81 protein-coding genes, 3 tRNA genes and 4 pseudogenes are annotated in these 85,859 nt (G+C 63.2%); 48 read left to right on the forward strand and 40 right to left on the reverse strand.

Features of this window, described 5'->3' with window-relative positions:
• Positions 1–156: 156 nt before the first annotated feature.
• The 6 genes and pseudogenes from ESZ60_RS13785 to ESZ60_RS13810 form a co-directional block, all read right to left on the reverse strand.
• Positions 157–500 (reverse strand): annotated as a pseudogene (locus tag ESZ60_RS13785) (transposase); the annotation flags it as partial.
• A gap of 185 nt (positions 501–685) precedes the next feature.
• Positions 686–1,039: a hypothetical protein gene (locus tag ESZ60_RS13790; RefSeq protein ID WP_134681317.1), complete on the reverse strand. Its 354-nt coding sequence runs from the start codon at positions 1,037–1,039 to the stop codon at positions 686–688.
• An 812-nt stretch (positions 1,040–1,851) separates the two neighbouring features.
• Positions 1,852–3,099, reverse strand: a complete 1,248-nt coding sequence (locus ESZ60_RS13795) for a urate hydroxylase PuuD (protein ID WP_134681318.1) — start codon at positions 3,097–3,099, stop codon at positions 1,852–1,854.
• A gap of 144 nt (positions 3,100–3,243) precedes the next feature.
• Positions 3,244–4,557 (reverse strand): sensor histidine kinase, encoded by a 1,314-nt coding sequence (locus tag ESZ60_RS13800; RefSeq protein WP_134681319.1) that lies wholly within the window; start codon positions 4,555–4,557, stop codon positions 3,244–3,246.
• Positions 4,554–5,216, reverse strand: a complete 663-nt coding sequence (locus ESZ60_RS13805; RefSeq protein ID WP_134681320.1) for a response regulator transcription factor — start codon at positions 5,214–5,216, stop codon at positions 4,554–4,556. The genes ESZ60_RS13800 and ESZ60_RS13805 overlap by 4 nt, the downstream gene beginning before the upstream one ends.
• Complete coding sequence (locus tag ESZ60_RS13810; protein ID WP_134681321.1) at positions 5,216–5,647, reverse strand: hypothetical protein; 432 nt, start codon at positions 5,645–5,647, stop codon at positions 5,216–5,218. The genes ESZ60_RS13805 and ESZ60_RS13810 overlap by 1 nt, the downstream gene beginning before the upstream one ends.
• 129 nt (positions 5,648–5,776) lie before the next feature.
• Between ESZ60_RS13810 and ESZ60_RS13815 the strand changes: the two genes are divergently transcribed.
• From ESZ60_RS13815 to ESZ60_RS13845, 7 genes are all read left to right on the forward strand, one after another.
• Positions 5,777–6,607 carry a hypothetical protein gene (locus tag ESZ60_RS13815; protein ID WP_134681322.1) on the forward strand — a complete coding sequence of 277 codons (831 nt, stop codon included), beginning with the start codon at positions 5,777–5,779 and terminating at the stop codon, positions 6,605–6,607.
• 184 nt (positions 6,608–6,791) lie between these two features.
• Positions 6,792–8,366 carry an OpgD/OpgG family glucan biosynthesis protein gene (locus ESZ60_RS13820; RefSeq protein ID WP_134681323.1) on the forward strand — a complete coding sequence of 525 codons (1,575 nt, stop codon included), beginning with the start codon at positions 6,792–6,794 and terminating at the stop codon, positions 8,364–8,366.
• Positions 8,367–8,391: 25 nt separating this feature from the next.
• A complete protein-coding gene (gene mdoH, locus ESZ60_RS13825; RefSeq protein ID WP_245155703.1) occupies positions 8,392–10,542 on the forward strand; it encodes a glucans biosynthesis glucosyltransferase MdoH in 2,151 nt (716 codons plus the stop codon).
• Entirely contained in the window at positions 10,539–11,669 is a 1,131-nt protein-coding gene (locus tag ESZ60_RS13830) for an OpgC domain-containing protein (RefSeq protein WP_134681324.1), read from the forward strand. The genes mdoH and ESZ60_RS13830 overlap by 4 nt, the downstream gene beginning before the upstream one ends.
• A 63-nt stretch (positions 11,670–11,732) precedes the next feature.
• On the forward strand, positions 11,733–13,403 hold the full coding sequence (locus ESZ60_RS13835; protein ID WP_134681325.1) for a formate--tetrahydrofolate ligase: 1,671 nt from the start codon (positions 11,733–11,735) through the stop codon (positions 13,401–13,403).
• A gap of 3 nt (positions 13,404–13,406) precedes the next feature.
• Positions 13,407–14,012, forward strand: coding sequence for a nicotinate-nucleotide adenylyltransferase (locus tag ESZ60_RS13840; protein WP_134681326.1), 606 nt, complete (start codon positions 13,407–13,409; stop codon positions 14,010–14,012).
• A complete protein-coding gene (locus ESZ60_RS13845; RefSeq protein WP_134681327.1) occupies positions 14,009–15,460 on the forward strand; it encodes a D-alanyl-D-alanine carboxypeptidase/D-alanyl-D-alanine-endopeptidase in 1,452 nt (483 codons plus the stop codon). Before ESZ60_RS13840 ends, ESZ60_RS13845 begins: the two co-directional genes overlap by 4 nt.
• Here the strand turns inward: ESZ60_RS13845 and ESZ60_RS13850 are convergent, their stop codons facing one another.
• Complete coding sequence (locus ESZ60_RS13850) at positions 15,461–15,883, reverse strand: tellurite resistance TerB family protein (protein ID WP_134681328.1); 423 nt, start codon at positions 15,881–15,883, stop codon at positions 15,461–15,463.
• An 85-nt stretch (positions 15,884–15,968) separates the two neighbouring features.
• Here ESZ60_RS13850 and ESZ60_RS13855 point away from each other — a divergent pair, with 85 nt between their 5' ends.
• Positions 15,969–17,561 carry a lysine--tRNA ligase gene (locus tag ESZ60_RS13855; RefSeq protein ID WP_134681329.1) on the forward strand — a complete coding sequence of 531 codons (1,593 nt, stop codon included), beginning with the start codon at positions 15,969–15,971 and terminating at the stop codon, positions 17,559–17,561.
• Positions 17,562–17,694: 133 nt separating this feature from the next.
• Complete coding sequence (locus ESZ60_RS13860) at positions 17,695–19,989, forward strand: glycosyl hydrolase family 28-related protein (protein WP_134681330.1); 2,295 nt, start codon at positions 17,695–17,697, stop codon at positions 19,987–19,989.
• Positions 19,990–20,058: 69 nt separating this feature from the next.
• On the opposite strand, the gene ESZ60_RS13865 is transcribed toward ESZ60_RS13860, so the two are convergent.
• The 5 genes from ESZ60_RS13865 to ESZ60_RS13885 form a co-directional block, all read right to left on the reverse strand.
• Entirely contained in the window at positions 20,059–21,069 is a 1,011-nt protein-coding gene (locus tag ESZ60_RS13865; RefSeq protein WP_134681331.1) for an oligopeptide/dipeptide ABC transporter ATP-binding protein, read from the reverse strand.
• Positions 21,059–22,108, reverse strand: coding sequence for an oligopeptide/dipeptide ABC transporter ATP-binding protein (locus tag ESZ60_RS13870; RefSeq protein ID WP_134681332.1), 1,050 nt, complete (start codon positions 22,106–22,108; stop codon positions 21,059–21,061). Before ESZ60_RS13870 ends, ESZ60_RS13865 begins: the two co-directional genes overlap by 11 nt.
• A gap of 1 nt (position 22,109) precedes the next feature.
• Positions 22,110–23,033 carry an ABC transporter permease subunit gene (locus ESZ60_RS13875; RefSeq protein ID WP_134681333.1) on the reverse strand — a complete coding sequence of 308 codons (924 nt, stop codon included), beginning with the start codon at positions 23,031–23,033 and terminating at the stop codon, positions 22,110–22,112.
• Between the two features lie 3 nt (positions 23,034–23,036).
• Positions 23,037–23,954 (reverse strand): oligopeptide ABC transporter permease OppB, encoded by a 918-nt coding sequence (gene oppB, locus ESZ60_RS13880; RefSeq protein WP_134681334.1) that lies wholly within the window; start codon positions 23,952–23,954, stop codon positions 23,037–23,039.
• 71 nt (positions 23,955–24,025) lie between these two features.
• On the reverse strand, positions 24,026–25,630 hold the full coding sequence (locus ESZ60_RS13885) for a peptide ABC transporter substrate-binding protein (protein WP_134681335.1): 1,605 nt from the start codon (positions 25,628–25,630) through the stop codon (positions 24,026–24,028).
• A gap of 143 nt (positions 25,631–25,773) precedes the next feature.
• Between ESZ60_RS13885 and cobU the strand changes: the two genes are divergently transcribed.
• The 5 genes from cobU (at position 25,774) to ESZ60_RS13910 (ending at position 30,665) form a co-directional block, all read left to right on the forward strand.
• A complete protein-coding gene (gene cobU / locus ESZ60_RS13890; protein WP_134681336.1) occupies positions 25,774–26,307 on the forward strand; it encodes a bifunctional adenosylcobinamide kinase/adenosylcobinamide-phosphate guanylyltransferase in 534 nt (177 codons plus the stop codon).
• Positions 26,304–27,260, forward strand: a complete 957-nt coding sequence (cobT, locus tag ESZ60_RS13895) for a nicotinate-nucleotide--dimethylbenzimidazole phosphoribosyltransferase (RefSeq protein ID WP_134681337.1) — start codon at positions 26,304–26,306, stop codon at positions 27,258–27,260. The genes cobU and cobT overlap by 4 nt, the downstream gene beginning before the upstream one ends.
• Positions 27,253–28,038, forward strand: coding sequence for an adenosylcobinamide-GDP ribazoletransferase (gene cobS / locus ESZ60_RS13900; protein ID WP_245155704.1), 786 nt, complete (start codon positions 27,253–27,255; stop codon positions 28,036–28,038). Before cobT ends, cobS begins: the two co-directional genes overlap by 8 nt.
• A gap of 108 nt (positions 28,039–28,146) precedes the next feature.
• Positions 28,147–28,767: a TRAP transporter small permease subunit gene (locus tag ESZ60_RS13905; protein WP_134681338.1), complete on the forward strand. Its 621-nt coding sequence runs from the start codon at positions 28,147–28,149 to the stop codon at positions 28,765–28,767.
• The gene (locus ESZ60_RS13910; RefSeq protein ID WP_134681339.1) at positions 28,764–30,665 is read left to right on the forward strand and encodes a TRAP transporter large permease; all 1,902 of its coding nucleotides are present in this window, start codon (positions 28,764–28,766) and stop codon (positions 30,663–30,665) included. Before ESZ60_RS13905 ends, ESZ60_RS13910 begins: the two co-directional genes overlap by 4 nt.
• A 54-nt stretch (positions 30,666–30,719) precedes the next feature.
• On the opposite strand, the gene ESZ60_RS13915 is transcribed toward ESZ60_RS13910, so the two are convergent.
• Both ESZ60_RS13915 and ESZ60_RS13920 read right to left on the reverse strand, forming a co-directional pair.
• On the reverse strand, positions 30,720–31,817 hold the full coding sequence (locus tag ESZ60_RS13915; protein ID WP_134681340.1) for a TRAP transporter substrate-binding protein: 1,098 nt from the start codon (positions 31,815–31,817) through the stop codon (positions 30,720–30,722).
• A gap of 115 nt (positions 31,818–31,932) precedes the next feature.
• A complete protein-coding gene (locus ESZ60_RS13920) occupies positions 31,933–33,057 on the reverse strand; it encodes a TRAP transporter substrate-binding protein (RefSeq protein ID WP_134681341.1) in 1,125 nt (374 codons plus the stop codon).
• A gap of 242 nt (positions 33,058–33,299) precedes the next feature.
• On the opposite strand from ESZ60_RS13920, the gene nrdR reads away from it, so the two are divergent.
• Both nrdR and ribD read left to right on the forward strand, forming a co-directional pair.
• Entirely contained in the window at positions 33,300–33,764 is a 465-nt protein-coding gene (gene nrdR, locus ESZ60_RS13925; protein ID WP_134681342.1) for a transcriptional regulator NrdR, read from the forward strand.
• Between the two features lie 14 nt (positions 33,765–33,778).
• Entirely contained in the window at positions 33,779–34,756 is a 978-nt protein-coding gene (gene ribD, locus ESZ60_RS13930) for a bifunctional diaminohydroxyphosphoribosylaminopyrimidine deaminase/5-amino-6-(5-phosphoribosylamino)uracil reductase RibD (RefSeq protein ID WP_134681389.1), read from the forward strand.
• On the opposite strand, the gene ESZ60_RS13935 is transcribed toward ribD, so the two are convergent.
• The 3 genes from ESZ60_RS13935 to ESZ60_RS13945 form a co-directional block, all read right to left on the reverse strand.
• On the reverse strand, positions 34,753–36,657 hold the full coding sequence (locus tag ESZ60_RS13935) for a capsular polysaccharide biosynthesis protein (protein ID WP_134681390.1): 1,905 nt from the start codon (positions 36,655–36,657) through the stop codon (positions 34,753–34,755). The genes ribD and ESZ60_RS13935 overlap by 4 nt on opposite strands.
• A gap of 94 nt (positions 36,658–36,751) precedes the next feature.
• Positions 36,752–37,918: a polysaccharide biosynthesis/export family protein gene (locus tag ESZ60_RS13940; protein WP_483414162.1), complete on the reverse strand. Its 1,167-nt coding sequence runs from the start codon at positions 37,916–37,918 to the stop codon at positions 36,752–36,754.
• Positions 37,919–38,017: 99 nt separating this feature from the next.
• The gene (locus tag ESZ60_RS13945) at positions 38,018–39,307 is read right to left on the reverse strand and encodes a capsule biosynthesis protein (protein WP_134681392.1); all 1,290 of its coding nucleotides are present in this window, start codon (positions 39,305–39,307) and stop codon (positions 38,018–38,020) included.
• Positions 39,308–39,580: 273 nt separating this feature from the next.
• Between ESZ60_RS13945 and ESZ60_RS13950 the strand changes: the two genes are divergently transcribed.
• From ESZ60_RS13950 to ESZ60_RS13985, 8 genes are all read left to right on the forward strand, one after another.
• Positions 39,581–40,174: a riboflavin synthase gene (locus ESZ60_RS13950; RefSeq protein ID WP_134681343.1), complete on the forward strand. Its 594-nt coding sequence runs from the start codon at positions 39,581–39,583 to the stop codon at positions 40,172–40,174.
• Positions 40,174–40,740 carry a hypothetical protein gene (locus ESZ60_RS13955; RefSeq protein WP_134681344.1) on the forward strand — a complete coding sequence of 189 codons (567 nt, stop codon included), beginning with the start codon at positions 40,174–40,176 and terminating at the stop codon, positions 40,738–40,740. The genes ESZ60_RS13950 and ESZ60_RS13955 overlap by 1 nt, the downstream gene beginning before the upstream one ends.
• Positions 40,730–41,848, forward strand: a complete 1,119-nt coding sequence (gene ribB / locus ESZ60_RS13960) for a 3,4-dihydroxy-2-butanone-4-phosphate synthase (RefSeq protein WP_134681345.1) — start codon at positions 40,730–40,732, stop codon at positions 41,846–41,848. Before ESZ60_RS13955 ends, ribB begins: the two co-directional genes overlap by 11 nt.
• A 3-nt stretch (positions 41,849–41,851) precedes the next feature.
• Positions 41,852–42,406, forward strand: a complete 555-nt coding sequence (locus ESZ60_RS13965) for a 6,7-dimethyl-8-ribityllumazine synthase (RefSeq protein WP_134681346.1) — start codon at positions 41,852–41,854, stop codon at positions 42,404–42,406.
• Entirely contained in the window at positions 42,403–42,903 is a 501-nt protein-coding gene (gene nusB, locus ESZ60_RS13970) for a transcription antitermination factor NusB (RefSeq protein ID WP_134681347.1), read from the forward strand. The genes ESZ60_RS13965 and nusB overlap by 4 nt, the downstream gene beginning before the upstream one ends.
• A gap of 72 nt (positions 42,904–42,975) precedes the next feature.
• Complete coding sequence (locus ESZ60_RS13975) at positions 42,976–43,329, forward strand: hypothetical protein (protein ID WP_134681348.1); 354 nt, start codon at positions 42,976–42,978, stop codon at positions 43,327–43,329.
• Positions 43,330–43,726: 397 nt separating this feature from the next.
• Entirely contained in the window at positions 43,727–44,647 is a 921-nt protein-coding gene (locus tag ESZ60_RS13980) for a DUF481 domain-containing protein (protein WP_134681349.1), read from the forward strand.
• A 329-nt stretch (positions 44,648–44,976) separates the two neighbouring features.
• Positions 44,977–45,444, forward strand: a complete 468-nt coding sequence (locus ESZ60_RS13985; protein WP_134681350.1) for an MmcB family DNA repair protein — start codon at positions 44,977–44,979, stop codon at positions 45,442–45,444.
• Here ESZ60_RS13985 and ESZ60_RS13990 read toward each other — a convergent pair.
• A complete protein-coding gene (locus tag ESZ60_RS13990; protein ID WP_134681351.1) occupies positions 45,434–45,655 on the reverse strand; it encodes a DUF6324 family protein in 222 nt (73 codons plus the stop codon). The genes ESZ60_RS13985 and ESZ60_RS13990 overlap by 11 nt on opposite strands.
• A 113-nt stretch (positions 45,656–45,768) precedes the next feature.
• Here ESZ60_RS13990 and ESZ60_RS13995 point away from each other — a divergent pair.
• Positions 45,769–45,845 (forward strand) — tRNA-His (locus ESZ60_RS13995).
• Between the two features lie 152 nt (positions 45,846–45,997).
• Positions 45,998–46,948, forward strand: coding sequence for a glutathione synthase (gene gshB / locus ESZ60_RS14000; RefSeq protein ID WP_134681352.1), 951 nt, complete (start codon positions 45,998–46,000; stop codon positions 46,946–46,948).
• 13 nt (positions 46,949–46,961) lie between these two features.
• Here the strand turns inward: gshB and ESZ60_RS20795 are convergent, their stop codons facing one another.
• The 9 genes from ESZ60_RS20795 to bhcA all read right to left on the reverse strand — a co-directional run bounded on the left by ESZ60_RS20795 (position 46,962) and on the right by bhcA (position 55,084).
• On the reverse strand, positions 46,962–47,123 hold the full coding sequence (locus ESZ60_RS20795; protein WP_167620156.1) for a hypothetical protein: 162 nt from the start codon (positions 47,121–47,123) through the stop codon (positions 46,962–46,964).
• Positions 47,120–47,485: a hypothetical protein gene (locus ESZ60_RS14005; RefSeq protein ID WP_134681353.1), complete on the reverse strand. Its 366-nt coding sequence runs from the start codon at positions 47,483–47,485 to the stop codon at positions 47,120–47,122. The genes ESZ60_RS20795 and ESZ60_RS14005 overlap by 4 nt, the downstream gene beginning before the upstream one ends.
• A 67-nt stretch (positions 47,486–47,552) precedes the next feature.
• Positions 47,553–47,903, reverse strand: coding sequence for a hydroxyisourate hydrolase (gene uraH, locus ESZ60_RS14010; RefSeq protein ID WP_134681393.1), 351 nt, complete (start codon positions 47,901–47,903; stop codon positions 47,553–47,555).
• Between the two features lie 11 nt (positions 47,904–47,914).
• Complete coding sequence (locus ESZ60_RS14015; RefSeq protein WP_134681354.1) at positions 47,915–49,255, reverse strand: 8-oxoguanine deaminase; 1,341 nt, start codon at positions 49,253–49,255, stop codon at positions 47,915–47,917.
• 11 nt (positions 49,256–49,266) lie between these two features.
• Complete coding sequence (locus ESZ60_RS14020) at positions 49,267–50,748, reverse strand: nucleobase:cation symporter-2 family protein (RefSeq protein ID WP_134681355.1); 1,482 nt, start codon at positions 50,746–50,748, stop codon at positions 49,267–49,269.
• Between the two features lie 37 nt (positions 50,749–50,785).
• Positions 50,786–51,748 (reverse strand): iminosuccinate reductase BhcD, encoded by a 963-nt coding sequence (gene bhcD, locus ESZ60_RS14025; protein WP_134681356.1) that lies wholly within the window; start codon positions 51,746–51,748, stop codon positions 50,786–50,788.
• On the reverse strand, positions 51,748–52,923 hold the full coding sequence (gene bhcC, locus ESZ60_RS14030) for a 3-hydroxy-D-aspartate aldolase BhcC (RefSeq protein ID WP_134681357.1): 1,176 nt from the start codon (positions 52,921–52,923) through the stop codon (positions 51,748–51,750). Before bhcC ends, bhcD begins: the two co-directional genes overlap by 1 nt.
• Before the next feature lie 9 nt (positions 52,924–52,932).
• The gene (gene bhcB / locus ESZ60_RS14035; protein ID WP_209021301.1) at positions 52,933–53,892 is read right to left on the reverse strand and encodes a beta-hydroxyaspartate dehydratase BhcB; all 960 of its coding nucleotides are present in this window, start codon (positions 53,890–53,892) and stop codon (positions 52,933–52,935) included.
• A gap of 1 nt (position 53,893) precedes the next feature.
• Entirely contained in the window at positions 53,894–55,084 is a 1,191-nt protein-coding gene (bhcA, locus tag ESZ60_RS14040; RefSeq protein ID WP_134681358.1) for an L-aspartate--glyoxylate aminotransferase BhcA, read from the reverse strand.
• A gap of 183 nt (positions 55,085–55,267) precedes the next feature.
• Here bhcA and bhcR point away from each other — a divergent pair, with 183 nt between their 5' ends.
• Both bhcR and ESZ60_RS14050 read left to right on the forward strand, forming a co-directional pair.
• A complete protein-coding gene (gene bhcR, locus ESZ60_RS14045; protein ID WP_134681359.1) occupies positions 55,268–56,095 on the forward strand; it encodes an HTH-type transcriptional regulator BhcR in 828 nt (275 codons plus the stop codon).
• A gap of 231 nt (positions 56,096–56,326) precedes the next feature.
• Positions 56,327–57,034: a pentapeptide repeat-containing protein gene (locus ESZ60_RS14050; protein ID WP_134681360.1), complete on the forward strand. Its 708-nt coding sequence runs from the start codon at positions 56,327–56,329 to the stop codon at positions 57,032–57,034.
• Between the two features lie 5 nt (positions 57,035–57,039).
• On the opposite strand, the gene ESZ60_RS14055 is transcribed toward ESZ60_RS14050, so the two are convergent.
• Positions 57,040–58,680, reverse strand: a complete 1,641-nt coding sequence (locus tag ESZ60_RS14055; RefSeq protein ID WP_134681361.1) for an AfsR/SARP family transcriptional regulator — start codon at positions 58,678–58,680, stop codon at positions 57,040–57,042.
• Between the two features lie 91 nt (positions 58,681–58,771).
• On the opposite strand from ESZ60_RS14055, the gene ESZ60_RS14060 reads away from it, so the two are divergent.
• The 7 genes from ESZ60_RS14060 (at position 58,772) to ESZ60_RS14090 (ending at position 64,670) form a co-directional block, all read left to right on the forward strand.
• Entirely contained in the window at positions 58,772–59,860 is a 1,089-nt protein-coding gene (locus ESZ60_RS14060; protein ID WP_167620157.1) for a phosphatase PAP2 family protein, read from the forward strand.
• Complete coding sequence (locus ESZ60_RS14065) at positions 59,851–60,036, forward strand: hypothetical protein (protein ID WP_134681363.1); 186 nt, start codon at positions 59,851–59,853, stop codon at positions 60,034–60,036. Before ESZ60_RS14060 ends, ESZ60_RS14065 begins: the two co-directional genes overlap by 10 nt.
• Positions 60,033–61,748, forward strand: coding sequence for a S8/S53 family peptidase (locus ESZ60_RS14070; protein WP_134681364.1), 1,716 nt, complete (start codon positions 60,033–60,035; stop codon positions 61,746–61,748). Before ESZ60_RS14065 ends, ESZ60_RS14070 begins: the two co-directional genes overlap by 4 nt.
• A gap of 89 nt (positions 61,749–61,837) precedes the next feature.
• Positions 61,838–62,884 carry a phosphoribosylformylglycinamidine cyclo-ligase gene (gene purM, locus ESZ60_RS14075; protein ID WP_134681365.1) on the forward strand — a complete coding sequence of 349 codons (1,047 nt, stop codon included), beginning with the start codon at positions 61,838–61,840 and terminating at the stop codon, positions 62,882–62,884.
• A complete protein-coding gene (gene purN / locus ESZ60_RS14080; protein ID WP_134681366.1) occupies positions 62,881–63,477 on the forward strand; it encodes a phosphoribosylglycinamide formyltransferase in 597 nt (198 codons plus the stop codon). Before purM ends, purN begins: the two co-directional genes overlap by 4 nt.
• 138 nt (positions 63,478–63,615) lie before the next feature.
• On the forward strand, positions 63,616–64,020 hold the full coding sequence (locus ESZ60_RS14085) for an ElaB/YgaM/YqjD family protein (protein WP_134681367.1): 405 nt from the start codon (positions 63,616–63,618) through the stop codon (positions 64,018–64,020).
• Between the two features lie 5 nt (positions 64,021–64,025).
• Positions 64,026–64,670, forward strand: coding sequence for a phage holin family protein (locus tag ESZ60_RS14090; RefSeq protein ID WP_134681368.1), 645 nt, complete (start codon positions 64,026–64,028; stop codon positions 64,668–64,670).
• Between the two features lie 44 nt (positions 64,671–64,714).
• On the opposite strand, the gene grxD is transcribed toward ESZ60_RS14090, so the two are convergent.
• On the reverse strand, positions 64,715–65,077 hold the full coding sequence (gene grxD, locus ESZ60_RS14095) for a Grx4 family monothiol glutaredoxin (RefSeq protein WP_134681369.1): 363 nt from the start codon (positions 65,075–65,077) through the stop codon (positions 64,715–64,717).
• A gap of 57 nt (positions 65,078–65,134) precedes the next feature.
• On the reverse strand, positions 65,135–65,377 hold the full coding sequence (locus ESZ60_RS14100) for a BolA/IbaG family iron-sulfur metabolism protein (protein ID WP_134681370.1): 243 nt from the start codon (positions 65,375–65,377) through the stop codon (positions 65,135–65,137).
• 396 nt (positions 65,378–65,773) lie between these two features.
• Between ESZ60_RS14100 and ESZ60_RS14105 the strand changes: the two genes are divergently transcribed.
• The 5 genes from ESZ60_RS14105 (at position 65,774) to ESZ60_RS14125 (ending at position 70,133) form a co-directional block, all read left to right on the forward strand.
• Entirely contained in the window at positions 65,774–66,328 is a 555-nt protein-coding gene (locus ESZ60_RS14105) for a thioredoxin family protein (RefSeq protein ID WP_134681371.1), read from the forward strand.
• A complete protein-coding gene (gph, locus tag ESZ60_RS14110; protein ID WP_134681372.1) occupies positions 66,325–67,014 on the forward strand; it encodes a phosphoglycolate phosphatase in 690 nt (229 codons plus the stop codon). Before ESZ60_RS14105 ends, gph begins: the two co-directional genes overlap by 4 nt.
• Before the next feature lie 70 nt (positions 67,015–67,084).
• Positions 67,085–67,513 (forward strand): protein tyrosine phosphatase family protein, encoded by a 429-nt coding sequence (locus ESZ60_RS14115; protein ID WP_134681373.1) that lies wholly within the window; start codon positions 67,085–67,087, stop codon positions 67,511–67,513.
• Between the two features lie 84 nt (positions 67,514–67,597).
• Positions 67,598–69,418, forward strand: coding sequence for a translational GTPase TypA (gene typA / locus ESZ60_RS14120; RefSeq protein WP_134681374.1), 1,821 nt, complete (start codon positions 67,598–67,600; stop codon positions 69,416–69,418).
• 100 nt (positions 69,419–69,518) lie between these two features.
• Positions 69,519–70,133, forward strand: a complete 615-nt coding sequence (locus tag ESZ60_RS14125) for a TetR/AcrR family transcriptional regulator (RefSeq protein WP_134681375.1) — start codon at positions 69,519–69,521, stop codon at positions 70,131–70,133.
• 40 nt (positions 70,134–70,173) lie between these two features.
• Here ESZ60_RS14125 and ESZ60_RS14130 read toward each other — a convergent pair whose 3' ends face one another.
• From ESZ60_RS14130 to ESZ60_RS14155, 6 genes are all read right to left on the reverse strand, one after another.
• Entirely contained in the window at positions 70,174–70,497 is a 324-nt protein-coding gene (locus ESZ60_RS14130; protein WP_134681376.1) for a 2Fe-2S iron-sulfur cluster-binding protein, read from the reverse strand.
• A gap of 66 nt (positions 70,498–70,563) precedes the next feature.
• Positions 70,564–71,448 carry a DMT family transporter gene (locus ESZ60_RS14135; protein ID WP_209021302.1) on the reverse strand — a complete coding sequence of 295 codons (885 nt, stop codon included), beginning with the start codon at positions 71,446–71,448 and terminating at the stop codon, positions 70,564–70,566.
• A 66-nt stretch (positions 71,449–71,514) separates the two neighbouring features.
• Complete coding sequence (locus tag ESZ60_RS14140; protein ID WP_134681396.1) at positions 71,515–72,723, reverse strand: beta-ketoacyl-[acyl-carrier-protein] synthase family protein; 1,209 nt, start codon at positions 72,721–72,723, stop codon at positions 71,515–71,517.
• A 137-nt stretch (positions 72,724–72,860) separates the two neighbouring features.
• Entirely contained in the window at positions 72,861–73,121 is a 261-nt protein-coding gene (locus ESZ60_RS14145) for an acyl carrier protein (RefSeq protein WP_134681377.1), read from the reverse strand.
• 37 nt (positions 73,122–73,158) lie between these two features.
• Positions 73,159–74,262 carry a UDP-3-O-(3-hydroxymyristoyl)glucosamine N-acyltransferase gene (locus tag ESZ60_RS14150; RefSeq protein ID WP_134681378.1) on the reverse strand — a complete coding sequence of 368 codons (1,104 nt, stop codon included), beginning with the start codon at positions 74,260–74,262 and terminating at the stop codon, positions 73,159–73,161.
• Positions 74,263–74,320: 58 nt separating this feature from the next.
• Positions 74,321–75,928 carry a L,D-transpeptidase family protein gene (locus ESZ60_RS14155; protein WP_245155705.1) on the reverse strand — a complete coding sequence of 536 codons (1,608 nt, stop codon included), beginning with the start codon at positions 75,926–75,928 and terminating at the stop codon, positions 74,321–74,323.
• Between the two features lie 320 nt (positions 75,929–76,248).
• Here ESZ60_RS14155 and mepK point away from each other — a divergent pair, with 320 nt between their 5' ends.
• Entirely contained in the window at positions 76,249–76,809 is a 561-nt protein-coding gene (gene mepK, locus ESZ60_RS14160) for a peptidoglycan L,D-endopeptidase MepK (RefSeq protein ID WP_134681380.1), read from the forward strand.
• Between the two features lie 114 nt (positions 76,810–76,923).
• Here mepK and ESZ60_RS14165 read toward each other — a convergent pair whose 3' ends face one another.
• Positions 76,924–77,676 carry an SseB family protein gene (locus ESZ60_RS14165; protein WP_134681381.1) on the reverse strand — a complete coding sequence of 251 codons (753 nt, stop codon included), beginning with the start codon at positions 77,674–77,676 and terminating at the stop codon, positions 76,924–76,926.
• Entirely contained in the window at positions 77,630–78,265 is a 636-nt protein-coding gene (locus tag ESZ60_RS14170; RefSeq protein WP_134681397.1) for a uracil-DNA glycosylase family protein, read from the reverse strand. The genes ESZ60_RS14165 and ESZ60_RS14170 overlap by 47 nt, the downstream gene beginning before the upstream one ends.
• 199 nt (positions 78,266–78,464) lie before the next feature.
• Here ESZ60_RS14170 and ESZ60_RS14175 point away from each other — a divergent pair, with 199 nt between their 5' ends.
• The 3 genes from ESZ60_RS14175 to kdsA are packed head-to-tail and all read left to right on the forward strand — an operon-like array spanning position 78,465 to position 81,650.
• Positions 78,465–79,118, forward strand: coding sequence for an ABC transporter ATP-binding protein (locus ESZ60_RS14175; protein WP_134681382.1), 654 nt, complete (start codon positions 78,465–78,467; stop codon positions 79,116–79,118).
• Positions 79,102–80,820 (forward strand): KpsE/RkpR family capsule polysaccharide export protein, encoded by a 1,719-nt coding sequence (locus tag ESZ60_RS14180; protein ID WP_134681383.1) that lies wholly within the window; start codon positions 79,102–79,104, stop codon positions 80,818–80,820. Before ESZ60_RS14175 ends, ESZ60_RS14180 begins: the two co-directional genes overlap by 17 nt.
• A complete protein-coding gene (kdsA, locus tag ESZ60_RS14185) occupies positions 80,817–81,650 on the forward strand; it encodes a 3-deoxy-8-phosphooctulonate synthase (RefSeq protein WP_134681384.1) in 834 nt (277 codons plus the stop codon). The genes ESZ60_RS14180 and kdsA overlap by 4 nt, the downstream gene beginning before the upstream one ends.
• 3 nt (positions 81,651–81,653) lie before the next feature.
• Here the strand turns inward: kdsA and ESZ60_RS14190 are convergent, their stop codons facing one another.
• Positions 81,654–82,865, reverse strand: a complete 1,212-nt coding sequence (locus tag ESZ60_RS14190) for a BaiN/RdsA family NAD(P)/FAD-dependent oxidoreductase (RefSeq protein ID WP_134681385.1) — start codon at positions 82,863–82,865, stop codon at positions 81,654–81,656.
• Positions 82,866–82,962: 97 nt separating this feature from the next.
• Between ESZ60_RS14190 and ESZ60_RS14195 the strand changes: the two genes are divergently transcribed.
• The 3 genes and pseudogenes from ESZ60_RS14195 to ESZ60_RS14205 all read left to right on the forward strand — a co-directional run.
• Positions 82,963–83,037 (forward strand) — tRNA-Gln (locus tag ESZ60_RS14195).
• Positions 83,038–83,142: 105 nt separating this feature from the next.
• Positions 83,143–83,217, forward strand: a tRNA-Gln gene (locus ESZ60_RS14200).
• A 446-nt stretch (positions 83,218–83,663) separates the two neighbouring features.
• A pseudogene (locus ESZ60_RS14205) lies at positions 83,664–83,966 on the forward strand (integrase core domain-containing protein); the annotation flags it as partial.
• Positions 83,967–84,350: 384 nt separating this feature from the next.
• Here the strand turns inward: ESZ60_RS14205 and ESZ60_RS21290 are convergent.
• Positions 84,351–84,779, reverse strand: a pseudogene (locus ESZ60_RS21290) (IS5 family transposase); the annotation flags it as partial.
• Between the two features lie 52 nt (positions 84,780–84,831).
• Between ESZ60_RS21290 and ESZ60_RS21865 the strand changes: the two are divergent.
• Positions 84,832–85,859 (forward strand): annotated as a pseudogene (locus ESZ60_RS21865) (IS256 family transposase); the annotation flags it as partial.

Genomic DNA, 85,859 nt, shown 5'->3' on the forward strand with positions numbered 1-85,859 from the left:
GTGTTCCGAAAACCTCCGGTCAAAAATGGCCCTCTGAGGCCGGCCCCTTTATGAGGATCGGGACGCGCGGATCTCCATCTTGGCAGCGGTCATCTCGCCGACATGCCGGATACGTTTGTGCAGGCTGCTCACGTCGAAATCCAATCGGCGCTTGCAACGGGGCGGGCCATACGTTTTTACCCCAAGGCTCGATGCCGTGCGATGCGCCTTCAGATACGTCGCGTCGATCATGATCGTCTTGTGCTCAGGCTCTCGGCGGCCAGGCCGATCATGATCCTAGCGAAGCCCCCATTGTCACTCCAGCGCTTCCATCGGTTGTAGAGGGTCTTTGCCGGACCGTATGCCTTCGGCGCGTCGCACCACCTCAACCCATTGCGATTAATGAGGATTATACCGCTGAGGATGCGACGATCATCAACCCGGGGCTTGCCGTGCCTCTTGGGAAAGAACGGTTTCATACGCCCCATCTGGACGTCGCTCAGCCAATAAAGGTTGCTCATCGATGAGGTCTCCTTGCGGAGCCTGAATCACGCCAAATGCCTGAAATCAATGGGTCTGGAGCCTAGCCCCGATCCGAGAAGCTCATATTAGGTGCAGAATAGGTCTATCTTTTGTTTCGTTGGTTGGCCGCGAATAATCCCGCAGGGGTCAAATCTAGAAGAAAAACACGCGGAAGCAGACACATCTAAATACTACGTACCAGCTCAAGAATTGAGCTTGTCTTCCATACAATACCGATGTCGGATTCTGCATTGACACGTCCACTATAAATACCAATTAGTTTGGAAACTGGCCCAGGGTAGGTGGCAATACTCCCGTCTTCCATCGCAACCGCGCCTCCCGAACGATATGCGAGCACAGGCGATCCTGATTGTCCTTGGCGGGAACGGCAGTCAATCAACTGGATCGGCAGGTTATTAAAATCGATGATCGGTTCGGATGCGATAAACCCGGTGGCCCAAACCGGGTAAACGCCACCAGCTTTGATTCCGAATGGGAAGCCGACAACGCTGATTGCGTCAGCGGGGCCGATCATCATATTTACGCCTGGCTTCGCAGGATCATACGGATAAAGGGCAACGTTCTCGATTTGAGTTAGTGGTAGGGCAACAAAATCTGCCCTCGAACCCAATACAGGATGCTCGATCCAGCGTTGTTTTTCATTATCGGGGTCAGAGTAAAGCGGCTCTATTTTCCTCTGCCAAGACCCTAACTGTCCTTCGACGTTGTGATGAAGCTACAACTTCATTTGGAACACCACCAGTAGGGGAGAAAGGCTTATTGTTGTCTTGGTGCCGTCCGGTGACGTTATGCCTATTCGTTATCAGGACCGGTCATAGTTTGGAGGGAGACACGAAACCTGTTCCGGTGGAGAGCGCCTGACCGTTAACACGCATCTCCAGAAGCAACGATTGGATTGAAGGTTTGGCGATCCGTTCCAAGTCTGCCTCTCAAATGAATTAGGTTCTGCGGTCATCGCGAATCGTATCTTGTCCACACACAATAATACGTGACGTTATGCATTAAAAAAAGGATAGGTTAGGGCCAAGTGGAGTCTGCTTCGGCGTTCTCAGATAGCGATTCTCCAATTTCTTCGTGCCGCCGCATTCTCGTGTTTCATGCGGTGAGCAACGAACGGCGGCTTCCCCGCCGCTAACAGCTCTCGTAGCCACATCAAATTGCGCGGTCGCGATCGGCAGAAATGTCCCGCATCGCCGCCTCTCACGCAAATCACAAGGAAATTCAACTTAGCTAGGTAGCCCGCAGCATTGCGGCAGGTTTCCTTGTCCTAAACTGCAGAGTTTCCCGACAGGCGCATCCTCGTCCAGAAACACGCGCCGGGCAAATCCTTCAATTCGCGGCGAAGGCTTTGGGCAGGCCGCGATACCAATCCATGATCGCCTGCCGCTCGGCAGGCTCCATGAAGCTGACATTCGCGGGGGGCATGGCATTGGTCACGCCCGCCTGAATGAAGATCTCGCGCGCGGCGCGGGTGATGTCGTCGGGGGTCTCGAGCAGGACGCCCTTGGGCGCAATGTGGATGCCCTCATATGAGGGCTCCCTGGCGTGGCACATCGAGCAACGGCCCACGACCGCATTATAGGCCTCGTCCCAGCCCGGGGCATCGACCATGGCCTGCTGCGTCGGGGTCAGGATGCGGGCCTCGGATTCCTCGAGCGTCTGGCGGAACATCGGCGCGGTCGAGATCCACATCACCAGGATGAACAGGATCGCGGTGATCGCCCAGCACCACCAAAGCTGTCCCTTGCGGGCATGCATGGTGTTGAAGAAATGCCGGATGGTCACGCCCATCAGAAAGATCAGCCCGGCGATCACCCAGTTCAGTTCCGAGGCGAAGGCCAGCGGGTAATGGTTCGACAGCATCAGGAACACGACCGGAAGCGTCAGGTAGTTGTTATGGGTCGAGCGCAGCTTGGCGATCTTGCCGTATTTCGGATCGGCGGGACGGCCGGCCTTGAGATCCGCCACGACGATGCGCTGGTTTGGCATGATGATGAAGAACACGTTCGCCGTCATGATCGTCGCGGTGAAAGCGCCCAGATGCAGCATGGTCGCGCGGCCTGTGAAGATCTGGTTGTAGCCCCAGCCCATCGCCAAGAGCATTGCAAACAAGAGCAGCATCAGCAGGGTCGGAGTCTCGCCGAGCCTGGACTTGCACAGGAAATCATAGATCAGCCAGCCGAGAGAGAGCGACGCGGCCGAGATCAGGATCGCCTGCCAGGGCGCAAGCTCCATCTTGGCCGGGTCGATCAGGAACAGTTCGGAGCCGACCCAATAGGTGACCATCAGAAGCGCCGCTCCCGAGATCCAGGTCATGTAGCTTTCCCATTTGAACCAAGTCAGATGCTCGGGCATCCGTTCCGGCGCGACCAGATATTTCTGGATATGGTAGAAGCCGCCGCCATGGACCTGCCATTCCTCGCCATGCGCGCCCTTGGGCAGATGCGGGGCTTTCTGCAGGCCCAGGTCGAGGGCGACAAAATAAAAGGACGAGCCGATCCAGGCGATCGCGGTGACGACATGCGTCCAGCGAATCGCAAAGGCCAGCCAGTCCCAGATCACGGCGAAATCGGACATGCATTGCTCCTGTCTTGCTGGAGAAACCCTAGCCGATCCGGCGCCTTCTCGGAAATCGGCAGGAGTGCCGTTGCTGTCTTAACCCTGCGTTGAAAATCGGCGCAATAGCCCAAACTCAAGCCAACCTGTTTCCCATGCGCGCGATCAGGCCGGCAATATCAGAATTGCGGCCAGCCCGCCCATCGACGACTCGTTGAGCTGCAAATGCCCGCCATGCAGCGCCGCGAGATCGGCGACGATCGCGAGGCCAAGCCCGCTACCCGGCGGACCGCTCTCGTCAAGCCGACCGCCCCGCGCCATGGCCCGGGCGTGATCTTCGGCCGACATGCCCGGTCCGTCATCCTCGATCATGATGCGCAGCGTGGCCCTGTCCTCGGGCCGGGCGGCGATCCTGATCCGGCCATTGGACCACTTCACCGCATTCTCGATCAGATTACCCAGCATCTCTTCGAGATCCTGCCGCTCGCCCGCGAAAGAAAGCCCGGGCGGGATCTCGGTCTCGAGCTTCAGTTCGGCGATCGAGATCGGCCCGCGCAATACCATGAGCAGATCCTCGACCACCGGCAGCAGGGCGGTACGTTGTCCCAAGGTCCGCGTGCCTCCGGCACTGCGGGCCCGGCGCAGATGCCAGCCGATCTGGCTGTCCATGCGCGCGACCAGCCCCTGTCCGGGATGGTCGATGGGGAGGCTGTTGCCCAGGGCCGCCAAGGGCGTTTTCAGCGAATGGGCGAGATTGCCGACATGTTCACGGCTGCGCGACAGAACCAGCCGGTTCTGTTCCAGCAGACCATTGATCTCGGCCGCGATGGGCCGCAGTTCGGCTACCTGTGGCAAAGGCAGGGTCTCGGCCTTGCCCGCCCGGATCGCACGCAGATCGCGGCCCAGCCGGTCGAGGCTGCGCAGCCCTGCCGCGACCTGGATCAGGCTCGCGAGCGTCAGCGCCATTCCCAGAAAGCCGAGCGAAACGGCCAGCGGACGACGCAAGCGGGCAAGGCTCGCATCGATCTCGGCGCGCGGGGCGGCCACGACCACGGCGAGGCCCGATGGTAGATCGGGCAGCGTGAACCTGTGGCGCAGGATGCGCAGCGGTGCGCCGTCCGGACCTGTTCCCGCGCCGCCAGTGAAATCCGCATCGGGCGCGCGCATGACATTGTCGAAAAGCGAGGCGGATTTGGCAATGACCCGCTCGCCCTGCTGCAACTGCCAATACCATCCCGAAAGAGGAATGCCAAAGCGCGGGTCGCTTGGCTCCTGCGCTGTCATGGGCCGGCCTGCCTCGTCGATGGTTGCGGCGGCGATCAGCGCATCTGCGACGGCCTCGGCCTCGGCGTCGAAACGGTCGGTTATGAAACGCTCCATGATATCCGCAATGGCCAGATAGCCGGCAAAAAGCGCGGCCCCCGTCAATACGGCGCCCAGCCCGATCAAGCGTGTCCGGATGGAGTTGCGCAGGATCAAGCCTGACCCCGCAGCACATATCCTTCGCCGCGCCTTGTCTCGATCAGGCCTTCGCCGATCTTGCGGCGCAAGCGGCCGATGACGACCTCGATGGATTTGAAATCTCGGTCGGTGGCCGCGTCGTAGAGATGCTCTGACAATTCGCTGCGGCTGACGACGCGGTTCTGGTGGTGGATCAGGTAGGACAGGATGCGGGCCTCGAAGGCGGTCAGTTTCAGTGCCATCCCGTTGCGGGTGATCACGCCAAGCTGACTGTCGAGCCGCAGCGGCCCGGCCTTGATAATGGCCTGCGCATGGCCCGCCGCGCGCCGCACGAGGGTCTGGGCGCGGATCACCACCTCGTCGAGACGAAAGGGTTTGACTGCGTAATCATCCGCTCCGGCCCGAAAACCCGCGACCTTGTCGGTCCAGTCGCCGCGCGCGGTCAGGATCAGCACGGGCATCTTGATCCCGTTTTCGCGCCAATGCGTCAGGACCTCGATCCCCGGCATTCCGGGCAGGCCCAGATCCAGCACCGCAAGGTCATAGCTTTCGGTGGCTCCGAGATATTCGCCGCGTTCCCCGTCGCGGGCGATGTCGCAGGCAAATCCTCCGGCGCGCAGGGCCAGGTCAAGCTGCTCCGAAAGGATGGGATCATCCTCGACAATCAGGCATTTCATCACTTTTCTCCGCTCGAGCGGCGGGCGCGGGTCAGGCCCGCGCCCCTGACTTCCAGAAAGGACCCGTCATGCGCATCCAGCCGGATGAGGATGACGTCCCGGTCCGGGGTGAGAAGCCGCAATTCGTGGACGAGTTCCACCCCTCGGTCCCGCTCGCCCGGCGTCGGAGGACGCAGCCGGGCCGCAATCAGCCTGCCGCGGAACCGTGTCGTGGCCAGGCGCGCCGCCTCATTCAGCGGCAGAACGCGCTGCTCGGGGGTGATGAATATGTCGTAATCCGGCGACAGGCCCTCGGCTTCGGCTTCGGCATTCGGTTCGGGCCATCGCGGCGCGGCGCTGAGGTGAAGCGGCGTGCAGGCCATAGCGGTCGCTGCCATGACCAGCAGGGCGCGGCGGCATCGAAAGGAAAGCGGGGGCAGGAGGCTGGACATGGTCCCAGCATAGGGCCAGAAGTCCAAACGAAAACCAAATGATCCATTCGTCTTCGGTTAGCGCAGGTTTGGCTAGAAGCGATTCGCAGGGGGCATGCCCCGGTTGATTTAGACAAAGCAGGAAATGACATGAGCAGAAACTTCACATCCTCGGTCGCCGCGGCGGCCATGATGGCCTTGCTGGCTGGATCGGCTTTCGCACAGACCCCGGCGGCACCCGAAACCAACCCACCGCGCGCCGCGGCTCAGGCGCCCGTCGCGCTGCCGCAGGTGCTTGCGGATGCGGGGCTTACCGATGTCACGCGCAAAGAGACCCGGCGCGGCGAGCGCATCAATGGCAAGCTGGCCGATGGAACGGTGATCAACGCGATGCTGAATGCCCAGGGTGTGCTGGCCGGTCTGCGCGCCGAGGGCGACGCCCTGCTGCCCGCCTCGATCACCGACGCGCTGATCCCGCAGGCCGTGCGCAGCCAGCCGATCTTTGCCGAGATCACCGGGCTGAATGCCGTGTTCATGGGCGAGCAGGGTGTCATGCTCTCGGGTACGGACGCGCAAAAGAACCCGCTGCGCGCCGCTTTTGCCGAGGATGGCACGCTGATGCGCTTTGGCCGCGGTGAGATGGGTCGCGATCGCGGTCCCGATCGCAAGCATGGCGGCAGGGATGGCGGCCGCGAGGCGCATGGCAAGCACGGCGACCACGACGGCATGAAGCATCCCCGTCGCGGAGATCGCGCCGAGGGCCATGGTCCGCGTGGCGATGACATGCGGCGCGAGGCGGGCGAGATGCCGCTCGGGGCCGATGAGGTCCGCGCGAGCCTGACTGAGGCGGGCTACACCGAGATCGGCCAGATCCTTCAGCAAGGCCCGATCACCATTGCCCAGGTCACCAATCCCGAGGGCGAACGCGTGCTGGTGGAACTGGATCCCGCAGGTCAGGTGGTCCGCGAACTCAACCGCTGAACCAGGACTTTTCGACCGGACCCAGAGGCGTGGCATGTTTGCCACGCCTTCTTCTATTTTTCGTGATCGGATAAAGAATTGGCAAGGCTTTGCCGTTCGTAGTTAAAAGGCTTGCCTGATCGTCGTCACAATGCCAAATCCGCACGGATTTTCGCCCCTTTGGGGCAAGTACCGGGACCAGTCGATGTATCGTCGTGAATTTGTCATATCTGCCGGAGCCGCCCTTGGCGCGGCCGGCGCGCTCAGCTCGAAATTCGGAGCGGCGCAGGCCCAGGACGCCTCGGCGGCCGCTGTTCCCGCGCAGGATGCGGCGCAGCCTGCCGCACGGCCCTTCGGCTTCGAGGATGTGGCGGCTCTGGCACAGGAACTTGGTGCAAATGCCTATAATTACCGGGATTCGGACCTGGTCGGCAGTTTTGCCAATCTGACCTATGACCAGTATCGTGGCATCCGTTTCCGCCGCGACCGCGACCCCTGGCTGGGCAGCCGAGATTTCGCGCTGGATCTGCTGGCGCCGGGCGCGATTTTCCATGAGCCGGTCGATATCAGCCTGGTCGATAATGGCGTGGTCATTCCGGTGAAATTCGACCCGCATATGTTCGAGTTCGATTCCAGCCTGTTCCCGGATGGCGTCGATTACGAGACCGTGGGCAATATGGGGTTTTCCGGCTTCCGGCTGCGCGCGCCGCTGAACCGGCCCGATGTCATGGACGAATTCGCGGTGTTCCAGGGCGCGAGCTATTTCAGGGCGGTGGCGCGAGGCACTCTATACGGGATCTCGGCCCGCGGTCTGGCCATCGGGACGGGCAGTGCCGAGGGCGAGGAGTTTCCCTTGTTCCGGGCCTTCTGGATCCACAAGCCCAACCCGCAGGACCGTTCGGTCCTGATCCATGCGCTGCTGGACAGCCGCTCGGTGGCGGGAGCCTTTGAGTTTCGCGTCACCCCCGGTGCCGAAACCGTGTTCGACACGCGCGTGGCGCTGTTCCCGCGCCGCGAGATGCGCAATGTCGGGATTGCGCCCTTGACGTCGATGTATTGGTTTGGACCCACCGACCGCACGCGCGTTGACGATTACCGGCCGGCGGTCCATGACAGCGACGGCCTGCAGATGCTGACCGGAGGCGAGCAGCGGCTGTGGCGCGTCCTGTCGGGGCATAGCACGCTGCAGATCTCGGCCTTTTCCGATGTCGATCCGCTGGGCTTCGGGCTCGCGCAGCGCGCAAGGCGCTTCGAAGCCTATCAGGATGCCGAAGCGCGCTATGAGAAACGCCCCTCGGCCTGGATCGCACCGCAGGATGGCTGGGGCGCGGGCACCGTTACCTTGGTCGAGATCCCGGTCCAGAACGAGTTCAACGACAATATCGTCAGCTTCTGGCAGCCGGCTGATCCTCTGACCGCGGGCGAGCGGCATGATTTCAACTATATGCTGAGCTTCTCGCCCGAGCCGCCCGACAGCGCCCCCATCTCGCGCGTGATCGAGACCATGTCCGGCCAATCCGTGAACAATGCCTCGGCGCGGACCTTTGTCATCGATTTTGACCTGTCGGTCTTTGGCGCGGACGACCCGCTGGCGCATATCAAGACCTCGTCCGGGACGATCGGGCACAGCTACCTGCTGCGTCTGGCCGATCAGGGTCGGATGCGGTTGGCATTCGAATATATTCCCGAGGGCGAGAAACTTGCAGATCTCTCGGCGGTTCTCAATGGACCGGAAGGCCCTCTGAGTGAAACCTGGATCGCGCGCTGGACCCGCGAGTGACGCCGTGACCGAGATGGATGACAGGATGTCGCCGCAACAGCCCGACGACGGCGCAACGGACCTGCCCTTGTCGGAGGAGGCGGAATGGGCCGCACTTGAGCTAGATTTGCCGGGCGGCCCCGCCACGCCGCCCGAGGCGCGTCTGGACATGCCCGAGCAGGATTTTCGCGCCCGCCCGCCTTTGGGGCCGGATAGCGGATGGCCGGGTCCTCTCACGATCCTGGCGCGACTGGTGGCCTTTGGTGGTGCGGCGGCGATCGCCTGGCTCGGCGTAAAAGAGATGATCAGGGTTTTTGGCGACAACCCGACCTTTCTTCAGACGGTCCTGCTGGTCCTGTTCGGACTCACCTTCACCTGGGTGGGATTTTCCTTCAGTTCGATGGTCGCGGGATTTCTCGCGCCCCGGCTCAAGACCCCGACCGGACCGAATGACGCGAAGGTCGCGATCATCATGCCGGTCTATCATGAGGATGCCGCCGCGACCGCGGGGCTGCTCGCGGCACTGGCGCGCGACCTCTACCGCGTGGGCATGGCCGACCGCAGCGAGGTCTTTGTTCTCTCCGACAGCCGCCAGCCCGGCGCGGTTTTCGAGGAAATGATCGCGATCAGCCGCTTGCGGGACATTTCTCCGGTTCCGATCTGGTATCGCAGACGCCGCAGCAACAAGGGCCGTAAGGCCGGAAACGTCGCCGATTTCGTCATGCGCTGGGGTGGGCGCTACGATCAGATGGTCGTGCTCGACGCCGATTCCGTCATGGGCGCGACGACGATCAAGGCGCTTTCGGCACGGATGAACGCCGATCCGGCGGTCGGCTTGATCCAGACCATGCCGATGCTTGTCGGCGGGCAGACGATTTTCGCACGGCTGACCCAATTCGCGGGGCGGATCTACGGACCCTCCATTGCGCGGGGTGTCGCGGCATGGTCCGGCGATAGCGGCAATTTCTGGGGCCATAACGCGATCATCCGGGTTTCGGCCTTTGCCCAATGTTGCGGCCTGCCGGAACTGCCGGGCATGCCGCCCTTTGGCGGAACCATCCTGAGCCATGACTTTGTCGAGGCCGCGCTTTTGCGCCGCGCCGGCTGGAAGGTGCGGCTGGATCATGATCTGCGCGAAAGCTTCGAGGGCAGCCCCCCCACGCTGCTTGACATGGCGGTGCGGGAACGTCGCTGGGCGCAGGGCAATCTGCAGCATTCTCGTCTGATCTTTTCGCGCGGGTTCGCCTGGATCAGCCGGGCGCATTTCGTCATCGGCATCATGGGGTTCCTGATGTCGCCGATCTGGCTCGCGATGATCCTTGTCGGCCTCGCGCTCTCGGCCAATGTGCTCTTGTCGCGGCCCGATTATTTCCCTCAGACCTACCAGCTTTTCCCCGATTGGCCGACCTTTGATCCGGTGCGGATGCTGTGGCTCTTCATCGCGGCGATGTCCTTCCTGCTGGTGCCCAAGTTCATCGGCATCTTCCGCGCCTGGATGAGACCGCTGGCGGCGAATTCGGGCGGCAAGGCAAGGCTGCTGGGCTCGGCCCTGTTCGAGATCACGCTTTCGGCCCTGATCGCGCCCATTCAGATGCTGATCCAGACCCGTCAGATCATCGATATCCTGCGCGGACGCGATTCCGGCTGGGAGGCGCAGGTGCGCGCGGGGCAGATGCCGCCCTGGCGCGTGGTCCTGCGGCGCCATTCGCTGCATGTCAGCCTGGGCCTCGGAACGCTGGTGGTGCTGGCGATCTTTTCGCCCGGGCAGTTGATCTGGCTTTCTCCGATCCTGGCGGGCCTGATCCTGTCCCCGATCACCTCGCGCCTCTCGGCAAGCCCGGTCTTCGGGCGTTGGGCGCGCCGTCAGGGTCTGCTGGTCACCCCCGAAGAGCGTGAATCGCCCGAGATCCTCGCCGCCGCGAATGCGCTGGATTATCGGATTGCCGGCAGTCTGCCGCGCGACGGGCTTGCGGCGATGGGCCGCGACCCGGCGATGCAGGCCCGCGTCGCGTCCCTGCTGCGGGCCGGCGCGCCGCAGGGACCGGCTGCGGGGCGGCTCGATGCCATCTCGGCCGAGGCCAAGCTGGCCCATGCCTCGACCCAGGCCGAAGCGCTGTCTTTCCTCACTGAATCCGAAAAGCTCGCCATGCTCGAAACCCGTGCGCTGGTCGAGGTCTTTGCGAAATTGCCGAAATGAAACGGATCGAAGCCCTGGATATGCTGCGCGGCTACGCGCTGGTCTGCATCATGCTCGATCATATGCCGAAAGGGGTGCTGCGCGGCTTCACCCTGGCCAATTTCACGGTTTTCGACGCGGCCGAGCTTTTCGTCCTGCTCTCGGGCTTCCTCGTCGGTATGGTCTGGGTCAAGGTCGAGGCCCGCGAGGGCCGGGTCGCCGCGCAATGGCGTTTCCTGAAACGCGCCTTCAAGGTCTGGCAGGCGCTGGTTCTCGGCGCGGTGCTGCTCGCGCTGTTTTCGCATCTTCTCTATGAGATGAAGATGAACCACACGGCGGTCTGGTTCCAATATTCCCGCTGGATCGTGGAAAATCCGCTGGGCTATGTGGCGACGGTCGCCCTGATGTGGATGCAGCCGAACCTGCTGGACGTTCTGGCGCTTTACGTGCTGCTCATCGCCACGGCCCCGATCACCGTCCCCTTCCTGCTGCGGATGCCCTTCACTGCCATGGCTGTTTCGCTGGGGATCTGGTGGCTCTCGGAGCCGCTGAATTCGATGATCCCGAACCAGCGCGAGGGGCAGGGGCTCTTGTTCAACCCCTTTGGCTGGCAGCTGCTGTTCTTTACCGGGGTGGCGATGGGTGCATTCCGCGACAGGTTCATGCCGGTCCTGCGCCAGCGCAGCGGCGTGCTGAACGGCGTGGCAAGCGCGATCCTGCTCTTTGGTCTTGCCATCCTGATCTGCTGGAGGATCGGTGCGCCGGCAAAACCCGTCGCCGACATGTTGAAGCAGGTCTATGGCTCGATCGACAAATGGTCGCTGGACGGGTTGCGCTATGTCTCGATCATCTCGGCCGCCTGGCTCGTGGCGGTGCCGCTTGCGCCCGCTTTCTCCTGGATGGCCCAGACGGTGATCGGCCGCGATCTCGCCGAGATCGGACGGGGCGGGCTGTGGTCCTTTGTCAGCTGCGTGCTGCTGTCGATCTGGGGGGATGCGCTGGACATGACGGCGCCGCCAGGCGCGACCGGTTTCCTGCTGCGCATTGCCATCGACATCTGGGTGATCGTCGCGCTGTGGATCTCGGCCGCGCTCTGGCTGCGCCGCGCCGAATGGATGGGACGCCTGCGCGCGCTCTTGCCGCATTGAGCATTGCTGCGCCACATTATCTTGATCCCCGTGGCCGGGATCGACGTCAGTCACGGAGAAGGCATGACTTCCGATATTGAGATCGCCCGCGCCGCGCGCAAGCGCCCGATTGCCGAAATCGCCGCCAAACTGGGCATGGGTCCGCATGACCTCCTGCCCTATGGCCATGACAAGGCCAAGATCACGCATGAGTTCATTGCCGGTCTGTCGGGCCGCAAGCATGGTCGGCTGGTGCTGGTCACGGCCATCAACCCGACCCCGGCGGGCGAGGGCAAGACCACCACCACGGTCGGTCTTGGCGATGCGCTGAACCGGATCGGGCGGCGTGCGACAATCTGCATCCGCGAGGCGAGCCTTGGGCCGAATTTCGGGATGAAGGGCGGGGCCGCCGGGGGCGGCATGGCCCAGATCGTGCCGATGGAAGAGATGAACCTGCATTTCACGGGGGATTTCCACGCCATCACCAGCGCGCATAACCTGCTTTCCGCGATGATCGACAATCATATCCATTGGGGGAACGAGCTGCGCATCGACCCGCGCCGCGTGACCTGGCGCCGCGTCATGGACATGAATGACCGCGCGCTGCGCCAGACCGTGATCGGGCTCGGCGGACCGGCCAATGGCCATTCCCGCGAGAGTGGCTTCGACATCACGGTCGCCTCCGAGGTGATGGCGATCCTTTGCCTCGCGGGTGACCTCGCTGACCTGCAGGACCGGCTGGGTCGCATCGTGATCGGCCAGACCTTTGACAAGTCCCCCGTCACCGCCCGCGACATCGGGGCCGATGGGGCGATGACGGTGCTGCTGCGAGACGCGTTGCAGCCGAACCTGGTGCAGACGCTGGAAAACAACCCGGCCTTTGTGCATGGCGGTCCCTTTGCCAATATCGCGCATGGTTGCAACTCGGTCATGGCGACGCGGACGGCTTTGGCACTTTCGGATTACGTCGTGACCGAGGCGGGCTTCGGGGCCGATCTGGGGGCCGAGAAATTCCTTGATATCAAGTGCAGGCTTGCCGGACTCGAGCCCGATGCGGTGGTGCTGGTCGCGACCGTGCGCGCGCTCAAGATGAATGGCGGTGTCGCCCGGGGCGATCTGGCTCACGAGAATGTCGCGGCGCTGCAGCGGGGCTGCGCCAATCTTGGCCGACATATCGAGAATTTGCGCGGCTACGGTCTGCCGGTGGTGGTGGCGATCAACCATTTCACCTCGGATACCGAGGCCGAGATCGCGGCTGTGCGGGATTACTGCGCGACGCATGGCGTCCAAGGGATCCTGTGCCGGCATTGGGCCGAGGGCGGCAAGGGCGCCGAGGAACTGGCCCGCGCCGTCGCACGCTTGGCCGAGGATGGCGCGTCCGATTTCGCGCCGCTCTATCCAGACGAGATGACGCTCTGGCAAAAGATCGAGACGATCTGCAAGCGGATCTACCGCGCCGATCATGTCGAGGCCCCGCCCGCGATCCATGAAAAGCTGGCCGAATGGCAGGCCTCGGGTTTCGGGAACATGCCGGTCTGCATGGCCAAGACGCAATATTCCTTTTCGGCGGATCCGACCGCGCTGGGGGCGCCGACGGGGTTTACAATTCCCTTGCGCGAAGTGCGGCTTTCCGCCGGGGCGGGGTTCATCGTGGCGATCTGTGGCGAGGTAATGACCATGCCGGGTCTGCCGCGCCAGCCCGCCGCGCTGCGTATCGGGCTGGACGAACACGGCCGCATCGAGGGGCTGTTCTGAGCCGTGCGGGCGGGTCTGCCCCTTGCCCTGCCGGGAATGCGGATCGGCCTGCTGGGCGGGTCCTTCGATCCGGCCCATCCCGGGCATCTGCATATCACGCAAGAGGCATTGCAGCGCTTTCGGCTGGACCGGGTCTGGTGGCTTTTCAGCCCCGGCAATCCATTGAAGCCGAACGGTCCCGCGCCACTTGACCAGCGGCTTGCAGCGGCGCGGGACCTGATCGGGGACCCCCGCATCCTGGTCACCGATCTCGAAAGCCGACTTGGCACGCGCCTGACCGCGGATACGATCCTTGCGCTGCGCAGCCGCTATCCGGGTGTGCGCTTCGTCTGGCTGATGGGGGCCGACAATCTGCGGCAATTCGATCGCTGGGATCGCTGGCAATCTATCGCGGCACAGGTACCGATCGGGGTGATCGCCCGCCCCGGTTGGCGAATGCCCGCCCGTTTTTCCCGCGCGGCGCGGATCCTGTGGCGCAACAGGCTGCCTGAAACACGGGCTGGTGATCTGGCAAATTCTGTCCCTCCGGCCTGGGTCATGGTAAACGTGCCGCTGAACAAGCTGTCCTCGACCGCCATCAGGGCAGGGAAAAGCGGAGGCGAGGGATGACCGTCACAAGACGAATGCTGCTCGCAGGATTTGGCGCGGGCCTTTTTGCCGGGCGTGCGCTGGGGCAGGTGGCGGGGGTGGCGCTTCCCGCGACCCAGATCCCGGCGCTGGGATTCGACGCCGAGCCCAGCATCGCGTTTGCCAAGCTTGGCGGGGATGTCGGCTTCGCGGTGCTCGATGCGCAGAGCGGTGAGGTTGTCTCGCACAGGCACGAGGCCCGGCCGATGGCCCCGGCAAGCACGCTCAAGATCGTGACCGCGCTATATGCCCTTGACCGGCTGGGGGCGCAGCATCGCTTCGCGACCCGGGTCATTCGTGACGGCGACCGGTTGATTCTGGCGGGCGGTGGCGATCCGCTGCTGGATACGGATGATCTGGCCGCGCTCGCCGCCCGCACCATTGCGGCATGGCAGGGACCCGCGCCGACAAGCTTTGAAATCTGGGGCGGCGCGCTGCCGCAGATGGGGCGGCTGTCGCAAAGTCAGGACGAGCATCTTCCCTATAATCCCAGCCTGTCCGGCATGATCCTGAATTTCAACCGGGTGCATCTGGGCTGGCGTCAGGGGCAGATGTCGCTTGAGGCACGGGGCTCGGGCCTGTCGCCGCGCGCCTATACGGTCAGCATCCGCGCCGTGGATCGCAGCTTGCCGCTCTTCACCTATGAGACCACGGAGAAGAAGGAGGCCTGGACCATCGCCCGCCGCTCCATGGGCAAATCCGGTTCGCGCTGGCTGCCGGTGCGCCGGCCCGAGCTTTATGCGGGGGATGTGTTCCAGACGCTTTGCCGCGCCAAGGGCCTGGTCCTGCCCACGCCCCGGCTGAGCACACTGACCCCGACCGGAATCGAGCTTGCGCGTCTGGAGAGCGCCCCCTTGACCGAAATCGTCGATGGGATGCTGAAATATTCCAATAACCTGACGGCAGAGGTCATCGGCCTGGCCGCCAGCGGGAAATCCGATCCGGAAGGCTCGGCCCATGCCATGGCGGAATGGTTGGGCCAGATCCTGCCCGGCGATGAGTTTGCCTTTCACGATCATTCCGGCCTCTCGGCGCAAAATCGCGTGACCGCCATGACGCTGGCGCGCCTTTTGGCGCTGGAAAGCGCAAGGCGGGATCTGCCCGGCTTGCTCAAGCCGATCCCGCTGCGGGATGCAAAAGGTCGCAAACGCGAAAGCCCGATCGAAATCCTGGCCAAGACCGGGACATTGAACTTTGTCTCGAACCTCGCCGGTTATGCGCGGTTTGCCGATGGCCGAACACTGGCCTTTGCCATCCTGAGCGGCGACGAGGCCCGGCGCGCCGCGACCGAAGGGCAGGAACTGCCCGACGGGGTCAGCACATGGACCCGCCGCTCGAAAGAGATGCAGCAAGCTCTGATCGAAGGCTGGATGGGGGCCCTGCCGGAGCGCGTGGCCGCGCCCGCCGGGGCCACCGGCACCCTGCGCTGATCAAAGCACGCGGTGCCGCGCGCGTGCCGCCAATTCGATTGCAGCCGAATGCAGACGGTCGATTTCCAGTTGCTCGCGGATTTCTGCCAGCATCTCGGCCTCGATCTCGCCCAATCTTCCGTCCGAGGCCGCGACGTCGCAGGCCAGCAGATAGGCGGTGTCATACAGCCGTTCGGGCAGCGAGGCGCGCACGAGCCCGAAAAGCGCATCCAGCCCGTCTTCTTCTTCGAAGAGCGACATGACCGTCTGCGACACGGGGCGAATCCGGTCGATGTCGTAATTGGCAAAGACCGGCGTGTGATTGACGGCGCGCTCAATGGCGACCAGTTCCGCGGTGCGCAGGTTCTGGTCCGAGGCCGAGACCCCCACCATGACCGCGACAAGGGCGTCGCAGGGCGAGAAGGAGGGCAGGTTTTCGGACATGTCATTTCTCCGTTGGGATTGGGGGTAATTATTGACCATTTCGCGCCGTTTCAATACGGGGAAGGTTCAGCAATGGAGACCCGAAATGACCGCTCTGCGTGACGCCGCGATGAAATCAAAGGCATGGCCCTTCGAAGAGGCCCGCCGCGTGCTGAAACGCTATGAGAAGAAGGACCCCGAAAAGGGCTATGTCCTGTTCGAGACCGGCTATGGTCCCTCGGGTCTGCCGCATATCGGCACTTTCGGCGAAGTCGCGCGCACGACGATGATCCGCCGCGCCTTCGAGATGATCTCGGATATTCCGACGCGCCTGTTCTGCTTCTCGGACGACATGGACGGGATGCGCAAGGTCCCCGAAAACGTGCCGCAATACGAGATGCTGCTTGAGCATCTGCAGGAGCCGCTGACCACGGTTCCCGACCCGTTCGGCGAATATCCGAGCTTTGGCGATCACAACAACGCCATGCTGCGCCGCTTCCTCGACACGTTCGGGTTTGAGTATGAATTCATCTCGGCGACCGAATTCTACAAATCGGGCCAGTTCGACGAGACGCTGCTGCGCGCAGCCGAGAGCTATGACGCGATCATGGAGGTGATGCTGGCCAGCCTGCGCGAGGAGCGTCAGCAAACCTATTCCTGCTTCCTGCCGATCAGCCCCAAGACCGGCAAAGTTCTTTATGTCCCGCTGAAGAATGTGGATGCCAAGAACGGCACGATCACTTTTGACGATGAGGACGGGCAGGAACTGACGCTGCCGGTCACCGGCGGCAATGTGAAACTGCAATGGAAGCCCGATTTCGGCGCTCGCTGGGCCGCGCTGGACGTTGACTTTGAAATGTATGGCAAGGACCACTCGACGAACACGCCGATCTATGACCGCATCTGTGAAATCCTTGGCGGCAAGAAGCCCGAGCATTTCACCTATGAGTTGTTCCTTGATCAGGACGGGCAGAAGATCTCGAAATCCAAGGGCAACGGCCTGTCGATCGACGAGTGGCTGACCTATGCCGCGACCGAGAGCCTGTCCTATTTCATGTATCAGAAGCCGAAAACGGCCAAGCGGATGCATTTCGATGTCATCCCGAAGGCGGTGGACGAGTATCACCAGCAGTTGCGCGCCTATCCCGACCAGACCCCCGAGCAGCAATTCGCGAACCCGGTCTGGCATATTCATGGCGGCGAGGTCCCGGCTTCGGACATGGTCGTGCCGTTCCAGATGCTCCTAAACCTCGCCTCGGTGGCGGGCGCGAAGGACAAGACCGGGCTTTGGGGCTTTATCCGCCGCTACGCGCCGGAAGCCAGCCCAGAGACGAACCCGACGCTGGATGCCGCCGCCGAATTCGCCGTGCGCTATTTCAACGATTTCGTGGCGCCGAAGCGGGTCTTCCGCGCTCCGTCCGAGGCCGAGCGCCGCGCACTGGAAGATCTGGCCGGGCGCCTTGCCGCTTGGGATCAGCCCGCCGATGCCGAGGCGCTGCAAACCATGGTCTTTGCCATTGGCCGCGAGCATGAATTCGAACCGATGAAGGATTGGTTCCAGGCCCTCTATCAGGTGCTTCTGGGTGCTGACCAGGGCCCGCGCTTTGGCGGTTTCATCGCGCTTTACGGCGTCGAGGAAACCCGCAAGCTGGTCGAACGTGCGCTGGCGGGTGAACTGCTGGCCCAGCCGGCCGCCTGACATGGCCCAGAATGTTGCGCGCGGCCCGGTTGCTGCGCGCGCATGGTTAACGCCCGGTTAACGCCGGATTGCCAGATTCTGACCCGACCGCGCGGCCCATCGGCTCGCAAAGACCGGGAAAGGATATTTCGGCATGACCACGACGGCTATTGGCAGCAAGGCTTTGATGCCCCGCGAATTTCGTCTGGGACTGGATCTCTGGTCGCAGACGAATGGCACGCCGGGTTCGCCGGTTTGGGCGGGTCAGACCAATGCAGCCGTCGTCCCGGCGGATGAGGATTTCGGAAGCTGTCTCGAGATCCTCAAGCTATCTGCAACGACATCGTTGCGCTACATGGCCCGGACGCCGATCAATCCGGGCAGCTATCTGCGGATCTCTGCCCGCGTCAAGGCGATCGCCGGCAACCTGCCGCAGGTGCGCATCGCGGGCTATGCCGGAACATCGTCCGGCGCCAATGTTACCGGCGTCGTCGAGATCGGACCGAGTTTCACGCTGCCGGGCTATGGCAATGTGGTCGAGGTCTCGGCCATTGTCGGCTCCGGAATTCGCGACGGCGTGGACATGGCCTGGGGTCGGCTGGCGAGCTTTGGCTATTTCGGTCTCGATCTGATGGGCGACAATAACGGCACGGTCCGGATCGAGAACCTCGTCATCGAGGATGTGACTTCGGCCTTTGTCCCGGGAATGCTCGACTGGGTCGATGTACGCGACTTCGGGGCGATCGGCGATGGCACCACCGATGATCGCGCGGCCTTTGTCGCGGCGAATGCTGCGGCGGGCGGCGGGCAGATCGTCGTTCCGGCGGGAATTTATCACATCGGCTCGGATCTGAGCCTGAACGCACCGGTTCGCTTTGTCGGCAAGCTTTCCATGCCTCGCAGCGCCAAGCTGGCCTTGCTGGGCAAATTCGACTTCCCCACCTATGCGGCGGCATTCGGCGACGAGACCGAGGGGATGAGACGCGGCTTGCAGGCGCTGTTCGGCTATACCGATCACGGCGTCCTGGATCTCTGCGGGCGAAATGTGCATCTGGATGCGCCCCTGATCGCCGGAGAGTTTGCGCCGGGCGTCACCGGATTCGGCAACCGGCGCGTCGTGACGAATGGACAGATCTCGATCGTTCCGGGCAGCGCCTGGAACACGCGGACCGTCACCGCAACGGCCAGCTACGATCCGGGCGAATCCCTGACGCTGAAAAACGTCTCGAACATCGCCAATATCGAGATCGGCGCGCGTCTGAGCGGAAATGGCGTCGGTCGCGAGGTCTATGTCTGCGCAAAGAATGTCGCCGCCGCCACGCTGACCCTGTCGCAGCCGCTTTATGGCGGGGCCGCGACGCGCAGCTACACATTCACTCGCTATCAATATGCCTTCGATTTCTCGGGCATGGACAGCCTGAGCCGCTTCAACTTCGATGATGTCGAATTCGTGCTGGATGGCAATGCAAGCGGGGTCATGCTGGCCCAGGCTGGCACGATGAATTGTTTCCGCGACTGCTATTTCACGCGTCCCAAGGATCGAGGCATCACGTCGATCGGCTCGGCCTGCCAAGGCATGCTTGTCGACCGCTGCGAGTTTCTGTCGAACGAGATGGGCGATCTTGCGCAGAACAGAAGCTCGGTCGCGATCAATGTGAACAATAACGACACCAAGATCCGGCATAGCCGTTTTGTGCGCTTTGGCCATTTCATGGTCGCGGCCGGCGGCGGACATATGATCGAGGGAAACCACTGGTTTCAGGGCGACTCGGCCCAGAACGGCGTACGTTACGGCGGGCTGATCCTGACCCAGCCGAATGTGCAGGCCACCGTCACGGGGAACTATATCGACAATTGTTCGATCGAATGGACCAATGAGCATGATCCGCGCCCGGATTTCGAAGGCAATGAATATTCCTTTGGCGGTCTGACGGTTACCGGAAATACCTTTCTGTGCTCCGATACGATTGCCGGGTTCAATTTTCTGGTGGTCAAGCCCTATGGCACGGGCCACTTCATCCACGGGCTTGCGGTTCTGGGCAATGTGTTCAAATCCCTGAACAACAAGATCACCCGGATCGAAAAGGTCGATACGAGCTTTGCGGGCATGGATTACACGCGAATGCGCAACATCCAGTTTCAGGGCAATATGTTCAACGGCGTCCTGACCTATGTGGCAAACCCGGTCGACATAAATTTCACCCAAGGCTCGGCTGCGACGAAATGGATGGTCCCGATCGAGGCGGAACTGCCCTTCGCCGGTTGGGCAAAGAACGTCGAATCGATGGTCGCAACGACAGCAATCACAACATCGTCGAATTCGCGCGTCACGGAAATGCCCTGGCTTCAGGTGCAGCAGGGCGCGGCGAAGAAGCATATTGCCGTGAACTGGAGCGCGGCGGCCAAGGGATCGGTCGCGCTGCGGGTGCGGATGGACAATCCAGACTGAGGCGGCATCGGATCCGCTCCGCAACTGCGGCCGCTTCAGGCGGCCGCTTTTTTCATGGCAGGGACATGCTCAGGCGCTTCGAGCCAGTTCTTCGGGAAGTAGCCTTCCCGGAAAGTGGCAAGCTGCGAGATGGTTCCTCCCCTCCAGAACAGGTCTTTCGCGGGCGCAGAGCTCTTGCGCGCGCGGGCAACGGGTGCGGAAGACGCAACCCGAAGGCGGGTTCATCGGCGAGGGCAGTTCCCCCTTCAACGGGATCATCCGCTTCTGCCGCTCCAACTGCGGATCGGGGATCGGAACGGCGGACAGCAGCGCCTGCGTATAGGGATGACGCGGGTCGGCATAAAGCGATTCCGCCTCGGCCAGTTCCATGACCCGGCCCAGATACATGACCAGCACGCGGTCGCTGATATGCTTCACCACCGAGAGGTCATGCGCGATGAAGATCAGCGCCAGCCCGAGGTCGCGTTGCAACTCGCCAAGCAGGTTGATGACCTGCGCCTGAATCGAGACATCCAGCGCCGAGACTGGCTCGTCGCAGATCACGAGCTTTGGCTGCACGATCAGCGCGCGGGCGATGCCGATCCTCTGGCACTGCCCACCCGAGAATTCATGCGGGTAGCGGTTGATCTGGTTCGGCAGCAACCCGACGCGATCCATCATGTCCTTGACGCGGCGCTTGACCTCGTCGCGGCTGAGGCCCTTGTGATGGATGGTCAGGGGCTCGGCGATGATCTGGCCCACGGTCATGCGCGGGTTGAGGCTCGCCAGCGGGTCCTGAAAGACCATCTGGATCTCGCTGCGATATTTCAGCATCTTGCGCGGGCTGAGGCCGATCAGGTTCGTGCCGTCCTGCCATTTCGCCTGACCTGTGGCAGGAACCAGCCCAATCAGCGCCCGCGCCAGAGTCGATTTCCCAGAGCCGGATTCGCCGACGATGCCGAGTGTTTCTCCCGGCATCAGATCGAAATCGACCCCACCCACGGCATGAAGATGACGCGGCGGGTTCCACGGCATCCCACCCGAGGGCAGTTCAAACGTTACGCGCAGATCGCGGGCCGAGATCAGGGGCTTAGTGGTCATGGGCGCTCTCCTGCATCTCGTCGAGATCGGTGGCGGCGGCCTCTCGCAGGTCGGGCTGCGGCGCATGGCCTGCACGAACCACGTCCAGCGATGCATAGCAGGCGCGCTCGCGGCCCGGTGCAAAGGCATCAAGCCCCGGCATGGTCTGACCGCAAACCGGCATGACATAGGCGCAGCGCGGTGCAAAAGGACAGCCCGCCGGAGGATGGGTCATGTTGGGCGGACTGCCGGGAATGGCCGAAAGCTGGTCGCCCTTTTGGTCCACGCGCGGGATCGCCGCGAGCAGACCTTGGGTATAGGGATGGGCCGGGTCGGCGAATATCGGATCGACCGGCGCACGCTCCATCACGCGGCCGCCATACATGACCATGACCCGCTCGCAGGAACCGGCGACGACGCCAAGGTCATGCGTGATCAGGATCATCGCCATGCCGAATTCGCGCTGCAAATCGGCCATCAGCTCCATGATCTGGGCCTGAACGGTCACGTCCAGCGCCGTCGTCGGCTCATCGGCGATCAGCAGATCGGGGCGACACAGAAGCGACATGGCGATCATCACCCGTTGCCGCATCCCGCCCGAAAACTCATGCGGATAAAGCCGGATGCGGCCCTTGGCGTCGGGGATTTTCACCGCATCCAGCATCCGCGCGGATTCCGCCACGGCCTGCGCCTTGCCCATGCCCTTATGCAGCATGAGAACCTCGGCCATCTGGTCTGCGACGCGCATATAGGGGTTCAGGCTGGTCATCGGATCTTGAAAGACCATCGCGATACGCTCGGCCCGGATCTTGTTCAAAGCTTCGGGGCGGGCATTCAGGATTTCGGCACCGTCAAAGCGGATCGAGCCGGTGGCCCGGCCATTGCGCGCCAAAAGCCCCATGATCGAGAAGGCCAGCTGCGACTTGCCCGAACCGGATTCGCCTACAATGCCCAGCGTCTCGCCACGGGCCACGTCCAGATTGATGCCATTGACCGCAGAAACCTCGCCATCTGTGGTGGTGAAGCGCACGTTCAGGTCGCGGATTTGAAGAAGGCTCATCTTAGCGATCCTTCGGGTCAAGCGCGTCGCGCAGCCCGTCGCCGACGAAGAAGAAGGCGAAAAGCGTGATGCAGAAGAAGAACAGCGGGAAGATCAGCTGCCAGAGCGTGCCGTAGTTCATCGTGCCCGCGCCCTCCGAGATCAGCGCACCCCAGGAGGTCAGCGGCTCCTGCACGCCAAGGCCGAGGAAGCTGATGAAGCTTTCCGACAGGATCATCAACGGCACCAGCAGCGTCGCATAGACCGCGACCACGCCCAGCAGGTTCGGCACGATATGGCGGATGATGATGCGCCACGCCGGGACGCCGGTCGCCCGGGCGGCCTCGATGAATTCTCGGTTCTTGAGGCTAAGCGTCTGGCCTCGAACGATTCGTGACATTTCGAGCCAGGAGATCAAGCCGATTCCCAGGAACAGCATCGACATCGAGCGGCCGAAGATCACCAGGAGCAGGATCAGCACGAACATGTAGGGAATGGCCAGAAGGATATCGACCGTGCGCATCATGATCGCATCGGTGCGGCCGCCGACATAGCCCGCTGTCGCGCCGTAGAGCGTGCCGACGATGACGGCGATGCCCGCGCCGATCAGCCCTACCATCAGCGAGACCTGCGTGCCCTGCACGGTGCGCGAGAAGAGGTCGCGGCCAAGGTCGTCGGTCCCAAAGTAATGGCCATTGGCAAAGCTGGGCATCCCCATCGTGGCGGCATTGCCAATGACCTCGAAGTCCATTTCCTCGTTGGACCATGCGGCGAGCGAATTGCCGAATATGGCGAACAGCGCGACAAGGATCAGCACGACAAGGCTGATCATCGCGGCCTTGTTCCGGCGGAAGCGGCGACGGGCATCGGCCCAAGGGCTGCGGCCCTTGACCTCGGCCTCGGACATGCGCGCGGCGAGGGATTGCATCTGTTGGGTGTCGATCATGGCTCAGTACCTGATCTTGGGGTCGATCCATGCGTAAAGCACGTCCACCACGAGACTGAAAAGAATGGTCAGCGCGCCGACAAGGATGGTGATCCCCATCATCACCGCATAGTCGCGGTTCAGCGCGGAATCGACGAAGCTGCGCCCGATGCCGCCGGTCGAGAAATACATATCGACCACGACCGAGCCGGTGATCATCGTCACGAAAGCCGGGCCAAGATAGCTGATCACCGGCAAAAGCGCGGGCTTCAACGCGTGGCGCAAGATCACCTTGCTTTCCGGCAGGCCCTTGGCGCGGGCGGTGCGGATATGGTTCGAGCCCAGCACCTCCAGCATCGAGGAGCGCGTGATCCGCGCGATCGAGGCCATGAAGCTGGTCGAAAGCGCCACGACCGGCATGATCCAGTAGATCGGGCCGCCCCAGCCGCCGCCCGGCAGCCAGCCCAGCCACAGCGTGAAGACCAGCACGAGGATGGGGGCCATGACGAAGTTCGGCAGCACCTGCGCGCCGATCGAGGTGCCGACGGCGAGGTAGTCGATCCACGAGTTCTGGCGGATGGCCGCGGCCACGCCCAGCGAGACGCCGACGATGACCGCCGCGATGAAGGAGATCGCGCCATAGGTCAGCGTGACCGGGAATCCCGCCGCGATGATCTGGTTCACCGAGCGGTCGGGATAGACGAAGCTGGGACCGAAATCGAAATGCGCGACGATGCCCCAGACGTAATTCACGATCTGCCGCCACAGCGGGTCATCAAGCCCGTATTTGGCATTCAGGTTCGCGACGATCTGCGGGGGCAGGGCACGTTCCTGCGTGAAGGGGCCGCCGGGGGCCGCATGCATCAGCAGGAAGGAAAGGACGATGAGCAGAAGCAACGTCGGGATGGCGACGGCAAGCCGCCTGAGGATGTAACCGAACATGTTCAGGTTCCCGAGTTAGGTGCCGGACAGTTTCGGCATGGCGGCCCCGCAAGGGGGCCGCCGCCAAAATCTTATTTCTCGATCCGGTAGATGTCTTTGGCGAGCCAGTCGTTCATGACGTTCTCGGTCGGCAGGCCTTTGATCGCGTCGTTGATCATGTCCACCTTGGCATATTGATAGATCGGGACCAGCGGCATTTCCTCGGCCAGGATCTTCTCGGCCGCGGTATATTGAACGTTCGGGTCTTCCGAGGTCTTCGACTCGTCGAGCAGCTTGTCGAACGCGGCATTGTTGAACTTGCCATAGTTCATCCCGGTCGAGCGGAAATAGTCGAGGAAGGTCGAGGCCTCGTTGTAATCCGCGCACCAGGCATAGCGGGCCATCTCGAAATCCTGCGATTGCAGGCGGTCGGTATGGACCTTCCACTCGACATTGTTCAGCTCGATCTGGACGCCGAGCGCCTTGTAGAACTGCTGCGCGGCAACGGCGATCTTCTTGTGGTTCTCGTCCGTGTTGTATTGCAGCGTCAGTTTCAGCGGCTTGTCGGGGCCGTAGCCGGCCTCGGCCAGCAGCGCCTTGGCCTTTTCGAGGCGCTCGGCCTGGCTCCAGCCCGCATAGTCGATCTCGGGCATCTCGAAGCCCTCGATTGCCCAATGGGTCCAGTTGTAGGACGGCTTCTGGCCACCTTGCAGGATCTTGTCGACGACCACATCGCGTTGCATCGCATAGGACAGCGCCTTGCGGACGCGCACGTCTTTCAGCGCTTCGGGGCCCTTGTCCGAAAGGTTGAACAGATAGCCATACGAGCAGGAATAGGGGATCGAGATCGCCTGATTGGGGAATTCCTTTTCCAGCGCCGGGTATTGGCCCGCCGGGATCTGGACGCGGTCAAGCTCGCCTGCCTTGTAGCGGGTGAGCGCGACGTTGTTGTCGTTCACGGTCAGGCCCTTGACATGTTCCATGATCACATTGGCGGCGTCCCAGTAGTTCGGGTTCTTCTCCATGCTGATCTGGACGCCCAGATCGTGCCTGGCGAGGGTATAGGCACCGTTGCCGACCAGCTTGCCGGCCTGGGTCCAGTTGTCGCCCTCGGCCTCGACGACCTTCTGCGGCACCGGGAAGGTCGAGCTATGCGTGACCATCTTCGGGAAATAGGGGGTGGCGACGCTGAGCTTCACTTCCAGCGTGTGATCGTCGATCGCCTTGATGCCCAGCTCCTCGGGCTTCTTCTCGCCCTTCACGACGGCGGGGGCGTTCTCGACGTTCATGAGTTCCATGAACCACGCATATTCCGAAGCGGTCGCCGGATCGGCCAGGCGGCGCCAGCTGTAGACGAAGTCATTGGCGGTCAGCGCCTCACCATTCGACCATTTCGCCTCGGGGCGCAGATGGAACGTATAGGTCAGCTTGTCATCCGAGACGTCGAACTTGGTGGCGACGCCCGGAACAGGCGCGCCCTTGGCGTCCTCGTTCAGCAGGCCCTCGAAGAGTTGGCGGATGACATCCGAACCTTCGACATCCGAATTCTTGTGCGGATCGGCGGTCTTGATCGCGTCCAAGAGCCAGAAGGTATAGCTTTGGTCAGCGGCAAGCTTTTCGCCCGGTGCGGGCTGGACCGCCAGCGCGGGCAGCGCAAGGCCCATGGTCAGCGCGGTGGTGAGGAACAGATGTTTCATCCGTGGCAACCTCTCTGAAGTTGTTCTTGTTACCCCTCGGGACATGCGTGGCCCGAGCAGGCGGTCAAACTGGCGCGAAACGCGCAGCCCGGCAAGTGCGATTGCTGCTTTCCCACATCCCTGCCATGTGAAAGAAAACGGCCATGAAAACCGTTCCGCGCATCACCCTGATCACCGGAGGCGCCCGCTCGGGCAAGTCCGCCTTGGCCGAATCAAGGGCTTCTCTGGTCTCGGGACCCGCTCTTTATATCGCGACCGCCGAGCCTCTCGACGCGGAAATGACGCAGCGTATCGAGATCCATCGCGCGCGTCGCGGCACGGGCTGGAGCACGCTCGAAGAACCGCTGGATCTGCCCGGCGCGCTGGCCAGAAGCGATGACGGCCACAGGCTGCGGCTGGTCGATTGTCTCACGCTTTGGCTGGCGAATGTCATGGCGGGAGGCGCGCCCGAGCCGCGGGTCACCGAGCTATGCGATGTGCTGCGCATACAGCGCGGACCGGTCCTGCTGGTCACCAATGAGCTGGGGCTGGGCATCGTGCCCGATAACGCGCTGGCGCGGAAATTCAGAGACCAGCACGGCTGGATGAATCAGGCCGTGGCCGGGATCGCCGACGAGGTCTGGATGTCGGTCAGCGGTCTGCCGCTGCGCCTCAAACCGCAGGGAGCCTTTTCTTGAAGCAATTTGATGAATCCGCCGCCGAGGCCGCCCGCGCGCGCCAGGCCGAACTGACAAAGCCGCCGGGGTCGCTGGGCCGCCTCGAAGAACTCGCGATCTTTATGGCGGGCTGGCAGGGGCGCGCGCGTCCGGTGATCGACTATGCGCAGGCTTTGGTCTTCGCCGGCAATCACGGCGTCACCGCGCAGGGGGTGAACCCTTTCCCGGTCGAGGTCACCGCCCAGATGGTCGCGAATTTCGAGCAGGGCGGGGCCGCGATCAACCAGATCTGCCGCGTCGCCGGGGCCGAACTGACGGTGATCCCGCTGGAACTCGACCGTCCGACGGCGGATTTCACCAAGGGTATGGCGATGGAGGTCCCGGATCTCGTCACCGCCATCCAGATCGGCAAGGATGCGGTCGATCCATCGGCCAATGTGGTGATCCTTGGCGAGATGGGCATCGGCAATTCGACCGTCGCCGCCGCATTGGCCGCCGCGACCTTCGGTGGCAGCGCCGAGGATTGGGTCGGACCGGGCACCGGCGCGGATGAGGACATCATGGCCCGCAAGATCGCCGCCATCGATGCCGGGCTGAAGCGCCACAAGGGCGCGGCCAGCGCGGCCTCGATCCTCGGCTCTTATGGCGGGCGCGAGCAGGCGGCGATCTGCGGCGCGGTGATCCGCGCCCGCGAGTTGGGCATTCCGGTGATCCTTGACGGTTTCATCTGTACGGCGGCGGCCGGGGTGCTGCAGGTCAATGATCGCCACGCGCTCGACCATTGCCTGATCGGACATGCCAGCGCCGAGCCGGGCCATCGCCGCCTGATCGCCGTTCTGGGCAAGGAGCCGATCCTGTCCCTCGACATGCGGCTGGGCGAGGGGTCGGGCGCGGCGCTGGCGCTGACGATCCTGCGCGCCGCGCTGGCCTGCCATTCCGGAATGGCCACTTTTGCCGAGGCGGGGATTGGCTAGGCTCGCCCGCGACCTCGTGCTGGCGACGGTCTGGCTGACCCGCCTGCCGGTGATGCGGCAGGCCCCGCCCGAGCCGGTCCCGCTTTCGGTCGCGGCATGGGCCTTTCCTCTGGTCGGGATTGTCGTCGTGCCCCCCGCCGCCGCGGTGATTTGGCTCGCGCTTTGGCTGGGCCTTGGCGCGCCGATCGCGGCAATCCTCGCGCTGGGGGCGATGGCCCTCGTGACCGGCGGGCTGCATGAGGACGGGCTTGCGGATTTCGCCGATGGCTGTGGCGGCTCGACCCGCACGCGCAGGCTCGAGATCATGCGTGATTCCCGGATCGGCAGCTATGGCGCACTGACCCTTGGACTGGTGGCGGCGCTGCGGATCGCCGCGCTTGCGGCGCTGGCCGGGCATTCGGCGGGACTGGCCGCACTGGGGCTTCTGGCGGCGGCAGCCTGGTCGCGCGGGCTGATGGCCCTGGCGCTGGCCGTGATGCCTGCGGCAAGGCCGGAAGGTTTGGGCCGCGCCGCAGGTCAGGCCTCACACCGGATCGCATTGGTCGCGATCACTTTGGGCGCGATGCTGGTCCTGCCCGCGGTTTCTGCCGCAGGTTCGGGCAGTTTGGGCTGGCTCATGGTCGCATCCGTCGGAGCCGCATTTGCGGCGATTCCTGCGGTCATGGCCTTGTCCAAGCTGGGCGGACAGACCGGCGATGTCCTGGGCGCGATCCAGCAATCCGGCGAGACGGCCACCCTGCTTGCGCTGGTGGCATTGGCCTCGGGGCCTGCGGCTTGACCGAATTACGGCCTTCCTTCATACGAAAGCACGATGGAAAAAGACCGGAGAGAGGCCGGCGGGCCGTGTCGAGTGAGGGGCATGGCCAAATAAGGGGAGGTTTCACGCATGGGTGCCCTATTAGGGCTGTCTCGCGGCATTGATCGCGTCAACACGGTGATCGGGAGGTCGGTCACCTGGCTGATCCTGGTCGCGGTTCTCGTCAGCGCGGGCAACGCCATCATTCGGAAGGTGCTGAACACCTCGTCGAATGCCTGGCTTGAACTGCAATGGTATCTTTACGGCGCGGCCTTTCTGGGCGCTGCCGCTTACACGCTGAAGGAAAACGAGCATATCCGCATCGACATCATCTACGGGATGTGGACGCGCCGCCGCCAGCATTGGATCGACCTGATCGGCCATTGCCTGTTCCTGATGCCCTTCGTCACCTTGATGATCTATTACCTGACGCCCTGGGTCATGCGCAGCTTTCGCAGCGGCGAGGTATCGACCAATTCGGGCGGGCTGATCCTGTGGCCGGCCAAGGCGATGCTGCTCGCGGGCTTCATCCTGCTGTTCATTCAGGGAATCTCCGAGATCATCAAGAAGATCGCGGTCATGCGCGGGATCATTCCCGATCCGAACCCCTTCGTGTCGCATCACGCTGCAGCCGCCCTCGAGGGCGAGGCGATGGCGCGCGACATGGAGGCCGCGCTTGAAGACGAGCCCCGCGAGGAGAGCCGCAAATGATGGAACTCATCGCGCAGAACATGGCACCGATCATGTTCGCCTCGCTCGTCCTCTTCCTGCTCTTCGGCTATCCGGTCGCCTTTGCGCTGGCCGCGAACGGGCTTTTGTTCTTCGTCATCGGCGTCGAACTTGCGCCGCTGTCGGGCGGCTCGATCAACCTCAGCTGGCCGCTGTTGAACGCCATGCCGGAACGGCTCTGGGGGGTGATGTCGAACGAGACATTACTTGCCATTCCCTTCTTCACCTTCATGGGCATCGTGCTCGAGAAATCGGGCATGGCCGAGGATCTTCTGGACACGATCGGCCAGCTTTTCGGCCCGATCCGTGGCGGCCTTGCCTATGCGGTGATCATCGTGGGCGCGCTGCTGGCGGCAACCACGGGCGTCGTCGCGGCCTCGGTCATCGCGATGGGTCTTATCTCGCTGCCGATCATGCTGCGCTACGGTTACGACCGTCGCATTGCTTCGGGGACCATCGCGGCCTCGGGGACCTTGGCGCAGATCATCCCGCCCTCGCTGGTTCTGATCGTGCTGGCCGACCAGCTCGGCCGGTCGGTCGGCGACATGTACAAGGGCGCGCTGATCCCCGGTCTGGTGCTGACCGGGATCTACATGGGCTATATCTTCCTCGTGTCGATCTTCCGCCCGCACCTGATGCCCGCCCTGCCCAAAGAGGCGCGCACGCTGGGTTCTGGCGTCACCTCGCTTTTCGTGGCGCTGGCCGCGACGCTGGGGCTGGCCTATCTGGCATTCCTGTGGCTCTACCCGACGCAGGGCAAGGATGCCGACATCCTCGCGCCCGCGATCGCGATCATCGCGATCTATGTCGTGGCGCTGCTCGACAAGGCACTGAAGATCAACCTGATGTCGCGCCTCGCGCAGCAGGTTGTCATCGTGCTGATCCCGCCGCTGGCGCTGATTTTCCTGGTGCTGGGCACGATCTTTCTGGGCATCGCCACGCCCACGGAGGGCGGCGCGATGGGCGCGGTCGGCGCGCTGCTGCTCGCAGGCATCAAGGGGCGTCTGAACTATGACGTGATCCGTCAGGCCTTGCTGGCAACGACCCGGCTTTCTGCCTTTGTCATGTTCATCCTGATCGGCGCGCGGGTCTTCTCGCTGACCTTCTATGGCGTGAACGGTCATATCTGGGTCGAACATCTGCTGACCTCGCTGCCGGGGGGCGAATATGGCTTCCTGATCGCGGTGTCTGTACTGGTCTTCCTGCTGGCCTTCTTCCTCGACTTCTTCGAGCTGGCCTTCATCATCGTTCCGCTTCTGGCCCCCGCGGCCGAGGCGATGGGGATCGACCTGATCTGGTTCGGCGTGCTTCTGGGCGTCAACATGCAGACCAGCTTCATGCACCCGCCCTTCGGCTTCTCGCTGTTCTTCCTGCGTTCGGTCGCCCCCAAGGTGGCATATCAGGACAAGGTCACGGGAAAGATGATGGAGCCGGTGACCACGGGGCAGATCTATTGGGGCGCAGTGCCCTATGTCTGCATCCAGCTCGTGATGGTGGCGATCGTCATGCTCTTCCCGGGATTGGTGATGCATTACAAGGGTCCGCCCATCGACACCTCGAATGTCAAGATCGAGATCCCCGCAGGAGGGGGACTTGGCGGACTGGGCGGCGGTCTGGGCGGCGGTCTGGGCGGAGGCCTCGGCAACCCGTTCGGCGCACCTGCGACCCCGGGCGCTGCGCCCGGAGGCCTTGGCGGTTTGGGCGGCGCGCCGAATTTCGGCACGACTGCCCCGGCCCCAGCCACAGCACCCGGCACGCCGGAGGCCCCGGCTCCGGAAGGCGTTGCGCCGAGCCCGGCTGCCCCTTCGGGCGGGTTGAACCCGCTGTCGGGTCCGCCTCCGGGTCTGACCGCACCTGCGACGCCTCCGGCAAGCAATTGAACAAAGAAAGGCGGCCCAAGGGCCGCCTTTCCATTTCCACCTTGGCGGCAGCGTTCAGATGCTGCCCTTTTGCTTCTGGATCATCATGTAAGTGTCGTAGGTGTAGTCCGAAATCTGCTGGTACTGGAACGATTTCCCCCTGAACTCGACAATCGTGTCGTAGATCTTCTTGAAGGTCGGGTTCTGGGCGCTGATCTCGGCATAGACCTCCTGGCTGGCGGCAAAGCCCGCATCCATGATCGCCTCGGACATGGGCCGCAATTGCGCGCCTGCCCCGACAAGACGCAGCAGCGCATCGGGGTTCTTCCAGTCATAGCTTGCCATCATGTCGCAGGTCACGGCCTGCGAGGCGACCTTGAGCGCGACGCGATAGGCTTCCGGCAGATCGTTCCATGCCTTGAGATTGAACATCGCATGCAGCGTCGCGCCACCTTCCCACCAGCCGGGGTAGTAGTAATAGGGCGCGACCTTGACGAATCCCAGCTTGTCATCGTCATAGGGCCCAACCCATTCCACCGCGTCGATCGTGCCCTTTTCCAGCGCGGCATAAATGTCGCCGCCGGGAATGTTCTGGGGCACGACGCCCATTTTCTCCATGATCTTGCCGGCAAAGCCGCCGATCCGCATCTTCAGGCCCTTGAGATCCTCGGCGGTGTTGATCTCCTTGCGATACCAGCCGCCCATCTGCGCGCCGGTATTGCCCAGCGGCAGTCCGTAAAGGTTCTGCTGGGCATAGAATTCGTTCATCAGGTCATTGCCGCCGCCATAATAGAACCAGGCGTTCTGCTGGCGCGGGTTCAGACCAAAGGGCAGGGCCGTGGGCAGCGCCCAGACCGGGTCCTTGCCCCAATAGTAATAGGACGAGGTATGTGCCGCCTCGACCGTGCCTTCGGAGACCGCATCGGCCGCCTGCAAGCCGCCAACGATCTCGCCGGGGGCAAAGACCTGGATCTCGAAATTGCCGTCGGTCATGCCGCGGACATATTCCGCGAGCGTCACCGCGCCCTGATGGATGGTGTCGAGCGATTTCGGGTAGCTCGAAGTCATCCGCCACTGCACCTTGGGCGCGGACTGCGCGATGGCGGGGGCGGCAAGGGTTCCGGCTGCAACCGAGCCGATTGCGCTGGCGCGCAGGAAAGAACGTCTGTCCATGTATTTCCTCCTCCGGGACGGCGTGACCTTAACGGCGCGGAACGATCGGGGGAAGATGCGAAAACGCCGCCTCGAAGCATATCCGAGACGGCGTTTCCTGAATTCAATCAGATCATTACAGCATGTTGTTGCGCTGCTGGATCATCATGAACGTGTCATAGGTATATTCGGCGGTCTGGTTGTAGAGATACCAGTCGGCCCGCGCGGTCTTGATCGAGTCCCAGATTTTCTTGAAGGGCGCGTTCGAGGCTTCCAGCTCAGCATAGACCTCGTTCGCAGCCTTGTAGCAGGCATCGAGGATCTCTTGGCTGAAGGGCCGCAGTTGCGCACCCGAGGCCACCAGTTCCTTCAGGGCAACCGGGTTCAGGTGATCGTATTTCTGCAGCATGTTTGCATCGGTCGCTTGCGCGGCGGTGCGCAGCAATGCCTTGTAATGCTCGGGGAGGGCTTCGTATTTCTCCTTGTTGAAGAAGAAATGGACGGTCGGGCCGCCTTCCCACCAGCCGGGATAATAGTAATAGGGCGCGACCTTGAAGAAGCCGAGCTTCTGGTCGTCATAGGGGCCGACCCATTCCGAAGCGTCGATCGTGCCTTTTTCCAGCGCCGGATAGATATCGCCCCCGGCGATCTGCTGCGGCACGGCGCCAAGACGCTCGAGCACCTTGCCCGCAAAGCCGCCAACCCGGATCTTGAGCCCTTTCAGGTCCTCGACCGTGTTGATTTCCTTGCGGAACCATCCGCCCATCTGCGCACCGGTATTCCCGCCCGGCAGGCCGAAGATGTTATGGGTGGCGAGGAATTCGTTATACAGGTCGATGCCGCCACCATGATATTGCCAGGCGTTATGCGCCCGCGCCGAAAGCGCGAAGGGCACGGCTGCGCCCAAGGCAAAGGTCGGATCCTTGCCCCAGCTGTAATAGCCGACCGTGTGGCAGGCTTCGACGGTGCCGTCGGTCACGGCGTCCTGGGCCTGCAGGCCGGGGACGATCTCGCCCGCGGCAAAGACCTGGATCTGGAACTTGCCGCCGGTCGCCTCGGACAGGTATTTCGACAGAACTTCCGCGCCGCCATAGATCGTATCCAGCGACTTGGGGAAAGACGAGGCCAGACGCCATTTCACCTCGGGCATTTCCTGCGCGATGGCAGGAGCAGCCAGGGCGGCACCGGCGGCAGCGGTCGCGCCGCCGACTGCGGCGCGCGTCAGGAAGCTGCGCCGATCGAATTTGCTGTTGTTTTTCATAGTTTCCTCCGCGTTGGTCAGCCTCTCCTGGCGGCCGACGCCTCGGACTGTTGCACGCGAAAAGGCGGCTGTCGAGATGCTCATCACGGGAAAATCGGGCCTGACCGGGGCGCGACGGAAAACTTCCGGTTTTCGCGCGGCGGGTGGCCGAAAACCTTATCTTGTGGCGGCATCTCTGGACTACCCAAGTTGTTCCAAGCTTCCTATAGTGGCTGAGGTTTTGGGAAATCGAGGGACAAGGGATGCGCTGTCCGTTCTGCGGCAATGTGGACACTCAGGTTAAGGATTCGCGGCCTGCCGAAGACAATGTCGCCATTCGCCGACGCCGCTTTTGCCCCGCCTGCGGTGGCCGCTTCACGACCTATGAACGGGTCCAGCTGCGCGATCTGGTGGTGGTAAAGTCCAGCGGCCGGCGCGAGGATTTCGACCGCTCGAAGCTCGAGCGCTCGATCCGCATCGCCATGCAGAAACGCCCGATCGATCCTGAGCGGATCGACCAGATGATTTCCGGGATCGTGCGGCGGCTGGAAAGTCTGGGCGATACCGATATTCCCTCGAAGGTCATCGGCGAGATCGTGATGGAAACCCTGGCCCGGATCGATACTGTCGCCTATGTAAGATTTGCGAGCGTTTACAAGAACTTCCAGGCTGCGGATGATTTCGATAAATTCGTGTCGGAATTGCGCCCGGGACTTGCCGAAGAGTGAGCGATGCGCGCCATATGCGCCATGCCCTTGGTCTGGCGCAACGGGGGCTGGGAAATACCTGGCCCAATCCCGCCGTCGGCTGCGTGATCGAACGCGATGGCCGCATCCTGGGCCGGGGCTGGACCCAGCCCGGCGGTCGCCCTCATGCCGAGACCATGGCGCTGGCGCAGGCGGGCCAATCGGCACGGGGGGCCACAGCCCATGTCACGCTTGAACCCTGCGCCCATCACGGCAAGACGCCGCCCTGCGCCGAGGCGCTGATCGGCGCGGGTGTCGCGCGGGTGGTCGTGGCGATCTCGGATCCCGATCCGCGTGTCTCGGGTCGTGGCATTGCCATGCTGCGCAAAGCCGGGATTGCGGTGACCGAGGGCATCTGCGCGCAAGAGGCCCGCGCCCAGCAACGCGGCTTTCTGACCCGCGTGACCCGGGGACGGCCGATGCTGACGCTGAAGCTTGCGACCAGCTTCGACGGCCGGATCGCCACGGCGAGCGGGGAAAGCCAGTGGATCACCGGCGCCGAAGCCCGCCGCCATGTCCATGCATTGCGCAGCAGCCATGACGCGGTGATGGTCGGCGGCGGCACGGCGCGCACGGATCTGCCGGCGCTGAATGTGCGTGGCATGGGCAGCCTTCGCCAGCCCGTCAGGATCGTCGTCACCTCCCGGCCCTTGCCCGACCTGCCACCGGAAGGGCCGGATCATGGACCGCTCTGGCCGGTGGCTGGCGATATCGGCGAGGTCATGGCCGAACTGGGCAGGCGAGGCCTGACGCGGGTCTTTTGCGAGGGCGGTGGCATTCTGGCGGCGCAGTTGCTGCATGCCGGTCTGGTCGATCAGCTGATCGGCTTCACCGCAGGGCTCATTCTGGGCAGCGATGCCCGATCTGCAAGCGGCGCTCTGGCGCTGCGCCATCTGGCCGATGCGCCCCGCTTTCGGCTGGTCGAGACGCGTCGGATCGGCGCGGATCTCATGCATCGCTGGCTGCGCGACTAGCGCCGCCAGATCCAGGAGTGCCCGCTCAGTGCGCCCTGCGCCTTGGCCAGCATCCGCAGCGCGGGGCTGCCCTGCAATCCGCTGTGGGGATCGGCCAGCCGGTCAAGGGCCACTTCCGGCGGGCAGGGCAGCCCGCTTTTCGGATCGTGGTAGCGCGGATAGGCAATCAAGGCGACATGGATCAGCCGGGGCAGATCCGCGCGGGCCTTACGTCTGGAGGGCACCGGACCCAGATCCCGTGTTAGCCCCCAACCGGCATAGAATGGCGCGCCCAGCGTGGTGACATTCAGGCCGCGCAGCAAGGCTTCCAGACCGATGGTCGAGGTGATGGTCCAGACCTCGTCCACCTGAGCCAGCAATGCGGCCGCATCCGCATCGGCAGCGACCACATCCGCAAGCCGGTCCAGATCCTCCTGTGGCACGACACCCGGGCGCAGCCCCGCCACGACATCGGGATGCGGCTTGTAGATCAGGACGGCCGCAGGGTTCTCGGCGCGCGCGCGCTGCAAGAGCGCCAGATTGCTACGTTCTGAACCCGCGCCAAATCGGATCGAGGCATCGTCCTCGACCTGTCCCGGCACGAGGATGCGATGCCCCGCCGGCAAATCGGGAAGCCTGCCCGCGAGATTGTATTTCGTCACCCCCGCCGCGACGATGGCCGCGCCGAGCGCGGCGGCGCGCGTGGCCCCGCCCGGCGGCAGGGGGGTGGCCATGAGCCGCTCGAAACGGCTTTCGCGGCGCGGATCGTAATAGATGCCCAGATCATCCGCGATCAGCGACAGAGGCGGGACCAATGCCGCACCCAGCCCGCGCGAGCGCAGGAACCCGTCCTCGACCCGCAGCGCCTGCGGCACGAGATCCGCCTTACCCGCCCAGGCAAGCGTGACGCGGGGGCCGGGTTTTCCGGTAAAGCGCACGCCGCGGCCATTCCCGAAGCTGCGGGTTATGAAGGGCCGCTTCCACAACCGGATGCCATAGGCCAGATGCCCGGCATGATCCTGACGCCAGGCCCGCGCCTCGGCCTCGATCTGACGCAGGGCGCCCTCGAAATCGGTCAGCCTGTCGCGGCAAGGGTCGTACCAGACCGGCGCGAGCAGATGGCTTGCCGCGAAAAGCTGCTCGACCGAGACGGGAGCGCGGCGGGGGAAGGCGTGTTCGTCCCGCGACAATCCCCAGCCGGCATAGAATGGCTGTCCAAAGACACGCGGCCGCAGACCGGCCAGGATCGCCTCATAGCCGAGCTGAGACGACATGACATAGACTGCCGCGGCATCTTTCAGCAAAGCCCAGGGTGAAACCGGCGCGTCGCAGAACCGCTCATTCGCGCGCAGGTCCCGAGCCTCGAAATGACCGGGCCGCAGCCCCGAGGCGGTCTCGGGATGGCTGCGGATGACCAGCGGCGCGCCGGGATGCTCGTTCCGGGCGGCATCCAGCATGGCAAGGAACGCTGCCCGCCCGGCGCCCAGAAGCGATGCATCGCCCCGGGTCTGGTCGATGATCAGAACATGCCCCTTGGGCAGATCCGCATGGTCCAGCGTGAAGGCATTGTATTTCGACAGGCCGGCAGCGCGCAGACGCGCGATGGCATCGCTTGCGTCAGTGACGCGGGCAGCGGCGCGCGGGTCCTGAACCAGATTTTCGATCAGCGAGGGCCGGTCTGGCCGGAAATGCAGCCCGACCGGATCGAGGATCAGCCCGACCGGCCCCCGTCGCGCCACGGGACCCGAGGCCCGGCCCGGAAGGATCGAGCGCAGAAAGGCATCCTCGACCCGCAAGAGCTTCGCGCCGCGCTGCCGGGCGACGGCCTCGCCCCGCCATGCCGTCGGGCTTGCCCCCCAGATCCCGACCATATCCGCGGCATTCGGCAATCCGACCGAGGGCCGCCAGCCGGCAAGCTGCATGATCCGGTTGATGCGCGGTGACGAAAAGAAGCCGCGATTGAAAACAAAAAGCCGCCGGAGATCTCCGGCGGCCTTGAAGGTTTCGGGCACGGGCTCAGAACCCGCTTTCGGTCGTGCGGATCTGGTTGACCGGGGCCAGGATCACGTTGAGCGTCTTGGTCCATTGCACCATGGGTGCCTCGGTCACATAGACGGTGTCGCTGTCGCGGATCAGGAAGTCGCGCGCCATGAACATGCCGTTCGGCTTGGTCAGGTCCAGCACATAGGCGACGCGCTGATCGCCATAGATATCGGGGCGGCCAAGCACGGCGCGGGCCACGGATTGCGGCTCGTTGCGCAGAATGAACACGCCCTTGGGATCGGCAAGATTGGTCTGCAACCCGCCGACCATGGCCACGGCCTCGATCGCGTTGATTTCCTCGTTGCCGAGCGGGACCTTGGTCTGGCCCCCAAGCGCACCGAGCGCGGTGAAGCTGCGCTGGTCCTCTTCGACAAGGATGACGTCGCCGGGACGCAGCGCGATGTCGTTGCGCGAATTGGAATAGAGATCGCGCAGCCAGACCTTGCCGCTATTGCCGCCGCGCTTCACGGTCACCACCGCGACCTCGGGTTCGACCGAGACGCCGCCCGCCTTGGACAGCATCGAGGACAGGTTCCGCGTCGGGCGTTCGATCGGATAGACGCCTTGACCATTGACCTTGCCAAGGACCGAGACGGTCGCCCCGTCGCCGGCCATGCGGGTCACCATGACCTGCGGGTCCGGGGTCTGGGTCTCGAGTTTCTGGGTGATGATGCGGCGCAGCTCGTCGGGGCTGTTGCCCGCGGCCCGCACGCGGCCGGCGTAAGGAACGAAGATATAGCCCTGGCTGTCGACCTGCAGCTCTTGCAGCTGCGTCGAACTGGTCCCCATCGAGGCCAAAAGCCCGTCATCGACGTTTTCCCAGATCGACAGGCCCAGGACGTCGCCCGGACGCACTTCATCGGCACCGACCTGGCCCGCAGACTGGAAATCCCGGCTGAAGCCATAGGCCGGCGCGAAATTCGCAGCCCGGTTCACACGGTCATCGACATTGACGATATGGACCGAGCCGCCCTGGCTCACGCCGCTGTCCAGAAGCTGACCTTTGGTCGGTCCCGAACGGGGCAGGCCGCAGGCCGCCAAAAGCAGCACGGCTCCCAGCAGCGCAACCCGCCCGGCCCTGTGGCGGCGCGCATGGGATGCAGCTTCGCGGCTGGCACGCGAAAAACTCAGTTCAGTCAAAGCTTTGCTCCTGTCTCTCGTCCCGTTCCAGGCTTCGCCCGTGTTTATTGATGCGTAGGTTAGACCAGCGGTTTTGGAATTTCTACGTTTTATCAAGAGTCAGTCAGCATCGCGCTCCATCTGTTGCCGATATTTCGCACGTCCCGCGATCAGCGCCTCATAAGGACAGTCGGGCGCAAGCATCATGTCCACCACGATGCGCAGGGCATGGGCGCGGGAGCGCTCGGCATAGAAACCTCCGGGGATCTGGCTGCTTTCCAGCAGGAAATCCCGAAATCGCCGATAGGACAGGGCGCTTGGAGGAACCGGATCGGCAAAGAATTCCGCCAGCGGCTGGCCCGAGACCAGTCCTGGCTTGCAATAGACCGCGCGGCCCATCGCCTTGACCGGCAATCCGCGCCACAGCGCCTGCTGCGCCGAGGTCGAATTCACCGTGAGCGCCGCCCGAGCCTGGTTGAGCAATTGCGCGAGCTTGCCGCCCCGGACGAAATGGACCCGGTCCGAAATCCCCAGATCCTTGGCCTTTTGCGCGATGGCCTGGCGGATGCCCCCGCGACCATCTTCGAGCGGATGGGATTTGAAGACGATATGGTGATGGCGCGGGGCCGAGCGGGCAAATTCCTCAAGCGTCTCGTCGGTGAAATCCGACATGCGCCGGTAATCCGAATGTGCGACGAAATTCGAATCATGCTCGAGTTGCATGAGGACCAGCACATAGGGAAAGCCGCCGCCCCGGATCGCCCGCTCTTCGCGGCGCTGCGCGATCATGTCCACCGGGGTCAGCAAGAGCTTGCGCAGGTTCAGGCGAAACTCCTGGAACACGCCGATCTGGCGATGGGTCCGATAGCCCGAATAGCGCCGGTTCGCGATCAGCACGAAGAAATGATAGAGCGCGCCGTAGAACTTGTGCTGCCGCATGTCGCCCCAGCGCGCCGGAGGCCGGTTCAACTCTCCCACGCGGCTGCGCAGCGCGCGGCTCATTTCGCGCAGGGGAATGTCCATCAGCGCGGAATGTCCATTCGAGCCGCCGCGTTCATAGGTGATCCAGAACGGGCGCAGATAGCCCTCCTCGAAGACATGCAAGACCAGCCCGTAGCGCCGCGCCGCATCGCGCGCCGCCGCATGGATCGGCCGCACATCGCCATAAAGGACGATATCGGTAATCTTTTTCTCGCGGATCATCGCGTCCAGCCGCGACGGCCAGTCCGAGGGAGTCTCGAGATGGGGAACGTAGCGCGGCTTGTCCTTCCAGAAGAACTCGTCCCCGGCGTTGAAGCCGACCCGCCACACGCCGGAACCGGCCTTGCGCAATTGCCGCGACAGTTGATCGAAGAACGGGCCATGCGGACCCTGCAGCAGCAAGAAGACGCGCTCATCGGCCGGCCGCATCGCATGGGCGGCCGGAAGGAGCGGTTCGGGTGCACGTGTCTGAACAGTCACGTTCTGTCCTTCCCACATCGGGTTGCCACGGTGGTTTCCTGCTGCGGCAGTCACGGAAGTCGAGAAAGTTTCGAAAGCGGTCGTCATTTCCGGACTCAATGCACGAAATCGCGAGACTGTCACGACCTTTCCGCCGCTTTGGCCCCGCCTGAGCATGGCTTCGCTTGAAGAACGCGCAGCAAAGCTCTAGGTCTCGGCGCAGTTATTCGGATGGGGGCAGGGATGTTCACCGGGATCATCACCGATATCGGAACCGTAAGCCGCGTCGAGATGCGCGGGGATCTGCGGGCGCGCATCGCCTGCCATTACGACATGAGCGGCGTCGAGATCGGCGCATCCATCGCCTGCGATGGCGTCTGCCTTACCGTGGTCGACAAGGGGCCGGACTGGTTCGATGTCGATATTTCGGCCGAGACCCTGTCCAAGACGAATATCGGCGCGGATGGCTGGTCCGAGGGCAGGCGGGTAAACCTCGAACGCGCGCTTCGGGTGGGCGACGAGTTGGGCGGGCATATCGTGTCCGGCCATGTCGATGGCGTCGCGCTGATCGAAGAAATGCATGACGAGGGGGAAAGCACCCGGATCGCCCTGCGTGCCCCCGAGACGCTGGCCCGCTTCATCGCGCCCAAAGGCTCGGTTGCGCTGAACGGCACCTCGCTGACCGTGAACGAGGTCGAGGGCGCGCGCTTCGGGATCAATGTCATTCCCCATACCCAGGCGGCGACGACCTGGGGCACGGTCAGGCCGGGCGACCGGGTGAACCTCGAAATCGACACGCTGGCGCGCTATGTCGCGCGACTGGCCGAGGCGGGGTAATGGCCGGGCTCGGCCATAATGGCGGACCGGGGCTCGGCAGCAGCTATCGGGCGCATTGCTGGGGCGTCGCCCGGCGCGAGCTTCTGGGCGCGCGCCTGCCCATCGAGGTCGTGCGGATGCAGGTGCGGCGCGCCAAGGAACTGGGGCTGGATTACAAGACCTATGCCGGGGTTCGCGCCTCGACGGGCCGCGACCTCGTGGCCTTTCTCTATTCCTCGAACGCGCTTGGCATGTTCCGCGCGGCGCAGACCTTGCCCACCGGCGTGACGAGGCGGATCGCGACCGCCGCCGCGTCACCGCATCTGGGCTGCGCGCCGGGCCTTGCGCCCGCGTTCCTCGCGCGCCAGATGGGTGCGGTATCCTGGCGCGAGCTGCCCCCTTTCGGCAGCAACTGGGCCGCGATACGGGACGAGATGAAAACCTGGCTCAGAGCGCAGCGCCTTCCGGGCGATGCCGTTCTGATGATCGGGGAGACCGCGCATGAGCGCGAGATGATGACGGCGGGCGGGCTTGCGGGATTCGTGACCGGCCAGGCCTTCTTTGCAGGAGTTGCGGATGCAGTATGAAAAACCCGGACCCGTCGAGCGCGACTGGTCGGACGCGATCTCGCGGATCGAAGAGATCATCAACGAGGCCCGCAACGGCCGCATGTTCATCCTTGTCGACCACGAGGACCGCGAGAATGAGGGCGATCTGGTCATCCCCGCCCAGATGGCCACGCCCGAGGCGATCAATTTCATGGCCATGCATGGCCGCGGTCTGATCTGTCTCGCGATGCCGGGCCAGCGTATCGACGCGCTCGGCCTGCCGCTGATGAGCCCCAAGAATTCCAGCCGCCATGAAACTGCCTTTACCATGTCGATCGAGGCCCGCGAAGGCGTCACGACCGGGATCTCGGCCCATGACCGCGCGCATACGATCGCGGTCGCGATCGACCCGACCAAGGGCGCTGCCGATATCGCGACGCCGGGCCATATCTTTCCGCTGCGCGCCCGCGATGGCGGCGTGCTGGTCCGCGCGGGCCATACCGAAGCGGCGGTCGATGTCTCGCGCCTGGCCGGACTGAACCCTGCGGGCGTGATCTGCGAGATCATGAACGAAGACGGCACCATGGCGCGCCTGCCCGATCTGATTGCCTTTGCGCAGAAACACGGGCTCAAGATCGGGACGATCAGCGACCTGATCGCCTATCGCCGCCGCCATGACAACCTCATCGCCGAACGCGCACAACGCGCAGTGCAATCCGTGCATGGCGGCGATTGGATGATGCGGGTTTTCGCGGATGAAACCTCGGGTGCAGAGCACATCGTCCTGACCAAGGGTGATCTGGCGCAACCCGGCCCGGTCCTCGTGCGGATGCACGCGCTTGACCCGCTGCATGATGTGCTTGGCATCGGTCGTCTGGACGCGGGCGAGCTTTCCGCCGCGATGCGGCTGATCGGACAAGAGGGCAGGGGCGTTGTGGTCCTGTTCCGCGATCTGGAGCGCAAGCTTCCCCTTCAGGGCGAGGTTTCGCCCCATGTCCTGCGCCAATACGGGCTGGGGGCGCAGATTCTGTCCTCGCTCGGGCTGTCCGAGCTTGTTCTTTTGACCAATTCGGCGCCAGTTAAGGTGGTCGGGCTTGACGCCTACGGGCTTTCGATCCATTCCACCCGTCCGATTCCGAAAGAGTAAGCCATGGCCGCCAGCATCGAACATTACCAGCTGCCGCTGCCCCAGATCGAAGGCGGCGCGAAGCTGCTGATCGTGGTCGCGCCCTATTACCGCCAGATCGCCGACGGGCTGATCTCGGGCGCGAAAGCGGTCGCCGAGGCCGCGGGCGCGACGGTGGACCTGATCGAGGTTCCCGGCGCGCTGGAGGTTCCGACCGCGATCGGGCTGGCGGCGGCGCGCGGGCTCTATGACGGCTATGTGGCGCTTGGCTGCGTGATCCGTGGCGAGACGACGCATTACGACACGGTCTGCAACGACAGTTCGCGCGGCGTGACCCTGCTGGGTCTTCAGGGCCATTGCATCGGCAATGGCATCCTGACCGTCGAGAATTACGCGCAGGCCGAAGTTCGCGCCGATCCTCATGGTCAGAACAAGGGCGGCGGCGCGGCCGCTGCGGCATTGCATCTGATCGCGCTGAAACGCCGCTTCGAGGGGCGCAGCGCGGCCGAGCTTTCGGGCAAGACACAACAAGACATCATCCGCCTCGCGGGTGAACTGGAAGGACAGACACGCGCATGAGCGGACAAGGTGGTAACCGGCGCAGCCCGGAAGAACGTGCAGAGCGGCAGGCCCGGACCTCGGCCGCGCGCCTCTATGCGGTTCAGGCGCTGTTCCAGATGGAAGCCGGTGGCCAATCGGCCGATCGCGTCATGGCCGAATTCCGGCAATGGCGCATCGGCCGGACCGACGAGGACGAGGATATGGTCTCGATCGAGGCCGATGGCGTCCTGTTCGGCCGCATCATCGACGAGGCGGTGAACCGCCAGTCGCGCATCGACCAGATGACCGACCGCGCGCTGGTCGCGAAATGGCCAATCGACCGGATCGACCCGGTCCTGCGCGCGCTCTTCCGCGCCGCCGGGGCCGAGCTGGTCGAGACCGGCACCCCGCCCAAGGTCGTCATCACGGAATATGTCCGCGTGGCGCAGGCCTTCTTCCCCGAAGGCCGCGAGGGAAAATTCGTCAATGCGGTTCTGGATCACATGGCCCGAGAGGCGCGTCCCGAGGCGTTCTGACCACGGCGCTTTCGAAAATCGCGCTTTTGCATTATCATCGGGCTTCGCAACCAGCAGCGAGGCCCGTTTTTCATGCCAGGCCTGATCCGCCTCTACCTGCGCAGCACCGTCATCGGCGGGGTTTTGGCCGTTGTCTTCGTCGCCTTGCTGCTGGGCTTTGATTCCGCCGGATTGCGCCATCTGCTATTGGGCAGCGGTTCGGGGCTTGTTGGCCTGCTCCTGCTGACCTTTTTTCACGCGCTGCTCTTCTCGGGGGTGCAATTCGGCATCCGCATCATGCTGATGTCGGAAGGCGACTCGCGTCCGCGGCGCGGGAAAACGCATCGAATTGGACCAGATCGCGCTCTGTGCGAGTCGCGGCGAGCGGTCCCGCATGGCGTCGGCCACCTGTCCGAAAGGTCAGGTCGGAGGCAATTGTCACGCTAAGGACACGGAGATTCGGCGCTTCTGTGGATAAATTGCAACAGATCGCTGCGCCCGATCAGGCCGGCAAAACTGCACAGCTTCAGAGCAACTGGCTTTTATTGCAGTTCTAAGGCGAGATTTCAACCCCAGGCTGCATCCGGCCGTTCCGGCTTATTTGTTCATTTTGCAGAAAAAAGGCGAATGCGCCCAAATGGCGATGGGTAGTTCCATCACGAAAATCAGCGAGCGGATTTCCGCTGACAGGAAAACGTGACGTTCTATTCACGTTTCCGCGATCAAATTGCAGGTTGGCCCGAGCCTTTATGCGCAAATCCCGACGATTTATTTCTTGTCCAGCAGTGATGCTCGTGAGGACCAGAGCAGTGGCCTCACGGACACGGTTAGAAGGACTCAGAAGATGAAAGCTCTTGCTTACCTCGCTGGCGCATCCGCCCTGGCAGTGGCGTTTTCTTCGCCCGCCTTTGCGCAACAGGAGATCGCCACCGGCGCGAATGCAACCGGCATCTCGGAAGTCAACGAGGGGATGAAAGACGTCGAAGAAGCCGTTCGCGACGATTTCGACCGCTCCTCGGATGCCTATCGCTTTGGCCCCCCCGAACGTCAGGAAGGCGTTTTCGGTTCGATCGCGCTCAGCTATGTCGGTCGCACCGGCAACACTGAAAACCAGGACTTCAGCCTGTCGGGCCGCCTGTCCAGCAATGCGGGTGCCTTCTCGCAGTCGGTCGGGATCCTGCTTGAATATGGCGAGGACAATAACGGGGACAAGGATACGGACAAGACCTCGACCATCTATGAGGGCATGTACAATATCAATCCCAACTTCTACGCCTTTGCCCTCGGTCGTCTGACCACCGATGCGCTGGCCGATGACCCGATCAGCCTGGATGACGGGGATACGTTCGATGATCTCGATGGCCGGATGGAGCGTGACGCCTATTTCGGTATCGGTCCGGGCTACAGGGTGATCAACAACGAAACCACCGCCTGGCGCGTGCAGGCCGCTGTCGGCATACGCTATACGAAGCAGGTCGATGTGATCGACCCCGTCGCCGAAACGCTTGAAAAAGATTCGGATACCGGCGTGGGTTATCTCGTGTCGTCGCGCTTCTATCACAAGTTCAACGACACGTTCTATCTGACCAACGACACCGACTACCTGACCTCGGACAGCAACGACACCGCGACCAACGACCTTGGTCTGAACTTCAAGATGTCGGATGCTTTCGCGACGCGGATCTCGTACAAGACCGAATATGTTTCGGACCGTGCGATCCGTACCGACAATACGGTGGGCGTCTCGCTGGTCTATGGCTTCTAAGACCCCTACTTCCCTTCTCTCTCAAAGTCTGGGTGGCCTTCGGGCCGCCCTTTTTTCTTGCGAGGACAGGGGAAGAAGTGGCGGGAACCGCAGCAACCGTGGCAGCGCAGGTTTCCCCGAAAGCCTGGATGTCCAGGTGGGGACCAGGTAACGAGACCAGGGCCTCGACAGAGCCAGCCCCCTCGGTGAAATTATAGGCCAGTGGAAAAAAAGGCCGCGCACGCGAAGAGCAGAAACCCGCCTTGGCCTAGATAGGATGGCTGTGCCCCGGGTGCAAGCGGGGCCAGGTGCTGCTTGCAGGATGTTCTGCTTTAGTTCATGTTTATCCAATGAGTGATCCAGATCCCACCAGCGATGAACTCACCGCATTGAAGCCCGGCCAGCGCCTTGCGCGCGGCGTGTCGCGCCTCTTGACCTCGATGGGACATGCCGCGCTGTCGGAATTCGTTCCGCAACCGGGATTGCGTGTCGATGTCGTCTCGATCAGCCCAAAGGGCGAGATCTGGGTCATCGAATGCAAGAGTTGCCGGGCCGATTTTGTCTCGGACCGCAAATGGCAAAGCTATCTGGCATATTGCGACCGTTTCTTCTGGGCCGTCGACCCGGATTTCCCGGACGCGCTTCTGCCCGAGGGGGGTGGCCTGATCCGGGCGGATGGCTGGGGCGCCGAGATGATCCGCATGGCGCCCGAGACCCGGCTTGCGGCAGCCCGCCGCAGCCGGATCCTGCGGGACATTTCCCGGGTCTCGACGACCCGTCTGCTGGCCCTGACCGATCCCCACGCGTTCAGCGCCTAGGTTTTTTCCCGGGCTTGCCGCTTTTGCCCGCCATGTCGCGCGCGGCTTCTGCCGCCGCCAGCAGTTCCTCGGCGATTTCCTCGGCCTCCTCGGGATCGAAATCCAGGGGAAGGTCGACGCCGTCGCCCTCGATATAGATGCGAACCATGCCGCGATCGGTGGGTCCGATCTGGATATTCGCGGCGATTTCGCTTTCGCTGTTGATGCCCATGTCTGGCCCTTCCGGCTTCTGTTGCTGACCTGAGAAAATTTCTTACTTCAGGTGAAGATTTCCGGCAAGACAGGGTTGCACCCCCCGGAATCCGGTTATATTACGCCCCCAGTGCCGCCTTAGCTCAGTTGGTTAGAGCGCTAGATTGTGGATCTAGAGGTCCCCCGTTCGAGCCGGGGAGGCGGTACCATCTTTCCCCCGAAAATCGCTGATGAATTTCCGGTCCCTGCGGGGCGCGGGCATGGCGCCTTGCCGCTTTTTGGCTGGCCCGGCCGGTCCGAAGCTTGCAAAGCGCATCTACCCAAGTCACAACACCGGTCGAACTTGACTGGAGCATTCCGCATGAACCTTTTCGTTGCCCTCCAGATGGACCCGATCGAGCATGTCTCGATCGAAGGGGACAGCACTTTCCGACTGGGGCTTGAAGCCGAGGCCCGTGGCCATCGCCTGTTTCAATACACGGCCGACCGGCTCAGCTATGTCGAGGGCCGCCTGATCGCAAAGGGCCGTCCCGTGACTTTGCGCCGCGAGCAGGGGAACCATGTCACTTTCGGCGATTGGGCCGAGATGGACCTGTCGGAATTCGACGTCGTCTGGCTGCGGCAGGACCCGCCATTCGACATGGGCTATATCACCAATACCCATCTGCTGGACCGCGCCCATCCCCAAACCTTCGTCGTCAACGATCCTTTCTGGGTGCGCAACTGCCCGGAAAAACTGCTCGTGCTGGATTTTCCGGACCTGACTCCGCCGACGGTCATCACCCGTGACATCGCCCAGATCCGTGCCTTCCGCGAACGTCATGGCGACATTATCGTGAAGCCGCTTTACGGCAATGGCGGCGCAGGGATCTTTCACCTGCGGCCGAATGATCCGAACCTGTCCTCGCTTGTCGAGACCTTCTCGGGGATCAATCGCGAGCCGGTCATCGCGCAGAGATACCTGCCCGAGGTCGTCAAGGGCGACAAGCGCATCATCCTTGTCGATGGCGAACCGGTCGGGGCAATCAACCGCGTTCCGGCCGCAGGTGAGGCGCGTTCCAACATGCATGTGGGGGGACGGCCCGAAAAGGTCGGATTGACCGAGCGCGAGCGCGAGATCTGTGCGATCATCGGCCCGGTCCTGCGCGAAAAGGGTCTACTTTTTACCGGAATCGACGTGATTGACGGATGGCTGACCGAAATCAACGTGACCTCTCCGACCGGCATTCAGGAACTCGAGCGTTTCGACGGGATCAATGCTGCCGCGCTGATCTGGGACGCCGTCGAAAGACGCATTGCCGAGCGCGAGTGAAACTAGTCGGATCTCAGCGGCAATCCCCGCCGCTGAGGTCGAGGCCCAGCCGGTGGCTGCGCAATTCCCGGCTGCAGATCAGCATCGGGCAGGAACTTGCATAGGGGCAGGGCTTGCCGTCCTGGGCCGGGCAGCGCCTGGCCGGTTGCCGCGATTTGTTCAGGATCCGGATCATTTCAGTTTTCCCATGATAAGGATGCCGCCCGCAGGCCCCATGCCGAGTGCCGGGCGTTGAGGTGCAGAGCCGTGGCTCTGTTCGGTGTCAAGCATCAAGGATGCGCCGGGCTCGGACCACATGATCCGGCCGGGATCGACGCCAATATCGCGCATCAGATAGGCGTTCAGCCGATCCGCAACGCAGGCCGGCAGGCGCGATTGCCGGATCTGCGCTTTGTCACGGTGGCAAATGAGGGTTCTTATGGACATCGTCTGGCCTATGGAACGGGTTTCGTTCCAAAGCTTTTCGCAGACAGCCGTCATTGCGGCGTGAAAATGCAGGCGGCGGGCCGTTAAAATTGCGTGAAATCGTACCGGCACGCGTCCGCAGGGAAGGGCCGACCCTGTCGCAGGTCAGCCCGAGGCAGCGCCATGGCGCAAGGGGCGATCAGCTGCCGCGATAAGTCGAATAGCCATAGGGCGAGATCAGCAGCGGCACGTGGTAATGGTCCTGCTCGGACATGCCAAAACGCAGAGGGATCACGTCGAGGAAGCGGGGTTTCGCCGCCTCATGCCCCTGTGCGTCGAGCCATGCGCCGACATGGAACAGAAGTTCATATTCGCCGGTTTCGAACTCGGTTTCGGGCAGGATCTGGGCGTCCGTACGACCGTCATGGTTGGTGACGGTTTCCTTGATGAGACGACGCTCGGGGTCGAGACGGAAAAGCTCGATCTTCATGCCCTGCGCAGGCGCGCCCTTGGCGGTATCGAGTACATGGGTCGTGAGAAAGCCGGCCATCATGGGTCCTTTCAATTGGCGAGGCGGATGGTGGCCGTGCGGGCCTCATCGTTCAGTTTGCGGGTGTCTGCGGTCAGAAGGTGGTGGTCGCGCACGACCGCGCGGCCTTCGACATAGACGGATTTGGCACGCATCGGCGCGCAAAAGACCAGTGCCGCGACCGGGTCCCATTCGCCCGCTGCCGCAAGCTCGGTAATGTCCCACAGGACCAGATCTGCGCGCATTCCGGGCGCAAGGCTGCCAAGATCGCTGCGGCCAAGGACACGGGCACCGCCAAGGGTCGCGATCTCCAGCGCCTCGCGCGCACCCATCGCGGCGGCGCCGTTTTTCAGCCGCGCCATCAGCATGGCCTGACGTGCCTCAAGGCCCAGATGCGAACAATCATTCGAGGCCGAGCCATCAACGCCCAAGCCCACCGGCACGCCCGCATCCCGCATCTGGCGGATCGGGGCAATCCCCGAGGCCAGTCGCGCATTCGAGCAGGGACAATGGGCAACGCCGGTACCGGTGCGGGCGAAGAGGTCGATTTCCTTGTCCGAGAGCTTCACGCAATGTGCGTGCCAGACATCGTCGCCGGTCCAGCCGAGGCTTTCGGCGTAATCGCCCGGCAACATACCGAAATTTTCCAGAGAATAGGCGATATCCTCGTCATTCTCGGCCAAATGGGTGTGCAGACGTACGCCCTTTTCGCGCGCGAGGATCGCCGCATCGCGCATGAGTTCCCGACTGACCGAGAAGGGCGAGCAGGGCGCAAGCCCGACCTGAACCATCGCGCCGGGGTTTGGATCGTGGAAGGCAGCGACAAGGCGCTCGCTATCCTTCAGGATCGAGGCTTCGGCCTCGACCAGCGCATCCGGCGGCAGACCACCCTTGCTTTCGCCGATGGACATGGCCCCACGCGTGGCGTGAAAGCGGATGCCGATTTCCGAAGCCGCCTCGATGCTGTCATCCAGCCGCGAGCCATTCGGGAACAGATACAGATGGTCGGAGGAGCAGGTGCAGCCCGACAGCGCCAGCTCGGCCAGACCGACCTTGGCCGACAGTTTGATATCGCCGGGCGTCATGCGCGCCCAGATCGGGTAAAGCGTCCGAAGCCAACCGAACAGGGCCGCATCCTGTGCGGCGGGCACGGCGCGGGTCAGGGTCTGGAACAGGTGGTGGTGGGTGTTGATCAGGCCGGGGGTGACGACGCAGCCCTTGGCCTCGACCACTTCCGCACCGTCCGAGGGAAGATTCGTGCCGATGGCGAGGATAACCCCGCCACCGATGAGAACGTCTCCGCCCGCGATCTCGCGCCGGGTTCCGTCCATTGTGACGACCACCTCGGCCTTGCGGATCAGGGTTCGGGTCATGTCTTGTCCTTTCAGTGGGCTTCGGCGGCGTGGCCAGCGGCGCGGATATCATCCTCGCATGCTTCGGGCGCGCCGTTGAAATACCAGTTCAGAGCCACCGCCGAAAGCGTCGCGAGCAGGATACCGGAATGGATCAGCGGATGGATCGCATGTGGCATCCATTGGTTGAAGTCGGGGGCCACCATCGGGATCATCGCCATGCCGATCGAGATCGCGACGATGAACAGATTGTGGCGGTTTCCGGCGAAATCCACATTGGCAAGGATGCGGATGCCGGTCGCGGCGACCATGCCGAACATCACCAGACCCGCGCCGCCCAGAACGGTTGTCGGCAGGCTTTCGACCAGCGCGCCCATCTTGGGGATCAGGCCCAGGACGATCATGATGACCCCGCCCGCCACGCAGACAAAGCGCGAGCGGATGCCGGTCACGCCGACAAGGCCGACGTTCTGGCTGAACGAAGTATAGGGGAAGGTGTTGAAAAGCCCGCCAAGCGCCGTGCCCAGACCGTCCACGCGCAGGCCAGCGGACAGCGCCTTCGGCGTGATCTTGCGGCCGCAGATTTCGCCAAGGGCAAGGAACATACCGGTCGATTCCACCATCGTCACAAACATGACCAGCAGCATCGTGGCGATCATCACCGGATCAAACAACGGCATTCCGAAATGGAAGGGCTTGATCGGCGCGAACCATGCAGCTTCTGAGACGGCCTCGAAATGCATCATGCCCATGCTCGCGGCCAGCACGCCGCCGCCGACGATGCCGAGCAGCACCGCGATGTTCGAGACGAACCCCTTGCCGAAGCGCGACAGAGCCAGGATCGCGCCCAGCACGACCAGACCGATGATGATGTTCTGCGCCGAGGCATAGGCCGGGTTCGGCACTGTCGGAACCAGCTTGACGCCCTCGGGGACGCCGCCAGCGGCAATGGCCGCGTTCAACCAGTCCTGCTGGGCGGGATCGACGAGCTTCGGCGCGGTCGGGCCGACCGGCAGACCAAAAATCCAGTTGATGCCGATGGGCATCAGGCTGACGCCGATCGCCAAAATCACCGTGCCCGTCACAGCGCTGGGAAAGAAACGCAGCAAACGGCTGACAAAAGGAGCGAGGAAGATCGAGATAACACCGGCGGCAATGATCGAGCCGAAGAGCATCCGCGCGCCCTCGGTCCCCGGATTGGCGCTGGCGATGGACACCATCGGCCCGACGGCGGCAAAGGTCACGCCCATCATCACCGGCAGCTTGATCCCGAACCATTGCGTCGCGCCCATCGATTGGATGATCGAGACGATGCCGCAGACAAAAAGGTCGGCTGAAATCAGAAAGGCCACGTCTTGCGGCGAAAGCTGCAGGGCGCGGCCCACGATCAGGGGCACGGCAATCGCCCCCGCATACATGACAAGCACATGCTGGAAACCCAGCGTGAACAGCCGGGGTGCCGGCAGGATTTCTTCGACCGGGTCTATGACCCGGCCGGTTTCTGGCAGTGACATGGTTCTCCTCCCTATGTCTTGCTGTCTTTGCCCCAGGTCAGATCTCGACCTTCTGGGCGAGGCCCTTTTCTTGGGCGAGGGTCACGACGGCGCGGGCGACGGCGAGGTCTTGCAGGCCTACGCCGGTGCCGTCGAAGATGGTCAGTTCCGCCTCCCCGCGGCCCTGATGGCTGCCGTTGATCACTGCGCCAAGCTGGGTGATCGACGATGGCTCAATCAGCCCCGCCGCAATGGCGTGCTGGAACTCGCCGATGCTGATCGATTGCGCGATCTCATCGGTGAACAGACGCGCGCGGGCGACCAGCGCCGGGTCAAGCTCTTGCTTGCCCTTCGTGTCGGTGCCCATGGCCGCGATATGCGTCGGGCCTTTGACATGCTCGTCCAGCAGCAACGGCGAGAAGGCGGAGGTGATCGAGATGATCACGTCGGCTTCCGCCCCAAGCTGCGGCAGGTCCACCGCCTCGAAGGGAAGGCCCAGATCAGCGGCGGTATCGGCCAGACGGGTCAGCATCTCGGGATGGGGGTTCCAGCCGATCACCTTCTCGAACGGATGTGCGCGAACCGCCGCGCGCATCTGAAAGGCCGATTGGTGGCCGGCGCCGATCATGCCCAAGACCTTGGCCCCCTTGGGCGCGAGATGCCGGATCGAGACCGCCGAGGCCGCCGCCGTGCGCAGCGCGGTCAGAAGGTTGCCGCCCACCGCCGCCTCGACCCGCCCGGTATCCGCATCGAAGAGGAAGACCGTGGACTGGTGGTTGATCAGCCCGTGCTTCTGGTTCTGCGGCCAATAGCCCCCGGCCTTCAGGCCAAGCGTCAAGGCCGATCCGTCGAAGCCGCCCTTGAAGCCGTAAAGCGCCTCTTCATGGCCGATGGCCTCGCGCACGACGGGGAAGTTATAAGCCTGATCGGATGCCATCGAGGCGAAGACCGCCTCGATCGCGTCATAGGCCGCCTCGGGGGTCATCAGACCCCCGATTTCCTTTTCCGCAACGACCAGCATCAGTAGCCCTTTCCGCGGGCCGAGACCGGCCAGACCGTCTCGACCTTGCCGTTCCGGACGCCGACATACCAATCATGGACGTTGCAGGTCGGGTCGCAATGGCCCGGCACGAGGCGCAGCTTCTCATTGACCTTCAGCACGCCCTTGGGGTCGGCGATGACGCCATGCTCGTCCGAGCATTTGACATATTCCACGTCGTCGCGGCCGAAGACGAAGGACAGCCCGCTATCGACCGATTGCGCCTTGAGCCCCGCGTCGCAGATCGCCTTGTCGGGCTTGGCGTGCGACATCACCGAGGTCAGGATGAAGAGCGCGTTCTCCCATTCGCCCTTGTCGATGCGGTGACCGCCCGCGTCCTTGATGCGACCGTAATCGGCATCCATGAAGGCGTAGCTGCCGCATTGCAGTTCGTTATAGACGCCGGAATTGCTCTCGAAATAATAGCTGCCGGTGCCGCCACCCGAGACGAGTTCCGGCGACAGCCCGGCCTCCTCAAGCGCGGCGACGGCTTCCTTGACCTGCGCAATGGCGGCATCAAGCTTGGCCTTGCGGTCAACGAAGCTTTCCATGTGCTGCATCGCGCCCTGATAGGCTTGGATGCCGGTGAATTTCAGACCCGGTGCGGCGTCGATGGCCTTGGCGATCTCGACCACGGCGCTCGCGGTGGTGACACCGCAGCGACCCGCGCCGCAGTCGATCTCGATGAAGCATTCGATCTGGGTGCCGTGGCGCTGTGCGGCTGCCGACAGATCGGCCACGTTTGCAACGTCATCGACGCAGACGATGATCCGCGCGCCGTATTTCGGAAGCTTCGCCAGGCGGTCGATCTTGGCAGGCTCGCGGACCTGATTGCTGACCAGAATGTCCTTGATGCCGCCACGGGCAAAGACCTCGGCTTCCGAGACCTTCTGACAGCAGACACCCGCCGCACCGCCCAGTTCCTGTTGCAGTTTCTGGACGTCCACCGATTTGTGCATCTTGCCGTGGCTGCGGTGGCGCATGCCATGCGCCTTGGCGTAATCGCCCATTTTCTTGATGTTGCGTTCCAGCGCATCCAGATCGAGGATCAGGCAGGGCGTCTGGATGTCCTTTTCGTCCATTCCGGGCAGAGCGGGAATGTCATAGCCGACTTCGAAACCGGCGAAATCCGTCGCGATCTTGTTCTGTGCGTTCATGGCTGGTCCTCAGTTCCAGGGCAGGCGGTCGAGATCGACATTGCCGCCGGTGATGATGATGCCGACGCGCTGGCCGGCGAAGATGTCGCGGTTCTTGATGATCGTGGCCAGCGGCACGGCGCTGGAGGGCTCCATCACGAGTTTCATGCGCTTCCAGATCAGCTTCATCGCCTCGACGATTTCGTCTTCGGTCGCAGTCAGGATGTCGGTGACGTGATTGCGGACAAAGTGCCAGGTCAGTTCCTTGAGCGGAACCTTCAGCCCGTCTGCCACAGTTTCGGGTGCGTCATCCGCGATGATGTGCCCGGCACGGAAGCTGCGCGCGGCGTCATCGGCATTCAGCGGCTCGGCGGCATAGATCCGGGTCTTCGGCGCGATATTCGACAGCGTCAGGCAGGTTCCTGACACCATACCGCCGCCACCGATCGGGGCAACCACGGCATCCAGCCCCTCGGCCTGTTCGACCAGTTCCGCCGAGCAGGTGGCCTGACCGGCGATCACCCGCCAGTCGTTATAGGGATGGACGAACTCCGCCCCCGTTTCGGCCACGACCTCGGCAAAGACCGCCTCGCGAGAACTGGTCGAGGGCTCGCATTCGACGACCCGCCCGCCATAGCCGCGCACGGCGTCCTTCTTGGCCTGCGGCGCGGTGCGCGGCATGACCACGGTACAGGGGATGCCCCGGCGTCCTGCGGCATAGCTGAGGCAAGTGCCGTGATTGCCGCTGGAATGGGTGGCGACGCCTTTGGCTGCTTGCTCATCGCTCAACCCAAAGACCGCGTTCGAGGCCCCGCGCGCCTTAAAGGCCCCGGCCTTTTGCAGGTTCTCGCATTTGAAGAACAGCTCGGCCCCGGTCAGCTCATTGAGAAAGCGCGAGGTCAGGACCGGCGTCACATGCACATGCCGCGCAATCCTCTTCCGCGCGACCAGCATGTCCGAGAGCGACGGAATATACATCTGATCCAGCATCTCAGGCAGCCTTCCGCAAAGCCGTCACGGTAGACTGGCGGTAATGTTCCTGCGCTGCGGCCACGCCCGAGCCAAGACGGATCGGCAGTCCCAGATCGGCCATGACCATTTCCGCGACCGAAATCCCCGACAGCGCCATGGCGTCGGTCATGCTGCCAAGATGGCCGATGCGGAAGACCTTGCCCGCAACCTCGCCGAGGCCGGTCCCGAAGGCCATGTCATAGGTTTCCAGCGCATGGGACACGAAGCGGTTGGCGTCGAAACCTTCGGGCATGCGGATCGCGCTGACCGTGTCCGAATAAAGCTCGGGGCGGGCGGCGCAAAGCTTCAGCCCCCAAGCCTCGACGGCGGCGCGGATGCCGCTGGCGATGCGGTGGTGGCGGGCAAAGACATGCTCCAGTCCCTCGGAGAGCAGGCGTTCACAGGCAATGTTCAGCCCGTTGATCAGCCCGACCGGCGGCGTATAGGGATAGCCGTTCCGGGCATAGCCCGTCGCCATGTCGCGGATATCGAAGAAGGTGCGGGGCAGTTTCGCATCCTCGACCGCCGCCATCGCCTTTTCCGAGAAGCCGACGATGGCGAGGCCGGGGGGGAGCATGAAGCCCTTTTGGCTGCCGGTGACGGCGATGTCGACGCCCCATTCGTCCATGCGGAAATCCATCGAACCGATCGAACTGACGCCGTCGACGAAGAGCATCGCCGGATGACCCGCCGCGTCCAAAGCACGGCGCACGGCGGCAATGTCGGATTTCACGCCGGTCGCGGTCTCGTTATGGGTCGCGAGAACCGCGCGGATCTCGTGGCCCTTGTCGGCGCGCAGGAACTCTTCGAAACGCTCGGCGGGGATGCCTTCGCCCCAGGGCGTCTCGACGAAAGCCACGTCAAGGCGGTGGCGCTGGCACATGTCGATCCAGCGGTGGCTGAACATGCCGTTGCGCGCGGCCAGCACCTTGTCGCCTGGCGAAAGCGTGTTGGTGATCGCGGTTTCCCAACCCCCGGTCCCGGTCGAGGGGAACAGGAAGACCTGTGCGCGGCTGGTCTTGAGCACCTTTTTCACGCCGTCCAGCGCGGGATGCAGCATCCGGCCGAAAACCGGCGAGCGGTGGTCGATGGTGGGCATGTCCACGGCCTTGCGCAGATCCTCGGGGATATTCGTGGGGCCGGGAATGAAGATGGGGTTCTGACTGGTCATGGTGCTTCCTCCTGCACTGTGATCCAGCCTAGGCGAGACTGTCCATTCCGGCAATTTTTCTGAAAAGCATTTCGCAATGGCGGAAAATATGATATTTTTCTTTACGGATCAGGATCTTGTTGTTTTCCAATCCGGCGCAGCGATTTTCAATCAATGCGGCATAAAGTCGAAAGGATTTGTTGAATGTCGAGCGCACCGCGAAAAAGAGGGCGTCCGAGGGGCAGGGCGGACGGCTCAGAGGATAGTGGCGGGGTGCGGGCGTTGGACCGGGCCCTCGATGTGCTGGACGTGATCGGCGCGGGCAATGGCCTGACGCTGTCCGAGATCGCGCAACGTCTCGATCTCGCGCCTTCGACCGTGCATCGCGTTCTTGTGACGCTTTCGGCCCGAGGCATGGCCGAGGCCGATGCACAAAGCCAGACCTGGCATGTCGGGCCTGCGGCCTTTCGGCTGGGCTCGGCCTTCATGCGCCGCTCGGGTCTGGTCGAGCGCGCCCGGCCGGTGCTGCGCCAGCTGATGGAGGCAACTGGCGAGACCGCCAATCTGGGAATCCTGAACGGGGATGCGGTGCTGTTCCTGAGCCAGGTCGAGACGCATGAGACGATCAGGGCATTTTTCCCGCCCGGCACCCGTTCGCCTCTTCATGCCTCGGGGATCGGCAAGGCTCTGCTGGCCCATGCCGGGCCTGCGAGCCTCGCCCGCATGATCCAGGGCCTTCGGCTTGAGCGTTTCACGCCCGCGACGCTCTGCACCGCCGAAGCGCTGGCAGCGGATCTCGCCGTGACCCGCGCGCGCGGCTATGCGATCGACAATGAGGAACGCGCCGCAGGGATGCGCTGCATCGCAGCGCCGGTCCTGGATTTGGCCGGCGAGGCGGCGGCAGGGGTCTCGGTCTCGGGGCCTCTGCACCGGATGGGCGAAGAGCGCCTCAAGGCGATCGCCGACGCGGTGACAGAGGCCGCGCGCCTGCTTTCATTTGGCAGCGCGCCGCCTCATTCCGCCGCAAGGTAGCGAATCACCTGACGCTGTCGGCTCTGATCCATGATGGTTTAAAATCAGCCGGTTGACAGAAAAACTCGATGCTTGGAATGGCAGATTCACATCCGGTTCACGGGAGCCGTTCTAGCGTGCAAATGAGCGGATCACCGCGGCCGGTTCTGGGACGCCATGACCGGTCCGTTGGGACAGGGAAGAGCAAAGGGCACCATCCGGGTGGTCCGAAAACGGAGTTCCGAAAACGAAATGCCAGAGTTCAGCCGTGCCGATATCATGACCCGGATCGCAAGCTCTGGCCCGCTTCGGATGGCGGGGGCGGATCTGGCCGGGCTGGATCTGTCGGGATTGTGGCTGGCGGGCGCGGATCTGAGCTATGCCGATCTGAGCGGCTGCGATCTGAGCGATACCGAATTGTCCGGAGCAAGCCTATGGTCCGCCCGTGCAGCGGGGACGCGCTTTTATCGCTGCAACCTGACCGGCGCGAGTCTGGGGCTGGCCATTCTCGCGGGGGCGGATTTGCGCGCGGCGATCCTGGAAGATGCCGATTTCACCGGGGCCGATATGACCGGCGCGGACATGACCGGATCAAGGATGCGGGGTGCTTGGCTCGATACCTTGCAGCGGGCCCTGGCCATCGGCGCGCCGCCGCTGCGCTATCCCGAAGCTGTGCGCGCCCCCATCCGCATCCGATGCGACGAGGCGCTCCTTGAGCCGCTGGAACTGAGATGCGGCGACCGGGTCGAGTTGCAGTTCCGGCGTCCCGCCAATTCGATGCGGATCGAGCATCGCGATGTCGATACCCGCGAAGTGCTCGAAGGCCCGCTGACGCAGGGGCGTGAAACCGATCAACGGGTTTTGCGCTTTCGCGCCATGAAGCCCGGCAAGGTCCATTTGCGCATCACCCATGGTGACGGTGAACCTCCACTTGAACTGGAGGTCACGGTCCAGACATGAGCGCGTCACAGCCCCGATTTGGTAATCCCCATCAGCCCGGCCATGCGCAGGGTAGAGACCGGATAATCGGGACTGGCCATCAGATCCAGGCTGAAATCCGGCTCGATCCGACGCAGACGCGCCAAGGCATCCGCCGCGCCGGCCACGTCGCCTCGGTGATAGCGCAGGGCGGCCATGAACCGCAGCGAAGGGCGATTGTCCGCGGCAAAGGCATAGGCGGCGGCGGCGCTGTTCTCGGCATCACCAAAGCGGCGCAGCCGGACTTGCACCACAGCGCGCCGCATCAGCCAGCTTGCCGGGCCAAGTTCGGCCAGGGCGCCGCGCGCGCCGCGATCTGCGGCCTCGAGCGCCTCGACGTCACGGCCGACATCGGTCAGGGCCTGGGACAAAGCGTGACAGGCCATCTCATTGTCGGGATCGGCCCGGCACGCGGCGCGGGCCAGTTCCAGCGCCCCGATCGCATCATGCCGCCAGGATGCGGAAAGCGAGGCGACCGCAAGGACGACGGGATTGTTCGGCGCAAGCTCGCGGGCCTGACGGGCAAAGGCATCCGCCTCGTCCGAACAGGTGATGGGATCGCTGGTCAGCCGCTCGATGATCAGCGTGTTGCGCAGGTAAGAGCGCAAGGACAGGCTGACGGCATTTTCCTGATCTGGCGGCAAGCCCGCCAGTATCCGATCGGCAGCTTCCAGGCGATCCCGCGAATAGCTGAACACGTCCCAGATCGGAAAGCTTTGCCAATGCGGCGACGCCGTGCGCCTGGCCCGATCCAGCAAGGCAACGGTGATCTGCGCCACGGCATGGCGCATGGTGAGCGTCTCTTCATGCTTGCGGATGGTAAAGCGCCGGGTCCAGCCCCGCGACCCGCTCATGCCATCGCGCATGACCACCATCAGCGTGCAATCCTCGCCCGAGCCGTAGCAGATCGCGCCCAGTTTCGTGCCGGGCGCGGCGAGGCTGCCTCCCTCGGGCTCAGCAAGCGTGGCGGGGATCATCTCGCAGGCCCGCGCGGCGGCTTCGTTGATGATCATCTCGGCCAGCACATGCGCACGGCCGTCATTGCTTTCGATCGGGTCGAGCGCGACGACATAGCGATGCGTATCTCCGGACCCGTTCATCCCCACGCCCAGCGGCGCGGCCGGAGCCATGACCGGGGCCGCGATGGGAGCCGCAGGAGGCTGCGGGGCCGGGGCGGAAGGGCCGCGCTCGAATGCGGTTGGGCCGTCGGTCTCGGGCGTCAGGCGCAGCCGCATATCGCGCAGCCAGGATTCGAATTCCGGATCGGGAATATCAATATCGGCGGCAAATTCGACCGGCGTTCCGCCCGCATCATAGACCGGGGTCAGGTCGATGCGCAGCCGCTCTGGATCAAGCCCGACCCAGCCCACACCAGTCGTCAGGATGCCGCGCTCGTCCCCCAGACAAGAACGCAGTTCGCGCAGCATCTGGCGCAGACTGTCCGAACCCTGCTGACGACTGCGGTCGCTCCACAGCAGGTCCTGCAGTCTTGCCCTGTTCATGCGAAGATCGGGCGCAGTGCCCAGCAGAGCAAGCGCACCCCGTGCCTTTTGGCTTCTGGGGGTCAGGTCTTCGCCCGCCGCGCCGCGGACGCGGACCGTTCCCATGAGACTCAATGTGGCGGTCATCCCGATTCGCAGCTTAGCTCGGTCCCGAGCCATATTAACCAAAAATATCTGTCCGAAATCGAATAGTTGCTTCAGAGGAGCATTGATTACCGTGTCCCTGACGAATGCACATAATGCCCATAACGCGCATAATGCACACAATGCGCATAACGCCCATGGCGGCCCGGCGGGAGCGTCGGCCGAGAACCTAGCGATGGCCCTGATCATCGCGCGTGAGGGGATCGCCTTGCCCGAACCTCCCGCGCCTGCGGCCCCGGCTCCGGTTCCGATCAGCCCGGCCAAACGCCTCAAACGGCTAGAATCGGCCTTTGCCCTGGACATCCTGCTGTTCGAGATGCTCGAGACGCTCACCGTCACGCCGCCCCAGGCGGCGCCGCTTGACCGGGTGCAGGTCCTTGGCCGCGCCTCGGGCGGGCTGACGCCGGTAATGACCCTGGATCTGCCCGATCCCAAGGATTTCGAGAAAGAGGTGGATCTGGTTCTCGGCTATGCCGATCTGCGCCCCGAACGCATGGCCGAGATCACCGTCCAGACCGCAGATCTGGGTTCGTTTTTCCTGTCGATCCTGCCAATCCGGCCGGGCCGTGCCAAGGTGGTCAATGTCCTGCTCGACCTGGTCGCGAATCTCGCAACCTCGGTCGTCCAGCGCGTGAAGCTGGGCTTTGACGCGCCCCGTGCCGAATGCTTCAGCACGCAGGTTCAGCCGATGATCGCGACGCCCCTGCATTGCAGCTTTCCCAGCGGTCACGCGACGCAGGCCTTTGCCATGGCCACGCTCCTCGCCATCCTGACCCGCTCTGATGACAAGAAGCCGGCCCCCATCGCTCCGGAAAGCCAACTGTTCCGCATGGCCGCGCGGATCGCCGTCAACAGGACGGTGGCAGGGGTGCATTTCCCCTCGGACAGTGCCGCCGGGGCGCTTCTGGGCATCACATTGGCGCGCTGGCTCGCCGCGCGGGCAGGGGCGTCGGAACCCTGTCCGGCCTTTGAGTTCAAGGGCAAGCTCTGGGGGCGCTCGGCCAGCGGCCATAGCCGCGACTTCTATCTGGCGCGGCTCTGCGAGGTTCTGGCGGGCGATCCCTGCCTGGTGATCGGCGCGCCGGTCGCGCCCCCCAAATCCGAACTGCTCGAAGAGGTCTGGCAAGAAGCGGCAGAGGAATGGAGATTGAGATGGAGCTGATCCCCGACGACCTGCCCGCGCCGGTCTTCGAGCTTTTGGAGATGCAGACCGAGGTCGATGTGCCGGTCGAATCCACGGCCGTCCTTTGTTTCTTGAAGGGCCCGGCGCAAGGCGAAAAGCCCGAAAGCCATGGAGCCGCTCTCGAGGCCCTGTTCAGATCGGCGGTCGAGACATGAGTGCGGCGGACGGCTTTTCATCCGACGGGCTCGAGAGGCTGCGCCGCGATCTCGACCAGCTTGCGCCGCGCGACCGCACGCGAGAGACCGGCCGCGAAGCCTCGTCTGACCTGCTTTCACCGCAGGCCCTGCCGGATGACCCGGCGCATATGGCGATCATCGCGGTCATCGATCATGCGATCCCCATTGCCCATCGCCTGTTGACCCTTTCCTCGGGACATAGTCGGATCGCCAGCGCATGGCTGATGGACGCCCCGCGCATGGTGCGGCGCCGGGACATCCCCTTCGGCCAGGAATATCGCGGTGCCGAGATCGACAAGCTACGCCAGATCGGCAGCGCCGCGCCGCTGGACGAGGACAGTTTCTATCGCGAGATCGGGCTGCTCGACCCCGAGGGTCCTAATCGCTGGCTCATGCGCGCGGCAAGCCATGGCGCGGGCGTGACATGCACGGCGGCGGGCTATCTGCCGGGTGATGGGACTGCAAGGCAACGCCCCGTGCTGGCGGTGGCATTGCCCGATTGGGCAATCGCCGCCACCTCGGGCGCGGCAATGCCGCAATTGATCCAGACGGCGCTCTATTTCATCCTGAGCCGGGCCCGCATCCTGTCGCGCCAGATCGCGGCGGCGCAGGGGAAAAAGGGCCTGCGCCCGCCGCTGGTCATCAATATCTCTATGGGCGTCACCGCGGGGCCTCGGGATGGACATTCCCCTCTGGAACGGCTTCTCGATGAAATATGCAACGCCAAGTTTCCGGATCTGGGACAGGTGCATGTCGTGCTGGCAAGCGGGAATACGCGCCAGCAGCAACTTCATGCCGTCCTGGCGCAAGGCAAGCGGATCGCATGGCGGCTTCTGCCCGACGACCTGACGCCCAGCGAATTGCAGGTCTGGACTTCGCCGCTGCCGCCGGGCAGTCCCGCGGTAAAACTGGCGCTGAAACTGCCCGGCATGGCCGAGACCCAGACGGCCTTTCACGCGCCGATACAGCCCGGAACGCAACAGGCCCGGTTGCGCGACGCGAATGGGCAAGAAATCGCGCGGCTTGTCCTGCGGGCCGTGGAGCGGGGCGCGCAACTTCGGCAATGCCTGTCCATCGTCGTCCCGGCAACTGTCGTCGATCGGATGGACGCGCCACGGACCGCAGCCGGGACATGGCATCTGCGTCTGGTCGAGGGCAGTCCAGAGCCTTGCGATCTGGTGATCCAGCGCGATGACAGCCTGATCGGATTTCCCCGTGCTGGCCGGCAGTCGCGATTGATCGAGAAGGGCTACAGCGCGCGCGCCCAGAACGGCCAATGGCTGGGGCCCGATGCCCGCCCCCCGGATTTCAAGATCCGCCGCGACGGGACACTGAACTCTTACGGCTGGGGCGGCGCGCAATTGCGCTGCGGCTCGGCCTATCGAAGCCTCGGGGGCGATCCGGGCTATGGCAGTTTGCTTGAAACGGGTCTTGGCGGGGACATAGACGCGCCTTCGGATCGGGGACCGGCGCTCATGGGCATGCTGGCGCCGGGAAACCGGGGCAGGGCGATGCAGGCCATTGGCGGGACCAGCATCGCCGCGCCGCGCCTGACGCGCTGGCTTGGCGACGAACTGGCGCGCGGCACGGCATTGCCTGACCGCACGGCCGTCATCGCGGCTGCGCGCGCGGCGGGCCCGGCCCGCGATGTGCCTTGCGTCGCGCCTCCGCTGCCCTGGCGCTGCGACTGAACCCTTATTCTTTGCCCGTCACGCCCTGCCGATCATTGCCTGCGGGCTTCGCCTGCGCTATCGGGGCGCAAAGCAAAGGGGACCTTCTCATGACCGAGCGCAAACCTGGCCTGTCCTATGCGGAAGCCGGAGTGGATATTGATGCAGGCAATGCGCTTGTCGAGCGTATCAAGCCCGCAGCCGCCGCGACCCAGCGTCCTGGCGTCATGGAGGGGCTGGGCGGCTTTGGCGCGCTGTTCGATCCGCGCGCGGCGGGCTATCAGGATCCGGTCCTCGTCGCCGCGACCGATGGCGTGGGCACCAAGCTGCGGATCGGCATCGATACCGGAGAACTGGACGGGTTGGGCATCGACCTTGTCGCGATGTGCGTGAACGATCTGGTCTGCCAGGGTGCCGAGCCGCTGTTCTTTCTGGATTATTTCGCCACGGGCAAGCTCTCGGTCGACGAGGCCACCCGTGTCATCAACGGCATTGCCGAGGGTTGCCGCCGCTCCGGCGCAGCGCTGATCGGGGGCGAAACCGCCGAGATGCCGGGCATGTATGCCAAGGGTGATTTCGACCTTGCCGGTTTCGCCGTGGGGGCCATGGAACGCGGCACGGCTCTGCCCGCCGGGGTGCAGGACGGCGATGTGTTGCTGGGCCTCGCCTCGGACGGCGTGCATTCCAACGGGTTTTCGCTGGTGCGCAAAGTCGCGGAACATGCCGGGCTGGATTGGGATGCGCCGTCTCCGTTTGGCACCGGCACGCTGGGTCAGGCGCTGCTCGTGCCGACGCGGCTTTACGTCAAGCCGGTGCTGGCCGCGATCCGCGCAGGCGGGGTCCATGCCGCGGCCCATATCACCGGCGGCGGCATTACCGAAAACCTGCCGCGCGTCCTGCCCAAGGGGCTTGGGGCCGAAATCGACCTTGACAGCTTTACCCTTCCGCCGGTCTTCGACTGGCTGGCCGAGGCCGGCAATATCGCCGAAGCCGAGATGCTCAAGACCTTCAATTCGGGCCTTGGCATGATCCTCGCCGTGGCGGCGGATCGCGCCGAAGAGTTGGAGGCTCTGCTGAAGGCCGAAGGCGAGACGGTGGCCCGACTGGGGCAGGTCGCGCCGGGCGAAGGCGTGCGCTATCGCGGCAAGCTGCGGTGAAACGCGTCGCCATCCTCATCTCGGGCGGCGGGTCGAACATGGTCAGGCTCGTCGAGTCGATGACCGGCGAGCATCCCGCCAGGACCGTGATCGTGGGTTCGAACGACCCCGATGCCGGCGGCCTCGCCAAGGCTGCCGCGATGGGGGTGCCTACCTTTGCCGTGGATCACCGCGCCTATAAGGGCGACCGCGCGGCCTTTGAGGCCGCGCTGCTCGAGCCGCTTCTGGCCGCCGAGCCGGACATCCTCTGCCTTGCGGGCTTCATGCGCATCCTGACGCCGGCCTTCGTCCAGCGCTTCGAGGGTAGGATGCTGAATATCCATCCCTCGCTTCTGCCGAAATATCCCGGCCTGCACACGCATCGGCGCGCGATCGAGGCGGGCGATGCCGAGGCCGGGGCCTCGGTCCATCTGGTCACTTCCGAACTGGATGCGGGTCCGATCCTTGGGCAGGCAAGGGTGCCGGTCCTTGCCGGCGACACAGCCGATACGCTTGCCGCCCGCGTTCTGGTCCAGGAGCACCGGCTTTATCCCGAGGTTCTTCGACGCTTTGCACGGGGCGACATGACCCCGGTCCGCCTGAGCGCGGCGTGAACATGGGGCCCGCGGGCCCCATTCCTTTGTCCTTTTCCCGGGGCAGGGCGGTCTGCCCCGCCCAATCTCGTGAAGGAACAAATGGCCCTGCCGCACGTTCCTGAACCGAAGATAAGGTCATTCGGAAAGGACAATATCATGGCAAACCGTGATGGAACCGAAGAGATGAAGGCCAATCTGCGCCGCGGCGCCGAGGAGATTGGTCGCGACACCCGCAAGGCAGGCGAGGACATTCGCGAGAACGCCGAGCAGGCCACCGAGACGCTGCGCAACCGCGGCGCGGAGATTCTGGAAACGGCCCGCGAAAAGACCAGCGAATTCGTCGAAGCGGCCCGTGGCCGGAGCGAGGAATATGCCGGGCAGGCCCGTGACGAGGCGCGCCGCCTCTATCGCGAAGGCGAGCGCCGTGCGGGCGAGATGGCAGGCTATGCCGAGGATTACTACGACGAGGTTTCCGCCATGGTGCGGCGCAACCCCGGCCAGGCACTTGGCATTGCGGCGGGGGTTGGCTTCCTTCTTGGCCTGATCATGGCACGCCGGTAACATAGATGTTTGTTTATGCCCGGAACATGCAACTTGCCCTGTCCGACCAGATGCGTCGGGCAGGGGTCGCGGCAGGCGGAGGCGGGCTTCTGGCGATCGGTGCCGGGTTTCTTCTGGCGGCCCTGTGGTCCTATCTTGCCAGAGAATGGGGTCCGGTTGCGGCCTCATTGACCATCGGGGGCGCGCTCATGGTGATTGGCGCGATACTCTTGGCCATGTCCCGCCGCACCCGACATCCGATCCCCAATCCCGAGGAACTGCGGGTGGAAATCGCTCAGCAAATGAACCTGATGGCGAATTCCGCAGTCGGAAAGGTTTCGGACGCCGCGGACGCAGCGATCGAGCGCGCCTCGGCGAAGGCCGGAGAGGTGCTCGATCTGACCGAGAACCGCATCCATCGTGTCGCAGATGACCTTGGTTACCGCGCCAATCGCGTCGCCGAGCAGGCCGAGGCGCGCGTCTATACGACAGTCAGAAATGCCACGAACAATGCAGCAGAACGTTTTGGTTTTGCTTCGGAAAGTCATGGGGCAGGGGCTCTGTCCGGCCGCAATGCAGCACCCATCATCGGTGCCCTGGCCATCGGCCTGACCGTCGCGTCGCGTCTGAAATCACGACCCAAGGGCGATGATCGCCACCATCGGACATGACCAATCAGGAAGGTTCGTTTCGACGAACCTTCCTGAAGTCACGATCACGCGTTGGCTTCGCGGATCTTTTCGGCGGCATCCTTGTCATAGGCAATACCGGCCTTGTCGAGAAGTTGGTCAAGCTCTCCCGAAAGCGTCATCTCGGTGATGATGTCGCAGCCGCCCACGAACTCACCCTTGACGTAAAGCTGCGGGATCGTCGGCCAATCCGAGAAATCCTTGATGCCCTGCCGGATCTCGGCGTCCTTGAGGACATCGACATCCCGGTAGTCGACGTTCATGTAGTTCAGGACACCGGCGACGCGGCTCGAGAAACCACATTGCGGCATTTCCTTGCTGCCCTTCATGAACAGCACGACATCGGTCGCGTCTATCGTATCCTGAATCTTCTGACGAATATCCGTCATCGGGTAGTCCTTCCTTCATGCGGCGCTGAGGCCTTGGGCCAGGGGCGCTGATAGCGGTTATTCCGGTGCCTTGGTCGTCAGGGCGAGAGCGTGGAGTTCTCCATGCGCGCCATCCATCTTGCCTTGCAAAGCAGCATAGACAGCACGCTGCTGCTGAACGCGATTCTGACCCCGGAAGCTTTCGTCGATGACTTCGGCCGCGTAGTGATTTCCATCGCCAGCAAGGTCGGTAATCGTGATCTTGGCCTTGGGAAAAGCTGCGCGTATCAACGCTTCGATATCCTGGGCTTCCATCGCCATGGCGGGTCCTTTCAAATGATGGTCAACATGTAGGCGAAGCCATGTCCGGTCGCAAGATCGCGCCAGATATCCACAAGCGTCGGGGGCGAAAATCCCAAGAAAACAGCGAAAATTGCGCGCAAATGACATAAATAATGTTCTCAAACACTTGTTTTTAAACGTAATTATATCACAAGCGGGCCAAATCGGCGGCCAGGCGGCATCCCAGGTTCAAGTCCAGATAGGGATCGCCAGATTATGGATGCATGAATAATCAGTATTATGTAATATAGGTGGTCGTGCGGCCGACCGAGACGGCTTAATTCTAATACTTTGGCTAGAAAAGCGTCCAACGATATCGGCTTTCTCAACCTGATGCTGTTACTACAGCGTCGAAGAATACCAAGAGGACTTGCGATGGCAGTCTCACCCCCCGTTTGCGATTTCGGCGCCAAGGCCCCCGACTTCGCACTTCCGGATTATGATGGCGTCCTCGTCAGCCTGGACCAGATCGCCGGTAGATCCGGGACATTGATCATGTTCATCTGTAACCATTGCCCCTATGTCCGCTCGATCGCGGATCGGATCCAGCGGGACGCGGCGGAGCTGCAGGCTCTCGGCATTGGCGTCGTCGCGATCTCGGCCAATGATATCCAGGCCTATCCCGAGGACAGCCCCGACATGATGAAGCTGCAGGCGCAGCGGCATGGTTTCAGCTTTCCCTATCTCTATGACGCCAGCCAGCAGGTTGCCCGGGCCTATGGCGCTGAATGCACGCCTGATTTCTTTGGCTATAATGCCGGGCTCGAATTGCAGTATCGTGGACGGTTGGACAGTTCCGGCCGTGTCGCCGCCGACACGGCGGCCCGGCGTGACCTTTTCGAGGCCATGGTCCAGGTCGCAACGACCGGCCAAGGCCCGCGGGAACAGATCCCTTCGATGGGATGCTCGATCAAGTGGAGAAATGAATGAATACATGCCTGGCCCCATGCCCCGTGGTCTTTGATCTGGACGGTACGCTGATCGACAGCGCGCCGGATATCCATGCGACGGTGAACGCAGTTCTGCGCCTGCATGGTGTCGCGCCGCTGTCTTTGGATACGGTGCGCAGCTTCATTGGCGGTGGCGTGGACATGCTCTGGCGCCGGGTCGTCTCGGCGGCGGGCCTGCCGGTCGAGGCGCATCGCGAACTCGTCGCGTCATTCATGGTGCGCTATCACGACGCGACCTCACTGACGCGGATCTTTCCCAATGCAGTCGCGGCACTCGGCGTCTTGGCGGATCGCGGACATGGGCTGGGCATTTGCACCAACAAGCCGCTGGGACCGACCCGCGCCATTCTTGAGCATTTCGGCATTGCCAGCCTGTTTCATGTCATCATCGGCGGAGATTCCCTGCCCCAGCGCAAACCCGACGCCGCCCCGCTTCACGCCGCATTTCTGGGACTTGGTGCGGATCCGCGTCAACCCCGCGGGTTTTTCGTTGGCGACAGCGAATTCGATGCCGAATGCGCGGTGAACGCTGGCGTTCCTTTTCTCTTATTTTCAGGTGGTTACAGAAAAGCCGGGTTGGAAGAACTGAATTCTCTGGCGCATTTTGACGATCATTCCGAATTGCCGGGACTGATCGAAAATGCGGCAGCTTTGGCGCGGACGTGATAAGGCGGCGCTTGACAGACGGATGAAAGCTGGCAATCCGTCCGCCCTATATCGGAACAGGAGCCCCCGCATGGACCTTCGCAGCCTTACCCCGGACCTTTCGGTCGCGCCACAGATCCATCCCGGCGATCTGGCCAGCCTCGCCGCCGAAGGGTTTCGCGTCGTGATCAACAACCGTCCGGATGCCGAGGTCGGCCCCGACGAGAACGGAGAGGCGATGCGCGCCGCCGCCGAGGCCGCTGGGATGGAATATCGTGCCATTCCCTTTGTTCCGGGTCATGTGACGCCCGATATGGTCGACGCCCAGGCCGAGGCGCTCGCCCTGCCCGGCCGCAAGATCGCCTATTGCCGGTCCGGCAATCGCTCGACTGTGCTCTGGGCGCTGAGCCGCGCAGGCCATGAGCCTGCCGCTGAACTTCTGGAAGCCGCGGCCAAGGCGGGTTACGACCTGTCCGGCGTGCGTCCGCTTATCGAGAGCATTGCCGCAGACCGTGGCTGAAACGCCCCGGAAGCGCGATTGAGACTGGCCTTTCGGCCCCCCTTGCGTTAGGGGGGCCGCAACTTCATTCAAAGGCCAGCACTCATGGACATCCGCAATATTGCGATCATCGCCCACGTTGACCACGGCAAGACGACCCTCGTCGACCAACTGCTGAAACAGTCGGGGTCGTTCCGCGAAAACCAGGCTGTCGCCGAACGCGCGATGGACAGCAACGACATCGAACGCGAACGTGGCATCACCATCCTTGCCAAGGCGACCTCGGTCGAGTGGAAAGGCACGCGGATCAATATCGTCGACACCCCCGGCCACGCCGATTTCGGCGGCGAGGTTGAGCGTATCCTGTCGATGGTCGATGGCGTTTGCCTGCTCGTCGATGCCGCAGAAGGCCCGATGCCGCAGACGAAATTCGTGACCTCCAAGGCGCTTGCCCTTGGCTTGAAGCCGATCGTCGTGCTGAACAAGGTCGACAAGCCCGCCGCCGAGCCGGATCAGGCTCTGGATCAGGTGTTTGACCTTTTCGCCAACCTCGGCGCGAATGACGAACAACTTGACTTCCCCCATCTTTACGCCTCGGGCATTGGCGGCTGGGCCGATGAGACGCTGGAAGGCGACCGCAAGGACATGTCGGCGCTGTTCGACATGGTGCTGCGTCACGTCGAGCCGCCGAAACAGGTCGCGAAACAGGACGAGCCCTTCCAGATGCTCGCGACCACGCTGGGCGCTGACCCGTTCATCGGTCGTATCCTGACGGGCCGCGTCGAATCCGGTCGCGCCAAGGCTGGTGACACGATCAAGGCGCTGTCGCGCGATGGTGATCGCATCGAGCAGTTCCGCATCTCCAAGGTTCTGGCCTTCCGCGGCCTGACCCAGGCCCCGATCGATGAGGCGGTTGCCGGGGATATCGTCAGCATCGCCGGCATGTCGAAAGCCACCGTGGCCGATACGCTTTGCGCGCTGGATATCGAAACCTCCCTGCCCGCCCAGCCGATCGATCCGCCGACCATCTCGGTCACCTTCGGCATCAATGACAGCCCGCTGGCTGGCCGCGATGGCAACAAGGTCCAATCGCGCGTCATCCGCGAACGCCTGATGAAAGAGGCCGAAACCAACGTCGCGATCAAGGTCGAGGACACCCCCGGCGGCGACGCCTTCATCGTTTCGGGTCGCGGCGAACTTCAGATGGGCGTGCTGATCGAGAACATGCGCCGCGAAGGGTTCGAGCTGTCGATCTCGCGTCCCCGCGTGATCTATCAGGACATCGACGGCGTCCGTCACGAGCCGATCGAAGAAGCGATCATCGATGTCGATGACGAATATACCGGTGCTGTCGTCGAAAAACTGACTGGCCATCGCAAGGGCGATCTGGTCGAGATGAAGCCCGCCGGTCACGGCAAGACGCGCATCGTTGCCCATGTCCCGTCGCGTGGCCTGATCGGCTACCAAGGCGAGTTCATGACCGACACGCGCGGCAACGGCGTTCTGAACCGTATCTTCCACTCGTGGGCCCCCTACAAGGGTCCGATCCAGGGCCGTCGTCAGGGCGTTCTGATCTCGATGGAAGATGGCGTTTCGGTCGCTTATGCGCTGTGGAACCTCGAAGAGCGCGGCAAGATGTTCATCGGCGCGCAAGAGCAACTCTATCAGGGCATGATCATCGGCGAGCATTCGCGCGACAATGACCTTGAGGTGAACCCGCTCAAGGGCAAGAAGCTGACCAACGTCCGCGCCTCGGGCACCGACGAGGCCGTGCGTCTGACGCCGCCGGTGCGCATGACGCTGGAAGAGGCCATCGCCTATATCGACGATGACGAGTTGGTCGAAGTCACGCCCAAGAACATTCGCCTGCGCAAGCGCTATCTCGACCCGCATGAGCGCAAGCGCCAGTCGCGCGCCGAAGGCTGATTTTCAAGGCCAGTACAAAAGGACACGGTTCTGCGCAGGCGGAACCGTGTTAACCTTTATGTTGCGCTCACTTGGGAACCGAACACGGGGCCGGTGCAACATGTATCAACAATTGATTATCGCCGCGCAGAACCTGCTTGTGAGTCAGGGCAGGATGCCCGGCTCGCTTGCAGAGCTTGCACATCTGGCCGAGGTTTCCGAAGAAGACGTCCTGCAGAACTTCGATTCGCTTGCCGCGCTGCGCGAGGGCCTGATCTATCAGGGCGTCGCCTTGCTGAACGACCGGCTCAAGCGGGGGGTGCTGGATGCCGATTCGACAAATCCCGATGTCCAGTTGCGCGCATTGGCGCGCTCTTATGCCGAATGGGCGGATGAGAACCCTGCCCTGTTCCAGCTTCTGGCACAGGGGCTGAACATGCCGCTGGTGCCGGGCAGCACCCTGTTTCGCTTCACCATCTCGATGCGCGACCTTTTCGAGCGCAAGCTCAAGGAGATGCTCGGAGACGGGCTTTTGCGGCCCGAAACCGACATTGCTGCGATCATGCTGCTGCTGCATTGCCTGGTGCGCGGGGCGAATGACGTGATCACCCTCAGGCCGCATGATCCGTGGCTTCAGGGCGACCCGCGCCCCAGTCCCGCCATCGCGGGCGAGTTGTTCGACTATTTTCTCGACAGCATGCTGGCGGCGAATGCGCCGATTGCCGAAGCCATGTGACCCCGGCTCTCGATGATGCGGATCTTGCCGATGTTCGGGATCAGATCTGGCGCTCGGGCAGGTTCACGACCAGACCGTCCAGTTCCTCGGTCACCTTGATCTGGCAGGTCAGCCGCGAGCGCGATGCGTCGGGCTTATAGGCGAAATCCAGCATGTCCTCTTCCATCGGATCCTTGGCGGGCAGACGATCCACCCATTCCGGCGCGACATAGACATGGCAGGTCGAGCAGGCGCAGGCCCCGCCGCAATCCGCATCGATGCCGGGAACGCCATTGTCGCGCGCGCCCTCCATCACGGTCATGCCGGGCTTGACGTCGATGTCGTGGACGGTGCCGTTATGCTCGATATAGGTGATCTTGGCCATGGGTGCCTTCCTTGCGATTTTCCTCGCAAATAGGCCATTGCGCCCGACGAGGAAAGAGGCCGATGCCTAAAGCTTGCGCTCGGCCCGCATTGCCTGAAAATTCGATCCAAGGATGATCGCCGCGCCCAAAAATACCCAGAAGCTGACCGTTTCGCCGTAAATCATGAATCCTGCGATCGCGGCCAAGGGAACACGCATGAAATCGACGGGCATGACGATCGAGGCGTCCAGCCGCTTCAGCGCCTGAGCCATGCAGAAATGCGCAGCCAGCGCCCCTGCCCCTGCCAGCACCATCCAGGGCAGCGCAGCCGGATCCACGGGTCGCCAATCGGTCAGGGCGGCGGCGAAGCCCAGGGGAAGCTGGATCAGGATCATCCAGACGACGATGGCGGCTGGCGAACTGGTGCGCGTGAGCCGCTTGACCAGGACCAGCGACAACCCATAGCCCACCGCCGCCAGCAGGACGAGCCCTGCGGCCGGATCGACGACCTCGAAACCGGGTCGGACGATCACCAGCACGCCGATGAAGCCGCCCAGATTGGCCAATAGCCGTGCCGAGGTCAGCCTTTCGCCCAGCAGCCCCCAGGCGAAGAAGGCGACCCAGATCGGCGCGGTGAATTCCAGCGCAAAGACCGAGGCCAGCGGCAGCATGACCACGCCGATGGTCCAGAAATATTGCGCGGTGAAATGAACGACATTGCGCAGCGCATGCAGGCGGATATTGCGCATCTGGCGCAATTCGGGCCAGAGCCTCGGCAGAAAGACCGAGATGACGACCAGCCCGACCAGTGCACGAAAGAACAGCACCTGCCGGATCGACATAGTCTGCGCCATTTCTCGCGAACCGACCGACATGCCGATGAATGACGCCATGCTGAGCGCCATCCAGCCGAGACCCAGCCAGAACTCGCGATCCGTAGCTCTATCCGCCAATGTGCCCTGCCCGCCCATGTCTCTGCCCTTGCTGAAAATCCGGGCGATACTAGGTATTCCGCGGGCAGGCGCAAGGCGGCACGATCAGACCTTGCGCAGAGCGATCACCGCATTCAAGCCACCAAAGGCAAAGGCATTGGAGAGGACCGCGCCCACCCGCGCCTCTCGCGCCTCGTTTGGCACCACGTCCAGCGCGCATTCCGGATCAGGCTCTTCATAGCCGATGGTGGGCGCGATGACGCCATCGCGCAGGGCCATGATGCAGGCCAGAAGCTCGACCGCGCCCGTCCCGCCGATCAGATGGCCATGCATGGATTTGGTCGAAGAGATCATCAGCCGGTCGGCGTGATGGCCAAAGGCATGGGCCACCGCCGCGCATTCCGTCTTGTCATTCGCCGCCGTGCCGGTGCCATGGGCGTTGATATAGCCGATCTCTTCGGGGCGAAGCTGGGCATCCATCATCGCGCCGGTGATAGTACGCTGCGCGCCGATGGCCGAGGGCATGACGATATCCTGCGCATCGGCCGACATGGAAAACCCCACGACCTCGGCCAGAATATCCGCGCCGCGTGCCACCGCATGTTCCCAATCCTCGAAGACGAAGACGCCCGCGCCCTCGCCCTGCACCATACCGTTGCGCGTGGCCGAGAACGGGCGGCAGGCATCCTTGGACATGACGCGCAGGCCTTCCCATGCCTTGACGCCGCCAAAACACAGCATCGCCTCGGAGCCTCCGGTCAGCATCACGGCCGCCGCGCCCGAGCGCACCATGTTGAAGGCCATGCCCATCGCGTGGTTGGAACTCGCGCAGGCCGTCGCCACGGTGAAGCTGGGCCCCATCAGGCCGTATTCCATGCTCAGATGCGAGGCTGCGGCATTGTTCATCAGTTTCGGGACGACAAAGGGATGGACGCGGTTTTTACCCTCTTCGTAGACGGTGCGGTAATTTTCGTCCCATGTGTTCATGCCGCCCGCAGCCGTGCCCAGAACGACGCCAGAGCGTAGGCCCAGTTCCCCCTCGAAGATCAGCCCGGATTGCTCGACCGCCTCACGCGCCGCGATCAGCGTGAACTGGGTGAATTTATCATAGAGAACGATCTGCTGCCGGTTGAAATAGGTCTCGGCATCCCAGTCGCGGACCTGACCGCCGATCCGCACCGCAAGCCGGTCCACGTCCCGGAACTCCAGCGGGCCGATGCCGCAGCGTCCCTCGCGCATCGCCTCGAAGGTCGCGGGCACGTCGCGGCCAAGCGCATTGATCGTGCCCATGCCGGTGATCGCGACGCGGCGCATGCCATTGGCATGCCGCCCCATGATCACCCGGCCCAGGACGCTGCGCGCGCGGCTGGTCGCGGATTTCACCTTGCCTTTGACCTTCTCGGTCTTGCCCCCGGTCTTTTCGGGCTTGTCGCCCTTGCTCTTCTTGGCGTTCATGCCTTTTCAGCTACCAGTTTCTCGACGGCGGCAATGATCGAGGCAAGCGTCGAGATGTCGAAATCCGATGTCTCGGGCGCATTGGCATTGAAGGGGACCGAGATGTCGAATTCCTCTTCAAGGGCAAAGATCGACTCGACCAGCCCCATGCTGTCGATCCCGATTTCCTGCGGCGACATCTCGGGTCTCAATTCGGCGGGGTCCAGCATGGCCTGTTCGGCAATGATCTGGATGATGCGGTCTCGGATCTCGGTCATATGGCCTCCTTCAGCGCCTGTCGTCCTGGCGACCGACCTATTCGGGCGTGTCGCCAGCGCGCTTTTCCATCAGTTTCTTAACAGTTTCACGAAGCTCCGCCACCTGTGCATAGAGCCGCGGCAACCTGCGGATGTTCTTTTGCGCCTCGACATGGGTTTCCATCTTGACCGCAGGGCTTCCCAGCAGCACCCGACCCGCCGGGGCATTGGTAAAGATCTTGGTCGAGCCGCCGGCGATCACGTCGTCGCCCACGAAGATATTATCCGAGACCCCGACCTGACCGCCCAGAACAACGCGATTGCCGATCCGGGTCGAGCCCGCGACGCCGACCTGGCCGCAAAGCATGCAGTCCTCGCCCACGATGCAATTGTGGCCGATCTGCACGAGGTTGTCGATCTTGGTGCCGCGCCCGACCCTGGTGGCCCGGATCGTGCCGCGATCCACCGTCGCATTGGCGCCGATCTCGACATCATCGCCGATCTCGACCCCGCCAAGGGAGTGGATGCGCGTCCAGTGCTGCTCACGGATCATCTCGCGCTCGCCCAAGGTCTCGCGGATTTCTTCGACGCCGGACTTTTCCGGCGTGACAAAGGAAAATCCATCCGCGCCCACCGAGGCGCCGGGATGCAGGATCACCCTGTCGCCCAGCGTCACCTCATGCGCGACACGGGCGCCGGGATGGAGCAGCGCGTCTTTGCCGATCACGGTGTCGCGGCCGATGGTGACATGGGCGGCGATGCTCGCCCCGCTGCCGATGCGGACGCGCGGGCCGATCACCACATAGGGGCCGATCGCGGCCCCGTCGTCGATTTCGGCGCTGGGATCGATCAGTGCCGTGGGATGGATGCCCTCGGCAATCTCGAGGCCGCGGTCAAAGGCGCGGGTCAGCCCGGCCATGGCGACGCGCGGGCGGCGCACGAGGATCGCCGCGCTCAGCCCAAGCGCCTGGGGATCCATATCCTCGGCAATGATCGCCATGGCGCCGGGCGTAAGCCGCTCGGCATAGGCCGGGGTCGTGGCCAGCGAGATCTGCCCCGCGCCCGCCTGGCCGGCTTCCGCCGCGCCATGAATGACAAGGTCACCGTTTCCCCAATGGCGGGCATCCAGCGCTTTGGCCAATTCGGCAATGGTCAGCTTCATGAGACTCCCCTTCTTCGGGGATGATCTAGTTGCCCCGGCGCGCAGAATCCAGAGTGCCCTAGAGCCCGGCCTTGACAAGGGCGGCGTGAACCCGCGCGTCCCGGCCATAAATGTCGCCATAGCGACGGATCGCGCCATTCTCATCGGGATAGGCGGTGAAATAGACCAGATGGACCGGCAGCGGATCGCTGAGATTCAGATAGGATTCCCGCCCCGATGCCAGCGCCCGCGAAAACCGGGCCTCGGGATCCGCAAACTGCCCCTTCAGTAATTCATGCGCTAGGTCGATCGGCCGGCCGACCCGGATGCAGCCATGCGAATAGGCGCGGCTCGAGCGGCTGAAGAGATGCTTGGTCGGCGTGTCATGCAGATAGATGTTCCAGGGGTTCGGAAACAGGAACTTGACCACGCCCAAGGCATTGTCGTCGCTGGGTTTCTGCCGCATCCGGTAGGGAAAGTTCGCGGCCGAGTAATTGCGGAAATCGATCCGGTCGCGCGAAATCACATTGCCGGCACGGTCCACCACGTCGATATGGCTGACCGCGTGGCGATTGGCCTGCAGGCGCGGCAGATATTCCTTGACCGTGATCGATCGCGGCACGTTCCAGCGCGGATTGGCCACCACATGTTTCATATGCTCCGAGAATTCCGGCGTCTCGTGATCGGCCTCGTCCTTGCCAATGACCACGCGGGTCGAGAAGACCGCGATCTCGTCCTCGCGGATCGTCGCGGTGAAGGAGGGCAAATTGACCCAGACATGACGCGACCGAAGATCATGGCCGTTCATCCAGCGCAGGCGCTCAAGCGCGACGACGATGCCCTTGGCTTCGGGCCCGAGGCCGCGATTCAGGCGCGCGACGGTCATCGGCCCGGCAACCCCATCCGCAGGCAGGCCCACCTGATCCTGGAAGGCCGCGACAGCGTCCCGCAGCGCTCCGTCGAACAAGGCCGGATCGCCTTGCGCGGCGGCGTCGAAACCGATAGCGGTCAGACGCTCGCGCAAGAGAACGACGCCCTCGCCCTTACTGCCCTCGCGCCAGGTGCCCTTGGGGACGCGTGGCGTTCCGGCCGGAGCGGCAAAGGCGGACATGTCTTTCAGCGCCGCCTGAAGCGCGAGATAGTCGCGGTCATGGGGCGCCAGCCCGGCAAGCCAGGCCGCGGGATCCGATGCCTTCACGAAATCGCGCAGAAGATCGCCCGTGCTGCGTCGCGTGACGCTGCGCTTGATGCCGGTATCCACCTTTTGGGGATCGAGCACGCCGCCGCTGACATCATGGGCCCAGCGGGCAAAGACACGGGCAAAGGAAAGCTCCGTCGCAAGCCCTGCCTCGGGCGCGTCGTCCAGCCGGATGAGCTTTGCGGCCTCATAACGCTTTGCAGGAAGTCCATGTTCACCCGCGCTGCGGATCGCACCGATCAGCGCCGCCCTCAGCGGCGCGCCATCGGCCCCCAGGAACACCGGCTTGAGCCCGTTCGCGCCATAGAAATCCGCAAGCCCAGGAAAGCCCGAGACGGCCTGCGCCAGTTCCATCTCTTCGGGGGAAAACACCAGCCGGGGGGCGGGAAGCGCCGCAAGGGCCGCCGTTTCCAGCCCCTGTGCCTGGACGGGCCCGGAGAGGCCTCCGCAAGACAGGGCGGCAAGCACCACAACCAATGAGCGAATCAACCTTGAACGCATAACCGGATCACCGCGAATTCCATTTTCCGTCTCTGTGCCATTTCGACAAGGACGGGTCCAGAATCCGTGACAGTTTTGCCGCGTCCATGATGCAGCAACAGCACGGTGGTTCCGGCAGTTTCATCGTGGTTCGCGGGCAGGCTTGCCTGTCGGCGGAATCTTGCCGAACATGGCAATTGTTCGCCAGCTTTGGAATCAAATGCTTTCTCTCGCTCGCGGGCTGGTGACATACTGTTAATCAGTCCCGGCTAAAACGGGACTGCCGGAGAGGGCCGGCAATAACAACGAAGCAGGACAGGCGATCTGACATGACGTTTGAAACTATCTCGCGTCGCGGCATACTTGGTGTGTTCGCGGCGACGACGGTGGCAGCAGCGCCGGTTATGGCCAATGCCTTCGGTCTGATGCGAGGTGCAGGTGATATTCGCCGCATCCGCATGTATTCCGGGCGTACCGGGGAAAGCATCGATACGGTTTACTGGGTCGATGGCAAGTATATCCGCGACGCTCTGAATGAAATCAATGTGTTCATGCGCGACTGGCGCACGGGCCAGGTGATCGGGATAGACCCGCGCACCGTCGATATTGCGGCTGCCTCGCACCGGCTGCTGCAAACGAACGAACCCTATATGATGCTCTCGGGCTATCGCTCGCCGAAAACGAACGCGATGCTTCGCTCGCGCTCGTCGGGCGTGGCGCGCAACTCGTTGCACATGGTGGGCAAGGCTGCGGATCTGCGGCTCAAGTCGCGCTCGGTCTCGCAGATGTACAAGGCCGCTGCCGCCTGCCATGCGGGCGGCGTCGGGAAATACTCGCGCTCCAACTTCGTGCACATGGATTGCGGTCCGGTGCGTCACTGGGGCGCCTGACTCGCGAAGTTACACGATCGCGTGATTACGGAAAGACCCGCCTCAATGGCGGGTCTTCGCGTTTTCTCTTGCAAGCGCCAAAAATCCGGGCCAGCCGGATTCGCGGCGGCGCGATCACCGCAGGCGCGGTGGCGCATCGGGATCGCGGCGCGGCGGAGCGGGAGCTGCCTCTGGTTCGGGCGGGTCGAGGATCAGTGCAACTTCCGGATGCTCGGCATCCGAGAAGCCGATATCCACCCCTCCCGGGATCTCGGGAAGAAAGGCCAGAAGCTCGGCGATGGCCTTGGCGATGGCCGGGCGGCGATTCTCCGCGACACCTTTCAGGATGATCGCATGACCCGCGCCGTCAGCGGCCCAGTCGGTGCGCAAGAGCGCCGCGGATGAGACCAGATCGACCATATCCCCCAGACGGACGGCCAAGGGCTCGGCCAGCGTCTCGACCACCTCGGGCAGCGGGGCGCGCACCTGTCGGGGGGCTTCGTCGGGGGCCAGTTTGGGCTGGGCGTCGAGCGCGGTGACCAGCCAGCCGAGCAGGCCGGGATCGAGCAGCATCTGCGAGGGCGCGCCGGGATTGATCAGCAGGCCGCGCTTTTCCTTGGTAAGTGCCGCCGCCAGCACGCGGCCGGGCAGCGCCACATAAGCGACCGCCTCGCCGATGAACCCGGCCAGACGATCCTCACTGTCGCAGGCCAGGGCGACCGGCCCCTCGGCCAGCGGAAAGATCCGCAGTTCGGCCCGGTCATCGGCCGGTTCCTCGATCAGGGCGGCGAAAAGCTCGGTATCCGCAAGGCGAGACAGGATGCGCGCACGGCGCGGCGCATCAGCCTCGTGGAAGGGGGTTGCGCAAAGCTGGTCCAGTGGGGTCATCGGCATTTCTCAAGACATCATCGACAGCCTGGCGCAGGGCGGGAAGCAGATCTGCCTCGAACCAGGGATTGCGTTTCAGCCAGCCGGTATTGCGCCAGGACGGATGTGGCAAGGGAAAGATGCGCGGCGCATGGTCCCGCCAGGCCCGCACGGTCGCGGTCACCCCACCGGTTGCGGCCGCGCCGAGATGCCATTTCTGGGCATGAGCGCCCACCAGAAGCGTCAGGCGGGGACAAAGCTGGGCCATGATCTCGCTGCGCCAGGTCGCGGCGCAAAGACGAGGCGGAGGCAGGTCAGCCCCCTTTCGGTCATAGCCCGGAAAGCAGAAGGCCATGGGCAGGATGGCCACGCGGGACATATCGTAAAATTCTGCCTCGGAAATGCCCATCCAATCCCGCAGCCGGTCTCCTGAGCGGTCCGTGAAGGGCCGACCCGAGAGATGCACCCGCATCCCCGGTGCCTGGCCCACGACAAGAATCCGCGCGCCCGGCCGGAACCAGACGACCGGACGCGGCTGATGCGCCGTGGCGGTCGCGGCGAATTGCTGCGCGCAGAGGCGGCATGCGCTGATCCGTTCGACAAGTTGCATCTGCATGAAATATGTCTGCGACTGCGCGCGAAAAAGGCCGGACACGGCTCCATGGCCAAAGAAACCTGCCCGTTATGGACAGTGCGCGGGCAGCGGCCTATTGTCACGGCGTGACCCGTTTACGATTGTCGTGGGAGAAGAGGCACTTGATGCAGAATGCGTCCCCGCGCGCGGGGTGCCATATCGCGAAAGACGACCCATGATCGAATTTGACAATGTCTCGAAGTCCTTCTGGACCGGAACGCAGCGCAAGGTCATCCTCGATCGCGCCTCGTTCCGGATCGAGTTGGGAAAGTCGATGGGCATCCTTGCTCCGAACGGGACCGGCAAGACCACGATCATCAATATGATGTGCGGGCTCGAGAAACCCGACGAAGGCCAGATCCGGGCCGATTGCCGCGTGTCTTTTCCGCTGGGCTTCATGGGGGGGATCTCGCCCAAGCTGACCGCCAATGAGAATGCACGCTATATCGCGCGGATCTACGGGCTTGATCCGGATTATGTCGAGGCATTCTGCCGCTGGCTGACCGATATCAAGGAATATTTCGACATGCCGGTCGGGACTTACAGTGCCGGGATGCGGTCACGCTTCACATTTTCCCTGCTGCTCGCGTTGGAATTCGACGTCTATCTGATCGACGAGGGCATGCCCCATACGACCGATGCCGAATTCAACCGCAAGGCGGGCAGCGTTCTCTATGACCGGTTGAAATCCGCGACCGTGGTGGTGGTGTCGCATCAGGCCCGGACGATCGAAAAATTCTGCAATTCTGCGGCCGTTTTGCGGGATGGCAAACTTTACCAGTTCGAAACCCTCGAAGAGGCGAAGCAATATTATGACTACACCTCCTAAGGCGCGCCTCTTTCGGATCAGCCGCGAAGAGTCGGTGCTGGCGGTCGAACGCGGACCCGCTTCGGTCGAAACCGCGCGCAGGGTGCAGATCGAGCGGCGCAAGAAAGACCAGCAAAATGCCGCGTCGCCCTCTGACCCCGCCAACCTCTTCGCGGCAGATCCCGATGATGACGGTTTCGCCAATATGCGCTTTCCGGGTGCGGAAAAGCCGGCAGAAACGCCCGCCATGGCCGAGCGGATCGCGGCGGTCCGCGCCGAGAACCTGACAGATCGGCAGCTGCGCATGGCCCGGCGCATCGCCGCCATGCATGAGATCCAGGTCGCATCGGACCTTGAGGCGGTCGTCGTCCTGCGCGATCGCGGCATCGACCCGTTCCACCGCGCCGCGCTGGGTCAGATCCTGTCGGACGAAGCGGCCAAATCCACCGCCGCGCTGCCCGCCGCCAGTCCGAAACCGGGGACGATGAAAAAGCGCGGCACCGAGATCGTGCCGGTGGCACCCGACCGACCCGGACTTCCCGGACTGCCCTCGCGCGAGGCGCTGACCGAGGACAAGCGCGCCGCCGAGATCATGCGGATCCAGAAGGACATCGCCCGTCGTCGGCGACGCCGGTTGATGATGCTGGCGGCGCGGCTTCTGGTCTTTGTGGGGATTCCCTCGGTTCTTGCGGGGTTCTACTATTTCAAAGTGGCGACCCCGCTTTACGCCACGAATTCGCAGTTCCAGATCCAGCAGGCGGACAAGAGCAATTCGGCCGGTCTGGGCGGGCTCTTCAGCGGCACGCAGCTGGCGACGAATACCGACTCGGTCGCGGTGCAAAGCTACCTGACCTCGCGTGACGCGATGCTGCGCCTCGACCGCGAGATCGGGTTCAAGGCACCGTTTCAGGACATGGCCATCGACCCGATCCTGAGGCTTGACCCGGATGCGACCAATGAGAAGGCCTATAAGCTTTACCGCAATTCGGTGAAGATCGGCTATGACCCGACCGAGGGCGTGGTCAATATGGAAGTGATCGCACCGGATCCCGAACTCAGTCAGGAATATTCCCTCGCGCTGATCAAATATGCCGAAGGTCAGGTCGATGCGATGACCTCGCGCCTGCGCGAAGACCAGATGAAGGGCGCGACCGACAGTTACAACGATGCCGAGGAAAAGGTGAAGGCCGCCCAGCAGCGCGTGCAGGAGTTGCAGGAAAAGCTGGGCGTTCTGGACCCCGCCGCTGAGGGCAGCGTCATCATGGGCCATATCGCGGAACTGGAACGCCAATTGGCCGACAAGAGGCTCGAACTTGGCCAGCTTGAGGCCAATGCCGTGCCGAACCGCAGCCGCGTCCAAGGCGTCAAGGGCGACATCTCGCGCCTCGAGGACATGCTGGTCGAAACCCGCGCCCAACTGACCGAGGGCAATGCCGCGCGCGGCTCGCTCGCGACCATTTCCGGCCAGATCCGCATCGCCGAATCCGATCTGCTGACACGTCAGGAACTTCTGGCGGCGGCGGCGGCACAGATGGAGAATGCCCGGATCGAGGCCAACAAGCAGGTCCGCTACCTGTCGCTCTCGGTTGCCCCCGTGCCGCCCGACGAGGCGACCTATCCCAAGGCCTTTCAGAACACCGTCGTGGCGTTTCTGATTTTTTCCGGCATCTATCTGATGCTATCCCTGACCGTCTCGATTCTGCGTGAACAGGTATCCTCATGACCCAAGTACAAATCGGCAATCTGGCCTTCGGCAATGACCTTCCCCTTGGGCTGATCGCCGGACCCTGCCAGATGGAAACCCTGGACCACGCCCTCATGATCGCCGAGACGCTGGCCAAGGCCTGCGAGGCGGCGGGCGCGGGCTTCGTGTTCAAAGCCAGCTATGACAAGGCCAACCGCACTTCGCTGTCCGGCAGGCGCGGCGTCGGCATGGAAGAGGGGCTGCGCATCCTGGAAACCGTGCGCGAGCGGCTGGGCTGCCCGGTCCTGACCGATATCCATGACATCCCGCAGGCGCGGGCTGCGGGCGCGGTGGTGGACATCATCCAGATCCCGGCTTTCCTCTGCCGCCAGACCGATCTTTTGCTGGCCGCGGGCGAAACCGGAGCCGTGGTCAATATCAAGAAGGGCCAGTTCCTCGCGCCTTGGGACATGCCGAACGTGGCCGACAAGGTCGCCTCGACGGGCAATCGGCGCATCATGCTGACCGAGCGCGGGGCGAGCTTTGGCTATAACACCCTTGTCGCCGATATGCGCAGCCTGCCGATCATGGCGCGGACCGGCTGGCCAATCATCATGGACGCCACGCATTCGGTGCAGCAGCCCGGCGGTCAAGGCGGCTCTTCGGGCGGGCAACGCGAATTCGCTCCGGTGATGGCGCGCGCCGCAGCGGCGATCGGCGTCGCCGGTCTCTTCATCGAAACGCATGAAGACCCGGACAATGCGCCTTCCGACGGGCCGAACATGATCCATCTGGACCAGATGCCGGGGCTCATCGCCTCGCTCATGCGCTTCGATGCGCTGGCCAAGGCCGAGCCGGTGATGGGCTGAGCCTCAGGCCGCGGCGATCGACTTCGCCGCGGCATGGCCCGAGGCCCAGGCCCATTGGAAATTATACCCGCCTAGCCAGCCGGTGACATCGACCACCTCGCCGATGAAATACAGCCCGGGGATCGCCCGCGCCTGCATCGTCTTTGCATCAAGGTCGCGGCAATCCACCCCGCCCAGCGTCACTTCGGCCGTGCGCCAGCCCTCTGATCCGACGGGCCGCAATTCCCAGCGGTTGACCCTTTGCGCCAGCAGGTCGATCCGGGGATTTGTCAATTCGGCAAGCCGCGCCTCCTGCAGACCAAGCTGCGTCGTGATCGACTCGGCAAGCCTTGCGGGCAGGTAGCGCGACAGCGCGGTCGTGACGCCGACCCGCCCTGCCCCGTTGCGTGCATCGCGCAGCGCGGTGGCAAGGTCGTGATCGGGCGCAAGATCGAGCGTGATCGTATCGCCCGGTTTCCAGAAGCTCGATATCTGCAAGATCGCCGGTCCCGAGACACCGCGATGCGTGAAGAGCAGCCCGTCGCGAAACCGCGCCGCATCGCGCCCTTTGCCGTGGCGCGCCACGGCCTCGACGGACACCCCGGCCAGAGGCTTGCACAGATCCAGATCCTGCTCCGCAAAAGTCAGGGGCACGAGCCCGGCGCGGGGTTCAACGAGCCTCAGCCCGAACTGCCGCGCGAGGTCATATCCGATCCCGCTTGCCCCCATCTTGGGAATGGATTTTCCACCCGTCGCGACCACCAGGTTCGTGGCGAAGACCGGCCCCCGGCTTGTCTCGACCCGAAAGCCGCCATCGCATCCTTCAACCGAGACAAGGCTCGTCGCCAGCCACAGATCCGCGCCGCGCATCCGATGCAGCAGCATATCGATGATCTGGCGCGCGCTGCCGTCACAAAAGAGCTGCCCCAGCGTCTTTTCATGCCAGGCGATGCCCGCCTGATCGACCAGTTCGACGAAATCACGCGCCGTGAACCCGGCCAGTGCCGAGGCGCAGAAGCGCCGGTTCCCTGAAAGGAACCGTTCGTGGTGGGTGGCGAAATTGGTGAAATTGCAACGCCCGCCGCCCGAGATCCTGATTTTCTCGCCCGGGGCGCGCGCGTGGTCCAGCACTAGAATGCGTGGCCGCGGGCCGTCGCTTTGCGCCGCAAGAATCGAGCCCGCGCAAAAAAGGCCGGCGGCACCGGCGCCAAGAATGATCGTATCGTAATGTTCCATGCGCGGCGCCTTAACTGCGCGCGAAGTTTCCCACAAGAAATTTCGCGCGCCCCCTTGTGCCCCCGGAAAGCCTTGGATAGATAGCCGCTCACAGAGTTGGGGCGTGGCCAAGTGGTAAGGCAACGGTTTTTGGTACCGTGTACCGTAGGTTCGAATCCTACCGCCCCAGCCAAGAATTTTTCTCTCAAGCAATTGATAAACTTAGAGAAAAATTTTCGGCGTTGAATTTTCTCTCTTGCCTGCATCAAGAGAACTGGTTAAACACCGCTCACAGAGTTGGGGCGTGGCCAAGTGGTAAGGCAACGGTTTTTGGTACCGTGTACCGTAGGTTCGAATCCTACCGCCCCAGCCAACTCACCCTAAAGTGCTGATCTGATTGACCTTCGCAGAGTTGGGTGGGGATTGGTGGCAAATGTCCTCCATGACTGTCCATCACCCGGTCGCACCCCAACCGTGAAGGGGCCTTCGAATGGGCATCGTTAACTTCTTCCGTCGCGGCGCGATCTACACTTGCGACCCGATGTGAGCGGGTTCCCCGGGAATTGTTTGTAGAAGGTTAGGCGGTTCGAGTTTACCGGAGACTGCTCAACCTTTTGCCCCAGATCGGATAGCCTTCTTCACCGTGGGGGACGCTCACCAGAACTGTTGAAGGGCGCTTACGGCAGGGCATTGCCCCAAGTCCACCCTATCACGTCCGTCAAGCTGGTATAATTTTCCGAGTGGCCTGCGGTCATGATCAGGCTGCTTTCGTGGTTATGCTGATGATGGGGTCGATCTCCTCCATGTCGATCAGGGCGAAGGGTCGATAATGGCAGCGGGTTCATCTCGCGAGATCTGGACCTTTGGGCCTATGCCAAAAACGTCACGCTTGGCTTTTCACGTTCCGGCAAACCCACTGACAACGGATTCATCGAGGCGTTCAACAGCAAGCTCAGGTTCGAGTGCCTGAACGCGCACTGGTTCATGAGCCTCGCGGATGCGGTCGAAAAGCTGGAGGATTGGCGTAGACACTACAACGACGATCGACCCCACAGCGCTATCGGATACAACGTCCCCAGCGCGCTGCACTTTCCTGGCGGTGTCACCAGCCCGCCGCCGTGACCAACGCCGGAAACTCCGGCTTCAGATGGTCCAAAATCGGTAGGCGGGGCAAGTTGGCGCAGACTCTCGTGATGAATGAGGGACCAGAAAGGGGCAGGTAACCTTGCCTCGCTGCTAGAATCTGGATGTGCATCGCCTTGAAGTCGATCTCGACAGTGGGTGTATCATTGATGAAAATCTTAGATCGATACTCCCTACCAAGGCCTTGCCACCACGGACCACAGAACCGACCATTTTTCTCCCACGATCCGCGACTGAAGATCCTTCGCACCTGTTGGTAGCGAGGCCCGATATCGACTCTGATTTCTCGTCCCCTTTTGTCCCACCGAACAACCTACTGGTCTTCTAAGTCAGGAATGTCGATGAAGGTCTTTAGAGGGCGTTTCAAAACCATGTAGTCTGCGCTCGATAGCAGATGATGGCGCCGGCCAAGATGGTGAAGGCCAGATGAATGTCGGCCCTGCGCTCGTATCTGACGGCGAGGCGGCGGAATTTGGAGAGCCAGGCGAATGTGCGCTCGACGATCTAGCGATGCTTTGAAGATGACTGCTGCTCTCAATGCCCTTTCTGGCGATGCGATGCTTGATGCGGCGTTTTGTGCAGGCACTGCGGCAACGGGGATAGTCTTAACCCTTGTCGGCATGCCGCTTGCCGGGCCGATGGCGCGCCCTGCCGCTTGCCATGAATGGGAGGAATGGCGTCAAGCAACGGATCGAGCATCCTGCTGTCATGGACGTTGGCACCGCTCAGGCGCACCGTCAGGGGAATGTCACGGCGATCGGTGACGATGTGGCGCTTCGTGCGAGAGCGTCCGATCTTCTGTGTATGACTGATCCGGTCCATGCTTCCCCGAAAGGAAGCATGCATGACGATCTCCAAGGAAATCCTCGACGAACTGCTGAAGGGTGTTGAGCGCCCTGAGGATCTGCTCGGCGACACCGGGCTGATGAAAGAGCTGAAGATCAAGCTCATGGAGCGGATGCTGGGCGCCGAGCTGACGGCGCATCTTGGCTATGAAGATGGCAAGGATGCCCCTCCGGGTCAGAGCAATCGCCGGAATGGCGCCTCGATCAAGGTGCTGAAGGGGCAGGACGGCGAGATGACAGTTGCGGTGCCCCGCGACCGCGACAGCAGCTTCGAGCCGGAGCTGGTGAAGAAGGGCCAGACCCGGATCGACGGGATGGAGTGAGGAGGAACAGAAAACAGTCCGGGGGACTGTTTTCCCGACGAACAAGATCATCGGCCTCTACGCGGCCGGGCTGACAGTTCGGGATATCCAGGCCCATCTGCTCGATCTCTATGGCCTGAAGGTCTCGCCCGATCTGATCAGCCGTGTCACCGACGCCGTCCTGGACGAGGTTCGGGAATGGCAGAGCCGGGCGCTGGAGCGGATGTATCCGATCGTGATCTTCGATGCCCTGCGGGTGAAGATCCGCGATGCCGACAGCCGGACGGTGAAGAACAAGGCCGTGTATGTCGCCCTCGGCGTCACCCGAGATGGCCTGCGCGAGGTTCCGGGCTTGTGGATTGCCGAGAGTGGGAGGGGTCACAAAACAGTCTGGGGGACTGTTTTGCCCGACCACGGGGCCAAGTTCTGGCTTTCGGTGATGAACGAACTGAAGAACCGAGGGCTGCAGGACATCCTGATCGCCGTCGTGGATGGGCTCAAGTCTCCGGCAGCTTACGCGGCCCCGCCGGGGCCACGGTCTGCCTTCGATCCCCGAGGCGATCACGGCGGCCTTCCCGGACGCCATGGTTCAGACCTGCGTTCGCCATTCCCTGAACTTCTGTTCCTGGAAGGACCGCAAGGGCCAATCGTCGGGAAAACAGTCCCCCGGACTGTTTTCTGATCCTCCTCATACCACCGATCTGCGCCGGATTTACAGCGCCCCG

Source organism: Paracoccus ravus, assembly GCF_004522175.1.
Taxonomy (GTDB): Bacteria; Pseudomonadota; Alphaproteobacteria; order Rhodobacterales; family Rhodobacteraceae; genus Paracoccus; species Paracoccus ravus.

Coding starts and splice junctions, on each gene's coding strand:
- ESZ60_RS13790 (WP_134681317.1), bottom strand. CDS start 1,039: ATGATGATCGGCCCCGCTGACGCAATCAGCGTTGTCGGCTTCCCATTC.
- ESZ60_RS13795 (WP_134681318.1), bottom strand. CDS start 3,099: ATGTCCGATTTCGCCGTGATCTGGGACTGGCTGGCCTTTGCGATTCGC.
- ESZ60_RS13805 (WP_134681320.1), bottom strand. CDS start 5,216: ATGAAATGCCTGATTGTCGAGGATGATCCCATCCTTTCGGAGCAGCTT.
- ESZ60_RS13810 (WP_134681321.1), bottom strand. CDS start 5,647: ATGTCCAGCCTCCTGCCCCCGCTTTCCTTTCGATGCCGCCGCGCCCTG.
- ESZ60_RS13815 (WP_134681322.1), top strand. CDS start 5,777: ATGAGCAGAAACTTCACATCCTCGGTCGCCGCGGCGGCCATGATGGCC.
- ESZ60_RS13820 (WP_134681323.1), top strand. CDS start 6,792: ATGTATCGTCGTGAATTTGTCATATCTGCCGGAGCCGCCCTTGGCGCG.
- mdoH (WP_245155703.1), top strand. CDS start 8,392: ATGTCGCCGCAACAGCCCGACGACGGCGCAACGGACCTGCCCTTGTCG.
- ESZ60_RS13830 (WP_134681324.1), top strand. CDS start 10,539: ATGAAACGGATCGAAGCCCTGGATATGCTGCGCGGCTACGCGCTGGTC.
- ESZ60_RS13835 (WP_134681325.1), top strand. CDS start 11,733: ATGACTTCCGATATTGAGATCGCCCGCGCCGCGCGCAAGCGCCCGATT.
- ESZ60_RS13845 (WP_134681327.1), top strand. CDS start 14,009: ATGACCGTCACAAGACGAATGCTGCTCGCAGGATTTGGCGCGGGCCTT.
- ESZ60_RS13850 (WP_134681328.1), bottom strand. CDS start 15,883: ATGTCCGAAAACCTGCCCTCCTTCTCGCCCTGCGACGCCCTTGTCGCG.
- ESZ60_RS13855 (WP_134681329.1), top strand. CDS start 15,969: ATGACCGCTCTGCGTGACGCCGCGATGAAATCAAAGGCATGGCCCTTC.
- ESZ60_RS13860 (WP_134681330.1), top strand. CDS start 17,695: ATGACCACGACGGCTATTGGCAGCAAGGCTTTGATGCCCCGCGAATTT.
- ESZ60_RS13865 (WP_134681331.1), bottom strand. CDS start 21,069: ATGACCACTAAGCCCCTGATCTCGGCCCGCGATCTGCGCGTAACGTTT.
- ESZ60_RS13870 (WP_134681332.1), bottom strand. CDS start 22,108: ATGAGCCTTCTTCAAATCCGCGACCTGAACGTGCGCTTCACCACCACA.
- ESZ60_RS13875 (WP_134681333.1), bottom strand. CDS start 23,033: ATGATCGACACCCAACAGATGCAATCCCTCGCCGCGCGCATGTCCGAG.
- oppB (WP_134681334.1), bottom strand. CDS start 23,954: ATGTTCGGTTACATCCTCAGGCGGCTTGCCGTCGCCATCCCGACGTTG.
- ESZ60_RS13885 (WP_134681335.1), bottom strand. CDS start 25,630: ATGAAACATCTGTTCCTCACCACCGCGCTGACCATGGGCCTTGCGCTG.
- cobU (WP_134681336.1), top strand. CDS start 25,774: ATGAAAACCGTTCCGCGCATCACCCTGATCACCGGAGGCGCCCGCTCG.
- ESZ60_RS13905 (WP_134681338.1), top strand. CDS start 28,147: ATGGGTGCCCTATTAGGGCTGTCTCGCGGCATTGATCGCGTCAACACG.
- ESZ60_RS13910 (WP_134681339.1), top strand. CDS start 28,764: ATGATGGAACTCATCGCGCAGAACATGGCACCGATCATGTTCGCCTCG.
- ESZ60_RS13915 (WP_134681340.1), bottom strand. CDS start 31,817: ATGGACAGACGTTCTTTCCTGCGCGCCAGCGCAATCGGCTCGGTTGCA.
- ESZ60_RS13920 (WP_134681341.1), bottom strand. CDS start 33,057: ATGAAAAACAACAGCAAATTCGATCGGCGCAGCTTCCTGACGCGCGCC.
- nrdR (WP_134681342.1), top strand. CDS start 33,300: ATGCGCTGTCCGTTCTGCGGCAATGTGGACACTCAGGTTAAGGATTCG.
- ribD (WP_134681389.1), top strand. CDS start 33,779: ATGCGCCATGCCCTTGGTCTGGCGCAACGGGGGCTGGGAAATACCTGG.
- ESZ60_RS13935 (WP_134681390.1), bottom strand. CDS start 36,657: ATGCAGCTTGCCGGCTGGCGGCCCTCGGTCGGATTGCCGAATGCCGCG.
- ESZ60_RS13945 (WP_134681392.1), bottom strand. CDS start 39,307: ATGCGGCCGGCCGATGAGCGCGTCTTCTTGCTGCTGCAGGGTCCGCAT.
- ESZ60_RS13950 (WP_134681343.1), top strand. CDS start 39,581: ATGTTCACCGGGATCATCACCGATATCGGAACCGTAAGCCGCGTCGAG.
- ESZ60_RS13955 (WP_134681344.1), top strand. CDS start 40,174: ATGGCCGGGCTCGGCCATAATGGCGGACCGGGGCTCGGCAGCAGCTAT.
- ribB (WP_134681345.1), top strand. CDS start 40,730: ATGCAGTATGAAAAACCCGGACCCGTCGAGCGCGACTGGTCGGACGCG.
- ESZ60_RS13965 (WP_134681346.1), top strand. CDS start 41,852: ATGGCCGCCAGCATCGAACATTACCAGCTGCCGCTGCCCCAGATCGAA.
- nusB (WP_134681347.1), top strand. CDS start 42,403: ATGAGCGGACAAGGTGGTAACCGGCGCAGCCCGGAAGAACGTGCAGAG.
- ESZ60_RS13975 (WP_134681348.1), top strand. CDS start 42,976: ATGCCAGGCCTGATCCGCCTCTACCTGCGCAGCACCGTCATCGGCGGG.
- ESZ60_RS13980 (WP_134681349.1), top strand. CDS start 43,727: ATGAAAGCTCTTGCTTACCTCGCTGGCGCATCCGCCCTGGCAGTGGCG.
- ESZ60_RS13985 (WP_134681350.1), top strand. CDS start 44,977: ATGAGTGATCCAGATCCCACCAGCGATGAACTCACCGCATTGAAGCCC.
- ESZ60_RS13990 (WP_134681351.1), bottom strand. CDS start 45,655: ATGGGCATCAACAGCGAAAGCGAAATCGCCGCGAATATCCAGATCGGA.
- gshB (WP_134681352.1), top strand. CDS start 45,998: ATGAACCTTTTCGTTGCCCTCCAGATGGACCCGATCGAGCATGTCTCG.
- ESZ60_RS20795 (WP_167620156.1), bottom strand. CDS start 47,123: ATGATCCGGATCCTGAACAAATCGCGGCAACCGGCCAGGCGCTGCCCG.
- uraH (WP_134681393.1), bottom strand. CDS start 47,903: ATGGCCGGCTTTCTCACGACCCATGTACTCGATACCGCCAAGGGCGCG.
- ESZ60_RS14015 (WP_134681354.1), bottom strand. CDS start 49,255: ATGACCCGAACCCTGATCCGCAAGGCCGAGGTGGTCGTCACAATGGAC.
- ESZ60_RS14020 (WP_134681355.1), bottom strand. CDS start 50,748: ATGTCACTGCCAGAAACCGGCCGGGTCATAGACCCGGTCGAAGAAATC.
- bhcD (WP_134681356.1), bottom strand. CDS start 51,748: ATGCTGGTCGTTGCGGAAAAGGAAATCGGGGGTCTGATGACCCCCGAG.
- bhcC (WP_134681357.1), bottom strand. CDS start 52,923: ATGAACGCACAGAACAAGATCGCGACGGATTTCGCCGGTTTCGAAGTC.
- bhcB (WP_209021301.1), bottom strand. CDS start 53,892: ATGCTGGATCAGATGTATATTCCGTCGCTCTCGGACATGCTGGTCGCG.
- bhcA (WP_134681358.1), bottom strand. CDS start 55,084: ATGACCAGTCAGAACCCCATCTTCATTCCCGGCCCCACGAATATCCCC.
- bhcR (WP_134681359.1), top strand. CDS start 55,268: ATGTCGAGCGCACCGCGAAAAAGAGGGCGTCCGAGGGGCAGGGCGGAC.
- ESZ60_RS14050 (WP_134681360.1), top strand. CDS start 56,327: ATGCCAGAGTTCAGCCGTGCCGATATCATGACCCGGATCGCAAGCTCT.
- ESZ60_RS14055 (WP_134681361.1), bottom strand. CDS start 58,680: ATGACCGCCACATTGAGTCTCATGGGAACGGTCCGCGTCCGCGGCGCG.
- ESZ60_RS14065 (WP_134681363.1), top strand. CDS start 59,851: ATGGAGCTGATCCCCGACGACCTGCCCGCGCCGGTCTTCGAGCTTTTG.
- ESZ60_RS14070 (WP_134681364.1), top strand. CDS start 60,033: ATGAGTGCGGCGGACGGCTTTTCATCCGACGGGCTCGAGAGGCTGCGC.
- purM (WP_134681365.1), top strand. CDS start 61,838: ATGACCGAGCGCAAACCTGGCCTGTCCTATGCGGAAGCCGGAGTGGAT.
- ESZ60_RS14085 (WP_134681367.1), top strand. CDS start 63,616: ATGGCAAACCGTGATGGAACCGAAGAGATGAAGGCCAATCTGCGCCGC.
- ESZ60_RS14090 (WP_134681368.1), top strand. CDS start 64,026: ATGTTTGTTTATGCCCGGAACATGCAACTTGCCCTGTCCGACCAGATG.
- grxD (WP_134681369.1), bottom strand. CDS start 65,077: ATGACGGATATTCGTCAGAAGATTCAGGATACGATAGACGCGACCGAT.
- ESZ60_RS14100 (WP_134681370.1), bottom strand. CDS start 65,377: ATGGCGATGGAAGCCCAGGATATCGAAGCGTTGATACGCGCAGCTTTT.
- ESZ60_RS14105 (WP_134681371.1), top strand. CDS start 65,774: ATGGCAGTCTCACCCCCCGTTTGCGATTTCGGCGCCAAGGCCCCCGAC.
- gph (WP_134681372.1), top strand. CDS start 66,325: ATGAATACATGCCTGGCCCCATGCCCCGTGGTCTTTGATCTGGACGGT.
- ESZ60_RS14115 (WP_134681373.1), top strand. CDS start 67,085: ATGGACCTTCGCAGCCTTACCCCGGACCTTTCGGTCGCGCCACAGATC.
- typA (WP_134681374.1), top strand. CDS start 67,598: ATGGACATCCGCAATATTGCGATCATCGCCCACGTTGACCACGGCAAG.
- ESZ60_RS14125 (WP_134681375.1), top strand. CDS start 69,519: ATGTATCAACAATTGATTATCGCCGCGCAGAACCTGCTTGTGAGTCAG.
- ESZ60_RS14130 (WP_134681376.1), bottom strand. CDS start 70,497: ATGGCCAAGATCACCTATATCGAGCATAACGGCACCGTCCACGACATC.
- ESZ60_RS14135 (WP_209021302.1), bottom strand. CDS start 71,448: ATGGGCGGGCAGGGCACATTGGCGGATAGAGCTACGGATCGCGAGTTC.
- ESZ60_RS14140 (WP_134681396.1), bottom strand. CDS start 72,723: ATGCGCCGCGTCGCGATCACCGGCATGGGCACGATCAATGCGCTTGGC.
- ESZ60_RS14145 (WP_134681377.1), bottom strand. CDS start 73,121: ATGACCGAGATCCGAGACCGCATCATCCAGATCATTGCCGAACAGGCC.
- ESZ60_RS14150 (WP_134681378.1), bottom strand. CDS start 74,262: ATGAAGCTGACCATTGCCGAATTGGCCAAAGCGCTGGATGCCCGCCAT.
- mepK (WP_134681380.1), top strand. CDS start 76,249: ATGACGTTTGAAACTATCTCGCGTCGCGGCATACTTGGTGTGTTCGCG.
- ESZ60_RS14165 (WP_134681381.1), bottom strand. CDS start 77,676: ATGACCCCACTGGACCAGCTTTGCGCAACCCCCTTCCACGAGGCTGAT.
- ESZ60_RS14170 (WP_134681397.1), bottom strand. CDS start 78,265: ATGCAACTTGTCGAACGGATCAGCGCATGCCGCCTCTGCGCGCAGCAA.
- ESZ60_RS14175 (WP_134681382.1), top strand. CDS start 78,465: ATGATCGAATTTGACAATGTCTCGAAGTCCTTCTGGACCGGAACGCAG.
- ESZ60_RS14180 (WP_134681383.1), top strand. CDS start 79,102: ATGACTACACCTCCTAAGGCGCGCCTCTTTCGGATCAGCCGCGAAGAG.
- kdsA (WP_134681384.1), top strand. CDS start 80,817: ATGACCCAAGTACAAATCGGCAATCTGGCCTTCGGCAATGACCTTCCC.
- ESZ60_RS14190 (WP_134681385.1), bottom strand. CDS start 82,865: ATGGAACATTACGATACGATCATTCTTGGCGCCGGTGCCGCCGGCCTT.